Origin of the sequence: Spirillospora sp. NPDC048824 (assembly GCF_043198455.1) — a bacterium.
Taxonomy (GTDB): Bacteria; Actinomycetota; Actinomycetes; order Streptosporangiales; family Streptosporangiaceae; genus Spirillospora.
Genome location: NZ_JBICUS010000019.1, coordinates 1 through 108,793, shown reverse-complemented (window position 1 = coordinate 108,793; position 108,793 = coordinate 1). Strand labels below are relative to the sequence as shown.

Genomic DNA, 108,793 nt, shown 5'->3' with positions numbered 1-108,793 from the left:
AAGTGATCAGCGACGCCGAGACGGCACTCGGGCACCTGGAGCGCCTGACCGACGAACTGCGCTCCCGCGGCTGGGCCGTCGAGGTCGCCGCCCCCGCCGACCGGTGGCCCTCCGCGATCGTCGCCGACCCGCGGACGCGGGCGATGAACGAGAACGTCATCGCCGCCCGGGAGCGGTCGGACGACAGCTGGTCGTACTTCTACGGCTGGGGCGAGCGCATCGCGCCGGTCGCCGACCCGTCCGCCGCCGCCACCGCGCTCGCCCGCGTCCTCACCGCCCGCCGCGACAACTAGGTCGCGAGCCCGCCGGCCGTGGAAGGTCGCCGGGCGGCGGGCCGGTTCGTGCTCCGGTGCGGGCAGGGTGGTCAGGCCGACTTGCGGCTGCGGCTCTTCGCCGGCTCCTTCTTCTGGCCCGACTTCGGCGACTTGCGCGCGGCGGGCTTCTTCTCCGCCTCCCCCTTGCCGGACGCGGCCTTGCCGTCCTTGTCGCCGCGGCTCTTCTTCGCCGCCTCGACGCTCGCGCGCAGCGCGCTGAGCAGGTCGGCGGCGGGCTCCTCCTCGGCCCCCTCGGCGGGCCGCGCAACCTCGCGGCCCTCGACCTTGGCGTCGATCACCGACTGGAGGGCCTCCCGGTAGGCGTCCTTGTACTCCGACGGGTCGAACTCCCCCTCCATCGACTCGATCAGCGAGGTCGCCATCGACAGTTCCTGCTTGCGGATCTCGATGTCCTCGTCCAGGAACGGGAAGTCGGCCGCGCGGACCTCGTCCGGCCAGAGCATCGTCTCCAGCACGAACACGCCCTGCCGGACCCGCAGCGTCGCCAGCGACTCCCGCTGCCGGATCGCGATCTTGACGATGGCGACCTGGCCCGAGTTCTCCAGCGCGTCCCGCAGCAGCACGTACGGCTTGGCGCCCTGCGCGTCGGGCTCCAGGTAGTACGACTTCGCGAAGTAGATCGGGTCGACCTCCTCCGCCTCCACGAACTGCAGGACGTCGATCCGGCGGCTGGACGTCAGCGGCAGGTCGGCGAAGTCCTCGTCGGTGAGGATCACCATCTCGCCGCTCGGCAGTTCGTACCCCTTGGCGATGTCGGAGTACGGCACCTCCTCGCCGTCGGCGGTGCACACCCGCTTGTACTTGATGCGCGCCCCGTCCTCCCGGTGAACCTGATGGAAGCTGACGTCCCTCTGCTCGGTCGCCGAATACAGCTTCACCGGGATCGTCACCAGCCCGAACGAGATGGCGCCCTTCCAGATACTGCGCATGACCTGCCCCTACCCGCGACGTTCCGACAACCCACCACGTTCCGACAACCCACCACGTTCCGGCCCGGCATGTTTCCCGCTCATAGCGTCGCAACCTCGTTCGATTTGCGCCAGAACGGACCCTTGATCCTTTTCTGCGGGGCCGGACCGGGTAAGACGGCGGTATGACCATGCCGTGGCCCGTTGACCCGATGATGGCCGCCACCGGGACCCTTCCCCCCGACGGCGAGCAGTGGGGACTGGAGCTGAAATGGGACGGCGTCCGCGTCCTGTCGCACGTCTCCGCCGACGGCGTCCAGGCCGCGGGGCGGCGCGGCAACGATGTCACGAGCCGCTACCCGGAGCTGTCCGCCCTCGCCGACCTCCTCCCCCACCATGACGTCGTCCTCGACGGTGAGGTCGTCGCCTTCGAGGAGGGACGGCCCAGCTTCGAACGCCTCCAGCGCCGCATGCACGTGACCCACCCCGACCCCAGGCTGATCCGGGAGGTCCCCGTCAGGTACGTGGTCTTCGACCTGCTGTTCCTGGACGGGCACGTCCTGTACGACATGCCGTACGCCGACCGCCGCACACTGCTGGACGAACTGGACCTGGCCGGAACCGGCCCGGTGGAGGTCCCCCCGTACCTGCACGGCGGCGACACCGCGCAGGTGAACGAGTTACTCGACTTCACCCGGGAGCAGCACCTTGAGGGGCTGCTCGCCAAACGCCTCGACTCCCCGTACCGCCCAGGCCGGCGCGTCGACTTCTGGCTCAAAGTCAAGAACTTCATGACGCGCGAGGTCATCGTCTGCGGCTGGAAACCCGGCAAGGGGCGGCGTGAAGGCGGCGTCGGCTCGCTGCTCCTCGGCGAGTACGACGTCAAAGGGCTGCTGGGCTTCGTCGGGCACGTCGGCACCGGCTTCACCGACCGGGCCCTGGACGAGCTGTACGAGACGCTGTGGCCCCTGCGACGCCCCACCAGCCCCTACGACGAGCCCGTCCCGCGTGAGTTCGCCCGTGACGCCCAATGGGTTGAGCCACAACTCGTCGGGGAGGTCGCCTACAGCGCGCGCACCCGGGACGGCCGCCTGCGCTTCCCCTCCTGGCGCGGCCTCCGCGACGACAAGGACCCCCTGGAGGTCACCAGTGAGCAGTAGCGCCTGGAGGACCCGTGGCCGGTAAGAGGACGACCGTGGAGGTCGACGGGCGGCAGCTCTCGCTGTCCAACCTCGACAAGGACCTCTACCCCGAGTTCACCAAGGGCGAGGTCATCGACTACTACGCCCGCATAGCCCCGGTGATGCTGCCGCATCTGAAGGACCGTGCCGCGACCCGGATCCGGTTTCCGGACGGGGTGGACGGCGGGAAGTTCTTCGAGAAGAACGCGCCGTCCCACACCCCTGACTGGGTGCGGACCGCGACGATCCCCACTCCCGGCAGCTCCACGGGACGCGACACACTCGACTTCGTCGTCGTCGACGACCTGCCCACGCTCGTGTGGTGCGCCAACCTCGCCGCGCTGGAACTGCACGTCCCTCAGTGGAAGGTCGGGCCGCGCGGCAAGGTGCACACCCCCGATCTGGTCGTCTTCGACCTGGACCCGGGTCCGCCCGCCACCATCGTGGAGGCGTGCGAGGTGGCGGCGCTGCTCCGCGACGTGCTCGCCGAGGACGGCCTGGAGTCGTACCCGAAGACGAGCGGCAAGAAGGGGCTGCACCTGTACGTCCCGGTCGAGGCGCCCAACGAGGCGGAGCGGACGTCGGAGTACGCCAAGGCCGCCGCGCAGCGGCTCGCCGAGGAGCGTCCCCGGCTGGTCGTCGCGAAGATGGAGAAACGGCTGCGCAAGGGCAAGATCTTCGTCGACTGGAGCCAGAACAACCCCGCGAAGACGACCGTCGCCCCCTACTCGCTGCGCGCCGCGAGCCGCCCGTCCGTCTCGACCCCCATCACCTGGGACGAGCTGGAGTCCTGCGAGGACGCCGCAGACCTGGTGTTCACCCCCGGCGACGTCCTCGGCCGCGTCGACAAGCACGGCGACCTCCTGGAGCCGCTGCTGACGGAACACCGGCCGCTCCCCTGACCCGCCCGGCCCTGGCTCACCCGCTGCCACATCCGCGTGCTCTATGTGTTCGAATAGGCACTCTCCGGCGCCGGCTTCCGTCACCATGGGTCGCGGGGACACGGGCCGGAAGGATGAACAGTTGGCGGACAACCACCACTACGACGCCGTCGTGCTGGGCGGGGGGACGGCCGGGGAACTGGTGGCGTCCGGTCTCGCCCGCGCGGGCAGAGACGTCGCGCTCGTCGAAAAACGCCTGGTCGGCGGGGAGTCGCCGTACTTCGCGTGCGTGCCGTCCAAGTCGCTGCTGCTGTCGGCGCGGCGCGGTGAGACGTGGGAGATGGCCCTGGCCCGGCGCGACGCGCTGGCCGGGCACCGCGGCGACGACTCCGCCGTCGCGCGGATGGCCGAGGCCGGGGTGACCGTCCTGCGCGGCCGGGGTCACGTCGCCGAACCGGGCCTGATCGAGGTGGACGGGGCCGGGCACGGCTTCGACGACCTCGTCGTCTGCACCGGCAGCGAGCCGGTGGTCCCGCCCGTCGACGGCCTCGCCGACGTCCCGCTGTGGACGAGCGACGAGGCGCTGTCGGTGCCCGACCTGCCGCGCCGGCTGGTGATCCTCGGCGGCGGCCCGGTCGGCTGCGAGATGGCGCAGGTGTACGCGTCGTTCGGGTCGCAGGTGTCGGTCGTCGAGGCGTCCGGGCGGCTGCTGGCCGCGGAGGCTCCGTTCGCCGGGGAGGTGCTCGCCGACGCGCTGCGCCGGATGGGCGTCGACCTGCGGCTCGGCGCCGGCGCCGGTCATGCCGGACGCAAGGACACCGGGCTGCGGGTGTGGCTGTCGGACGGCGGGACGCTCGACGCCGACCGCGTCCTCGTCGCCGCCGGCCGCCGTCCCCGCGTCGAGGGGATCGGGCTGGAGAACCTCGGCGTCGCCCTCGCGCCGGGGCACGGGATACCGGTGGACGAGACGTGCCGGGTGCCGTCCGGCTCGGGCCGGGTCTGGGCGGCGGGGGACGTCACCGGGGTCGCCCGCACCACCCACGCCGCGCGCTACCAGGCGCAGGTGGCGCTGTCCAACCTCCTCGGGCGGCGCCGCGAGGCCGACTACCGCGCCGTCCCCCGCGTCGTCTACACCACGCCCACCGTCTACTCCGTGGGGATCTCGCCCAGGCAGGCCGCCGAACTCGGCATAGACCTCCACACCGCCGGGTACGACCTCGCCGCGACGGCCCGGGCGGCGGTCGAGGCCGACGAACGCGGCCGGGTGGAACTGTACGCCGACCGGTCCCGCGGGCTGCTGGTCGGCGCCGCCGCGGCCGGACTCTACGCCGAGGAGTGGATGAGCGAGATCGCGCTGGCCATCCGTGCGGAGACGCCGCTGAGCCTGCTCACCGACGTCGTCCACGCGTTCCCGACCTATGGCGAATCCGTCGAGGCGCCGCTTCGGGAACTGGCCGCGAACCTGTGAGGCAGCCGTTCGTGAAAAGGACGCATGAGGAGGACGCGTGATGAGCGAGACCGACGACCTGGAACAGCCCGCACCCGACGGCGCGAGCGAGGCCGACGAGGCCGATGCCGCCGAGCAGCGGGCCGCGCTCGACGAAGAGGAGGAGCGGCCCCGCGAGTGGTACGCGCAGATGCCGGACGACGTCAACGAGGCGGACGTGGTCGAGCAGCGGTTCGAGGTGCCGCTCGACGAGGACGACTACCGGTGACACCGGCCGGGCCCCGCACCGCCGGTCCCGCTGGTCTCCGTGACGGTCGGCAAGGTTTCCGGAAGGCGCCGCGGTGGATGCCCGGGGTCTTCACCGGAAATACACTGACCCGAGTGAGGAACGTCGAGGTGCTTCGGCCGTGACCGGCGGAGTTACTCGCACGTAGGATGATGAGGTTGTTCCTGAGCGGCGGACACCCCGACCGCCGCAACGATCGTTGATCGGAGAGTGTGGTGACCGCGACCCCGGACGCACGCCCCCGCGGCACGAGGCTGCCGCGACTGGCGCGCCGCAGGCAACTGCTCGGCGCGGCCCAAGAGGTGTTCGTCGCGCAGGGGTACCACGCGGCGGCGATGGACGAGATCGCCGAGCGCGCAGGCGTCAGCAAACCCGTGCTCTACCAGCATTTCCCGGGCAAGCTGGAGCTGTACCTGGCCCTGCTGGACGAGCACGCCGAGGCCCTGGTGAAGATCGTCCGCGACGCCCTCGATTCCACCTCGGACAACAAACTGCGCGTCCAGGCGAGCATGCGGGCCTTCTACGACTTCGTGGCCGGCGACGGCGAGGCGTACCGCCTCGTCTTCGAGTCCGACCTGCGCAACGTCGCGCCCGTGCGGGCGCGCGTCGACCGCGCGAACCAGCAGTGCGCCGAGATGATCGCCCAGGTCATCGCCGAGGACACCAACGCCCCGGCCGAGGAGGCGCACCTGCTCGGCATGGGCCTGGTGGGCATGGCCGAGGTCAGCGCCCGCTTCTGGCTGTCGCAGCACCGGGCGATCCCGAAGGACACCGCCGAGAAGATCATCGCGCGGCTGGCCTGGCGCGGCATCTCCGGCTTCCCCCTCTCCACCGAGTCCACCTGACGGGGCCGGGCCTCGGCGGCGTGGGGCGCCTCCGAGCCGGGGTTTCACCCTCGGCCGAACGCCGTTGACGGCGCGTCGGACGATCTCCGTGCGACCATCGGGAGAAGAGCCCGCCGGTGGTCGGCGGGACGTCGATGGACGACGGGAGCATCGCGTGCAGGTTCGCATCGGTGTGCAGAACGTTCCCAAGGAACTCGTGGTAGACACCGGGCAGTCGGCCGACGAGGTCCAGGAGGCGCTGGCTGACGCGCTGTCCGAGCCGCGCGGGGTTTTCGTGCTCCAGGACCGCCGCGCCGGCCGGATCGTCGTCCCGGCCGAACGGGTCGGCTACCTGGAGATCTCCGAGGACGAGCAGCGCAACGTGGGTTTCGGCTCCCAGTACGCGTGAGCACGGGTTTACCCCGTTCCACCGGGCCTTGACCGGCTTTTTGTTTCATTCCGGCACAGCGGGCATATCGATCTCCGACCACGGGCCCCCGGGCCCCACGGAAAGGAATGGATGATCGACATGCTCACGACGATCCTCTGGTTCATCGTCGTCGGTGCCGTCATCGGAGCCCTGGCACGGCTAGTCGTCCCCGGACGCAACCCGATCGGTGTCCTGCTCACGATCCTCGTCGGGATCGCCGGCGCCGTCGTCGGCGGAGTCATCGCCGACGCACTCGGCGCCGGCACGCTGATCGCCGTCGTGTTCGCCGTGGTGATCGCAGCGCTCGGGGTGGCGGCGCTCACCTCGCTGAACACCCGCGGCGACGGCCGCCGAGGCCGGCGCCACGGCTGGCGCCCCGGCCGCCGCGGCACCTTCTGACCGCCGGACAGCACCGCCGGACGGCACCGCCGGACCGCACCGACCGCGACCAAGCGCGGGCCCCACCGGGCCGGAAGCCCCCGCCACCTGCAGGCGGGGGCTTCCCCCGTTCCCGGGCACCGATGTCCGGATGTGGCCGTCCTGACAGGCCCCTCGACGGGCCGTCCGACGGGTTCCGCCGACGGCGGATACTCCCTGGCGAGCAGGGCATGGAATAGATGAAAACGTGGGAAACGTTGAGTCCTGTGATCGGCTATTGGTGTATGTAATCAACGGTCGGTACACTGCGTCGCGGAGTGTGACCGCACGCAGCCACAGCGAGTGACTGCTTTCAACCCCTGACTGCGGTCGCCGACGGATTTTGATCAACGGCTGGTCCCTCCCGCGCGAGCGCGCGGCCAAAGGAAACGATCGGCGGGCGTGCCACACGGCCGCGCCCTCCGGCGAGCCGCGCCGCACCCGGGAGCGGAGACCCCGCATATTGGAGGCTGAAAGCCCTGACTACCTTTCGTGAACTCGGGGTCGTACCCGAGATAGCAGATGCCCTCGAAGCAGAGGGCATCGTCGAAGCGTTCCCCATCCAGGAGCTCGCCCTGCCGATCGCGCTGGGCGGACACGACATCATCGGCCAGGCCCGCACGGGCACCGGCAAGACCCTCGCGTTCGGGGCCGCGCTGCTGCAGCGCATCGAGCACGGCGGCCGTGCGCCGCAGGCGCTCGTCGTGGCGCCGACCCGCGAGCTGGCCCTCCAGGTGACGGACGATCTGCTGGTCGCCGGCGGCAAGCTCGGCAGCCGCGTCCTGTCGGTCTACGGCGGCCGCGCGTACGAGCCGCAGATCGAGGCGCTCCGCGAGGGCGTCGACGTCGTCGTCGGCACCCCGGGCCGTCTGCTCGACCTCGTCAAGCAGAAGCACCTCGACCTGTCGCAGGTCGGGATCCTGGTGCTGGACGAGGCCGACCGGATGCTCGACCTCGGCTTCCTGCCGGACATCGAGCGGATCATCGACCGGATCCCGGCGAAGCGGCAGACGATGATGTTCTCGGCGACCATGCCGGGCGAGATCGTCGCACTGTCGCGCCGCTACCTGACCCGTCCCACCAATGTGCGGGCCGAGTCGCACACCGAGTCGGACGCGACGCCGCAGGTCGTCCAGCACGTCTTCCAGGCCCACCAGATGGACAAGCCGGAGATGATCGCGCGTCTCCTGCAGGCCGAGAGCCGCGGGCTGACCATGATCTTCTGCCAGACCAAGCGGGCCTGCGACCGGGTCGCCGCCGATCTGGCGCAGCGGGGCTTCGACGCCGCCGCCGTCCACGGGGATCTCGGTCAGAGCCAGCGCGAGCGGGCGCTCCGCGCCTTCCGCAACGGCAAGATCGGCGTGCTGGTCGCCACCGACGTCGCGGCCCGCGGACTCGACGTCGACGACGTCACCCATGTCGTCAACTACGAGTGCCCCGACAGCGCCGACACCTACGTGCACCGCATCGGCCGGACGGGCCGCGCGGGCAAGGAGGGCGTCGCCGTCACGTTCGTCGACTGGTCCGACCTCACCCGGTGGAAGCTGATCAACAGCACGCTCGACCTGCCGTTCGCCACACCGGAGGAGACCTACTCCACGTCCCCGCACTTCTTCTCGGTCCTCGGCATCCCCGAGGGCACGAAGGGCAAGCTGCCGAAGGACAAGCGGCACGGCCGCGCCGGGCTGGACGCGGAGGAGCTCGAGGACATCGGCGAGACGGGCAAGACCCGCAGCCATGACCGCGGCCGGGACCACGACCGGGACCGGGAGCGGGAGCGACCGCGGCCGCGGCGCCGCAAGGGCAACCGGACCCGCACCCGCGCGGGCAAGCCCGTGGAGGCCACCGCGACGGAGGCCGACGCCGGGGGCCGTGGGGGGCCGGCCCCGCACAAGGAGGCCACCGCGGACGACAACGTCGTCGATGCGGTCGCCACGGAACGCAAGCGCAGCAGGAGCCGCCGCCGCACCCGCGCCGGCAAGCCGACGACCGGAACCACCGAGGCGTCCCAGAGCGCCTAGGTTCCGCGCAGCATCAACCGCGAGGCCACCGCTCGGTCTCGCGGTTGAGTCGTCTCGCGGTTGAGTCGCGGTCTCAGGGCTGCGCTTCCCGCACTTTCAAGGCGATGTCGACATGGTCGGTGACGAGCACGGCGACGCGCGGGTCGCCGAGGAACCGACGCATCACCGGCTCGGCGTTGACCGTCCAGACCATCGCGGGGATCCCCGCGCGGCCGCACTGGCGCAGCACCCCGACGCGGGCCAGCCGGTGGTTGACGGCGACCATGTCGGCGCCCGCCTTGCGGATCAGCCGCAGCGGAGCGAAGTCGTGCGCGACGCCCTTCTCCCACAGGTTGCGTCCCACCGACAGGGCCGTCCGCACCCCCGGGAAGGCGCTCTTGATCTGCACGAGCGACAGAACCTCGCGGGTGGTGACGACGAAGCCGTCCCGCCCGAACGCCTCGATCGCCAGCTCCACGGTCTCGTGCTCGCAGCCGCGTTCCTTGAGGTCCAGATGCCCCCGCGCCCGGCCGGCGATGATCTGCATGGCCTCGCCGACCAGCGGGACGGGACGCGGCGACAGTTCCTGAACCCGTTCGTAGGCGAGCCGTTTCAGCGGCAGACCGGCGATCTCCGGGTCGTGGTGGACGACGAGCCGCCCGTCCCCCGTCCGCCGGATGTCGATCTCCACGTACTCGGCCCCGGACTCGGCGGCCGCGCTGAGGCCGGTCAGGCCCGCTTCGTCGCGGCGATGCGCGGAGATGGCAGGCTTCGGACGCACGCTGCCGACGCTACCACCGAAACTTTTTCACGGGTGTTCGTTGCCGCCCATTGACTAGTGTGGTTCCCCGTGAGTACGCCCCGGTTCCTGACCCTGCCCCCCGGCGTCCGCCGGACGAACATCGAGACCTCCCGCGGCACGTTCGCCGCCCTGGAGGCCCTTCCGGGATCCGGTGTGCCCGAACGCCGCCCCGCCCTCCTCGTCCCCGGCCTCACCGGCAGCAAGGAGGACTTCCTCGCCGTCCTGCAGACCCTCGCCGCGTCCGGCCGCCGGGTCGTGTCGATCGACATGCGCGGCCAGTACGAGTCCATCGGGCCGGACGACGCGTCCGCCTACACCCGGGCCGCGCTCGGCGAGGACATCAGCGCCCTGCTGGAGGCCCTCGGCCCGGACCCGGCGCACCTCGTCGCCCACTCGTTCGGCGGTCTGGTCTGCCGCGAGGCGGTGCTCGCCGACCGGGTCCGCCCCGCGTCGTTCACCCTGATGAGCTCGGGCCCCGCGGCCCTCACCGGCCCGACCGCGGACAAGGCCAAGGCCCTGCGCGACGCCATCCCCGAACTCGGCATGGAGACGATCTGGTCGATCGCCCTCGAACCCGACTACACCGGGCGCGGGCTCCAGGAGGAGGTCATCGCGTTCATCAAGGCCCGCACGCTCGGCAACTCCGAGCGGGGCCTGATCTGCATGTCCAACGAGATCCTCACCGCCCCCGACCTCGTCGACGAACTCGCCAAGCACTGCGCCGGCACGGGCCTGCGCACCCTCGTCCTCTACGGCGAGGACGACGACGCCTGGGAGCCCGCCGCGCAGGCCGTGATGGCCGAGCGCCTGAACGCGTCCAAGGTCGTCATCCCCGGCGCCGCCCACTCCCCCGCCTGGGACGCCCCCGAGACCACGGCCGCCGCGCTCCTGGCCTTCTGGAACCAGTCCGAGCAGAACCTTCGCTGAGACCGCTTCCGGTCGCATCCGCCCCTGGGAGGAGGCGAACCGACCAGACTTTCCGGATGACTCTGCGGAGCTATCGAACGCTGGCTCTCATGGCCTGCTCCGACCGGCGGTACTCGCCGGGCGGGACGCCGGAATGGCGGCGGAACGCCAGGTGGAAGCCCACCGACGAGCGGTACCCGACCAATTCGGGGATCGCCGCCAGGGGCGTCGCCGTCTCGGCGAGCAGCCGGGCCGCCTCCCGCATCCGCCGTCCGGCCAGATGGCGGGCGGGCGCCTCGCCGACCAGCCGGGTGAACGCCGCCGCGAACGCCGACCGCGACATCCGCGCCTCCCGGGCGAGCGACTCCAGCGTCCACGGCTCGGCGTACCGGGTCTGGATCGCCAGCAGCGCCCGGCCCACCGCCGGGTCGCGCAGTGCCGGCGGCATGCCGCCGACGCGCTCCAGCGCCACCCTCAGCGCCAGCACGAACACCAGCTCGAACGCGCGCAGCGCGGCCAGTCCCCCGTACCGCTCGGTCAGCCCCTCCAGCGTCCCGGACAGCAGCGGCTCGCCGGCCAGCACCTCGCGGTCGAGCACGATGATCTCCGGCAGCGACCGGTAGAGCGGCGACATCGCGGCCTCGTCGTAGTGGAGGCCGCCGCACAGCAGATCGGTCACGCCGCCGGGCCCGTCCACCCGCACCTCTGTCGTGCTCCCCGCCGGACGCCCGGGGAGCATCAGGTCCAGCGGGGTCGTGGCGCGTCCCGGCCGGTCGGCCAGCTCGTGCGCCGTCCCGTACGGGAAGACCGCCAGCTCGCCGGGCCCCAGCATGACCGGCTCGGACGACCCGGGCATCGTGATCGCGCACTCGCCCGACCGCACGTAGTGCAGGATCGCGTTGCGCTCCTGGTCACCCCGGAACCCCCACGGCGCCCGCGCCTCCCAGCGGCTGACGAACACGCCCTCCAGCCGCAGCGGAGCGAGCAGCTCATCAAGAAGATCGGCTGGACGATCGTTAATCAGACCAGGATTCACACTTATAGAAGGTACTCCCCGCCTCCGGCACGCTGAGCCTCATGACTGAGACATACCTGGTGATCGGCGCGACCGGCGCGCAAGGCGGCGCCGTCGCGAAACATCTCGAACGGGACGGGCACAGCATCCGCGGCTTCAGCCGCAAGCACGGCGACCTCGCCGACCCGGCGGCCGTGCGGGACGCCTTCGGGGGTGTGTCCCGCGCGTCGGTGACGCTGCCCATGGTGTTCGACCGGGACCTCGTGGCACGGTACGTGGACAACATCATCGCCGCGGCCCGCCACTGCGAACGGCTCGTCCTCAACACCGGCAACCGGCTGCCCGCGACCCGCACGTCCGTCGCCGCCTTCGAGACCAGGCGCGATGCGGCCGACGCCCTGCTCGACTCCGGCATCCCCACCGTCGTGCTGTGTCCGCCCGTCTACCTGGAGAACCTCCACCCGGCCGACGGTGTCCTGCCGTACCCGATCCCGCCCGGCCACCGGGTGGCCTGGCTCGCCCACGACGACCTGGGCGCCCTCACCGCCGCCGCCTTCGACCGCGACGACCTCGTCGGAACCTCGGTCGACATCGGCGGCAAGGACGTCGTCACCGGCCCGGAACTCGCGTCCGCCCTCGGCGTTGGCTACGTCCCGCTGGAGCCCGACGCGTTCCAGGCGTTCATGACCCCGATGATCGGCGAGGCCGCCGCGACGGGCGTCGCGGACACCTACCGCTGGCTGTCCGCCCCCGAGAACGCGAACTTCTACGGTGGCGACCCGGACAAGGTGGAGGCGCTCTTCGGCGTCGAACTCACCCCGCTCCGCACGTGGGCCGCCCGATGAACGCCATCGAGGAGGTCATCGAGCACCACCGCTTCATCGAGTCCTGGCTGAGCGGGACGGCGACCGGCCTGGGCGGCTTCTTCGATATGCACACACCGGACTTCACCTGGTACGACCCGGACGGCGCGATGCTCACGCTCGGGGATCTGCGCACCGTCATGGACGAGGCCCACGGCACCGCACCGGGCCTGCGCATCCGGATCCTCGAACCACGCGTGCTCCTGGACCGCGACGACCTGACCGTCGTCACGTACGAGGAGCACCACCCCGACACCGCCCGGCGCGCCGTCGCGATCATGGTTCCGGCCCCGGCCGCCCGCAACGGCCTCCTCTGGCGCAGCCTCCACGAATCCTGGACACACTGAGCAGCGGTCGTGTGAAAGCGAGGGAATCCGGGGCGACGGAATGCGTGGTCGCGTCAGGTGAGTTCGAGGCCGCCGTCGATGGTCAGGGTCTGGCCGGTCAGCCAGGTGGTATGCGGGTCGGCCAGGCGGAGGATCCAGGCCGCGACCTCTTCGGGGTCGCCTCTCCGGCCGAGGGGGATGCGGGACGCCTCCTCCTGCTTGATCTGGTCGACCACTGGCTGCGGAAGGCCGGCCGCGGTCAGGGCCTCGCTTTCGGTCGGGCCGGGGGCGAGGGCGTTCACGCGGATGCCGTCGGGGGCCAGCTCGAGCGCCCAGCTTCGGGTGAGGTGTTCGAGCGCGGCCTTGGACGCGGCGTAGTGGGCGGCGCCGGGGAGCGGACGATGGCCGTAGGTGCTGGAGACGTTGACGATCGTGCCCTCGGCGTCGCGCAGGTGTGGCAGGGCGGCGCCGGCGAGCAGGCTCGGTGCGGTGACGTTGAGGTCGAAGAGGCCCGCGATGCCTTCGGCCGTGGTCTCCGTCAGCGGCATCATCTTGGTCGCTCCGGCATTGTTGACCAGGACGTCCAGGCGTCCCCATCGCGCGATGGCCGCGTCGATGACTCCTTGCGCGGTTTCCGGGGTGCGCAGGTCGGCGGGGTGGACGGCGATTCGGGGGTGGTCGGCGGCGGTCGCTTCGAGGGCGTCCTCGCGCCGTCCGACGCCCAGCACGTGGGCGCCGGCGCCGGCGAAGAGGCGGGCGGCGGCGCGTCCGATGCCCGACCCGGCGCCGGTGACGATGACTGCGGTGTCGGTGAAGTCCACGACTCTTCCTTGTTCGATGTTCGGCGAACATCGAACAAGTTAGCATGGGGTCATGAAGCAGGCGCACCACCCCGATCTGGATGAGATCGGACTTGTGGGGGTGATGGGTGCCCTGAGCGACCCCATCAGGATGGGGCTCGTACGGATACTCGCCGATGGCCGTGAGCGCGGGTGGGGTGAGTTGCGGGCGCCGGTGGCGAAGTCGACCTTGAGCCATCATCTGCGCGTCCTGCGCGATGCCGGGGTGACGCGAACACGCCAGGAGGGGACGCGCTGTTTCGTGGAGTTGCGGCGGGACGATCTGGAGACCCGCTTCCCGGGCCTGGTGGACGCCGTGCTCCGGGCGGCACGCGACGATGACGTGGGGGCTCACGTCGGGCTGGCGTCCGATCGGGACGCCGGCTGAAGGCGGCGGACGAAGCAGTAATGCCGGCTCGGGACGCGAAGTAGCCCATCATGCCGCAAGTGAATGGAGCGGGGACGACCGTCCTGGTGCATCACCGCCCTCTTGCTGGACCGTTCAGTAGGGGCCATCCGCACGGAATGCGTCGACAATCTCCATCGCCCTCTCTTCACTGACCTCCTCAAGCTCCCGAGCAAAGTTGCCTCGCTTCCACTCAGCGATGACGCCGGTTCGATGCCATTCGAGATCCCTTTCGAGAGCCTCGTCCAGGATGCCGCCATCCGCTGGTCTGCGACGCCGCACGATGCCACGTGGGTCGTCAACGGTATTTCCGCCGCCCGTAATGGCATAGTAGGTAACATATTCTTCGGACATTCGCCTCAGTACCCCTCTCTACGGTAATTCGATATATTGAGGACGCCTTCCGGCACCGGAATCCCGGACGATACTTCTTGCTGGAAGTTATCAAGTCTTTCAACCTCGCGCGGATCAGCATTCGGATCCCTGATGCGCCCATAGGCACCATGAGTCAACTGTTTAGCCTCAAAGCTCTCAGGAGTATGGAATTGAACTTCAAATAACTGGCCATCTGGTGCCCGCCAGCGAGAATTGATGCCCTTATATTCTGACTCGCCCCAAAAGTTTCGACTCTGCACCATCTCAAAGCCACTTCGTTCAAGGCGATCCCTGACCTCGCCATATCCACGCACATAGTCCTCACTGGAGAACTGATAGGTGTAGCGCAATGCATCTGGAATTGATTCGGCGACCCCGCGAGGATCTTCGCGGAGATCGGCAGCAAGTTGTTCCGCGACCTTCTCCTTGAACCTTTCTTCCCCTTTGAGGCGATACTCAAGCCCAACCAGCTTCGCCCCATCCACCTCAGCTTCCTTGACTTGGAGCCCTTCGGTGATGCCTGTTTCACGCCCGCTCATGCGGTCGAAAGCCCCATCAACCGAATAGTTCTCCTCATAGTTCAGATAACGACCGCTATCCGCGCGCCATGAGCCGGGTTCGTCTCCGGAGAGACCCCCGTCGCTCGCGCCTTCTCGCTGGAGTCCGTCGCCTTGGTCGTCTTTTTCCGGCGCGCGGTCAGGGACCTGCTCCGATTGGAGGTCGGCCCACTTGGCTCTCATGGCGTCGACATGTTCGCGCCACGCGGCGTCTTGACCTGTTGTCTCGGGCTCGGCGGACTCATCGGTGTCGGCGGCACCGGTTCCCGGATCGCCCTTTTCGCCCGCCTTCGCCTTGGCGTCGGCGGGGGTACCTGGCCCAAGGTTCTCAGCACCGGGTCGGCCCGTACCCGTGTCGGTCGCGTTCTTCGGTTCTTCGGGCGAAGCCTGGTCTGGGACCGACGGCCCATCCTGCGACTCGGCTTCGCGGGCCTGTCGCGCTTCCCGGGACGCCCGGCGAGCCGCGAACTCTTCGCCCCAGGTACGGAACCCGAACTGACGGCCGTCCAATTCATAGGTCGCCGGCTTGCTCGCGAACTCCTCCCACACGTCCCGCCCCGAGGGCTTCTCCGGCTGGCCTTCGGGCTCCGGTTGAGTATCCGATGCGGGGGCATCGCCGGGCTCGTCCTCGGCGTCCGCCTCCGCGACTCGCTCCGGCCGCTCCGAGCCTGGCCGGTCATCTGTTGTGGGAGCGTCGGCCTCGCCCTTGTCTTCAACTGCCTGCGTGGTCGGGCGGTCTTGCTCCGTCTGCCGTCCCATGTCCTCACCCGGCGCTTCGGCCGGGGGCCGGTCGTCGCGTGACCGGTCGCCGGACTCGGGTTCGGCGTCGCGGGTCTCGCGGTCCGCAGTGTCCGTCTCCGCTCGGCCGGGCTTCTCCTGAGTTGCGGCGCCGGGCTTCTCCCCGGCAGGCGGGGGCTGCTTGTCGTCGCGTTCGTCCCGCTGCTCGGTCGCGGCTTCACGGGCGGCTGCGGCTGCCTTGTGGCTTTCGAGGCGGGACGGTTGTCCGGGCGAGCCCGGCCGGTCAGGCGCAGGTCGCCATGCCTTGTCCTTGGCGGGCGGCTTCTCGACATTCTCGGCACCGTCATCAATGCCGTTGTCCGTCTGGTCGACACCCACGCTTGGTCAGCCCTTTCGACTGCCGGGCGAAAGCGGCACCGATGCCGAACGGTGTCCAGTCGCATGCGGGGTGTCGGTGCCCACTTACCTGGTGAGAGACTGAACTAATCCGACATGCCCCGTCAAGTTCTCTGTGTCCGATATGTCGGAGGAGGCCGACTGCGGCCAGGGCCCGGCTTCGGCCGGGGTGCACGCGGGCATGCGGAAGGCAATGTGTTCGTGGCCGAGGCTTGACGGGGACGAGGCCCGAGCGGCCTTCCCATCGAACTGGGCATATGCCACGCTCGGTGATGAGAGTGACTATTTCGGGCAGTTGTGACGGTCGGCGCCATGGGAGGTCTCTTCGTTCGTTCCGACGGCGCAGCCGCCCACTCGGGGGGAGGAACGATGCGGAAGGTAGTCGACTGCCGGGACTTGCCGAGTGAGTCCGGGTGCACGCTCACCATCGCCGGCGAGGAGGACGAGGTCGTCCGCGCCGCCGCCGAGCATGCGGCCTCGGTGCACGGGCACACAGACAGCTCTGAGCTGCGAGACGAGATCCGCAGCGGGCTCAAGAACGAGGAACTGAGCGTCCGGTAGGGGGCGGCACATGACTTTCATGCAGATCATCGAGTACGAGACCAACCGCCCGGACGAACTGGACATGCTGTTCGACGAGTGGGCGACCGCGACCGAGGGCAAGCGGACCGCGTCGCACGAAACCCACACCCAAGACCGTGAGAATCCGGCCCACTTCGTGGACATCGTCGAGTTCCCGTCGTACGAGGCGGCGATGCGCAACAGCGATCTGGAAGAGACACGGCACATCGCCGCGGAGATCCAGGCCCGGTGCACCAACGGCCCACGGTTCATGAACCTGGACGTCATGCGCGACGAATCACTCTGACCGGCACAGGCGGGGGCGTGTCCATGTTGTCCGTGCCCCTGCCTGATCTCTGGACAAACGCGTAACACGATGGTTACATGTTCGCCGTGGACGTCTTCGATGCCGTGGCCGACCCGGTGCGCCGCCGCATCGTGGTCCTGCTCGGTGACGGGCCGCGGACCGCCGGGGCACTGGCGGCCGCGTTTCCGGAGATCAGCCGTCCTGCCGTGAGCCGGCACCTGCGGGTGCTGCGCGAGGCGGGGCTGATCACCGCCGAGATGGTGGGCCGTGAGCGGCACTACCAGGTCGACCACCGGCCTCTGCGGGAGATCGAACGGTGGCTGTCCACCGTCCGCGGTCAGGTGTGGGAGCAGCGCCTCGACGCGCTGGAGACGGAAGTCCACCGGACGCGGCGCGCACGTGCGGCCGAGGAGGAACCACCCATGGATTCGAGGAGCGCAGGATGACACCCACCCCCACCGGCCGCCTGATCGCCACGGCCACCGGAAACGATCTGCAGATGACGCGCGAGTTCAAGGCCCCGATCGAGGACGTCTGGGCGAGCATCACCGAGCCGGACCGGACGGCCCGGTGGTTCGCGCACTGGAGCGGCGAAGGCAGGCCCGGCGCCGCGGTGCGGCTCACGCTGGTGCACGAGGAGGGCCGGCCGGAGAGCGATATGACGATCATCGCCTGCGAACCGCCGCGGCGGCTGGAGGTCGAGGCCGTCGACGAGTACGGGCGGTGGCATCTGGAGGCGCGTCTCGAGGAGGCCGGTGGCGTGACGACGCTGACCTTCGTGCACCATCTCGACCCCGAAGCGGAGGTGGCTTCGACCGGACCCGGGTGGGAGTACTACCTCGACCGGCTCTCCGCCTCGGTCGCGGGCACCCCGCACCCGGACTTCGACGACTACTACCCCGCGCAGCGCGCGCACTACGAGGGCCTCGCCGCCGGGTGAATTCTGGCCGGGCGATGAGTTTCTCCCGGTTCGCGAGTCCACCCACGGAACGACTCTCATCCTGGAGGACCCATGACGACTGTTTCAGCCATCACCGGAACGCTTCGGGTGGACGACGCGCGGCTGCACTACGAGGTGCGAGGGAGCGGGCCGCTGGTGGCGTTCGTCGGCGCGCCGATGGACGCCCAGGCGTTCGAGCCGCTGGCCGACCTGCTCGCGACGGACCACACCGTCCTCACCACCGACCCCCGGGGCATCCACCGGAGCCCGCTGGACGACCCCCGGCAGGACTCCACGCCGCCGCTGCGCGCCGGCGACCTGGCCCGGCTCATCGCGCACGTGGACGCGGGCCCGGCCGTGGCGCTGGGGTCCAGCGGCGGGGCGTGCACCGTTCTGGCACTGGCGCAGGCCCATCCCGAACGGGCCCGCGCGGTCATCGCCCACGAGCCGCCGCTCGCCGAGCTGCTGGACGACCGTGAGGAACTCCGCAAGGGGACGGACGACATGATCGCCACCTACCTGGACGGCGACGTCATCGGGGCCTGGGGAAAGTTCATGGCCCAGGCCGACATCAATCTGCCCGAGGGTGCGCTGGAGCAGATGTTCGGCGGCGAACGCGACCCGCAGCAGGTCACCGACGAACGCCGCTGGTTCGAGCACGAGCTGCTCGAAACCACGTTCTGGCGGCCGGACATCGCCGCCCTGCGCGCCGGCGGAACCCACGTCGTCGCCGCCATCGGCGAAGACTCGGCCGGGGAAATCTGCGACCGCGCGACCCGGGCGCTCGCCGGCGCCCTCGGCATCGAGCCGACGCTGTTCCCCGGCGGCCACATCGGCTTCGCCGACGACCCCGCCGGATTCGCCGTCCGCCTCCGGGAGGTCCTTGCCGAGGTTCCCTGACCCCGGCGCCGCGGCCGTGTCCCGGGGGGCCGGTGTCCTGTGACGACAAGGGTAATGACACACTTACATGAGTTTGTCTCATGGAGGTGTGAAAGAAACATGCCCGCGACCATCCAGCCCCCCGAGAGCGTCACTTGGCGCGTCCACCTCGACCGGTCCATGTGGGTCGGCGGGGTGCGCAGCCTGATGCTCCAGGCACTGCACCCGATGGCCATGTGGGGCGTCTGGCAGAACTCCAACTTCCGTGAGGACCCCTTCGGGCGGCTGCAGCGGACCTCGGACTTCGTCGGCCTGGGGACGTTCGGCAGCCCGGAGGAGGTCGAGGAGGCCGCCTACCGGGTCCGGGAGATCCACCGGAGCCTGCGCATCCTCAACCACGACACCGGTAAGAAGGAGCGGCTCGACCAGCCCGAACTGCTGCTGTGGGTGCACTGCGCCGAGGTCTACTCCTACCTGGAGGTGGCGCGCCGGGGCGGGCTCCTGCTGACCGACGCCATGGCCGACCGGTACCTGGACGAGCAGCGCAGATCGGCGACCCTGGTCGGGCTGCACGCGGAGGACGTCCCCGGCAGCGTCGCCGAGATGGAGGCGTTCTTCGCCGAGATGCGGCCGCGGCTGCGGGTCACCGAGGAGGCGGCGGAGACCGTCCGGTTCCTGATGTGGCCGACGATGCCGGAGAACCTGAGGTTCCTCGCGCCCGGCAAGCCCGGCTACTTCCCGTTCGGCGCGCTCTGCTACTACACGCTGCCCGGCTGGGCCCGCGACCTGTACGGGGCGCTGCCCGAGGTGCCGCAGCCGGCGGTGACGGCGGCGCTCAAGTCGTTCCGCCTGGCGATGAACTCGGTACCGGAACGGCTGCACGACTACGCGTTCGCCAAGCCCACCCGCGACATGCTCGAACGCACCCGGCAGAGGCTGGCCGCGGAGGGATACGACGTGAGCAGGGGCCTGTTCGGCCTCCGGGACCCGAGACGCTGGCCCGCCCCCACGTCCCTCACCCCGGCCTAGCGGTCGGCCTGCGGCGTGTTGCCCGTATGAGCTCCTCATAAGGGCGCCCCGCCGCAAGTGAACGAGCGTTCAGGGGGTTTCCACGGGGAGGGCCGCCCACGGGTCCTTGCGCGGGGCGGCCTCCTGGCCCTCCGGGCAGTGGCGGGCGAAGTCGCACCACGAGCACAGATTGCCCGGACGGGGCGGGAACCGCTCGTCGTGCGGAGTGTGGTCGACGACGGCCGGACGGGCGTCGGCCGGGCGAGGCTCGGGGACGCGGGTGCGCTTCCCTGCGGGGCGACGGTTCCCGGCACCCGCGCGGTACGCCTCGTCCGCTTCGGCTGCCTCACCGGCGATCTGCTCGGCGCGGCGGATGTGCCGCGCCAGCGACTCGTCGGTGTGCTCCCATTCCGCGACCTCACCGGACGGCAGGTGGTGCAGCTCGACGCGGTGGCAGGGGCGGCGCAGCACGCGGGACGCGGCGACGGCGTAGATCGCCAGGGCGAGGGAGCCCCGCGCGTCGTCGGAGGTGAGGGGACGGCGTCCCGTCTTGTAGTCGACGACGACGAGCTCGGGGCCGCGGGCGTCCAGGCGGTCGATGCGGCCGGACACGGCGATGCGGTCGGTGCGGGTCGCGACGGTGCGTTCGACACCGACCGGCTCGTCGGACGGGTCGAGGCCCGCCGCGTAGCGTTCGGTCATCTCGCGCGCCCGGTCGCGCCACTCGGCGGACTGGGCGTCGTCGCGGAACCCGTCCGTCAGCCAGCCGCGGGTCAGGAGGCTCCCGGCGGCTTCGGGGGTGCGTTCACGGACGGGCAGCCGCCACCAGCCGGCGAGGGCGTTGTGGACGCTCGCGCCGACGCTGTTGTGCGCCCACGGCGGGCCCTTCGGCGGCATCGGACGATCAAGGTAGGTCATCCGGTACCGGCGCGGGCAGTCGAGCCACGTGTTCAGCCTCGACGGCGTGCACGTGTACAGGCGCCGGGGCATCCCCTCGAAGCCCAGCTGCTCGGCATCCAACGTCGTCAGGCTCCGGGTCGGCGTTCGGTCAGTCGTCGTCCTGCGCCAGCGCGCCCCACGTCTCCCAGCGGGAGTCCTCCTCGCCGACCGTGGTCTCCTCGCCCTGCGCGGGCAGGACCTTCAGGTCCTTCGGCAGCGGGGTCAGCAGCGCGCCGATCGAGTTCAGCTGCGTGCGCAGGTCCTCGTGGACGCCGCCGATGGAGCCGGGACGGCCGCGGTGCAGGGTGTCGCCGGAGAACAGGGCGCCGAGCTGCTCGCTGATCACGCAGACGCTGCCGGGAGTGTGCCCGGGGGTGTGCACGACCTCCAGCTGGGCGTCGCCGATCTCGAAGACGCCGCCGTCCTCCAGCCAGATGTCGGGTTCGAGGGACCGCAGCGCCTTGGCGTCGTCCTCGTCGTCCTCCTCCTTGGCGAGGCGGCCGAAGAAATCGCGCCACAGCAGCCGGTCGGCGCGGTGCAGCGCGATCGGGGCCCAGTTCTCCTCGTCCTCCTCGCCCGCGGCGGCGACCTCGAGGACCACGTTGAGGTGGTGCTCGTTGCCGTCGGTGAGCAGGACGGCCATGACCTCGCGGTCACCGACCTCCTTGAGGATGGCCTCGGCGTCGTACGCCGGGTCGACCACGATGACCTCGTCGTCGTCGCCGATGAGGTAGGTGTTGTTCTCGACGTCGTGGTCGGTGTCGTCGAGGGTGAGCTGCCCCGACGTCACCACCTGTTCGATGCGCGCGTCCACCCTTGGCACCCTACCGTGATTCGGGTCCCCGGTCGGGCAGACGGAGATCATCGCCGGACGCACCGGCGAGGAGTTTCTCGTACGCGTCCGGCGCGGTGGTCTCGGCGCCGAGGCGGTCGCCGGTCGGCGCACCGTGATCGTCGCTGGAACCCGTGGCGGCCAGCCCCAGGGCGGCGGCCAGATCGCGCAGGTGGGCGCGGTCCTCCGGGACGTGGTCGGGGTGGTCCACCTCGATCCCGGCGAGGCCGGCGGCGGCGAGTCTCTCGATCACCGCGTCCGTGAAGACGTATCCGCGCCGCCGCGCCCTCGGATGCGCCAGGACGCACACTCCCCCCGCCGCGCGGACGAGCCCGATCGCCCGCTCCGGGTCGAGCGCGTACCGGTCGACGTAGGCGCGGCCGCCCTGCGCGATCCAGCGCGCGGAGAACGCCTCGTCGGCCGTCTCCACCGCACCCGCCTCGACCATGGCCCGCGCGATGTGCGGACGCCCGACCGCCTCGCCCTTGGCCAGCGCGCGGACCATGCCCCAGGTGACGTCCACGCCGAGTTCGCGGAGCCGGTCCACCATGCCCTGCGCCCGGATCACCCGGTCGTCGCAGATCCGGGCGAGTTCGGCGGCCAGCACCGGCTCCTCCGGGTCGAACAGGTAGCCGAGCATGTGCAGGCTGCGGCCGTCCTCCCGGCACGACAGCTCGACACCGGGGACGAGGGTCAGGCCCGCGGGCAGCGAACCGGCGGCCTCGTCCCAGCCGGCGACGGTGTCGTGGTCGGTGAGCGCCAGGACGTCCAGTCCCTTCGCCCGCGCCAGCCGGACGACCTCCGCGGGCGGCCGGGTGCCGTCGGACACGTGGCTGTGGCTGTGCAGATCGATCCGCATGCCGCCGTTCATATCAGGGCGTCACTCGTCGAGCCGCGGGCTGTACGCGCCGTAGGGGAGGTCCATCTCCATCCCCGGCTCGCGCAGATCGATCAGGTTCTGGCGCTCCAGCATGAGGAGACCGGCGTCGGCGGGCCACAGCACCGTCCACAGCCAGTCGCCCATCGCCTCGCCCACGTACACGGCCCGGTCGGGCTTGCCGCCGACCGCCCACATCGGCACCGAATGGCCGCAGGTGGCCGCGGGGCCGCTCACGTCGAGCTTCACGTGCGGCGGGCTGCCGTCGAACACCTCACCCGGGTCGGCGCCGTCCAGCCCCGCGTAGTGGGCGCCCAGGCCGACGCCCGGCTGCTCGGCGATCAGCACCATGTCGGCGGGGCCGCTGAGCAGCCCCGGCCCGGACACTGCGACGGCCGTCGCCCGCGCCCCGCTGCGGTCGTCCCCGACCGTGGCGAACCCCGTGACGAGCCAGCCCATCGGAAGGGGCCAGGGCGTCCAGACGGGGACTCTCGCGTCGCGCAGCACGGCGGCCAGCCCGTCCGGGCCGGGTCGTTTGGACGGCTGCCTCGGCAGGACGGCGCCGTGCACGCCGCAGGTCCAGTCGCTCGACCAGAGACTCGGCGCTAGAACGGGACCCGCGCAGCGCGGGCATGTGGGCTCCGCCCTCATGATTACCCACCCTGCGCGGCGACGTCCCGACTCGTCAAGGTCGCGCGGGTCGCCACCTGGGAAAGGGGGAACAAAATGGGGTCATGCGAATACGGTGCGTCGGCGGGATCGTGCGGGACGGGCAGGGGCGGCTGCTCATGGTGCGGCGGGGGCGTCCGCCGGGTGAAGGACTGTGGTCCATCCCGGGTGGGCGGGTCGAACCCGGCGAGGACGACCCGGCCGCGGTCGCACGGGAACTGAAGGAGGAGACCGGGCTGGACGTCGTCGTCGGTGCGCCGGCCGGAACGGTGGAACGTCCGGGGCCCGGCGGCGTCACCTACGACATCCACGACTACGTGGCGACGGTCGCGGGCGGGACGCTCCGTGCCGGGGACGACGCGTCCGACGTGCGCTGGGTCTCCCCCGACGGGCTCCGCGGACTCCCCGTCACGCCCGGCCTTCTCGACGCCCTTGCCCTGTGGGGCCTCCTATGAGGCGTGCGCCGGATGGCTGTCCGCCGTCACCGGGACGTCGTCGCCGGGGTCGCCGGGGTCGTCGGAGGTGACGGTCTGGACGCGCATCCGCCGCGCCAGCCAGACGGCGGCCGCCGCGAACAGCACCATCGGGACGATGTCGGCCACGACGACCTGCCACGGAACCCCGCCCTGCTCGATGTCCAGCTGGCCGATCGCGGCCGAACCGAGGAACGCCAGCAGGTTGTTGAACACGTGCAGGGCGATGCTCGCCTCCAGCCCCCCGGTCCGCACCGCCACCCAGGCCGCGACCGCACCGAAGACGAAGATGTCGAGGATGCCCCAGCCGGTGTAGCCGTGCCCGGCCGTGAACAGCGCCGACCCGACCACGATGCCGGGCCACGGCGTCCGGAACACGACGCTGAAAGCCTGCCCGATGCGTCCCCTGGCGTTCTCCAGCGTGCAGGCGCCGACGGCTTGCAGCACCCAGCCGCGGAAGACGTACTCCTCCGCCGCCGCCTGGAACGGCACCAGCAGGATGATGACGACGGCCGGAACGAGGAACTTGTCCCACCCGACCCAGTGCTCGTCCCCGCCTGACTGGTCGTCCAGGCTGAGGGCCGCCAGGAACGACGTCCCGTACGCCACGATGCAGAACAGGATCGCCAGGCCGCAGCAGGCCAGCATCCACTTCCAGCGCAGCCGTCCCGCCACCGACGAGAGCGTGCCGGGTCTGCGGCGCTGAATCCCCCAGGCCGCGAACAGCGCCACCGGCAGGAACACCGCGAGCGCGGCGAGGTTGAACGCCAGGTCGGCCGTGTCGTCACCGAAGATCGTGTTCGGGTCCGTGCCGGTCGTCTCGGACAGCTCACCGGTGACCACCACCCGGATGATCATCCCGATGAGCATGAGCCCGACCGTCAGACTCAGGCCGATGCCCGCGATCGTCAGGGTCCCCACCAGCGGGCGCCACCACCGATGCCTACCGGTGCGCGCCAGCCTGTGGAAGGGGCTCCCGGCCGGCGCCGCGACCGTCCAGGGCGTCTTCACGGGCTGTGCCCCGTACCCCGGATACGCCTGCCCGTAAGGGGCGGCCCCGTACTCCCGGTCCCACCCGGGGGGCTGCGCCGGTGAACCCGGCCAGTACGGCATCCCCGCCGCGTAGGGCTGCTGCGCCTGCTCGGGCGGCGCACCGTAGGGCTGCGTGCCGTAGGGCTGCGTGCCGTAGGGCTGCGGGTCCTGCTGAGGACCCTGCTGAGGGTGCGGCTCCTGAGGATGCGGCTCCGCGGGCCGGCCGCCGGAAAGGTCGGGGTCCAGCGGGGCCCAGCCGTCGGCATCCCCTGGCTCTGACACGTTGGACCCTCCCGAAAGCCTTCGCGTACGTAGGGACGAATCGTACGGGGCCTCAGTTCCCCGGTGGGTCGAACCGCTCGGTGCGTGTCATGCCCGCCGCCCGGCCCTTGGCGGCGACGACGAGCGCCATCTTCCGGGACGCCTCGTCGATCATCTCGTCGCCGAGGGTGGCGGCGCCACGCCCCTCGACGGTGACGAAGTGGTCGTAGGCGTCGAGGATCAGCTCGGCGTGGTCGTAGTCGTCCTGGGACGGGGAGAACACCGCGTTCCCGGCCTCGATCTGCGACGGGTGCAGCACCCACTTGCCGTCGAACCCCAGCGCCGCGGAGCGCCGCGCGACCCGCGTGAACGCCTCCACGTCCCGGACGTTGAAGTACGGCCCGTCGATGGCCTGCAGGTCGTTGGCGCGGGCGGCCATCAGGATCCGCATCAGGATGTAGTGGTAGGCGTCGCCCTCGGTGTAGCCGGGCGGCTGCTCGCCGACGACGAGGGTCTTCATGTTGATCGACGCCATGAGGTCGCCGGGGCCGAGGACGAGCGACTCCAGCCGCGGCGAGGACGCGGCGATCGCGTCGATGCCGACCATTCCGCGCGCGTCCTCGATCTGGGCCTCGATGCCGATGCCGCCGTCGGGCAGGCCCATGGCCCGCTCGATCTGGGTGAGCAGCCGGTCGAGCCACTGGACGTGGCCGGCGTCCCGCACCTTCGGCAGCATGACGGCGTCGAGGTTCGCGCCGGCGCCCTCCACGACCTCGATCACGTCCCGGTAGGCCCAGTGGGTGTCCAGGTCGTTGACGCGCACCACCCGGGTCTTGCCGGCCCACTCCCCCTCGTTGAGCGCGGCGACGACGGTCCTGCGGGCCTCCTCCTTCGCGGACGGCGCGACGGCGTCCTCCAGGTCGAGGAAGATCTCGTCCGCGGGGAGCCCCTGCGCCTTCTCGATGAAGCGGGCGTTGCTGCCGGGGACCGCGAGCGTGGTACGTCGAGAGCGCATGGCCCGGATGCTATCCAGCGGTGTGAGACCCTTCAGGGCATGGGTGAGCTGAACCTGGCGCTGGTGGAGGAGGCGGCCAAGAAGTCGGGGCTGCTGTGGCTGGACCTGCCCGGCCTGCCGCAGCCGAGGGCCGCCTGGCACGTGTGGCACGACGGCTCCGCCTACGTCCTGACCGGCGGGGAGGGCGAGCAGCCGCTGCCGGGCCTGCCGGAGTCCACGCACGTGACGGTGATCCTGCGCAGCAAGGACAAGGGCGGCCGGCTCATCTCGTTCGCCGCCGACGCCGAGCCGGTCGAGCCGGGCTCCGAGCTGTGGGACGCCGTGACACCGCTGCTGGCCAAGGACCGCCTGAACGCCGCGTCCCACGAGGGCCAGGTGGAACGCTGGGCCACCGAGTCGTGGATCATCCGGCTCACCCCGGCCTTCGAGGCCCCCGGGTCCACCGGCGACTACGCCACCGTCCGTCCCGTCCCGACGCCCGCGACGACCGCGGGCCCGCCGCCGCGCATGTACGGCGGCAAACGCCGCCGCGTCGACCAGTAGAAGCGCCGGGGGGCGTCACATCGGCAGCCGGCGGCCCTCGGCGATGGCGTGGAGCTTGTCGGGGTTGGCGACCAGGTGGACGGCCAGGATCCGGCCCTCGTCGTCGATGTCGGCCGTGACGGTGCTGATCGGGCCGTCGGGGCCGTCCACGACCAGGGCGGGCTCGCCGTTGATGTGGACGCGCCGGACCCGCATGTCGGCGGGTTCGACGCCCGCGTACGGCTGGCCGGTGATCGCCGAGAGCCAGCGGCCCACCTTGGTCGCGCCGTGGATGACGCGCCGCGCCGCCCTGACCTTGCCGCCGCCGTCCGTCCACAGCGCGACGTCGGGGGCGAGGACCTCCATGAGCCGGTTGATGTCGCCGCCGAGGACGGCGTCGAAGAACCGCTCGGTGGCCTGCCGCCGCTCCGCGCCGCCCGTCTCGAAACGGGGACGCCGCGCCTCCACGTGCTTGCGGGCGCGGGTGCCGAGCTGCCGCACCGACGTCTCCGCGCGGTCCAGCGCCTTGGCGATCTCGGCGTACGGGTAGCCGAACACCTCCTTGAGGACGAACACGGCGCGTTCCAGAGGGCTCAGCGTTTCCAGGACGACGAGCATCGCCATCGACACCGACTCCGACATCTCCGCGTCCTCGGCGACGTCCGGGGAGGTCAGCATCGGCTCGGGCAGCCACGGCCCGACATAGGTCTCGCGCCGGGCCCGCGCCGACCGCAGCCGGTCCAGCGCGACGTTGGTGGTGATGCGGACGAGGTAGGCCTTGGGTTCGGCGACGTCCGAGCGGTCCGCCGCGGACCAGCGGAGCCACGCGTCCTGGACGGCGTCCTCCGCGTCGGCGGCCGTGCCCAGCATCCGGTACGCCACCGCGAAGAGCAGATTCCGATGCTCCTCGAACGGCCCCTCGAACGCCTCACTCATGGTCGTCAGCCTTTCATATCGTCCGCGCGCGGCTCCTGACCACGGGGACGGGACGGCGGCGCGGGATGTGACACGTCCCGCCCGGCGGCGTCCGGTATCACCTGCCCGGTCCCGGATCAGGCGGGAGATCATGGGTAGTGTCCTGGCCATGAGCGGAGCTCCGACACGGGTGTTCATCGCCCGGCTCGCCGGGGTCGCGGTGTTCGACCCCGCCGGTGACCAGGTCGGCAGGGTCCGCGATGTCGTCGTGGGCCTGCGGCTGGCGCCGCGGCCGCCGCGGGCGCTGGGGCTGGTGGTGGAGGTCGCGTCCCGCCACACCGTGTTCCTGCCGATCACGCGGGTGACGGTGATCGAGGCGGACGCGGTCGTCTTCGACGGGCGGCTGAACATGCGGCGGTTCCGCAAACGCGAATCCGAGACGCTGGTCATCGCCGAGATGCTGGACCGGACGGTCCGGCTCTCGGGCAGCGGGGACTCCGTCTCGGTCGTCGACGTGGCGATGGAGCCGACCCGGACCCGCGACTGGCTGATCGGCAAGGTCGCGGTGCGCCGCAAGGAAGGACGGGGGCTGCGCAAGCGCGGCGAGAGCTTCGTCGTGGACTGGGACGCCGTCGAGGGGTTCTCCGCCGTCGAGCAAGGGCAGGGCGCGGCCGGGCTGATCGCCGCGTTCGGGCAGCTGAAACCCGCCGACCTGGCCGGCATCGTGCACGAGCTGACGGCGAAGCGGCGCGCGGAGGTCGCCGCCGCGCTCGACGACGAGCGGCTCGCGGACGTCCTGGAAGAACTGCCGGAGGACGACCAGATCGAGATCCTCAGCAAGCTCGGCGTGGACCGGGCCGCGGACGTCCTGGAGGCCATGGGCCCCGACGACGCCGCCGACCTGCTCGGGGACCTGCCCACCGAGCAGCGCGAGCAGCTGCTGACGCTGATGGAGCCGCACGAGGCGGCGCCGCTGCGCAGGCTGCTGACCTACGAGGACTACTCGGCCGGCGGCCTGATGACCACCGACCCGGTGATCGTCGCGCCGGACGCGACGGTCGCCGAGGCGCTCGCGCTGATCCGGCGGCCCGACCTGAACCCCGCCCTGGCCGCGCAGGTGTACGTGTGCCGGCCGCCGACCGCGACGCCGACGGGCCGCTACCTCGGGACGGTCCATTTCCAGAAACTGCTGCGGGAGCCGCCGCCGACGCTCGTCGCCGGGATCCTGGACACCGAGCTGGACCCGCTGCGGCCCACCATGTCACTGGAGGCCGTCGCGATGTTCCTGGCCACCTACAACCTCGTCGCGGGCGCCGTCGTGGACGACAACGGCCACCTGCTGGGGTCGGTGACCATCGACGACGTCCTCGACCATCTGCTGCCCGTGGACTGGCGGGAGGCCCTGATGGACGCCGCCGCGGACGAGACCGCGGATCCCGAGGAAGAGGCTCTCCGGGGGAACACGTGATGACGACACGCCAGATGACCGCACGCCTGGACCAGCCGAGGGAGATCCGCCGGACGCTGGTGCCGCGGCCCCACTACGATCCTGAGTCGTTCGGGCGGCTGTCCGAGCGGATCGCGAGGTTCCTGGGGACGGCCCGCTTCCTCGTCTACCTGACCGTGTTCATCACCGTGTGGGTGGCGTGGAACCTTCTCGCGCCGTCGTTCCTGCGGTTCGACCCCTACCCGTTCATCTTCCTGACGCTGATCCTGTCGGTCCAGGCGTCCTACGCCGCGCCGCTGATCCTCCTCGCCCAGAACCGGCAGGACGACCGGGACCGCGTCCAGTACGAGCAGGACCGGGCGAGGAACGAACGCACCATCGCCGACACCGAGTACCTGACGCGGGAGATCGCCGGGCTGCGGGTGGCGGTGAGCGAGGTCGTCACCCGCGACTTCCTGCGCTCGGAGCTTCAGCAGATGATGCGGGAGCTGGACGCCAAGGACTCCGCGGCCTAGCCCCCGTCAGGCGCGGGCGGGGACCTGCTCGCCGGTGAGCTTGTCCAGGATGTGCTGGAAGGTGCGCAGGTCCGACGCGTCCAGCCTGCTGATCATGTGGTCCCGGACGCCCTGCCGGTAGGTGGGCGCTGCCTCCTCCAGCCGGGCCCGCCCGGCGGACGTCAGGACGGCGTACAGGCCGCGGGCGTCGCTCGCACAGGACTGCCGGGCGACCAGCCCCTCGCGCTCCAGCCGGTCGACGAGCCGGGTCAGCCCGCTGCGCGACAGCAGGACGCGGTCGGCGAGATCGTTCATCCGGAGCCGGCCGCCCGGGGCCTCGCCGAGATGCATGAGGACGTCGTAGGAGCCCAGCGCGAGGTCGTGGTGCGCCAGCAGGTCGGCCTGGAGCCGGCGGGAGATCTGCGCCTGGGCGCGGAGCATGCCGCGCCAGACGGTCAGCTCAGCGGCCGAGATCGTGCTGCTTGTCACGCACCGATGTTACGGCTGCGCCGCCTCCCGCGCGATGCCGACGCACACGGCGGTGTGAAGACGGCCACCCTGATTAGCAGGTTCTTGCATGGGGTTCATACCATGGGCGTATGGCCTCCCAGTTGACGACCGAGCAGGTGACCGCGGCGCTCGCCACCGTGAACGATCCTGAGATCCGCAAGCCCATCACCGAGCTCGACATGGTCAAGAGCATCGACATCGACGGCGGCACCGTCCGCGTCGGCGTCTTCCTGACCGTGGCCGGATGTCCCATGAAGGACACGATCACCAAGAACGTCACGGAGGCCGTCTCCAAACTCGACGGCGTGACCTCGGTGCGCGTCGACCTCGACGTGATGAGCGAGGAGCAGCGCAAGGACCTGCAGACCAAGCTGCGCGGCGGCGAGCCGGCCAAGGAGATCCCGTTCGCCAGGCCCGGCTCGCTGACCAAGGTGTACGCGGTCGCGAGCGGCAAGGGCGGCGTCGGCAAGTCGTCGGTGACCGTCAACCTCGCCGCCGCGCTCGCCGCGCAGGGCCGCAAGGTCGGGGTCGTCGACGCCGACATCTACGGCCACTCGGTGCCGCGCATGCTCGGCGTGGACGCCTCGCCCACCAAGGTCCAGGACATGATCATGCCGCCGACGGCGCATGACGTGAAGGTCATCTCGGTCGGCATGTTCACCGCCGGGAACCAGCCGGTCGTGTGGCGCGGCCCGATGCTGCACCGGGCGCTGCAGCAGTTCCTCTCGGACGTCTACTGGGGCGACCTCGACATCCTCCTGATGGACCTGCCGCCCGGCACCGGCGACATCGCGATCTCCGTCGCGCAACTGCTGCCGTCCGCGGAGATCCTCGTCGTCACCACCCCGCAGCAGGCGGCCGCCGAGGTCGCCGAACGGGCGGGCGCGATCTCCGCGCAGACGCACCAGCAGGTCGTCGGCGTGATCGAGAACATGTCGTACCTGACGTGCGCGCACTGCGGCGAGCGGCAGTACATCTTCGGTGAGGGCGGCGGCCAGACGGTCGCGGACGCGCTGACGAAGACGCTCGGGACCCGCGTCCCCCTGCTCGGCCAGGTGCAGATCGACCCGCGGCTCCGCGAGGGCGGCGACGAAGGCAAGCCGCTGGTGCTGTCCGACCCGGACTCCGGCGCCGCCAAGGAACTCCGCACCATCGCCGACGACCTCGCCGGCCGCAACCGCGGCCTCGCCGGAATGTCCCTGGGCATCTCCCCCAAGGGCCGCTGACCCGCCCGCTGAAACGCGAAAAGGCCCCGCCTGCCGGGCGGGGCCTTTGCTGTCTGACGGCCGTTCCTTCAGGTCGCTTCGGGGTCGAAGGGGGGGCGTTCGTCGTAGGCGAGGTGGCCGTTTCCGGATGCCGTCGCGTATGACGGTTCGTCGTCGAAGACGTTGCCCCTGTTCAGGGAGGGGTCCTCGTCCTCGAAGAGGTGCTTGCGGACGAAGGTCTTCGGGTTGAGGTCGTTGATGTCGAAGTCTTTGAACTCCGGTCCGAGGCCCTCCTGGAGGTCCGCCCTGGCGGAGTTGGCCATCTGGCGGAACTGCCGCAGCATCCGGCCCGCCTGCCCGGCGACCTGGGGCAGCTTGTCTCCGAAAATGACCAGGGCGAGGACGACGAGCACCGCCATCTCACCGAGTCCGACGTCGAACAACCTGTCCTCCACATGCGGCAGGGACCGGCCCTGCGGCGGACCGGTCCCCCCAGCGTATCCCGAGCCCGGATGAACCGGACCTGAACCCTCTGTGCATCCTCCGGGGACGGCTCATCGGGCCCGGCGGGACATTGATCAGTCGGAGCCGAGCGTCACCTCGACGGTGCTCTCCCGGCCGTCGCGCTGGTAGGTGATCGTGATCCGGTCGCCGGGTGCGCGGCTGCGGATCTGCGCGATCAGGTCGGTCGCGTCCTCGATCGGCTTGTCGTCGACACGGGTGATCACGTCGCCTGCCTTCAGGCCGGCCTTGTCCGCCGGGCCGCCCTTGGTCACCGGGTCCTGCCCGTTGACGGGCTCCGGAATGATCCGCGCGCCGCCGTCCTGGTAGCGGGGGTCGGGCAGCACGCCCAGCTTGGCCTGCCGGACGGTGCCGGTCCGGATGATCTCCTCGGCGACCCGGTTGGCCTGGTTGACCGGGATCGCGAAGCCGAGGCCGATGCTGCCGCCCGGTTCGCTGCCGAGGCCCTGGCCGCCGAGCGTCGCGATCGCGGTGTTGATGCCGATGACGCGGCCCTTGGCGTCCACCAGCGGACCGCCCGAGTTGCCCGGGTTGATCGCCGCGTCGGTCTGGATGGCGTTGAGGAACGACGCGTCGCCGCCCTCACCTCGCGTGGGCACGGCGCGGTTCAGCGAGCTGACGATGCCGGTGGTGACCGAGCCCTGCAGGCCGAGCGGCGAGCCGATCGCGATCACCGGGTCACCGACGGCGATCTTGCTGGAGTCGCCGAGTGTGAGCGCGGGCAGCGAATGCTGCCCCTCGGGCTTCAGGACGGCGACGTCCGAGCTCGGGTCGGCGCCCTTGACGGTGGCGGGCAGCGTCTTCTTGTCGTTGAAGACGATCTGGATGGCGCCGCCGTCGCCGCCGGCGACGACGTGGTTGTTGGTGATGACGTAGCCGCCGTTGACGATGAAGCCGGTGCCGCCGACCTCGCCCTGCGAGGACTGCACGCGGATCATCACGACGCTCGGCAGCACGCGCTGCGCCACGCCCGCGACCGAGTCCGGCGGACGGGCCTGTGCCTCGGTGCCGCTGCTGTCGCTGCCGCCGAGGCTGACCGAGCCGCCGCCGCCGTCGTTGGTCGCGACGACGCCGACCCCGGCGCCGACCGCGCCGGCCACCAGCGCGACGATCACCGTGATGACGGCGAGGAGCCCGAGGCCCGGACCGCCGCGCCCCGATGACGGCGGCGCGGGAACCGGCGCCCAGTTCGGGCCGCCCCCGGGCGGCATGCCGAACCCGGCCATCGGGCGGGGGCCACCGGGCGGCGGGCCCATCGGCGCGGGCGGCGGACCGCCCATCGGCGGCGGACCGCCCACGGGCGGCGGCCCCTGGTGGGGGTGCTGCGCCCAGCCGCCATATGGCTGGCCGTGCGCGGCACGCGGGTCATGGTTGTGCGGGACGAATCCGGGACGCCTGCGGTCCTCGGGGCCCTCCGCGAGGGGCTTGTCGAGCGGTACCGGCGGCGGCGGCTGCGGCATGTCGTTCGGCGACGCGTCCTGCAGCGGCACCTCCTGCGGCCCCATGTCGGCCTGCGGGGACCGGGACAGTACGTCCTCGCTGGTGTCCGGCGGCCCCCCGAACGACGAGTCCGGCGGCGCGAATCCTCCCGCCACGAGCCTGTCGCCGCCCTGAGCCGCATCCGGCTCGGGCTCCGGCTCCGGGTCGTCGGCCTCGGACCGAGCCTCCCCCTCGGACCACGGGTCCGGCTCGGGGTCGTCCACCGGCAGCTCCAGCGGAATCTCCTGGTCGGTCACCGTCTCGGGAGGAGCCGCCGCCTCCTGCCGTTCAGGCTCCCGGCCGGAGGCGACGTCGTCGTCCTCCGACGGTGCCCTGACCGGCCCGCGGTTGTCTTCCGTCATCCCCATCTCTCCTACCGAGCATGGTTCTCGTCATCCGTGCTCATCGTGCCCGGAAAGGCATGTGGCGAGCATAAGACCTTTTGTCGATACGCTCATCCTGGACGATCATCATCGGGATCGAGCATTCTTCGTCCTCAATGGCCTGCATTCGGACCCGGGTCCGGCGGCAGGGCCGGATGGAAGGTGTTCATTCGAACGGGTTCGCGGCCGAGGCCAGGCGCCGGGCGCCGCGCGACACGCGCGACCAGAAGGGGTCGGCGTCCCGGGGCAGGTGCGCCGCCACCGACTCGGCCGTGCTCTGCGGGGCGTCGGTCAGCACCGTGAAGACGTAACCGTCGCCCTCGGACACGGCCCAGCGCCGCAGCGACTCGCGCCGGAACACCGTCCGGCCGTGCTTGACGGTCTTCTGCCAGCCGTCCAGGGCGTGTTCGTCCAGCTTGCCGCGCTGCACGAACACCGAGACGGCGGCGAGGCCGTCGGAGTAGCTGAGGTGGACGGCGCCGCCGCCCGGCTCGCGGCGGGCGTCGTGGAGGGAGAGCCGCCCCGGCAGGTCCTGCGGGACGGGCCAGCCGCGATCGCGCAGCCCTTCGAGTTCGGCACGGTCCAGTTCGTCGTCCCAGCGGGCCGTTGCACCCCGGCCGCCGACGCCGTCAACGGGCTCGCCGGAGGTCGTGCCGGGGAACCGGGCGAGCCCGCCCCGGGCGCCGCCGGCCGCCACCGCCTCCGCGGGAGGCGCGGTGAAGCTGATCTCGCTGAAGCCGGTGGCGACCACCCGGTGGCCGGTGGCGTCGATCAGCTCGCGGTGCAGCATCAGCCCGGTCTCGGAGTCGATCCAGAAGCGTCCGGCGGCGCTCCCGTCGGCCCTGCGAGCCTCCACGACGCGGGTGTGCCTGCCGCAGACCGATGAGTCCGCGGCGCGGACCACCGAATAGTTGCTGGTCAGCAGGGACAGCGTCGCGGAGGTGAAGCCGGTCGTGTCCCCGGCGGCGGACTCGGGCCGGTAGCCCTTCCCGGCCGTCCCGGACCGGTAGCGGATGCCGTCGCCGGGCGTATGGGCGACCGTCACGCGGGAGGTGGTGGAGCGGTCGCGGCCCGCCGTCGTGAGGAACCGCCTGCCCTGGTACGGGACGCGCCCGGCGGCGTCGGCGGCTGCGCGCAGCAGCGCCACCGCGCCCGGGTCGCTGCGGACGCGCCGGACCGAAGCCGGGTCGCCGGCGAGCGCGGCGGCCAGGGCCAGGGCGCCCGCGAGCCCGCAGGCCAGGACGGAGCGGCGCCGTCCCCGGCCGATCACCGTCCTCGCGGTCACGGCCCAGGGGAGACCGTGACCCGGTTGAGCGGGTCGGTGAGCGGGTCGGTCATCGGCGCGTCGCCGGCGGTCAGCGCGTGCTCGACGGCGAAGCGGTCGAAGGCGGGCGTGACGTCCGGCGCCTCCTGGCGTCCGCCCGCGGCGTAGGACGCGGTCCCGAGGCCGATGAACAGGGTGGCGGCGCCCACGACCAGGTAGCGGCGCCGCGGCTGGATCTGCAGGACGCCGGCGTGCCCGGCGGGACGGTTGTCGCGCGAGCGCACGGCCGGGGGCGTCCTCGCGGCGCGGGTCGATGATCGCAGCGGTGGGCGGGAATGCCGGGCCGGGGTTCCGGCGGGGGTGCCGGGATGCGGCCCGGGCGGGATGCCGCCGGCGGGCGGGCCGGCGGACGCGGGCAGGGAGCGCAGCCGGGTCAGGAAGTCGTCGGACGGGAGGTCGTCCGCGGCGTCCACGGCCGGGATGTCCGACAGGCCGCGCAGCCGGCCCTTGATCAGGCGCAGCGAGGCGACCTCGTCCCTGCACTGGGCGCAGCCCGCGAGATGGGCCAGAGCGCGGTCGCGCTCTTCGTGCCCCAGCTCACCGTCGACCAGAGCGGTCAGACGCTCCCCCAGACAACTCACGCCGCCTCCGTCGCTTCCGTTCGATCCGGCGCGCGGTCCCGCACCGCGCGCGGTAGGCACAGCATTACTCTGCAGGTGACCCGGGTCGGCTACACGCCCTCCGGCTGCGGTTGGACACCGCCCGCCACGTGCAGCCCCCCGGCTTCGTCCTCCACGGCGTCCATGGCGTGGAGGGCCTGGTACTCGTTCCTGGTCCCCGGCCGGCGGCGGGTCGGCGCGCGGTGCTCCAGCGCGGAGCGCAACTGCGCCCGCCCCCGGTGGATGCGGCTGCGCACGGTCCCCAGCTTGACGCCGAGTGTCGCGGAGATCTCCTCGTAGGACAGTCCCTCGATGTCGCACAGCACGACGGCCGCGCGGTATTCGGGCGCGAGCGCGTCGAGCGCGTCCTGCACGTCCGCGTCGAAGTTGGTGTCGTCGAACGCCTGCGCCGGGGTCGGCTCGCGGCCCTGGAGTCGTTCGGCGGCGTCGTCGGCGAGCCCCTCGAAGCGGATGCGCTGGCGGCGCCGCGCCATGTCGAGGAACAGGTTGGTGGTGATCCGGTGCAGCCAGCCCTCGAACGTGCCGGGCGTGTAGTTCGACAGCGAACGGAACACGCGCACGAAGACCTCCTGCGTGAGGTCCTCCGCGTCGTGCTGGTTGCCGGTCAGCCTGTACGCGAGCCGGTAGACGCGCGCGGAATGCTCGCGGACGACCTCGTCCCAGGACGGCGGAGCCCATTCGGCCTCGGGGGCGTTCTCGCGAGTGCGCGTGCCACTGCCCACTCCCTGCCTGGGGCCCACCCCTACAGCGCTTCTGAAACTCAGTGCTGCCACTCCCATGGTGCCGGGCTGTTCCTCTCTCGTGAGCCAAGGTCTCGCCTTGGAACGGCACGGTCTCGCCTGGGCTGGGGCGCTTCTGGACCGACTTCGGTTCTCGCGGTTTTCACCCGCTCGTGAGCGGATTCCTTCCGTGGTTACAACGCGCTGAAACTCCAGTTGGTTCCCTGTCAGCGATATGGTCTTTCCAGCATGAGCCAGGCGGGGGTCCCGCGAGGAGGCAGCCATCGACGCCGTTCAGGCCACCCGGGCCTATGTGGAGGACTACCTCCCGGAAGACGAGCCGCTCCTGGACGCCAGGCGCCGCGGCGCGGAGGTCGGCGCGGCTCCGATCGGCGCGGCCGGCGGGGCGGCGCTGCGTTTCCTCGCGACGCTGATCGGCGCGCGGAACGTCGTGGAGGTCGGCTCCGGCTGCGGTGTGTCCGGAATCTGGCTGATGCGCGGCATGCCGAAGGACGCGGTGCTGACGAGCGTGGACATCGACCCCGAGCACCAGCGCATGGCGAAGCAGGCGTACGTGGAGGCGGGCCTCGGTTCCTTCCGGACCCGGATGATCAGCGGGCCGGCGCTGGAGGTGCTGCCGCGGCTCACCGACGGCGGATACGACCTGGTGTTCTGCGACGCGCAGAAACGCGAGTACCCCGAGTACCTGACGGACGCGCTGCGGCTGCTGCGGCCCGGCGGCGTCGTCGCGTTCGACAACGCGCTGTGGCACGACCGGGTCGCCGACCCGGGCCACCGCGACCCCGACACCGAGGCGATCCGCGAGGTGCTCCGGATGGTCCGCGACGACGAGCGGCTCGTCCCCCTGCTGGTCCCGGTGGGCGACGGCCTGCTGTGCGCGGTCAAGTGCGACTGACCGATGCCTGAGACGGAACGTACCGAGAGCGTCCCTGAGGGCGCCGAAAACGACACCGCCGCAGACGCCCAAGGCGACACCGCCGCAGACGCCGAAAGCGACACCGCCGCAGGCGCCGGGGCCGCCGGCGCGGTGCAGGCGGCCGAGGTGTTCGCGGTGCGCGTCCGGGCGACGTGGCGCGGGATCTGGCAGCTGCTCGCGTCCCTGATCCTCTTCCTGGCGTCGGCGGGGTTCGTCGCGGGCGGTGTGACGGGCGGCGCCAGCGTGGGCGGCGTCCTGTTCACGGTCCTCGGCTTCGCCGGGCTCGCGCTGTTCGGGACGGGGCTGACCATGTCGGCCGGGGGGATGCTGGCACGCCGTCCCGTCCTGGAACTGGACGGGGACGGGGTGCGGCGGCCGCCGCGCTGGCCGCTGCCGCGCCGGGCGGGGCGGACGCTGCCCTGGGCGGACGTGGCGGCGATCACGGCGTTGCGGCGCGGCGTCGACGGCACCCGCAGGGGCGAGCAGGACTACGTCGTCTTCCTGCCGACGGCGGAGCTGGCCGAACTGGCCCGCACCTCGGGGCGGGCGCGGCTCGTGGCGCTGACGATGCGGGACGTGCCGTCCACGGCGGAGGCCGTCCGGTGGTGCTTCGCGGTGGAGCAGGGCTGGGACGCGACGCTCCCGCAGGTCGTCAAGGAGGCCAGGCGCCGCCGCCGCGTCCCGGTGATCGACCGCCGGACCAAATGACCCGGACCGAATGACCGGGCGGGCCGCCGGCCGGGGCGGCCGCGTCAGGCGGCCAGCCAGCCGAGCAGGAGCCGGGTGCCGAAGCCGGTCGCGCCGCGGGTGACCTCGGCGTCGTCGGACGTCGCCCGGCCCGGCCCGGCGATGTCGAGGTGCGCCCAGGTGCGGTCGCCGGCGAACTCGCGCAGGAACAGCGCGGCCGTGATCGAGCCGCCGCCGAAGCCGCCGCGGCCGATGTTGTTGATGTCGGCGACGTCGGAGTCGATCGCGGCGCGGTAGTCGTCGACCAGCGGGAGCCGCCACACGGGGTCGCCCGCGGCCGTCCCGGCCCGGGTGAGAGCGGCGGCGAGGTCGTCGTCGTTGGAGAACAGCGCCGCGTGGCGCAGGCCCAGCGCGACCTTGGCCGCGCCGGTCAGCGTCGCCACGTCCACGACGACGTCGGGGTCGAGTTCCGCGTCCGCGTAGGCGAGGGCGTCGGCGAGGACGAGACGTCCCTCGGCGTCGGTGTTCAGCACCTCCGACGTCTTCCCGCCGTAGTGGGCGATCACGTCGCCGGGGCGCATGGACGACCCGGACGGCATGTTCTCCGCGGCGGCGACCAGCCCCGTGACGCGGGCGCGGACGCCGAGACCGCGCAGCGCGCCCATCACGGCGATGACCGCCGCGCCGCCCGCCATGTCGGTCTTCATCGTCTTCATGCCCTCGTTGGGCTTCAATGACAGGCCGCCGCTGTCGAACGTGATGCCCTTGCCGACGAGGACGACATGCCGGTCCGGCGTCCCCTCGGGGAGGTACGAGAGCTCGATCAGCCGAGGCGGACGCGACGATCCGGCGCCGACGGCCACCAGGCCCCCGAACCCCCCGTCCACCAGTTCCTTCTCGTCGCGTACGCGCACGGAGAGGCCGGCGTCGGCGGCGACCTGCTCGGCCTGCCCCGCAAGCCACGACGGGTCCTTCTCGCGGGCGGGGGTGTTGGCGAGGTCGCGGGCCAGCGCGGTGGCCCGGGCGCGGGCGGTGCCCAGCTCGATCGCCGGGGCGTCCGCCTCGGGCCCGGCCTCGGTCAGCACGGCCAGCGTGCCGAGCGCCTTCTTCGCCGGCGGCGCGCCGATCTTGAACGTGTAGGAGGCGAGCAGCGCCCCCTCGGTGAACGCGGCGAGGTCGCCGGCCGGCACGCCCGCGACCAGCGCCGCCCGGCCCTTGCCGCGCCGGGCCAGTGCGGCGCCGGCCTTGCGCAGGTCGGCCGGGGCCGCGTCGCCCACTCCGTACAGCAGCAGTTCCCGCACCCGGTCGCCGACGCGGACCTGGGCGGACGTGATCTCGCCCGGCTCGCCCTTGGCCTTGTGCAGGGCCAGCAGTTCCTCCAGCGTGAACGGCAGTGACGCGGCCACCTCGGCCGCCGGTGCGACCGGCCCCTTCCGCACGGGTACCGCCACCACCTCGGCCCCGAGGTCGACCGCCGTCTGCGACACGGTGCCCCCGGCGCCGTGGATGCGGGTCTCGATGGGCATGGTGGCGGTTCCCCCCTGTGGTGCTGACGCTGTGGTGCTGACGCTGTGATGCTGATGCTGTGGTGCTGACGCTGGTGCTGAAGCTCGTGGTGATGACGCAGTGATGTGAAGGCTGTGGCCGGTGAAGGCTCGGGTCATGCCACGTGTACGGGAATGGCAAGGGCCCCGGCGATGCCGCCGGGACCGTCACCAGCAAGCCGGGATCGGTGGAGCCGTCAGCCCACGACTTCCTTGAGGGCCTCGCCGAGTTCCTTGGCCTCGTCGGCGGAGAGCTCGACCACGAGACGGCCGCCGCCTTCGAGAGGGACCCGCATGACGATTCCGCGCCCCTCCTTGGTCACTTCGAGCGGACCGTCTCCCGTCCGCGGCTTCATCGCCGCCATGCGTGAATCCCCTTCCTGCCTAGGGCCGCGGCCTCGCACACCCTTGGCCGCGTGGCCGCGTGTCGCATCCGCGTCATCAGTAGTGGTCCATTATCTCGTCTTCCGGGCGCGAAGTGGTAACGATCAGCCTCCAGATCGGAGGACCGAAACGACGGGACCGGGCCGTGCGGCCCCTCCGTGCCGGGGTGGGACGGCCCTTGCCCCCCGTTTCCGGTTCGTCGAAAGTGGCCTGGGAAGATCTACTGAGGACCCCGGGAGGACGACGATGTCTGAGACCGTGCTGTACGACGTGACCGACGGTGTGGGAACAATCACACTCAACCGGCCGGACGGGATGAACTCGCTGACGGCCGAGATGAAGGAGCTGCTGCGCGCGACCGTCGTGCGCGCCGCCGCCGACCCGGCCGCCCGCGCGGTGATCCTCACCGGTGCGGGGCGGGCCTTCTGCGCCGGTCAGGATCTGCGTGAGCACGGTGACAACCTCGCCGCCGGCAGGGGGCTGGACGACACCGTCCGCAAGCACTACAACCCGATCGTGCTGGCGATCGCGGGGATGCGCAAGCCGGTGGTGGCGGCGGTGAACGGCGTGGCCGCGGGCGCGGGCGCGTCGCTGGCGTTCGCGTGCGACCTGGTCGTCGCGTCCGACAAGGCCCGTTTCGCGACCGCGTTCACCGGGATCGGCCTCGCCCCCGACAGCGGCATGTCGTGGACGCTGCAGCGTCTCGTCGGCCGTGCCAAGGCCGCCGAGCTTCTGCTGCTGGGCGAGCCGGTCAAGGCGCAGGAGGCGATGGAGATGGGGCTGGTCAACCGGGTCGTCCCGGCGGACGAGCTGGCCCCGGCGTCGGTGGAGCTGGCCCGCCGCCTCGCCGCCGGCCCGACGGTCTCCTACGGCGCCGTCAAGGCGGCACTCGACCACGCGGCGACGCATGATCTGGCGTCGGCGCTGGAGCGGGAGGCGGAGCTTCAGGACGAGTGCGAGAAGACCAGCGACCACCACAACGCGACCGAGGCGTTCCTGAAGAAGCAGCAGCCGGAGTTCGAGGGCAGGTAGGCCGCACCCTGGCGGCCGGGGCTCGGACGTCAGCGGTAGGCGCCGCGGCGGTGGCACCCGGTCAGGTGGTCGTCGACCAGGCCGCACGCCTGCATGAGGGCGTAGGCCGTGGTGGGGCCGACGAAGCGGAAGCCGTGCTTCTTCAGCTCCTTGGCCAGGGCCTTCGATCCATCGGTGTACGCGGGCACGTCCGCCGTGTCCGCGTACACCGGGGCGTCGGGGTCGGCGTGGCGCCAGGCGGTCGCGGCCAGGCCGGCGGGCAGGCCGAGGGCGGCGCGGGCGTTCGCGATCGCCGCCTCGATCTTCGCCCGGTTGCGGACGATCGAGGCGTCGCCCATCAGCCGCTCGACGTCGTCCTGGCCGAACGCGGCGACCTTCTCCGGGTCGAACCCGCAGAAGGCGGCGCGGAAGCCCTCGCGCTTGCGCAGGATCGTCAGCCACGACAGCCCGGACTGGAACGCCTCCAGGCAGAGCCGCTCGTAAAGGCCCTGGTCGTCGCGGACCGGACGGCCCCATTCCTCATCGTGGTAGGCGACGTAGTCGGGTGCCGACAGCCCCCATGGGCAGCGGGCCAGCCCGTCCTCGCCCCGAATCGCGGTGCTCACCCGCCCGTTCTACCTCACGCCTGCGACAGAGCGGCGCTGAGACAGGACGGCCAGGCGCCGGAGGCCCAGGGTCATGAACGCCTTCACGACCGGGCCCGCGACGAGCCATCCGGCCCGTCCGAGCGGCCCGAGCGGCAGGTCGACGCGCTCGGCCCACACGATGCGGCTGCCCGCCCCCTCGGGGACGACCCTGAACCACGCCTCGCCGCGCACCACGCGCCCGGTGTGCCGGACCGCGACGCGGCGGCCGTCCCGCCAGTCGGTGATGACCATCGTGTCGAGGAACCCGACAGGCCCGATGCCCGTCCACGCCTGGAGTTCGTCGCCGGTCTTGTCTCCGCCTTCCGCGCGGGTGAACGGCATCCACTCGGCGTGCCTCGGCCAGTCGGTCAGGACTTCGAAGACGCGGTCGGCGGGGGCGTCCGAGACGGCCTCCGCATGGACGGCGACTTGGCTCATGTCCATTCCTCCTTCGCGTCCTCCTTCACGAAACCGTCGTCGATCGGCTCATCGATCACGGTGTCCTTGCGGAGCAGCGGCGGGGTCCCGTTCACGGGCGGCTCCTCCAGGCCGTGCAGAGCGCCGACGGGGCCCGCGGCGGTGTCGCCCGCGCGGCGGTGAAGGTCATGAAGCTGCTGTTCGAGCGCCGCGACGTGGGCGTCGCGTTCGGCCAGCGCGTCGGCGAGGCGGTGCAGGGCCTCGTCCGTCACCTGCGGCTGGTAGCCCCAGAACGTACGGGGCAGCCGCAGGTAGGCGGCGTCCGCCCCGGTGATGGGGCGGCCGTCGGCGCCGAGCGGGAGCGGCGGATAGTCGGGATGGGTCTCGGCCAGCTCGCCGCCCCTGCCCATGGCGAGGACGACGACGGCGCCCAGCACGGCCACGCCGGCCAGGACGAGGACCACGACCACTATCAGGCTCCGTTCTGCTCACACCCAACTGGAGAGACGTTCCCCAGTCCCCGATCGTGCCACGCTTGGCGGCATGAGGATGCAAGAGCGGAAGGTCCTTTCACCGGACGCGCCGGTTCCGGACGGGGCCGCGGACGCGGGCACGGCGCCACCGGTGAGCCGGGTCGAGCGGCTCACCGCCGGTGACGCCGCGGTGCTCGTCACGCTGGAGACGGACGCGCGGGAGCCCGATCCCGGGTTGCTCGCCGCAGCGTCCGTCTACGCGTGGCTGGGTGTGACTCTGTTCCGGGTGCCGGAGTCGCAGGCGGAGGCGCTTCACGAGGTGCTGGACATGGTGGCGTCCATCCAGGGCACCCGCCCCCCGGCGGTCGCCCGCCGCGGCCTCGCCTGACCCCGGAGCCGGGGCTACCCGCGCAGGCGGTGCCAGGGGCCGGTGACGGCGAACGTCGCGCCGGGGCCGGACTGGCGGTTGAAGAACAGCGTGCGCCCGTCCGGGGAGAACGTGACGCCGGTGAACTCGCTGCCGTTGAGGGCGTTGCGGGCCATCGCGAACGGCTCGTCCTTGCGCGTGGTGCCGACGAGGTACTGCTCGCCGTCGCCGTCCTCGGCCAGGATCACGCCGCCGCCGTACGGGGACACCGTGATGTTGTCCGGGCCGTCGAAGCGGCCGCCCGGCTTGAAGATGAGCTGGAGCTCGACCTCGTTGCGGCGCGGGTCGTAGGTCCAGACCTGGCCCGCGTGGTCGCCGGCGGCGCCGTCCTCCGTGCTGGAGAAGCTGGCGACGAAGTACGCCTTGCCGTGCCCCCACCAGGCGCCTTCGAGCTTCTGGCTCCGCGTGACGTCGCCGTCCTCGAACTGCTTGCGGATGGACGTCTGCTTGGCCAGCGGGTCCGGGACGTCCACCCACCGGGCGCGCAGCCGGGTCCCGGGCTCGGTCACGAGCGACAGGTCCGGGACGCCCGGGACGTTCAGCGCCTCAAGCTTCCCCCCGGCCATGTAGGTGTGGTAGCCGCCGCGGTGTGAGCGGGGAAGGAACCGGAAGAACAGGCCGAACGGCCTGGACGCGTCCTCGGTGAGGTAGGCGGTGTGGGTGTGCGGGTCGACGGCGACGGCCTCGTGGGCGAAGCGGCCGAGCCCGGTCAGCGGGACGGGTTCGGTGCGACGGCCGTGCGGGTCGACCTCGAAGACCCAGCCGTGGCTCTTGCTCTCGCCGCGGATGCCCTCGGTCTCCTCGCACGTCAGCCAGGTGCCCCAGGGGGTGCGGCCGCCGGCGCAGTTCACGGCCGTCCCGGCGAGGCTGACGTACTGCGACAGGAGGTTTCCGCGGCCGTCGACCTCAAGGGTGCTCGTGCCGCCGTTGGCGACCGGGTCGTAGGTCAGCTCGGGCGTCCCCACGGCACGGGTGCCGTTGGTGCCCTGCTCGTGGTTGAGGACCAGCAGCGTGTTGCCGGGCCGGCCGTGGCCGCCCCTGCCGTGGCCCCGGTCACCGTGGCCGTGGCCGGCTGCGGAGAACGTGGCCATCCCGTCGTGGTGGCCGGGGACGACCACGCCGTCGGAGATGGAGTCGCCCTCCTTCGACAGCGTCTTGTACGAGAAACCCTTGGGCAGGTCCAGGACGCCCTTGGGGTCGGGGATGAGCGGGCCGTAGCCGTACGCCTCTCCGGTGTCGGCACCTGCGGACGTCTGGAAGATTCCGTCCAGGCTTCCGGCGAGGGCGATGGACAGCGCACCGGCGGCGCCGCCCTTGACGACTCCGCGACGAGTCACGGACATGGGCACTCCTTCACGTGAGGGGATCACGCCGGAGCCTGGTCGCCGCCCCTGAACCACCGATGAACGATCACCGGCCGGTCGGCAAACCCCCAGGACAATCTTGCATTCAGCGGGCCGCGAGGTCCGCGACCTCGGACACGACGGAGCCGGCCAGGTCGAACCCGCCGACGCACGCCAGGTACCCGGGGGCGTCCCAGTCGTCCCCGCCCGGTTTCCCGCCGAGCGGCAGGTACGTCCCGCCCGCCTGCCTGACGAGCAGCAGCCCGGCCGCGATGTCGTAGGCGTTGATGGACGAGTCGTAAGCGACGTCCGTCCAGCCGGCGGCGACGTGCGCGAGGGTGAGCGCGGCGCTGCCCGGCCTGCGCACGGTGGCGAAGGCGTCCACGAGCAGCCCGTAGCGCCGCAGCGTCTCCGTCCGGTCGCCGGCCAGGTCCCGCGCGCTGGGGTAGGACGTGGCGAGCACGGCGGCCCGGTCGCCGGCCGCGCCGCCGCTGCGGATCGGCTCGCCGTTGCAGGTCGCGCCGTCGAGGGACGCGGTGAACATGTCGTCGCGGATCGGGTCGTACACCACGCCCGCCACCAGTTCGCCGTCCGCGACGGCGGCGATGGAGGTGCAGAAGAACGGCAGGCCGACGGCGAAGTTGGCCGTCCCGTCGATGGGATCGACATACCAGCGGAGGTTCCCGTCGCGTCCCTGTACGCCGCCCTCCTCCCCGACGACGACGCTGCCGGGCGTCTGCTCGGCGAGCACCTCCCGGATGGTCTCCTCCGCGGCGCGGTCGTGCTCGGTGACCGGGTCGTGGAAGTCGGCTTTGAGGTCGACCTCGGGACGGGAGCGGAACGCCGTCCGCAGCCGGTCGCCGGTCGTGCGCGCCGCGAGTTCGGCGATCCCGGCCAGTTCCCGCGAGGCGGGCACGTCGGCGTTCATGCGTCTCCTTCGGTGGCGGTTCCCTCGGTGCGGTCGTCCGAGTGCGGTGGCACGCGGTTTCGACGGTATCCGAGGATTCCCCGGCCACACCGGCCGGGGACGCACCGGCCGGACCACGCCGGCCGGTGCCGCGTTACAGCGTGCCCGGCTCGGGCAGTGGGTCTCTGTGCCGGGACCAGCGCTGCCGTGAGGACGAGATGAGACACAAGATCGATAAGGGCACCGTCGTCGTGGTGACGGGCGCCAGCGGCGGGATCGGCCGGGCCGCCGCCGCGGCGTTCGCCCGCCGGGGGGCCTGGGTCGGCCTTCTCGCGCGAGGCGAGGAGGGCCTGGCGGGCGCCGCCGCCGACGTCGAGTCCGCCGGCGGGCGGGCGCTCCCGATCAGTGTCGACGTGGCCGACATGGCCGGGGTGGAGCGGGCGGCGCAGACGGTCGAGGAGGAGTTCGGGCCCATCGGCGTGTGGGTGAACGTGGCGTTCTCCTCCGTCTTCGCGCCGTTCTGGGAGATCGAGCCGGACGAGTTCAAGCGCACCACGGAGGTCACCTACCTCGGCTACGCCAACGGGACCAGGGCGGCGCTGAGGCGGATGATGCCGCGCGACCGCGGCGTCATCGTCCAATGCGGCTCGGCGCTCGCCTACCGCGGGATCCCCTTGCAGAGCGCCTACTGCGGCGCCAAGCACGCCGTCCAGGGGCTCCAGGACTCGCTGCGCGCGGAGCTGATGCACGAGGGCAGCGGCGTGAAGGTGACGATGGTGCAGATGCCGGCGGTGAACACCCCGCAGTTCGACTGGGTCCTGGCGCGGCTGCCGCGCCGTCCGCAGCCGGTGCCGCCGATCTACCAGCCGGAGATCGCGGCGGACGCGCTCGTCTACGCCGCCGAGCATCCGCGGCGCCGCGAGTACTGGGTGGGCGGCAGCACGGCCGGCACGATCATCGCGAACACGTTCGCGGCCGGGCTGCTGGACCGCTATCTGGCCCGGTCGGCGTTCGCGTCGCAGCAGACGGACAAGCCGACCCGCCCGGACCAGCCGGCGAACCTGTGGGAGCCCGCCGACGACGCGTCCGGCCACGACCACGGAAGCCGCGGCCGGTTCGACGAGCAGTCGCACGCCAGGAGCCCGCAGATGTGGGCGGGGCGGCACAAGTACCTGGTGGGCGCCGCGACGGCCGGGGCCGCGGCGGGCGCCGCGGCGGGCGCGGCGAAGCTGCTGCGGCGCTGACGGGCCGCCCCGGCGAGACGGGCATGACGACACCACCGACGAGGAGAGATCAATGGCTCAGCAAGTCGCCGACTACGTCCTCCAGCGGCTGACCGAATGGGACGTTGAGCGGGTCTTCGGGTATCCGGGTGACGGCATCAACGGCATGCTCGGCGCCTTCGACCGGGCCGAGGGGAAGCCGGAGTTCATCCAGACGCGCCACGAGGAGATGGCCGCGTTCATGGCCTGCGGGCACGCCAAGTTCACCGGCGAGGTGGGCTGCTGCGTGGCGACGTCCGGGCCGGGCGCCATCCACCTGCTGAACGGCCTGTACGACGCGAAGCTGGACCACCAGCCCGTCGTCGCGATCATCGGGCAGCAGAAACGCCTCGCCCAGGGAACCCACTACCAGCAGGAGGTGGCGCTGGAGACCCTGTTCGCCGACGTGTCGGAGTACTGCCAGATCTGCATGCATCCCGGGCAGGTCCGGCATGTCATCGACCGGGCGTTCAAGACGGCGCTGACCACCCGCGGCGTCGCGACCATCATCATCCCCGAGGACGTCCAGGAGTCGGAGGCGATGCCCTCGCCGCCGAAGGAGCACGGGTCGGTGTACTCCAGCGTGGGGTGGAGCCGGCCGCGCGTCCTGCCCGACACCGAGGAGCTGCGCAAGGCCGCCGACATCCTCAACGAGGGCGAGAAGGTCGCCATGCTGATCGGCCAGGGCGCCGCGAACGCGCAGGCCGAGGTGCTCGAGGCGGCGGAACTGCTCGGCGCGGGCATCGCCAAGGCGCTGCTCGGGCGCGAGGTCGTCCCGGACGACCTGCCGTTCGTGACGGGCCCGATCGGCCTGCTCGGCTCCAAGGCCAGCGACGAGATGATGATGAACTGCGACACCCTGTTCATGATCGGCAGCAGCTTCCCCTACGCCGAGTGGCTGCCGGACGAGGGCAGCTGCCGCGGCGTCGAGATCGACATCGACGGCCGCATGATCGGCATCCGCTACCCGATGGACGCCCATGTCGTCGGCGACGCCAAGGAGACCCTCAAGGAGCTGATCCCGCTCCTGCGCCGCAAGGCGGACCGGTCCTGGCGCGGGGAGATCGAGGAGAACGTCCGCAGCTGGAACACCGTCATGGAGAAGCGGGCCGGGCAGAGCTTCGAAGGCAAGATCAACCCGCAGGCCGTCGCGCACGAGCTGTCCCCGCTGCTCCAGGACGGGACCGTCCTCACCGCCGACTCCGGCTCGGCCACCAACTGGTGGGCGCGCCACATCAAGCTCCGCGACGGCATGAAGGCGTCGCTGTCGGGGACCCTCGCCACGATGGGGCCGGGCGTCCCGTACGCGATCGCCGCCCGGTTCGCCTTCCCGGACCGCCCGGTGATCTGCTTCGTCGGCGACGGCGCGTTCCAGATGAACGGCATGAACGAGATGCTCACGGTCAAGCGGTACGCCGACCGCATGGCGGGCTCCCCGCCGCTGATCTTCGCCGTCTTCAACAACCAGGACCTCAACCAGGTCACCTGGGAGCAGCGCGCGATGGGCGGCGACCCCAAGTACGAGGGCTCGCAGTCCATCCCGGACTTCCCGTACGCCGAGTACGCCGAGATGTGCGGGCTGAAGGGCATCTACTGCGACAAGCCGAAGAAGGTCACCGACGCCTGGCGGGAGGCCCTCGCGAGTGACGGTCCCGTGCTGGTGGAGTTCGTCGTCGACAACGAGATCGCGCCGATCCCGCCGCACATCATGAAGGACCAGGCGAAGAAGGCGGTCAAGGCCGGCCTCCGGGACCCGCAGAAGGCCGGCATCGCCGCGCGCGGCTTCCGGCAGAAGCTCACCGAGATGTACGAGAACATGCCGGGCCGCAAGCACGACTGACCGGCCTACCGCAGGACACGGCCCCGGGGGGGCGTGGACGGCCGGGACCACCGCGACCGGGACCACCGGGACCGGCCGTCCGCGGGCCCGTCAGAGCTGGGTCTCCGCGTAGTCCCCGGGGGAGAACTCGATGCGGGGCTGCGAACGCTCCAGAAGGTCGAACGCCTCGGGGACCGTGGCCGTCCAGCCGATCGCGTCCCAGATCCGGTGGCGGGCGAAGCCCTGCGCGGTGAGACCCTCCATCAGCTCGCGGAGCGGGTCGTACACGCCGGTCGGGTCGAGGATGACGACGGGCTTGTCGTGCATGGCGAGGACCCGGGCCGTCCACACCTCGAACAGCTCCTCCAGCGTGCCGATGCCGCCGGGCAGGATGAGGAACGCGTCGCTGCGGCGGTCCATCTCGCCCTTGCGGGTCCGCATGTCGCCGGTGACGATCAGTTCGTCGCTGTCCTCGTCGGAGATCTCGACGCTGACGAGCCCCTCGGGGATCACCCCGACGGTGCGGGCGCCGCCGGCCCGCGCCGCGCGGGCGACGGCCCCCATGCACGACACCCGGGCGCCGCCGCTGACCAGGCTGTGGCCCCGCCGGGCCAGCTCCGTGCCGACCTGCGCGGCGAGGTCGACGTAGCGGCGGTCGATCCTCCCGCTGGACGAGCAGAACACACAGACGGCAAGCGGCTTCGCGGATTCCACCAGGCCAATTTAGCCGGTCAGTGGGCGGACATGTCCCTGCGCCGGAAGCCGGCCAGGCCGAGGGCGGACAGGGCGGCGGTCAGCGCCACGAGCCAGCCGAAGGGCGCGGCGGTGAGCGCGGTGCCGGGAAGCTTCGGGATGTGGGTGAACGGCGACACGTTCATGATCCACTGGTTCAGGTCGAGCGCCGCCCCGAACATGGAGATCACCGCGAAGGCCGCGACGGCGGCCCAGGCGGCGCCGGTGAACCGGGGCGCCAGGCCGAACAGGGCGAGCGCGATCGCCGCGACCAGCCAGACGGCGGGCAGCTGCGCCAGCGCGGCGCCGAGGACACGGGGCAGTTCGCGGCCGACGTCGCCGACGTTCAGTCCGTGCGCCAGGCCCGCGGCGGCGCCGGCGACGGTCATCGCGGCGGCGGGTCCCAGAAGCGAGAACACGAGGTGGCTCGCCGCCCACCGGAGCCGGGCGGTCGCCGTGGCGAGCAGCGGCTCGGCGCGCCGGCCGGCCTCCTCGGTCCGCAGCCGCAGCGTCGCCGACACCGCGTACGCCGCCGCGATCAGGCCGAGGATGCTCATCGACGCGGCGAAGAAGGCGTCGGTGATGCCGGACTGCCCGCCGAGGGCCGTGAAGATCTCCTTCAGTTCGGGGTTGTCCGCCACCATGTCCTTCACGCCGCCCGCGACGCCGCCGTACACGACGCCGAGCGCGGCGAACCCGGCGAGCCAGCCGTACAGGGGACGGCTCTGCAGCCGCCAGCCGAGCCCGAACGGACCCGACAGCCGGGGCGGCGCGTCGGCGGGCCCGAGCTTCGGCGGCATGATCCCCGCGCCCACGTCCCGGCGGGCCGACAGCGCCCCGGCCGCCGCCACCAGGACGGCGATGAGTGCGACGGTCAGCGCAAGCGTCCACCAGCGTTCGCCGCCGTAGGGACGCATCCGCTGCGCCCAGCCGAGCGGGGACAGCCAGCCGAGCCATGTCAGCGCGTTGCCCTCGCCGCCGACGTCGGCGGCCATCCGGACCGCGAAAGCGCCGCCGAGCACGCTGACGGCCACTCCCCTGGCCGCGCCGGCGCCCTCGCTGAGCTGTGCGGTGACGCCCGCGACCGCGGCGAACACGCACCCGCCCGCGGCGAACTGGAGGCCGAAGGCCAGCGACCCGGTGAGCGGCAGGCCCTGCGCCGCCATCCCGGCGGCGAGCAGCACGGCGATCGCGAGGTTCGCCGCCATCGTGACGATGAGAGCGGCGGCCAGGCCCGCGCCGCGTCCGGTCACCGTCGCGCCGAGCAGCTCGCGGCGTCCCGCCTCCTCCTCGGTGCGGGTGTGCCGGATGACCGTGAGGATGCTGATCAGCCCGATCACCACGGGGAGGAACCCGGCGCGCTGGACGATGATGCCGCCGAGATCACTGCTGTACAGCGGCCCGTACAGCGCCAGGAACGTCGGGTTCGTCCCGGTGGTCGCGGCGTACTGCAACCGGTCGGCGTCCGTCTGGAACAGCTGCTCGGTGGCCGCCACGAAGTTGATCGGAATGAGGGCGGCCACCAGAACCCAGGCCGGGAGGATGAACCGGTCACGCCGCAGGATCAGCCGGCTCAGCCCACCGGTTCCGACGAGGCCCCTCATCGTGCGCCTTCTTCGGCTTTTCCGGCTTCGGCTTCTTCGGCTTCTTCGGCCAGTTCGTCCTTGTAGTGCCGCAGGAACAGCTCCTCCAGCGTCGGCGGCCTGCTGGACAGGCTCCGGACGCCGATCTCGGTGAGCCGGCGCAGCGCGTCGTCGAGCCGCGCGGTCTCCACCTCGAACCTGATGGTGGTGCCGTCGACGCGGACGTCATGGGCGCCGGGCATCGCGAGACCGTCCGGCGGGGACGCGAGCTCGGCGTGGATCGACGTGCGGGCCAGGTGCCGGAGCTCGTCCAGCGTGCCGGACTCCACCGCGGCGCCCCTGCGGATGATCGTCACCTGGTCGCACAGCGCCTCGACCTCGGACAGGATGTGGCTGGACAGCAGGACCGTCCGCCCCTCGCCGCGCGCCTCGCGGACGCATTCCTGGAACACCTCCTCCATCAGGGGATCCAGGCCGGACGTGGGTTCGTCCAGGAGCAGCAGCTCGGCGTCGGAGGCGAGCGCGGCGACGAGGCCGACCTTCTGCCGGTTGCCCTTGGAGTAGGCGCGGCCCTTCTTGCGCGGGTCCAGTTCGAAGCGATCGAGCAGTTCGGCCTTGCGGGCCGCGTTCGTCCCGCCGCGCATCCGGCCGAGCAGGTCGATCACCTCGCCGCCGGACAGGTTGGGCCACAGCGTCACGTCGCCGGGGACGTAGGCGAGACGGCGGTGCAGCTCGGTGGCGTCGCGCCAGGGGTCGCCCCCGAGCAGCCGGGCCGTGCCCGCGTCCGCGCACAGCAGGCCGAGCAGGATCCTGATCGTGGTCGACTTCCCGGAGCCGTTCGGGCCGAGGAAACCGTGCACCTCTCCTTGCCGGACGGTCAGGTCGAGACCGTCCAGGGCGCGGGTCCGGCCGAAGTTCTTGACCAGGCCGGAGATTTCGACGGGGGGCGTGTTCGTGGTCACCGGTTCTCCTCCCGGGAGGGCTGTCCGCCCTCGGCGAGCATGGACTTCAGGGCGGTGCGCGCCTGCTCGGACAGTTCCGGGGTCAGGAGTCTGTCGTCGTAGACGTCCATCATCGCCAGGGCCATCCGGGGATAGCCCTCGCCCATCAGGACGTCGCCGCCCAAGGCGCGTGACAGGTGTTCGTGAAGGACGATCAACCCGAAGTTCATCGCGGTCATGACGGTCGCGTAGGCGTGCAGGTCGTCGGTCTGCGGTTCGTATATCCCGGGCGATCCGCGACTCAGGACCTCCTCGCTGAACTCGACCGCGTCGTCGAACAGCGTGCGTGCGGCCTCGGAGTCGTCGGTCAGGGCGCGGGCCACGTATCGCTGGATGGGCAGGGCGGTCCGCATGGCGATCGCCAGGAAACCGGGGTTGGCCATCCCGCCGCTGAGCGCCTCCTGCTTGACGTCGCGGATGACCTCGATCACGTGCTCGTCGCACTCCCGGCGCAGCGCCTCCTTGGTCCCGTAGTGGTGCTGGACCAGGGCGGGCGAGACGCCGGCGGCCTTCGCGATGCCCCGGATCGTCGCGCCCTTCACGCCCAGCTCGGCGAACTGCAGCAGCGCCGCGTCCCTGATCCGGGCCCGCCCGGTCAGGTCGCCGGGTCGCTCACTTCCTGACACTCTCAACCGCCTGTACGCATGTTCAGTAGCCTGTACGTCTGTACACTGTACTCGCGTACAGGCGAGAGCGTCCAGGGGCTGGTCGTTCAGGGGCTAGTCGCGGGCTAGTCGTTCAGGGGAAGTTCGCCGAGCTTCACCTTGACCTGCCGCTTCGAGCCGTCCGGCTTCTTGATCTCGACCGTCGCGGTCTGGCCGGGCTTGGCACCCGCGAGGACGGTGGTCAGGGCCGTCTGCGTGGGCGTGGCGGTGCCGTTCACCGACAGGATCAGGTCGCCCGCCTCGATGCCCGCCCCGGCGGCGCCGGTGTTCGGCAGGACCTCCACGACGGCGACCGCGGAGGGCCGCCCGGTCTCCGGGTCGACGAGCGTGCGGACCACCACGCCGAGCGCCGCCCGGCCCGAATCGGAGACCTTCCCGGATTTGATGAGCTGCGGAACGATCCGCTTGACCGTGCTGCTCGGCGTCGCGAAACCGATCCCGGGCGCCGCGCCGCCGCCCGAGCCCGTGGCCGCGGCGGTCGGGACGCCGATCACCTTCCCGGTGAGCGTGACGAGGGCGCCGCCGCTGTTGCCCGGGTTGATCGGCGCGCTCGTCTGGATCGCGTCGGCGATCGTCGAGCCGGCGAAGTCGCCCGCACCCTGGGTCGACACCGTCCGGTGCAGCGCGGACACGATGCCGTTGGTCACGCTTCCGGCCAGCCCGAGCGGGTTGCCCATGGCCAAGACCATCTGCCCGACCTCGGCCTTGCTGGAGTCGCCCCACTGCGCCGGTTTCAGCGTGGCGCCGTCCACCTTCAGCACGGCCAGGTCGTCCGGCACGAAGGCGCCCACGAGCCGCGCCTCCCGCGGCGTGCCGCCGCTGGCCGCCACCACCCTGATCTGCTCCGCCCCGGCGACCACGTGCGCGTTGGTGACGACGTGGCCCTGGCCGTCGAACACGACGCCCGACCCCTCGCCCTGGCCCGTCTCGACCTTCACCACGGAGGGCAGCACGGCGTCGACGACCTTCTCGAACTGCTGCTGTACCTCCGCCGCCGCGCCGGTCGCCGGCACCGGAGTCCGTGCCGCCCCCCCGGTCGCCTCCTCGTTACCGCCGTCGCCGCTGCATCCGGCGAGCAGGACGAGCCCCATCGCCGCCGCACACGTCTTGATCGTCGCGTTCCTGTTCACGCTCCACCTCCGGACGGACTTGTTCCCGCCTCCCGGAGAACAGGCATCGAACCGGCCCCGACTTCGCCGAGCACGGACTTCGCCGGGCACGGACTTCGCCGAGCACGGGCTCCGCCGCCCCGCCGAGCCGCCGCGACACCGGCTCGGCGCATGGGTGCGGGATGCGAGGGCAGACGACCTCTGGGGAGGTCGTCATGGGAGCGGACATGCCGGAGAGGGACGCGGGCACGGTCGTGCGCGCGGGGGCGCGCGGACTGGTCGCCGCGATGGCGATGACCGGGGCGCGGACGGTGACCGCCGCCGTCGGTCCGCACGAGCAGAGCCCGCCCGAGGCGATCGTGAAGCAACATCTGCCGGCCCTGCGGAAACTGCCCGACAGGCACCGGGAGGCCCTCACCGAACTCTTCCACTGGACGTACGGCGCGGCTGGAGGCACGGTGTACGGGCTGCTGCCCCGCCGGATCCGGAGCAACCCCCTCAGCGGCCCCGTCTACGGGCTGGTGATCTGGCTCGGCTTCGAGGCCGGCATCGCCCCGGTGCTCGGTGTCAGGCACGTGCACGAGCACGGTTTCGAATGGCGGGCCGTGGTCGCCCTGGACCATCTCCTGTACGGCATCGTCGTCGGCGGGCGGCTGGCCCCCGAGCCCTCGTCCCGCCGCCGGCGAGGCCGGTGAGTCACTCGGCCCCGGTCTCCCCCGCCTCCGCCGCCGCGCGGGCCTCGATGATCTCCTGCTCGGCGCGGGTGTGGCCGTCGACGATGACGCGGACGGCCTCCTCCGGGTCGTCGGTGACGTGGATCAGGTCGAGGTCGTGGGCCGAGATCTTGGCGGACGGGAGCATCGTCGAGCGGATCCACTCGATCAGGCCGCCCCAGAACTCGGTGCCGACGAGGACGATCGGGAACCGGGTGATCTTCCTGGTCTGGACGAGAGTGATCGCCTCGAACAGCTCGTCCAGCGTCCCGAAACCGCCGGGCAGCACCACGAACGCCTGCGAGTACTTCACGAACATGGTCTTGCGGACGAAGAAGTAGCGGAACTCCAGCCCGATGTCGATGTGGTCGTTCAGCTTCTGCTCGAAGGGCAGCTCGATGCCGAGCCCCACCGACAGGCCGCCGCTCTCGTCGCAGCCCTTGTTGGCCGCCTCCATGATCCCCGGGCCGCCGCCGGTGACCACGGCGTAACCGGCCTCGTGCAGCCGGGCGCCGATCTCCACGCCGAGCTTGTACTCCTCGGAGTCCGGCTTGGTGCGGGCGCTGCCGAACACGCTGACCGCCTTCGGCAGCTCCGCCAGCAGGCCGAACCCCTCGACGAACTCCGCCTGGATCCGCAGCACGCGCCACGGGTCGGCGTGCAGCCAGTCGACCGGGCCGCGCGCCTCCAGGAGCCGCTGGTCGGTGGTGGTCTTCGGGACGGCCCGTCCCCGCAGCATGGCGGGCCCCTGCCGTCGCATGGGGGAATCAGGATGCAAGGTCATGGGGCCACGTTAGTAGGCCCCTCCAGCCACGTGCGCATACGTCGCTCGCACTCCGCTATCAGGGGAATCTCGACGTACTCGTCCTTGGTGTGGGCGAGGGTCGGTTCGCCGGGGCCGTAGTTGACGGCCGGGACGCCGAGCTCGGCGAAGCGGGCGACGTCCGTCCAGCCGAGCTTGGCGCGGACTTCGGCGCCGCTGGACGCGACGAACGCGGCGGCGGCCGGATGCGTCAGCCCGGGACGCGCGGCCGCCGCGCTGTCGGTGACCTTCACCTCGAAGCCGCCGAAGATTTCCCGGACGTACGCCTCGGCGTCGGCGGCGGACTTGTCGGGCGCGAACCGGTAGTTCACCGTGACGACGCATTCGTCGGGGATGACGTTGCCCGCGACGCCGCCGCCGATGAACACGGCGTTCAGGCCCTCGCGGTACTCCAGGCCGTCCACGACCGGGCGGGTCGGCTCGTACGCGCGGAGCACGTCCAGGATCGCTCCCGCGGCGTGGATCGCGTTGGAGCCCATCCACGCCCGCGCGCTGTGCGCCCGCTCCCCCTTCGCCGTGACCTCGGCGCGCATCGTGCCCTGGCAGCCGCCCTCGATCTGCGCGCCGGTCGGCTCCATCAGCACGGCGAAGTCGCCGGCGAGGAGATCGGGGCGCGTCTCCGCGAGCCGCCGCAGCCCGTTGCGCTCGGCCTCGACCTCCTCGCACTCGTAGAAGACGTAGGTGATGTCGCGGGTCGGCTCGGTGACGGTGGCGGCGAGGCGCAGCGCGACGGCGACGCCGCTCTTCATGTCCGTCGTGCCGCAGCCGTAGAGCCGGTCGCCCAGCACGCGGGACGGAAGGTTGCCGTTCAGCGGCACGGTGTCGAGATGCCCGGCCAGGACGACCCGTTCGGCACGTCCGAGATCGGTGCGGGCGACGACACTGTCGCCGTCGCGTTCCACCGCCAGATGCGGCAGCGTCCGGAGCGCCTCCTCGACGGCGTCGGCGAGGAGCCTCTCGTCGCCGCTCACCGACTCGATGTCGACGATCGCCGCCGTCAGGTCCGCGACGTCCGAGAAGAGATCCAGGCCCATGCTCAAGTCTTATCATCGCGTCGTGGACATGACTGTGCTGGAGTGCGCCGTCCGCTGGGCTGTCCCGGCCGACGAACCCGGGATGCGCTCCCTCCTGGACGACGCGGAACGCGACCGCTACGAGCGTTTCCGCCGCGCCGAGGACAAGGCCCGCTTCGTCACCGGCCGGTTCCTCGCGCGGACGACGCTGGCCGAGGTCACGGGCCGCGATCCGCGCGGCATCCGTTTCACCACCGACTGCCGCCACTGCGGCGGCACCCACGGCAAGCCCCGGCTCGCGGGCACCGGCGTGGACTTTTCGCTCTCCCACTCCGGTGACCGCGTCGTCCTCGTCCTCGCCGAAGGCGCCGAGGTCGGCGTGGACGTGGAGCGGGAGAGCGACCGCGACATCGACCGGCTCGCCGAGATGATCCTCACCGTCCCGGAGCGGGAGGCGCTCGCGGCCATGCCCGACCGCAGGCGCGGCTTCCACTCGTACTGGAGCCGCAAGGAGGCGCTGCTGAAGGCGACGGGCCACGGCCTGGCCGCCCCGATGACGGCCATCCGCGTCTCCGCGCCCGACGAGCCCGCCGAGGTCCTGTCGTGGGACGGCGACGCGGCCGTCTCCCCCGTCCGCCTGGCCGACCTCGCCCCGGGCCCCGGTTACGCCGCCGCTGCCGCCGTCCTCACCGGCCGCCCCCTCAAGATCACCGAGGTCACTTGACGATGACGCTGTCGCGCGGGGCCGATCCGTCCGGCGTCCAGCCGTCGTGGCCCGCGCCGGCCTCCCAGTGCCTGCCCGCGTAGCGGACCTCGCTGAGCCCGTACACCTGCGCGTGCGTCACCGCCCACGCGGCGACGGCCCAGCCGAACCGCGCGCTGGTCGCCTTCACCGCGTTCCAGGACTCCGGACGCGACGGCGCGCCCGCCGTGAGGGGGCTCGGGCCGCTCACCTGGAGCCGGCTGCCGAACGCGCGGCGCATCTCCCGGATCGCCTCCGGGCGGCGGGACTCGGTCACCTTGTCGGGCGGATACCAGCAGCGCGCGGTGCCCGGCTCGCGTCCCGTGAACGCCAGCGCGAGGACCTGGCCCTCGTCCTCGTGCTGGGCGTAGGCGCCGCCGTCGGCGCTGCGCTGCACCTCCTGCGCCGCGATGTGCAGGTCGTGGTCGAGGTAGCCCTTCACCTTGACCAGGGCGTCGAAGAACTTGCTCGTGGACTGGACGGGGTCGCGGAGCTTGTCGGGGGTGCCCCACCCCTGCGACGGGCGCTGCTGGAACATGCCCACCGAGTCGCGGTCGCCGCCCGGGAGATTGCGAATGTGCGACTCCTGGATCGCGGTCGCGTAGGCGATCACCACGGCCCGCTCCGGCAGTCGCTTGCGGAACGCGACGGCGGCGATCGTGGCGGCGTTCGCGCCCTGCTCCAGGTCGAGCGGCATCTTGCCGGTGCTCGCCGCCACCTCGCAGCCGGACCCGTGCAGATAGGGGCGGGCACGCTGGAACAGCGCATAGCCGCCCACGGTCAGCAGCACGACGATCACCGACAGGCCCGCCGCCCAGCCCAGGCCGCCACGCCGGCGGCGCCCGCCGCCGCCGTCCGCGCCCCCGTCGGGGCGTGTCCTCAACCTTGCCCAAACAGCCACGCGACGAAGGTACCGGGAGATGGCCACCACTAAGCTCAGGAGCCATGACCGAATCGTTCACCAGCCCGATCTCCGGCGGCATCGACGAGTTGTGGGAGCGGCGCGCCGACCTCAGCCCCGAGGACGCCGACGCGCGGGCCGCCATCGTGGCCGCCGTCGACCAGATCGACGCCGGCGAGGCCCGCGTCGCCCACATCGACCCCGCGTCCGACGAGGTCATCGTCGACGAGCGGGCCAAGCGGGCGATCCTGCTGAGCTTCAAGGTCCTCGGCATGGCGCGCTCCCAGGTCGGCGACTTCCGGTACCACGACCGGATCCCGCTGAAGAGCAACCTGGACGGCGTCCGCGTCGTCCCCGGCGCGATCGCCCGCTGGGGCTCCTACCTGGCGCCCGGCGTGGTGCTGATGCCGTCGTTCACCAACATCGGCGCCTACGTCGACTCCGGCACGATGGTCGACACGTGGGCGACCGTCGGCTCCTGCGCCCAGGTCGGCAAGAACGTCCACCTGTCCGGCGGCGTCGGCATCGGCGGCGTCCTGGAACCGCCGAACGCCAAGCCGGTGATCGTCGAGGACGAGGCGATGATCGGCAGCCGCTCGATGATCGTCGAGGGGGCGCGGGTCGGGAAGGGCGCCGTCGTCGGGTCCGGCACGAACCTGTCGGCGTCCATGCCGGTCATCGACGTGGAGACCGGCGAGGAGATCAGCCGTGGCCGCATCCCCGACTGGTGCGTCGCGGTCGGCGGCACCCGCACCAAGGAGTTCAAGGGCGGGACGTTCGGGCTCCCGGCGGTGCTCATCCTGAAGCGCCTCGAAGAGGGCCAGCGGCACGACAAGGCGTCCCTCAACGAGATCCTGCGCGACCACGGCATCAACACCTGACGGGGCGGCCCCCGACGCCGTGCGGATCGGGGGCCGGGCCGTGGTCTTTCTACTTGGCCGGGACGGGTTCCGGGCTCGTGTCCAGGGGCACCTCCTCGGCTTCGCCCGTGGTGTTGGCGGCGCGGAGGGCGACGACGGCGGCGACCAGGAAGACGGCGTCGGCCAGGAGGGCCCGGGAGAAGCCCGACGTCAGCGCCTCGGGCATCGGGGTCCGGTCGGCGAGCAGGTCGCCGGTGCGGGACGCCGCGACCGCGGAGAGGACCGCGAGGCCGAGTGCGCCGCCGAGTTGCTGCGAGGCGTTGAGCAGGGCGGCGGCCAGGGCGGCCTTGTCCGGTGGGACGTTGGCATTGGCAGCGGCAGTGATGGACACGAACGTGAAGCCGAGCCCGAACGAGGCGAGCATCAGGCCGGGCAGCAGGTCGGTGAGGTAGTGGCCGTCCACGGGGATGCGCGACAGCAGGTAGAGGCCGGCCGCGGCGAGCAGCAGGCCCGCGATCATCAGCGGCCGGGTCCCGGCGCGGGGGATCACCTTGGTCGAGATGCCGGCGGCGATGCCGACGCCGAAGCAGAGCGGCAGGTAGGCCGAGCCGGTCTCCAGCGGCGAGTAGCCGAGGACGTTCACCATGTAGAGGCTGAGGAAGAAGAACATCGACAGGAAACCCGCGACGGCGACGAGCTGGGTGACGTCCGCCGCGGCGAGCCCCTTGATCCGGAAGATCGACAGGGGCAGCAGCGGGTTGCGGCCGCGCTGCTCGTTCACCAGGAAGGCGACCAGGAGGGCCAGGAACCGGCGAGGCCGCCGATGGTGCGCGCCGTGTCCCAGCCGGCGTCCGGGGCCTTGACCAGGGTGTAGACGAGCAGCATCATCCCGCCGGTGACCAGGACGGTGCCGAGGACGTCGAAGTTCGCCAGGCGGGCGCTGCGCCGGTCGCCCTCGACGAGGAGGAACAGGCCGGCGATCACGAGCACGCAGACCGGGACGTTGACCAGCATCACCCAGCGCCAGCCCGGTCCCTCGGTCAGCAGCCCGCCGAGGAGGACCCCCGCGGCGGAGGCGCCGCCGGCGACGCCGCCCCAGACGCCGAGCGCCTTGGCGCGGTCGCCGCCCTCCTTGAACATCGTCGTCAGGATGGACAGGGTGCCGGGCAGCATGAGCGCGGCGCCGGCGCCCTGCGCGAGCCGCGCGCCGATCAGGGCCCCGGAGCCGGTCGCGAGGCCGCCGACGACCGAGGACAGCGAGAACAGCACCGTCCCGGCGACGACGACGCGGCGGCGGCCGAGCAGGTCGGCGAGGCGGCCGCCGAGCAGCCTGAACCCGCCGTAGGTGAGCAGGTAGCCGGACGGCACCCTACGTGGGGCCGTGGCTGCCGGAGCCGCTCGTGAGCCATGCCGACTCCGGTGACGCCGCGGAGCGGACGGAGGCGGTGTCGATGGCGATGCTCGTCGTCCTGGAGACGCGCTACCAGGCCGACCCGAAGGTCCAGCGGCAGGTGACCGAGCGGTTCCTCCAGGCGGCGCTCGGCGGCGACCTGGAGTCGCTGCTGGAGATGCTGGCCCCGGACGTGACCCTGTGGAGGGACGCCGGCGGGCGGGCCGGGACGATGCTGCGGCCCGTCCACGGCCGCGACAGGGTGGCCCGCGTCATCGTGGGGACCACGGCCCGCCACCGGCCCGAGAACCTCCACGTCCGCTACCGGGCGGTCAACGGCGACCCGTCGGCGGTGCTGTTCGACGCGGACGCGCCGTTCGGCGTCATGGTCCTCGACCTCGCGCCGGCGGGCGACCGCGTCCAGGGCATCTACGCCGTCGCCAACCCGGACAAGCTCTCCCGCATCGAGGACGAGTGAGTCAGGGCCTGGGGAGCATGCACATGGTGTCGAGGCCGAGGACGTGGTTGAGGCGGCCGAACGCCAGCCAGGAGCCGATGCACATGCTCAGCTCCACGATCTCGCGCTGGGTGTAGTGCGCGGTCATCCGGTCCCAGAACTCTTCGTCCAGGCCGTGGTGGTCGAGGGCGTAGCGGTCGGCGTATTCGGCGGCGAGGCGGGTGCGGTCGTCGAAGGCGGTCGTGGTGCGCCATTCGGTCACCGCGTCGGCGAACTCGTCCTCGACCTTCTGGCCGTCGCGTTCGGTGCGCCAGTCGAGGCAGAACACGCAGCCGTTGATCTGCGCGATGCGCAGCCGCGCGGCCTCGAACTCGCGGAGGCCGAGGGTGGTGTGCTGGTAGACGGCCAGGGAGAGGTTCGCGGCGGCGGGGCCGATGCCGGGGACCATCTCGCCCCACGCGTACTGGATCGGGTCCTTGCCGTCGGGGATGTCGAGGTTCATGGGCGGGTGCCTCCGAGCTTGCCGACGGCGGGACGGACGGGGACGTCGAGCGCGTCGTAGAGCCCGGGTTCGGCGTCCACGAGCCAGTCGACGGCGCCGACGAGGCGTCCGACCGCGGTGGCGTTGCCACCGGCGGCGCGGTTGCCCGCCTCGTCGGTGGCCTCGACCGTGACCTCGATGCGCGGGTCGCCCTCGATGATGACGCGGTGCGCCCCGTCACCGTCCGGCGGCACCGGCCAGCCGGGGGCGCAGGACGGGTGGATGCGGGTGACGTGCTCGATGACGATGCGGGGTTCGCCCTGCACGATGCCCTGCACCTCGAAGCGCACCGCGCCCTGGGTGCCCTTCTCGAAGTCGCCCATGGACTTGGTGGTCACGGTCTCGTCCAGGGGGAGGCGGTCCACGGTCTCGCGGATCTCGTCCAGGTCGACACCTAGCGCGCGGGCCATCAACCGGACCTGCCCGCCCCACACCATGGTGGGGACGGTCGCGGCGAGCATGGGCGGCTCGTAGTCCATCGGCTGGCCCATGCCGACCAGGTACCGGACGGAGTCGGGCTGGTCGTAGGTGGTGTAGTCGAAGATCTCCTGGCAGCGGATCACGTCGATGGTGCCGCCGAGCCCGCTGATCATCAGCGGCAGGACGTCGTTGCCCCAGCCGGGGTCGACACCGGAGACGAACAGTGAGCCGCCGCCTTCGGCGACGGCGTCCAGGACGGCCTGCCGCATCTCGGGCGGGGCGTTGCGCTGGTCGTAGAGCGCGTACAGGGCGGGGGTGACGACGACGGCGCCGGCGCGGATCGCGCGGACGATGTCGGCGAGGGCGTCGTCGGGGCGGATGTCGCCGGACGCCGCGTACACGACGGCCTGCGGGCCGGTGGCCAGGACGGCGTCGACGTCGGTGGTCGCCGCGACGCCGAGGTCGCGGCCGAGGCCGCCGAGTTCGCCGGCGTCCCGTCCGTCCTTGCCGGGGTCGTGGACGATCACGCCGGTGAGTTTCAGCGCGGGATGGGCCTCCACCGCGCGGATGGACAGCCTGCCGACGTTGCCGGTGCCCCAGACGATCGCGGAGATCATGGCCAGAGGCTAACAAGGCCCCGCCCGCTTGCCAAGCAAGCATTTGGTTGACAGCCCGTAACCTGTTGCTACGGGTGCGTGATCAAACAAAAGTTACTTTCAGGTATGTAGTGACTTCGCTCAATTCGAGGGATAGAACCTGTTCCAATCTCGTCCAGAGTGAGGGAGGTCACATGGCTGACTCCACCATGCCAGCCGGTCCATCCACTGCCATCTCACGTCGCACGCTCCTCGCTGGAACCGGTTCTATCGTCGGCCTGGGCATGCTGGGCCGCACCGGCCATGCCCGTGCCGCGGCCACCGCCGCCGCCGGTCCGATCGGCAACGGGGCGCACGTCCCGGCACTGATCGTCGGCACCGGGTACGGCGGCTCCGTCGCCGCCCTGCGGCTCGCCCAGGCGGGCGTCCAGGTCCACATGATCGAGATGGGGATGGCCTGGGACACCCCCGGCTCGGACGGAAAGATCTTCGCCAACACCAGGACGCCGGACTACCGGTCGTACTGGCTCCGGACCAGGACCAAGCAGCCCCTCAGCAACTTCCTGGGCTTCCCGCTCGACAAGGACGTCCCCCGCTACACCGGGATCCTGGACGCCGAGGACTTCAGCGGCATCACCGTCTACCAGGGCCGCGGCGTCGGCGGCGGTTCGCTGGTCAACGGCGGGATGGCCGTCACCCCGGAGCGCAGCCGGTTCGGCTACGTCCTCCCGTCCGTGGACGCCAACGAGATGTACGGCGTCTACTACCCGCGCGCCAACGCCGGGCTCGGCGTCAACCAGATCGACCGGGCCTGGTTCGACAGCACCGACTGCTACCAGTACGCCCGGGTCGGACGTAAGCACGCCGAGCGCTCGGGCTTCGACTTCGTCTACGTGAACAACGTCTACGACTTCGACTACATGGAGCAGGAGGCGGCCGGGAACGTTCCCAGATCGGCGCTGGACGCCGAGATCCTCTACGGCAACAACCACGGCAAGAAGTCCCTGCAGCAGACCTACCTCGCCCGGGCCAAGGCCACCGGCAGGGTCGCCATCTCACCGCTGCACAGGGTGACCTCGGTGTCCCCGGCGTCCGGCGGCGGCTACACGGTCGTCATGGAGCAGCTCAACAGCAGCGGCGACGTCACGGGCACCAAGACCGTGACCGCCGACAGGGTGTTCTTCGCGGCCGGCAGCGTCGGCACCAGCAAACTTCTGGTCAAGCTGAAGGCCACGGGCGCGCTGCCCAACCTGAACAGCGAGGTCGGCAAGGGCTGGGGCGACAACGGCAACGTCATGTGCGGCCGCGCCAACCACATGTGGGACGCGACCGGCAGCCTGCAGTCGTCCATCCCCACGGTCGGCATCGACAACTGGGACGCCGGCGGGGCGTTCGCCGAGGTCGCGCCGCTTCCCACCGGCATCGAGACCTACGCGTCGTTCTACCTGTCGATCACCAAGAACCCGCACCGGGCCGCCTTCTCCTGGAACGCCGGGACGGGCAGAGTCGACCTGAACTGGCAGACCGCGTGGAAGCAGCAGGGCATCGACATGGCAAAGACGATCTTCGACAAGATCAACCAGAAGGAGTGGACGATCTACCGGACCGACCTGTTCGGCACCTACAAGATCTGGGGCGACCACCTCACCTACCACCCGCTCGGTGGAGCGGTCCTCAACAAGGCCACCGACAACTACGGCCGCCTGCACGGCTACTCCGGCCTGTACGCCATCGACGGCTCGCTCATCCCCGGCAACACCAGCGTGAACCCGTTCGTCACCATCACCGCCCTCGCCGAGCGGAACATCGAAAAGATCATCACGACCGATCTGTGACCGTTCCTTTGACGCGCCGTTGACGACGGTCCGGCCACGGGCGCGTGTGGCCGGACGTCCGGTGAATGGCCCGCGGATGCCGGGGAAACGGGTCCCCATGGACATTCCCCGGACTCTGGTGCTCACGGGGCACTTCCCACCGGAGCCGGGCGGGGTGCAGACCTTCACCTGGGAACTGGTGCGCAGGCTCCCCGCCGACCGGCTGCTCGTGGTCGCGCCCGCCTGGCCCGGGGCCGCGGAGTTCGACGCCCGGCTGGACTTCCCCGTCGTACGGCGGCACGGCTACCTGCTGTTCCGCGGGCTGCGCCGGCTCGTCGCCGAGCACGGGACGGACGTGGGCTGGATCCCCGCCGCCGCGCCGTTCGCCATGTACGCGCCGCTGGTGAAGGCGGCCGGGGTGACACGGCTGATCGGCTCCACACACGGCCAGGAACTCGGCTGGTTCCGCGCCGCGCCCACCCGCCGCGCGCTCCGCGCCGCCGCCCGCGCGTTCGACGCGCTCACCTTCCTCACCGCCGTGAGCCGCGACGAGATGTCCGGCGTCCTCGGCGACCGGACGCGGCTGGTCCGGCTCGCCGGCGCCGTCGACCCGGTCCGGTTCCGTCCCGGGCTGGACGGCGCGGCGGTGCGCCGCCGGCACGGGCTCGGGGACGGGCCCGTGATCGTCAGCGTCTCCCGCCTCGTCCGCCGCAAAGGCCACGACCGGCTGCTGGAGGCCTGGCCCGACGTCGTCCGGCGGCATCCGGACGCCCGGCTGGTCATCGTCGGGGAGGGGCCGATGCGGCGGTGGCTCACCGGCCAGGCCGCGCGGCTGGCCCCCGGCACCGTCACGGTGACCGGGCCCGTCTCCGGCGGCGACCTGCCGCGCTACTACGCCGCCGCCGACGCCTTCGTCCTGCCGTGCCGGGACGACCGCCGCGGGCTCCAGGTCGAGGGCCTCGGGCTGTCGGTCCTGGAGGCGTCGGCGGCCGGGCTGCCGGTCGTGGTGGGCCGGTCCGGCGGCAGCCCCGAGTCCGTCCTCGACGGGCGGACCGGGACCGTGATCGACGCGGCGTCCCCCCGCACCCTCACCCGCACCCTGAACGGGCTGCTGGACGACCCGCGCGGCGCCCGCCGCATGGGCGGGGCAGGCCGCCGGTGGGTGTGCGACGAATGGAGCTGGGACCGCGCGGCCGCCCGGCTCGCCGACCTCCTCCGCGGCGCCCCCGCCGAACCCGCCGGAACCGCGGGATCCAGCGCACCGGCGGCCCGGCCCGGAACGGGGCTTCAGGACGCGGCACGGAGGGTGAGCCCCGCATGGGACTCAAGGAGCGGCTGAACCGCCCCGACTTCTGGCGCCTCATGGTCGGCCAGACGGTCTCCTCCCTGGGTGACTGGATGGGCACGCTCGCCCTGATGTACTTCGTGCTGGAGCTGAGCGACTCCACGACGGCGGTCGGCGGCGTCCTGGTGCTGCGCCTGCTGCCCTCGGCGGTCGGCGCCCCGCTCGCGGCGCGGATCGTCACCCACTGGCCGCGGCGCCAGGTGATGATGTACGCCAACCTGGCCATGATGGGCATGGCGTTCGCGCTTCCCATCGTCCCGCTGCTGTGGTGGCTGTACTTCTGGGCGTTCGCCATCGAGCTGGCCGCCCTGGTGTTCCTGCCGGCCCGGGACGCCTCCATCCCCTTCCTCATCGAGGACCCCGGGGAGCGCAAGCACGGCGACGAGCACGACACCGGCACGCTGGAGGTCGCGAACGGCATCACGATGGCCACCTCCTACGGGATGATCCCGGTCGGCGCCGGGGTGTTCGGGCTGGTGCTGTGGACGACCGACGCCCTCGGCTGGGAGGGCCACTGGCGGTACCTCGCGGTGTTCTGGCTGGACGCCCTGACCTATCTGGCGTGCTACCTCGCGATCCGGTCCATCGCCGACCTCGGCCCCGCCCCCGGGGAGCGGCGTCCCCGGGGCCCGATGAAGCAGGAGGGCACGTTCATCGAAGGGCTCCGGCTCCCGGTGGTGCGCGCGGTCCTGCCGGGCATCGCGGTCGTGGCGCTCGGACTGGGCGCGCTGTTCTCCCTCGGTGTGGTGTTCGTCAGGAACATCCTGGACGCGGGCCCGATCGGGTTCGGAACCCTGGTGGCGCTGTTCGGGGTCGGCGCGGTCACCGGCCTGGTGCTCGTCCGCCAGGGGGCGTGGGATCTGATGAAGCAGATCAGGACGGCGACCGTCGTCCAGGGCGTCGTGGTCGCGACGATGGGGCTGATCGCCTCGGTGGCGTGGGCGTTCGCCGGCGCCGTGGTGTTCGGCGCCGCCGCCACCGCCGCCCTCGTCGGCGGCATCACCTACCTTCAGGAAGGACTGGAGGGCTACCGGCGCAATCTCGCCCTCACCGCGTTCCACGCGACCCTGCGGTTCGGCCTGGCCCTCGCCGCGCTGGTGGCCGGCGCGGCGGCCGACCTGCTGCGGCACTGGGACGAGACTCCGCTGGGCATGCAACCGGCCCAGGCGGTGCTGGCCGTGTCCGGCCTGATCGTGATCGCCGGCGCGTTCCTCATCCGGAGACCCCGCGCCCGTTCCGGACACCCGGAATCCGCCTGACCGGGTGGTCAGGGACAGGCGCCGAACAACCTCCGCGTGCCCGCGCCGGCGTCGTAGGCGGCCCGGTCGCTGAAGCGGCACCCGTAGTCGGGATCCGCCACCACCCGCGGCTTCGTGGTCACGTCACCGGCCGGGCGGCTGCCGGTGTCGACCCAGCGGACCAGGTCGTCCCAGGCCGTCCCCGCCTCGGTGGCGGAGAACTCGCAGTGCTGGATCGTGCGGACGGCGCGCTGCACGAGCAGCCGCGACCGGTGGTGCCGCGCCACCTCGGAGGCGTAGATCTGCTCCATGGAGAACGGGACGAACATGTCCCCCAGGCCGTGCAGGCTCAGCACCGGAACCCCCGGCCGCCCGTTGATGCGCGGAATCTGGGAGAGCCGGTTCGACAACCGCGCCGGCAGGTTCTCGGGCCGGACCCGCTGCACGCTCGCGTTGACGTCGAACGGCTCGTTCGGCTCGTACCGGGTGAACAGGTTGGTCGAGAGCTGATCCGGGTTCTCGGCCAGGGTGGCGTCCGGAACGGGCGGGGCCGCGAGCGTGAACGGGAACGCCTTCCAGAACGCGAACGCCTGCGCGTCGCCGGGACGCGGCCCGCCCGTCCGGTTGACGGCGATCGAGCGGAACTGCTTCCCGCGCTCGTTCGTGGTGTCCGGGCCGCCCGGCGTCAACTCCGTCAGCCCGAGATTCTCCATGATCTTCGGGACGGTCACGGTCGCGTACTCGTCGGTCACCGGGTATTCGCGGACGCCGGCCAGATTCTGCGCGACGAGGTTGTAGTCGAGGAAGAAGTCGAACAGCTCATGGTCGCCGAGGACCCCGCACATGGGCAGCGCGCCGTCGTAGTAGCGGGGCCACTGCTCGATGGAGCGCCCGACGACGTGGCCGCCCATCGAAACGCCGACGATGAGGCGCTGCCCGGGCCGTCCCACCTTGTCGGCGAACAGTTCGGCGACGTCCCGCGTGCTCAGCACACCCGCCCGGACGTCGTACCCGTTGCGGTAGTAGGACGACGCCGCCCACGCGTACCCCTGGTCGAGGAGCCGCTGCCGCAGCCCGAACGGCGGCGGCCCGACCCTCAGCACGAACCCCTGGCCGGCGTACCCGTGCGCGTAGAGCACCAGCTTGCCGTTCCAGCCCGGCGGAGTCTCGATGATGTAGGCCGAATGGTTGTGCACGCCCTGCAGCACCCGTGACGGCTTCCCGTCCACCTGCGCGGGCGGCAGCGGCGGATTCTCGATCGTGTACCCGGGAAGCGGCTGGTCGCCCGGTGTCCGGTCGGCATGGGCCGTCCCCGCGGTACCCAGCGGGACGACAAGGGCGAGGACGGTGGCGGCGGATGCGATGAGGGCTCGGATGCGCATGATGCTCCTCTGGAAGATCAAAGGCATTACATACCGTCCGGTCGGTTTGTGGAATGGCGAAGACCACATCCGGCCCCGCCGCCCCCCGGAGCCCCGGCCGCAAAGACGACGTGGTGCGGCCGGGAATGAGATGCTCGATCAAGATGACGACAAGATCAGCGAGGGGAGATCACGTCATGGACTTCAAGCTCGAACTGGTGACGGTGCCCGTCTCGGACGTGGACCGCGCGATGGCCTTCTACACCGAGAAGGTCGGCTTCAACGCCGACCACGACCACCAGGTGAACGAGGAGATCCGCTTCGTCCAGCTGACACCGCCGGGTTCGGCGTGCTCGATCTCCATCGGCACCGGGCTCGGGGCCGACATGACCCCGGGCTCTGTCCAGGGCCTGCAACTGGTCGTCGAGGACGCCGACGCCGCCCGCGCCGAACTGGCCGGACGGGGAGTCGAGGTCAGCGACGTGCACGAGTTCCCGTGGGGCCGCTTCGTCTTCTTCAAGGACCCGGACGGCAACGGCTGGAACATCCAGCAGCCGTAACACCGTCCGCGTGGGCGGTGTCAGGGGTCGCGGCCCTCGGCAACGTCCGGGTCCTCCAGGGGGTCGGAGGTTCCCGGCGGGCGCGGGGGCCGGCGGCCGCGGGTGAGCCAGGCGGACAGGAACGCCGCGACAAGCGGCATCGCGTCACTGATGACCGTGTGGACGAGCTGCCAGTCCATCGACATGCCACTCCTTCGGGGCGTGGTGATACCCCGAGGGTTCCGGGTTGTCCGCGTCGCGTGCCGCACCATTGACGCCCAAACCCGGGAAGATGCGTCGACATGCGTCGAGGGCCTCATTTCCGGGCGGCGGCCGTGCCTAGCATCGCGGGGAGGCGATTGCGAGACCTTCGATGAGTGCTGCGCTGACCCCCGACCCCGTGGAGCGCTGGGTGACCGCTCTGCGGGCGCTGATCACACCCGGCCTCTATGGAGCGGACCTGGAGGCGTCACCCCTTCTGGATCACCCCGCGGTGCGGGCCCGCACCGGCGGCGGCGCGGCGCGCAACCACCGCGCCGAGGCGCTCATCGCCGTCCTCGAAGAGACCGTCGAGACCCGGCTGCGCGCCGACGACAGGGTCGTCGCACGCATGCTCCTCGGCATCGGCGAGTGGTCGGGCCGCCCGGTCACCGAGCGGCACCGGGCCGCGGCCAAGCGGCGGAACCGGCACTGGTCGTGGGAGCGGAACTACCGCAAGGAACCGCTGGTCCGTGATCTGACCAAGATCGTCCTGGCTTTGGGGCGGAGTGTCCCCGGGCACGCTGAGGACGTTCCGGCCGACGCGTCCGATGCCGCGGCGGACGCGGCTCCCGACGGCAGGGTCGCCGCGCTCTCCGCCGAGCTCGTGCGCAGCCTGGGGCGGCGGCGCACCGCCTACCCCCTCGACATGAGCCTTCATCAGCTGCATTCGGCCTCGCTGCTCGTCGAGACGCGGGTGGCCCGCTACCACGAGCGCCGGTGGAGCGGGCAGGCGCTGACACTGGAGCCTGTCCTGCGCGGACTTCGTGAAGGGCGGTCCGCACTGCTGCTCGGCGAACCCGGCGCCGGCAAGAGCGTGGCCCTGTACGAGCTGATGCAGCGGAGCCTGGCACTGGGGCTCCTCCCCTTCCCCGCGCGCGCCAGGGACCACCGCGCTCTCCTCGCCGACCCGGCGTGGCCGGACCTGCAGGACCTGCCGGAGGCGGTCTTTCTCTTGGACGGCCTGGACGAGGTCGCGGACGACCACTCCGACCTGGCCCGTGACGTCATGGAAATGCTCCGGCGCCGCCCGACCCTGGTCACCTCCCGGCTCCGCGAGTACGAGCACGCGTGGTCGCCGCTGCTGGCCGACGCCGGGTTCGACGACGTGTACGTCCTGCTCCCCTGGCGGCAGGACGTCGAGTTCCCCGAGTTCCTCGGACGGCTTCACGGCACGGGGCTTCTGGACGAGCCGGACCGGCTCTACCACGCGACCTCCGAACGGGAGGATCTGCGGAGGCTCGTGGAGCGACCGCTCTACGCCCGCATGCTGACCTTCATCGGCGAGCCCGGAGCACAGGACGTGGCCGACCCCGTGTCGCTCTACGGCGAGTACCTGACAAAGCTCGCCCACGTCGCCGGAGCGTCCGTGAACGCCTCCGCCGGAGGGCCATCGGACGCGCTCGTGACCTGGCAGACGGCGGCGTGGGCGGCGCACTCGTCCGGGGCGATGGCCGGGGACACCGTCGTTCTCGCCGACCTCGTCCGCACACTGCCCGCGACCCTCGACCCCCGGCGCGCCCGCCGCCTTCTCGACTTCATCCTCAACGTCCGGAGCGTCCGGAATCGCGAGGTGGGCGAGTTCCTCCACTACTCCTTCTTCGAGTATCTCGTCGCGGCCCACGTCAGCGACGTCCTCCTTGCCGGGCCGGACGCCGGGAGCATCCATGAGCTGTTCCGCCGCGACCTCACCCGCGAGATCCGGCACCACCTGATCGCCCAGCTCAGCTCGACTCCGCCGCGCGACCTGCGGGAGAGGCTCGCGGAGGCGTACCGGGTGGCGCGGTCGGAGGGCACCACCCGGGAGGTGCTGGCCATCTGCAACCTCCTGGTCTATCTGCTCTCCAGGGCGGTCCCGAACAGTGAGCCGGTGCTGGCCGACCTGCTCGACCGGGAGGACGACCCGTTCCTGTCGGCCGCGGTGCTCTGGGCGCACTGCCATCGCGGCGTCCCCGGCAGCGACCGGCGGTTCCTGGAGCGCCTGGACGCGGACCCGGACTTTCGCGCTCTATGCCGAGGTTATGTTCTCTATTACTACGGCGACATCGAACGCGATGACGGCCCGCCATATCTGGACAATCCGCCGTACTGCTCTTGCACCAACACGCTCCGCACAATAATGGACGTATTCGAGCGTTCCACCTCAACCCACAAGGTGTCCACGCTCCGCATCGGCATCGATCTCTACACTTTCCTGGACGTCCTCGTCGTGCGCGATCTCTCTGTCCCCCGAGAGGGACTCGAACGTCTACGAAGTTTTCACCAGGCCCTCCATAACGAACAGATCGATGCTACGCTGTGGGCTCGCTTGGCGGAGATGATAGAAATACTCCGGTGGCGTTGATGCTCCGCCGCGCGCAAAAGCGAGGTGGTTCTCATGGGAAAGTTGTTCGTCTGGGATCTGCACGGGACGCTTGAGCGTGGCAATCATCGAGCCGTCATCGACATCTCCAATGAGGTCCTCGGACGCTTCGGCCACACCGAGCGCTTCGACCACGCCGACAGCATCGCCCTCTACGGCAAGAAGTGGTACGAGTACTTCACCTGGCTGCTCGGCGAGGACGAGTACGCGCTGGCGATCGAACTCCAGGAAGCCTGCTTCGAATTGTCCGAGAGCAACCCCAATATGCAGTGCAACGGCATCGAGCCGACCCCTCATGCGGCCGAGACGCTGGCAGCGATAGGGCGGCGGCACGACCAGATCGTGATCTCCAACACCCGGCCCGCGACCCTCGCGATCTTTCTGAAGGTCCTGGGCCTGGAGGAGTTCTTCCCGGAGGGCACCGCGTTCGCGGTCGACCAGCACAGCCGGGAGGCCGAACGCACCAAGGCGCACGTCCTCGCCGAGTACCTCGGCCGCGGCGACCACTACGACAGCTACGACGACATCGTGATCATCGGTGATTCGCCGAGCGATATGAGGCTCGTGGAGGTCGGCGGCGGCAGCCGGTACCTGTTCACCCACCCGGGGTTCCGGTTCCGTGAGTGCGAGGCCGACCATCGGATCAGGGATCTCAGGAGACTGCTGACGGCCGTCTGAGACCGCCCGTCCGCAGCTCCACCTCGCGTATGCGGCGCACGAACCCCGGACGCCACGCGGGGGCGTTCCAGTCGTAGCAGTAGGCCCAGGGCGCGACGCCCCGCAACTCCACGCCGGGCGGCGGACGCAGGGCAAGCGGCGACCCGCGGACGATCTCCAGCAGGTTCAGCGAACCATCGACCATCCCGGGCGTCCTGCCGCACAGCTCCACGAACCACTCCAGCTGCCGCTCCGCCTGCTCGGCCGTCTCACCCGGAAGACCGAAGATCAGGTTGATGACGATGGCGATGCCGCTGTCCACGCAGGCCGCCACCACGTCCTCGACGGCCCCCGGGTCCGTCACCTTGTCGAACAGCCGCTGCCCCACCGGATGGACGGTCTCCACGCCGAACTCCAGCGTCGCCAGTCCCGCCTCCGCCAGCCTCGGGGCGTGGATCGCCAGGCTCCGGGTGACCTTGGTCGTGGCGCTCCACCGAGCGCGGACTCCAGCGTCCTCCAGCGCCTCGGCGAGATCCAGCATCATCGGAATCGTGAACAGGGAGTCCTTCACCGAGAACCGGGTGACGCCGTGCTCGACCGCCAGCGCCGCCATCGCGGCAGCGGCCCGTGGCGCGTCCAGGCGGGTCGCGACGGGTTCCACGACCGGGTACGTGCAGTAGGTGCAGCGGCCGTAGGAGCAGCCGCGCGTGAACTGCAGCGGCATGGTCAGCGCTGACGGCCCGTACAGAGCGAGCTGCCCCGGTGCCGCCAGCGGGTGGTAGCCGAACGGCTCACCGGCCGGCGGGGCGGCCGCGACGCCCGGTGCAGGCGGGCACCCATCGCGGACCCGCTCCACGAGCCCGGCGAAGGTCTCCTCCGCGTGGCCGGGCAGCACATGGTCGACGAACTCCTCCAGATACCGCTGGTCCAGGGACATCTCCTCCGCGAGCAGGGTGACGTGGCTGCCGCCCAGAACGGTGACCGAACCCGGCCAGTGCCGCCGGATCAGCCGGGCGAGGACCAGCGCGAGGAAGACCTGGGACGGCCCCATGATGGAGATGCCGACGACCGGTGGCGGCTGCCGAACCCGCCGGAAGATCCGTTCGTCGAGCCATGTCGTCCAGCCGGAGCCCGGCGCCGCGGCCCGCTCGGCGGCCCGGTACAGCGTCTCGAATCCGAAATGCATTCCCGCACGGGCGTCGGCCGTGTCGGGAAGGTGCACCGCCTCTTCGGCGCGCAGGCCCGTGCTGTCGAAGAACCGCTCCGCCGCGAGCGCCAGCAGGGCACGATTCTTTCCATGGTCGCCGAGGACTTCCCCGGGTCGCCCGCCGGCACTTTTTGTAAACTGCCGGAGATATTCGATGTTGAGGTCGCGCACTTCGACCCTCAATCCGCGCTCGGCCGCGGCCCGAGCCAAGATCATCGGGCCGAGCGGCGGATTCGTTTCCGACGGCGAGGGCGGCGGCACGATCACCATTGCGTCGAACACTTCGCCGAAAGCCATGATCTTTGACCTTCCTCCCGCGAGGGGCCACACCGGCACTGTAACGCGGCATGCGATGCACGACCATGGATAAATACTCACTTCTTTATGGAGACTCAGAATCAGACATTGGTCAGGTCCGTAAAGGACGGAGGCATACTTCATGGCGGCCCGGACTTCCGGCCGCCGCCTATCGCTTCGGGCGGACCCGAATGTGCCCGCGCACCATCATCGGTCAACTGCGCCCCGTAGCCCGGTCGGCGTGGCGGAAATCGCGCGTGGCCGCGTGACGGCCGCCCTGGAACATGCCGCGCGCCCCGGCGCCCACCGGCCTGATGACCACTACCCGGAAGAGCGTCCCGGCTCCCGTGGGCGGCCGGGGACGAGGGCGGCGACCAGGGTGCCGGCGGCACCGCCGGCGCAGAGGTAGATCCACTCCCGCTCAGGTACGGCCGACCAGACCGTCGTGCCGGCCCAGAGCATCCCCAGGGCGGCGCCGGCGGCCCTCAGCAGCAGCGGGGACACCGCCACCAGAAGCAGGCCGGCCGCCGAACCGGGGCCGCGCGGCATCAGGCGCGCCCCGAGCACGCCCGCCACGCCCGCCGAGCAGCCGGCCGCCACGAGCGACCAGCGCTCCAGATCGCCGAGCGCGTCGATCGCGTCGGCGGTCACCTCGCCGGAGGGACCGATCAGCAGGTCCGGGGCGAGAGTCCGGGCCAGCACGAACCGGGCGGCGAGAGCGAGCAGCAACGCCGCGGTGGCGGCCGGCACGACCGGTGTGAGGGACGGCCGCGGCACCGCCACCCGGCCGGCGCCGGCCCCGGCGAGCGCCGCCACCGCGATGGCGGCCATCGCGAGGAGGGCGCTGCCCGCCGGCCAGTCGCCCGCCGTCACGAAGAAGATCAGCAGGCCCGCCATCACGATCGCGAGCGCGGCCAGTGCGGCCGAGATGCTCGCCGGGAGTTCGGCGCCCTCGCCGCGGCTGGTCCGGACCGTCCCGAACCAGGTACCGAACGCCGCAGCCGCCAGCCAGGCGGCCGCAAGGAGCGAGGCCGTCCAGGCGGACGGTCCCCCGGACGCGGCCGAGAGCGCACCGAAGCCGGTTCTGCCGGTGGGCGTGCTCATCAGCAGCACCGCGAGAAGCAGGACGACCGCGGCGGCCGGGCCGCCCTTCACGCGGTGATCCTGAACGAGCCGGCGACGCCGTCCATCAACCGCGCGGCCTGATCGGCGCCGGGCGCGATGACGATCATCCGGACGTCGGCCACCGTCCCGGTGCCGAGGTCGACGAACAGATCCACCTGCTGAAGCGTCGTCCAGCCGTCCATGCCGCTCGGGGCGGTGTAGGACTTGCGGACCACCTGCGCGGCGGCGTCCTGCATTGTGAGCCTCCGGCGCTCCAGAAGGCGGAAGTCGCGCGCGGTCCTGCTCTGCGCGACGAACGCGTCCACCATGCGGCCCATCGAACGGTTCCGTTCCTCGGTGAAGACCGACCACGAGGCCTGCGGCGGGCGCTGCGGCGGCTCGGGCCGCAGGACCTCGAAGTCGGCGCCGCGGAAGATCCGTTTGCCCGGGTCCTGCTTCCAGCCCTTCGGATACCCGACGGTGAAGCCCTTGCCGGTGAAGACGGACAGGCCGGGATCGACCGGAGGAAGCTCACGCTCCCCGCCGCAGCCGGGCGCGACGGCGACCAGCAGGACGGCGGCCACGGCCGGGATCAGTCGCGACATGGGTTTCAGTCCCCGCCCCGCTCGCACGAGTACCATCGCCGCCACTCACCGGTGGCCGGGTCGACGTAGTGCGCCTCGTCCAGGGTCATGTTCCGCTCGCTGTGGCTGGAGTTGAAGTCGAACCATTCGATCACCAGGTCCAACTCGGCGCCGCCCTGCACGGTGTGGCCCGTCGCGTTGTAAAGCTGCTGCGTGGTCGTGACGTTCGGGCCGTCCGCGAGTTCCTCGATGGTGAGGGCCCCTTCGATGCGGCCGGCGAAGTCGTCGTCGAAAATGCCCCTCAGTTCGTCCGCGACCTCGCCGCGCTGATCCGGCGGAATCTCGATGGTCGTCGTGTTAACGGTGACGTCGCCGTTCTCGACCATCACGCCACCGCCCGCCCCGCCGCCTCCGCGGTCCGTCTCGAACCCCAGCTGCAGCGATCCGCCCGCCCCGAAACGCCATTCGCTGGTGTTGACCGCGGTGATCTTCTTCGGGTCGCCGTTCTCGTCGTACTCGACATGGATCACGTTGCCGCCGACCCGTTCGTAGGAGATCTCCCGGCCCGCGCCCAGGACGGGACTGGGCGTCAGCTCCACGCCGAGCCGCGCGGTGTCGGTGTCGGTGGCCGCGTAGTACTCGCCGTGGACGCGCTCCCCGCCGGGTTCGATCGACTCCGACGTGCCGAGCAGCCGGCTCTCCTCATGCCGGAGCGAGCCGCTCAGTCCGGTGTCGCCGACGTCGCTGCCCACCGACCCGTCGACCTCGACGAACGCGTTGGTGCCGTCCGCATTGATGATCATCGCGGGGAGGTCCATCTCCTCGGCGATCTGGAGCGGCATCTCCTCGAGCTCGGCCATGGCGTCCTCGTCGTCCAGCATCTCCCAGATCCCGCCGTGCTCCTCGATCAGATCGGTGCCCCGGCGTTGCAGCCGTCCCTGGTACTCCTCCAGCTCCTCCTGGTTCTGGACGGTGACCTGCTGCTGGTTCTCTCCCGTCCACAGCACGCCCCCGCCGACGCTGACCCCCCAGCCGGTGCCGCCGACCCGGCCGCCCAGACCGGCCTCGAGGTCGATGCCCGAGCCCGACGAGTTGCTGGTGGTGACCACGATCGACCCGTCCGCGTTGCTGTCCACCTGCGCGCTGTGCGAATCCTGGTCGCCGAACAGGATGACCTTCCGGCCCGTGGTCGTCTGGTCGATGCCCTGGTGGACGGTGCATGCGCTCAGCGCCGGGGGGCCGGAAGGCGTGCCGGACTCGCACTCTCCACCGAACAGCTTGCAGAGCGCGTCCCCGATTCTGCTGGACGCCGTGTCCATGACGGGTGAGCTGACCAGAACCCCGACCACCACGGCCGCCACCAACAGCACGGCGCCGTACTCCGCGGCGCTCGCCCCACGGTCGGCGACGCGGCCAAAACCCCTGGTGCGCTGCAACATGAGGGAAGCGTGGCCGCGCTTCCGCGGCAGCACGAGGGCCCCCGGACCCAATGTGGCACCCGAGAACAAGGGGCCCCATTCCGGCCCTTTTCCCAGGCTCCTACAGCCGGGTCAAAACACCCCGGGTTTGGGATCCGGCACAATTTGATCTTGAAAAACGTTGCCTCGGTGAGCAAGCGGCGGAAGCCGAAGTCTCGGCCTGTTCCCGGGCGGCTTCCGGCTCGTTCGGCGGTGCCGTCGCCGGGTTGCGGCGAAGTGAGCGCCCGGGTGATTATTGGACTGACCATCCAGCAACGGCAGTGGACGGCCACCGACCCGAGGCGAGGTTTGCATGACCGCTCCTGAACGCCCCGCCCCCGCGCGGCCCGTGCCCGCCAGGACCATGAAGGTGCGCCGTCTGCGGTTCACCTACCCGAAAGGGGCGATGCGCCGCCACTACGCCGACGACGATCTGATCTTGAGCCACGTCGTGGCCGTGCTCTCAGCGACGTTCCCGAGGGGTGAGGACTTCTTCATCCGCTCCGTCCGCGCCTGCTCCGGACAGATCACCGACCCGGAACTGAAGCGGCAGGTCAAGGCGTTCATCGGCCAGGAGGTGGTGCACGGCCGCGAGCACGACACCCTCAACGGGCAACTGCGCAGGATGGGCTACCCCACCCATTGGGTGGACGCCTTCGTCAAGCGCAGCACCGGGCTCGGCCTGCGGCTCATGCCGCCGCGTGCCGCACTCGGCCACACCGCGGCCCTGGAGCACTACACCGCGACGCTCGCCGAGTGCCTGCTCACCGACCCGCGCGCCCAGGCGCTCCTGGGCGACACCGAGGTCCGCAACGTCCTGCTGTGGCACGCCTTGGAGGAGTCGGAGCACAAGTCGGTCGCCTTCGACGTCTACCGTGCCGCCGGCGGCTCGGAGCGCCTGCGCCGCCGCACCATGATCGAGGCGACCGTCGGCCTGTTGGGCGTGACGATCTTCTTCACGATCGTGTCGATGCTCATGGACCCGGCCACCTACAACCCGCGGCGCCTCGCCGCCAGCCTGCGCGCCCTGCGCCACTCGCCGTTCCTGAGCGAGAAGGTCCGCGCCCGCATCCGCGCCTACCAGCGCCCCGGCTTCCACCCCGACGACTTCGATGCCGCCGGCATCCTCACCCGCTGGCGCACCGAACTCTTCGGCCCGGACGGCGCCCTGCTGGACCGCCTCACCTGACAACGGCCTTCGACGACACCCGAACCAGCCCACCGCGAGAACTCCGGAAGCCCAGCCTCCCTTGTCGAGCGGGGCTTGGAGTGGGTTGCATGGACCGACATGAAGGTTGTCGTCACCGGAGGGACCGGAGCACTCGGCGGCCACACCCGTCCCGGAACTCGTAGGGGCCGGTCACTCTGTGTCGGCCCTGGCGCGCACAGCGAGCAGATGCCCGCCCAGGCACGCCGACACGTCGGTCTGGTACTGGGGTCTCCTCAGAACTACCCGTTTTCGATCCACGGAGCCGGGACGCCGGCCGGCTATGGCTACCGGTCGTACCGTCCGGCGCGAATGTCACGCGCCAGGGCACCGAATGCCGCCCGCCCGAACGCCAGCTTCGGCCCCTCCGGGTCCTTCGAATCTCTCACAGCCACGACCGACGCGACTCCGGCAACCTCAACGCAGTTGTCCCCTTCGGAGTCGCTGTACGTGCTCTTGCGCCAGTCTCTGGATGACAGGTCGGGGGTGCTCACGTGCCCTCCATGATGGTCCGTATCAGTGCAGCGGATTCCGTTGCCGACAACGCCTCAGATCTTGCCACATTGAACAGGACGGTGAGGTTCTGGACCGCTGTTACGTCAGTGAGCATCTGACCATTTCGGCCGGTGCCCTCAATGTACGCGACGTCTGCTGACCTTTCGAGGGTGAGGATCTGGAATCCAGTCGGCTGAAAGACATACGCACACGCCGGAAGTACTTGGATGGAGATGTTTGGCAATTCAGCCAACTCCAACAGCCGCTTGCACTGTCCAAGACGAACCTCTGATGGGACGTCACAGAGAGCAGACTCTCGAATCAACAGGAACACCATGGGCGCATTGGGAGCCGTCAGCACCGCCTGCCGCTCCATGCGGATCGCGACGAGCTCATCGAGCTTGTCCCTCTGTAGCCCATGGCTGAACACCAATCGGGCGTACTCCTCGGTCTGAAACAGACCAGTGATTAGCACAGGCTCGTAGACGCTGATCTGTGCCGCCTCCTTCTCGGCATTGATCAACGGCATGAACCCAGTAGGGATCAGCCCACGCTTCCGCGCCTCCTGGTGCTTCTCCCACGTGCGGCGAAACATGCCGCCGGTCTGGAAATAGGTGTCCAGGTCGTCGGAGAGGCCCTCGGACGGAGGCTTCTCGAAGGTCTCAACCTTGGCGATTCACTGCGGCGTGCAGCCCAACACGGCCGCGAGTTTGTTCCGGGAGAGGCCAGACGCCTCACGTCGTGCCCGCAGTTCGTTGACGAACATCTCCTGATAGGCGGAGGGGCTGTTGTCACGCGAGGGTGCCATCGGGTGTCTCCCGGGTGTCGGCCCGCTTGTTCGGGGGTGTCACCTGTCTTGTTCGGATGCTCGTCGGGGGGTGAGCGGTTCGTAGCTCACAGTAACCCTCCCCTGCCAGGCTCGTCCTCGAAAAGCCGAACCATTCGCAGGGACCCCGCCCGTGAACGATCAAGAACGCGAACGTCTGCAGGACCAGTACCCGAGCTGGCACATTCGCCGGCCGCCGACGATGGAATGTCTCATAGCCACGCGCCTCGGCCGTCCGCTTACGCAGCGGGAAATCTATTACGGCCTCTGCGCGACCATCGTCGAGGACAGTTACGAGTTGCTCGGCGAGGCCCTCGCCGGCCAGCGTAAGATCGAGGAAACCTTGTGATCTTTGTGCTGGCGATCACCGGTGCCTCGCTCGTGGCCGTCCTCTCGGTGTGGATGCTGATCCTTTTCATCAGCATGGCCCTCGCCGACTCCGGCTACGTCGGTAAACACCGCTGATCTCCCGGAGCGGCTGCCGCGCACGGCGCCTGCGTGCCCCGATCATGCGCCGGACGCCGAACGGTTCCCTCCCCTGGGCCGGCAGCCGCTCCGGGTCCATTCTCGATCGGCCGTCTGACGCGAAGCCGCAAGCCTGATAGCCCCGCGTCGGCAGCCATTTGGATCTTGGCTGGTGACTTCGGGAGCCGCGATGCGAGGATCACGCGGCCTGGGCCCACGGTGGCGGTCGGCTGATCATTGCGGGCATTCCCGTCCCGGACGGACGGAGGCGGTAGACGTAGCGTCCGTCCCGCCCCTGTTCGATGTCCAACCGATCGGGGTGGGTGTGCTTGAACTGGTTGTGCCAGCGACACGCCAGGGCCAGTTGGTCGATGTCCGTCGACGAGCCCAGCACCCAGCCCCGGACGTGGTCAACCTCGCACGAGGTGCCCGGAACTTCGCAGCCATGGACCGCACAGGTCGGATAGAGCGTCTCCAGCACCTGCCGCTGGGGGCCGGTGGCGAAGCGGACTCGTCTTCCCAAGTAGAGCGGGATGCTTCCGCGTCCCAGCAGCAGCGGGGAAACACCGGCGTTGAGAGCGATGCGGCGGGCATGTGCGGCGGGAACGGGGGTGCCGTCGGTGAGGTGACCGGGCGTGGTCCCGCCGGTGAGGGTGTCCAGGTCGCAGATGACGGTGACCTTGGTGGCCCGGTGCCCATCGGCCAAGACGCCCGTCAGCGCCGCCGCCGTCCGCTCGGACAGGTCGCGGCGGTCGTCGGTCCCGGCGGGCTTGGCCAGCGGCCCGAGCGTCCCCTCCCAGACTGCGGCGTCCTCTGCGTTCAGCCATCCCTTGATGTACCGACCACCGTCCAGAGAACGCGTCGAGTCGACCCAGGACCGCTCATAGCCGCGCCGGGAGTCGTCATCGGGAGTCTCGGTGCCGTCGCGTTCGGTGATCACATCGCGGATCCGGCTCCCGAAGGAGGCCACCTTCCCGGCAGAGAAGTCCTGGTCGACCATGCCGAGCAGGATCTCTTCCGCCGCCCGGCAATCGTCGTCATCCAGCCTGGCGACCGCTACCGCGATGGTGGCGGCATACCCGAAGGACAGGGCGCCGGTGCTCCACCGTCCGGTGACGTCGGTCAGGCGGTGCCGCTGCCGGGCCAGGGTAAGCCGTTCCTTGGCGCGGGCATCGCGCATGCCGAGCCGGTTGCGCAGCCATGACTGGGTGGAAGGGAAACCCCACCGCTGCGCCTCACGGCCGGCGTCCACGACGGAGATGAATCCGGCCAAGGCCGCCTCGGTCATGTCACCGGCGGCCGACAGGGTCTCCGCGAGATCCAGGCACGCGGCCGGGGACTCGGGTGCCGCACGCCGGGCGAGTTCGGCGGCGACCTTCGACAGGACGTCCACCAATTCTGAGGTGGAGGCCCGATCAACCCAGCTCTCCGTCGAACACATGTTTGAATGCTATCGCACCGCCCCCGAAGCAGCCACCACGATAAGCCTCGTGAGGGTTAGATTACTGTCACCCAAACAGACAACAAAAGCGTCCAAAACTCCCATTCAGGCATCTAAGAGGCCACGCAGATCGAGGTGGCGGGAGACCTCGGCAGCAGAACGAGCACGGGTCTTGGTGATCATGGAGTTGCGACACTCTGTGATCATCGAGGAGACCCGTGCCCGCGCTGCCATCATGGCTGACTGAGCCGCTCTGGGACCAGTTCGCGGCCCCGCTGCCCGAGCGGCCGGTGTACCACCCGGACCATCCGCTCGGCTGTCACCGTCAGCGGATCGGCGACCGGATCATCTTCGACAAGCTGCTGCAACTGCTGCGCTTCGGCTGTTCTTACGAAAGCCCCCGCGGCGAGGTCGCCGGACGCTCACCGGTCGACCGCGGCAAACAGGGCCTGAACGCTCGGGTATGACGGACGGATACGGCATTCCCTTGGGCCGCGTCCTGGCCGGCGCCAACCGCCACGACTCCCCCTGCTCGCCCCCCACCCCGGACCGCCTTGTCGAACGCACCCACGCCTGGCAGAACGCCTTTCACCGCAGGGAGTAGTTCCTTCGTAGGGATATCTGAGCTGCTGTGGCTGTGGGCGCTTTGGTTGGCCGGTCAGCGCTTGAGGTGGGCCGGTGTTGCCGTGAGGCGAAGCGCGATGGCTGTCGCAGCGGGTGGGCTTGTAGGTCTGTTCAGCTGAGGTTGGTGTGCCGAGCCCTTGGACGGGGGGTTGCGAACGGTCGGGTCAGGTCAGAATCTTGTTCAGGGTGATGGACCACCAACTGTCGGGCACTTCGAGCGCCGGGGAATCCTGTGCCGTCAGGCGTGACCGGGCTTCCTCGGCCAGCGCCCGGCGTTCCTCACCGTCCGCGTTGCTGCTCTTTGTCTGGTAGACGCCGCACTGGTAGAGGAACTCGATGAAGTCATGGACCGAGCTGTTGATGGTCTCCATTCGCGGGTCACCCTCGGCGAGGGCGAACATCCCGACGAACCAGTTGCGAAAGTCGAGGAAGTACCGCACGTGCTCATCATCGCCGGCACCACCGATCACGAGGAGTCTGGCCGTGGTCACCGGCAAGGTAGTCATGGACGGAGAAGGTCTGCGGCTCGCCCTTCACCCAAGTGTTGAAAATGGGTGAAACCTGTTTGGGGAGGCCGACATCAGCGAGCACCCGCGCGGCGTCCGGATCCACTCCCACCTGGCGAAGCTGATCGTAATCCGCCGATGTGACGTTGGCCTGGCCAAACGTCCTGACAAGATCAAAATACGAGACCATCTTCCGTCCTCACCCGTCCTGGCTCGTTGCACGTCTGGCGATCTGGCGATCTGGCGGTGTCCGCCCGAAACGGCATCACCGGGATTCAAGATCACATTATTGAACAGATCGTCGCTGGCGGTAGCAACTTCCTCAGGGATCGCGTTGACGCCGCCACCGCCGACCAACTGCTGGCCACCACCAAGCCCCTCGCGCCGCGCATGGCCGGCCGCCTGGTCGAGGCGGTCAAGGCCGCGCTGGACGCCCAGACCGTCGTCGTCCCCGGCACCACCGCGGCCGCGACCGTTCTGCCACACCTCGCCCGGTCGCTGCGATCGGTCCATGACCAGCGCAAACAGGTCGCCACCGAAGTGGAGGAGATCCTCGATACGCACCCTCTCGCCAAGGTCCTGATCTCGATGCCCGGCCTCGGGATCAGGACCAGCGCACGAATCCTGCTGGAGATCGGCGACATCTCCGCCTCCCCCACCCCCGGCCACCTGGCCGCCTACGCAGGCCTGGCCCCCGTCACCCGCCGCTCCGGCTCCTCCATCAAAGGCGAACACCCACCCAAAGGCGGCAACAAGAACCTCAAACGAGCCATGTTCCTGTCCGCGTTCGCCTCGCTCTCCGACCCGCTGAGCAGGGCGTACTACAACCGGAAAGAGAGCCGAGGGCAAGAAACACAACGCCGCCCTCATCTGCCTGGCCCGCCGCCGCTCCGACGTCATCTTCGCCATGCTCCGCGACAAACAGCCTTACCAACCCTCACGCACACCGGCGCCATTCAGTGGTGAGGATGCCGACTGCGACCAATACCGCCGCACCCTGCGTCAGATCGCCATCAAAGAGAGACAACGACGAGCCGAGTGGGAGAAGACGTATCCGGCGAGGCGACGGCAGGAGCAGAAGCAACTAAGTGAACTCCCATCAGGTGAGTACACGCGGCTCATGCGGCAGGGACAGCTCCCGCTGCCCGGGTTGCGGGAGGAGTTCTTCGCAGGCAGCACCTACGCGGTTGTCAGATCCGACGGCAGCGAGCCGAGGTGCCATCGCCAGCCCGATCGGCATGCCTCCTGAGCGTGGGGCCTCCGCCCAGGGCGGCGTCTCCTCCTGACCCGGCGGCCACTTGGTGATCGAGGCCGAGCTGCGCCCCAGGCCGACGTCTCGGCGGCCCCCACCCGGACGAAGTCGTCAGGCCTCGGGGATGTAAGCCATGCTCCGCGACAAACAGCCCTACCAGCCCTCACGCACACCGGCGCCCCAGGCCGCTTGACGAATCCCATAGGGACACATTGCTCCGAGCGCCAGGTCAACGTCATCGATGCCTTCTTCGATCTCGCCGACACGATCATCACCGTGCGCAGCCTGATCCGACGGGCATGGACCACCTGCCGCGGGGACGAACGCCCGACCCGCAGACCATGACCGCACGCGGATCCGCGTGACTCTCACAATGACATCTACAACGGAAATTCCCAGAGGTGGACTGAGTCGCAGTGGGCAGTACTGATGATCATGGGGCGGCTGTCGAGATAGGCCACCCGCAGCCCGAGCACCTCGCTGATGTGCCCCCGGAGCGACTGGCCCAGCAACCGGTGCTCGGCCAGGTCCCACACGCAGATGGTCCCGTCCATCGCCCCGGTGACGGCGAACGGACGACCGTAAACGGTGCCGGCGGTCAAGCAGCTGATTTCGTCCCCGGGCACGGTGAGGGGTTCGCCCCACTCGTTGGATTCGGGGTCTCCCAGCACGAGGCTTTGCCCTCCCGCTGCGAGGACCTGTATACGACCGTCCACCGAGGCCAGGGCGAACTCGGTGGACGTCTCGTCTAGGTCGTCGAATTCGGCGAGGTGCCGCTCTTCCTCGATATCCCACACGAGCACGCCACCGTCCCGGCCACCGGCCACCACGACCGGCCGGCCCGCCAACAGTCCCGCCGCGGCAGCGCTACTGGCGCGCGACTTGCATTCCAGTTCCTCAATGTTCACAAGAGAGTCGTAAGGCGAAGGCCGCTCCGGCTCTGTCACGGAATCGTCCTCGTCGTCCTCGTCTTCAAGGTCGCCATCGTCGTCATGCCGGTCCCCCGGCTCGGCAACGGACGGATCCCACAACTCCACGCCCCACGTGCCGGTGAATCCCACGAGCAACCTCGAGCGGTCACCGAAGTCGGCCCTGACCACCGAGGACGTACCGCCCTCTTGTGCGCTCAGCCGTACCTTGCCCGTTTCCAGGTCCCACATGGCGAAGCCTTGGTGGTCACCTCCACCACCGATCACGATCCGACCGTCCACCACCGCGGCACCGATCGAAGTGAGCTCCGTATACGGGAATTCCTCGTCCGGAATGTCGAGCTCGTACTGTGTCCAGCGATGGCTGGCGGGATCCCAGGTGCACGCAAGCCGGTCTCTGTCGGGGCTGCCGACGAGGATCAGCCGACCGTCGAGGGTGACAAGGTCGAAATCGATGATGTGGTGGGGGGACGGAGGCTGACTGGAGAGCAAGGAGGAGTGAACCGACATACCGACACCCTGCCAGCCCCCTCTGACGCTCGGCTCGCCAACGGTCTGCTCGGCACACCGGTACGGGCGGCGTCAAGCCGCCTATCCGCGCGAGTTCTCAGAACAATGCCCGCCAGAAAGGTGAAAGCGCGCCAACGGCTTCGAGCCCTTCCGACCTGCTCGGGCCGGGCAACGAACTCGTCCACTGTCAAGCGCGGCAAGGGCACCGAGCCGTTCAGCCACAGTTCGGCCAGGCGCTCATCTCCGCCGAGGCGCTCTGCTCGTTCCGTGGCCGATACCGGTCCGCTCCCGCTGACTGCCGCACCTACGTCGTGGTGGCGGGTGCGTACCGCGGGCGCCCGCTGGGCCGGTACACCTGGACCGTCACGCCGTTCGAGGTGACTCGCGAGTCGACCAGGTCGAGTGCCGTGTCCGGGCCGGCGTCGGGGAACAGCCGCGTGCCCTGGCCGACGACCACGGGATAGGTGAGCAGGATGATCTCGTCGACGAGCCGGTGGTCGAACAGCCGGCGGACCAGGTCGCCGCTGCCGTGCACCTGCAGTTCGCCCCCCGGCTTGGCCTTCAGTTCGCGGATGGCGGCCACGACGTCACCGGACAGGACGGTCGTGTCCGCCCATTGCGGGTCGGTGAGCGTCGTCGATGCCACGTACTTGGGCCGCGCGTTCAACGCCACGGAGATCGGGTTGTCGCCCTGATCGGCCCCCCAGGAGCCGGTTCCCCAGGAGTCGGCGAAGATCTCGTAGGTCTTCCGGCCGAACAGGAAGGCGTCGGCGCGCTGGTAGACCCGGCCGAGGAACGTCTCGGCCTCGTCGTCGAACAGCGGCAAGGCCCATCCGCCGCGCTCGAACCCGCCCCGAAGGTCCTCGTCCGCCCCGCCGAGTCCCTGCATCACTCCGTCGACGGAGATGTTCGTGATGGTCGTCAGTTTCATGGTCGCGGCTCCGTTCTCGCTGGGTATCGCCGTCGTCCGGTCCGACGTGACCGCGGCGCCGGTCCCACCGGTCGCAGCAGAGTCCGTCCGGCCGAACCTCCTGTGGTTGAGCCGCCCTCGTGGGCGGCCTCTCACTCCTGCTACGAACGGCTCGGCCCGAATTCGACACCGCCCCCGGATGTTTCCAAGACCATGAAAACTTTCACAACCTTCTGGACCGTGTTCGCGTTCTGAGTCAGCCTGTGGGCCTTGACGCCTACGGAGGAGTGCACCCATGTGGCGAACCTTGGCTCGCGCATCGCTGATCGCATCGGTGGCGGCGGTGACGGCGGTGTTGCCGGTGTCGGTGGCGTCCGCGTCGACCCCACAGGAACCCTGGGACTGCCCGGACGCTTCGCTGTGCGGATGGTCGGAGGCCGGGTTCATGGGCAAGGTCACGACGTTCCGGCCGGGAGGCGGATGCTTCGACTCGCCGTTCCCACTGCGGTCCGTCGCCAACACCTTCGGGGGCGGCGTGGGCTACCCCGTCGTCCTGCTGGTGTATTCGGGCCAGAACTGCACGGGCAAGCCGCTCGGCTCGGTGACGCGTGGACAGGCACTCCCGTCCCTGCCCGCCGACGGCCTCAGCGTCATGTCCGCTTGGTGAGACCGCCCGCAGTCGTGATCATGGCGGGGTCGGCCGGGTGCGGCGGCTTGGCACGGAAGCCGCCGCCGGCCTCACCCGGTGAACCCGGCTGCCGGGGCTCACACAGGCCACGTGCTGACATGGCACTGCGAGCGTGTCTAACCCTGGAGTCTTCTGTCGGTTGCGACGACCTCAAGGTCGATCTCGCCTTCGCCGTAGGCTCGAAGCAGGCGCCGGACGGCGGTACTGAAGGCCACCCCATCCTGCTCGGCAGCACGTCTTTGTGCGGCATCGTGCTCGGTGCCCCGGTGCAACCAGAACTGACGGGTCTGGGCGAACGGCCTGCCCGTACGACCCGGCGGACCCGAGGGTGGCGACCCCAGTCCCACCAGTCCGGCGCCGTACGCACGGGTGAGGGACTGCACCACCCACTGCATCGTCACCCGCTCCCGGCGTGCGCGCTCCATCGCCGGGGCGTACTCCCGCTCGGTGTCGACGGCGATCGGGTAGCGGTGCCGGCCGAGGCTGTCGACGAGCCGGCCGTCCGGGTCCTTGCGGCGCCCCCCGGACGGCATCTCAATAGCCGGCATGCTCGGGATGGCACGACAGAAGGAACGCGAGCATCCGAGTCGCATCTCGTTCGAGGTAGAAGCGGACCATCTCGGTGTTGAACTCCTGCCGCCGAGCCGCCGGAACACTGATGGCATCGATTCCGTGCATCATCAGATGGCCGTTCATCATGGCTCGCCCGGTCCGTATGTTCCCGTCGAAGTAGAACTGCCGCAGCGCGGCGAAGAGAAAGTAGGCCATGGCCTGTGCGGCGACATCAGCGAGCTCTTCTTTCAGCCACGCCACTCCCTCTGCGTGGAGGGCCCGCAAGTTCGCGCCACCGGGTTCGGTCTCGGGGGGCATGTACCGGCCGTGCTCCCCAAGGCTCACGCCGGGCGTGAGCATGATCGTCCCCTCACCCCTGAAGGCACCGGATTCCAGTGCCTCATCGCGCGCGATGATCCCATGCAGACGGTCCGAGGTCGCCTTGTCCAGGACGAATTCACCGTCGGCGACAAGATCCAGCAACTCGTGTGACGAATCGGCCAGAGCGAGGACCTGACGCTCATCGTTGATCTTTCGGCCACCGACGGTCACCCCCTCCATGAGGGTCTGCACCTCCGGATACGTGAAGGGGTTGCACTCCAGTTGGGCTGCGTCCCACACGAACTCGGGCAATGACCGGCGGTATCGCCAGAGGGCTCGCTCCCGCGAGTGCGCCGTCAGCGCACCGAGTGAATCATCAATGTCTTCGTGATTCCACGCAAAGCCCAACGGACTTTCCACAGCGCCCCTGACCATGACCGACTACCGGTACACCGTACCAACGGACCTTACTGGGGCTGAGTCAAGCGGATGTGGCCGTAGGGGTTGAAGAACAGGTCGTCCTCGTCGTAGCGGGTGCAGGGGCCGGTGCGGAGGATGTGGCGGGGGGCGTCCTCGGTCACGCGGAAGCCGGCGCCGTCCTCGATCTCCTGGGCGCGGGGGTCCGTCAGCAGGTAGATCGCCAGCGCGTCCAGGTGCAGGACCAGGTCGGGTACGCCGTCCTCGGTCAGTTGCTCCCCGGCGACCTCGATCTCCACCTCGGGCGCGCCGAGCAGGTGCATGCCGCAGCTGTAGAGGACCTCGCCGTCGTAGATGGGACGCTTCACCCAGGCGGCCGTGAGCGCGGCGGCGAGGTCCTCGTCCTTGGCGTCGGACGCCTGGTCGTTCAGGCTCAGCCAGCGGTCCCGGCCGTGCGTGATGCCGCTGCTCTCGTTCTTCACCGCGGCGGCACCGGCGCGCAGCAGTGCGGCCGTCGCCGCCAGCAGTCTCCGCGAGGTGTCGGCCGCCAGGTCCCGGGTCATCGGCGCGGACAGCAGGTAGCCGACGGTGTCGTGGGACTCCACCGCATCCCAGTCCGCCTCGTCGAACGACGCCGCCGCCTGGCAGGCCTCGAACGCCTCCGGCATGCGGGGGTCGGGGGCGGCCTCGGAGTACTCGTGGTCGAGGACGAATCCGCCGAAGCCGGCGGCGATCCGTTCCATCTCCGCGAGGCGGAGACCGGAGCCGAGAACGCACAGGACATGGCGAGGGGTCACTTCACTCATCCCGGAACCGTATCGATCATGATCGGCTCCCTGCGCCGGTTCTCCTGCAGCTCCCTGGTCATGAAGACGCTGTGAGGGTCGGGCTTGTAGTCCCCGAACGGCTCGCAGTACTCGAATCCGAACTTCTGGTAGAGCCTCCTGGCCGGCGCGAAGAACTCCGCCGACCCGGTTTCCAGGCTCAGCCGGGTGAGGCCCATCAGGGCCGCCTGCGTCAGGATGTGCTCCAGGAGGAGCGACGCTATTCCGCTCCGCTTCCGAGCGGTGGCCGTGCGCATGGACTTCAGCTCGGCGTGGGTCGCGTCCAGCCGCTGGAGCGCGCCGCAGCCCACCACGGCGTCACCGTCCATGATCGACCAGAACGTGACCTCCGGCCTGCGGAGACCGTCGAGATCGAGGGCGTGCTTGCTCTCCAGCGGCGTGATGGCCCGCATCTCCCGGACGTGCTCGTCCAGGAACTCGGCGATCCGGGGACCGGAGAGGTCATCGACTACGACTTTCATCACCCGGCCAAAACTACCGGCTGTCACCGGCGCCCGTCCGGGTTGACCTCGACCGAGGTTGAGGGCGCAGGCTTGTGGTGAGGGGCCTGGACCGGCCGCCGCGCGGACGCCGTACCATCCCAGTTCTGCCATCAGGCATGGCAGTCGGCCTGATGTGTGGTGGTATGTCGCAGGCTGGTCAATCGAGGCGGGGGTGTGCGCGCTGTTTCGGCGGGAGCTGGGGCGGTGGTCGAAGCCGTGGGGGACGGCGCTGCTGGAGCGCTTCCACCATCCGGCGCAGGTCGTCGTCACCGGGTTCGTGGTCACGATCCTCACGGGCACGCTGCTGCTGTCGCTGCCCGTGGCCGCGACGGACGCCGGTTCGACCTCCTTCACGGACGCGCTGTTCACCGCCACGTCGGCGGTGTGCGTCACCGGTCTGGTCGTCCACGATGTCGGTGCGCACTGGTCGACGTTCGGCGAGCTCGTCATTCTGGGGCTGGCCCAGGTGGGCGGGCTGGGGTTGATGACGCTGGCGACCCTCTTCGCGATTCTGCTGTCGGGGCGGCTGGGGCTCCGGGCACGGATGGCGGCCCAGGTGGAGACGAAGACGCTGCGGATGGCCGATGTGCGACGTGTCGTCCGGCGGGTGGTCGTCTTCAGCCTGGCGAGCGAGGCCGTGGTGGCGGTGGTGCTCACCGGGCGGCTGCTCATCGGTTACGGTGAGCCGCCCGGCCGCGCCGCCTACCTGGGCGTGTTCCACGCGGTCTCGGCGTTCAACAACGCCGGGTTCGCGCTGTGGCCCGACGGCCTCGTCCGGTTCGCGGGCGATCCGTGGATCATCCTGACGGTCTGCGCGGCGGTCATCGTCGGCGGGCTCGGCTTCCCGGTGGTGTTCGAGCTGGCCCGGCAGTGGCGGCGGCCGCGGGGCTGGTCGATGCTCACGCGCGTCACGGTGGCCGCCACGGTGGTGCTGCTGGTGGGCGGAACGCTGATGCTGTCGGCGGCCGAATGGAACAACCCCGGCACTCTGGGCGCGCTGCCCAGGTCCGACCGGATGCAGTCGGGTTTCATGATGGCGGTGATGCCGCGCAGCGGCGGCCTCAACAGCGTCGACACCTCGCAGATGCGCCCCGAGAGCTGGCTGGTCACCGACGTTCTGATGTTCATCGGCGGCGGCAGCGCCGGAACGGCCGGGGGCATCAAGGTCACCACGTTCGGGCTGCTGGGTTTCGTGCTGTGGGCCGAGATGCGCGGCGAGGCTCGCGTGAACGTGGGCCACCGCAGGCTGCCGGACGGCACCCAGCGCCAGGCGATCTCGATCGTGCTGCTGGGCATCGGCATGGTCACCGCCGGGACGTTCGTCCTGCTCGCGATGACGTCCCATACGCTGGACCGCGTGCTGTTCGAGGTCGTGTCGGCGTTCGGTACCGTGGGTCTGTCCACGGGAATCACCGCCGAGCTGCCGCCCGCCGGGCACCTGCTCCTGGTCGCGCTGATGTTCGTCGGCCGCATCGGCCCCCTCACCTTCGCCACCGCGCTCGCGCTCCGCGAGCGCACCCGCCGCTACGAACTGCCCGAGGAGAGACCCATCGTTGGCTGAGAACCTCCCCGTCGTGGTGATCGGCATGGGCCGGTTCGGCTCCGCGCTCGCCCTGGAACTGGCCCGGCGCGGCACCGAGGTGCTCGCCATCGACAACCGCCCGAAGATCGTCCAGGGACTGTCGGGGCGGCTGACCCACATCATCGCCGCCGACGCCACCGACATCGACACGCTCCGTGAACTCGGGGTCGACGAGTTCTACCGGGCCGTGGTCGCCATCGGCGGCGACCTGGAGGCCAGCATCCTGACGACCTCGCTTCTGGCGGAGCTGGAGATCGACAACATTTGGGCCAAGGCCGTCACCCACCAGCACAAACGCATCCTGGAACGGATCGGGGCCCATCACATCGTGCTCCCGGAGCACGACATGGGCGAACGCGTCGCCCACCTGGTCAGCGGCCGCATGCTCGACTACATCGAAGTGGACCAGGACTTCGCCCTGGTCAAGGCCCACCCGCCGAAGGAGCTCGTCGGCGTCCCCCTGGGGGAGACGCGCCTGCGGTCCAAGCACGGCGTGACGGTCGTGTCCGTGAAGCCGGTCGGCGAGCAGTTCACCTACGCCACGCAGGACACCATCCTGCAGTACGGCGACGTCATCCTGGTCGCCGGTCCCATCGACAAGGTCGAACGCCTCGCCGAACGCTCCTGAACACATCCGCACACCCCGACGGGCGCGCAGACGTGACCGGCGGCCACGAACACCGGCGATTCCATGCTCGGTATCATCGGTGATACCACCCGTCCCGCGTGGAGGAGTATCCAGATGGCCTTCGCAGCACGTCTTCCCGCCGATCTGGACGCATGGCTCGACGAGGTGGCCTCGGCCGAACACCAGTCCAAGAACGCGATTCTGATCACCGCGTTGGAGGAGTACCGGCAGCGCGACGCATGAGCGTGCGCTACCTGACGGCCGAAGAGATCATCTCGATCGGCCGCCGGATCGTGGACAAGAACCTCAACGTGCGGGACTTCGGGCTGGTCGCGTCCGCTCGAGCCGCTCATTCAGGCCACCGTTTGAGTTGAACGGGCCGCCCGTGCGGGCGGCCCGGACCGCTCCGGCCGCCGCGCGGGGTCAGACGCCGAGGGAGCGGCCGATGATCTCCTTCATGATCTCGGTGGTGCCGCCGAAGATGGTCTGGATGCGGGCGTCCTGGTAGGCCTTGGCGATGGGGTACTCGGTCATGTAGCCGTAGCCGCCGTGGAGCTGGACGCAGCGGTCGACGACCCGCTTGAGCAGCTCGGTGTTCCAGTACTTGAGCATCGCCGCCTCTTCGGCGGACAGCTCGCCCCTGCTCTCCTTGAGGATGCAGTCGTCGGTGAAGGCGCGGGTGACCGTCAGCTCCGTCTTCATCTCGGCGAGGGTGAAGCGGTTGTGCTGGAACTTGCCGATCGGGCGGCCGAACGCCTCGCGGGTCTTGCAGTACTCGAGGGTCTGCTCGAACGCGACCTCGGCGCCCGCCTGGGCGGTGGCGCCGATGGACAGGCGCTCGCGGGCGAGGTTCTGCATCAGGTAGATGAAGCCCATGCCCTCCTCGCCGAGGAGGTTCTCCTTGGGGACGCGGACGTTGTCGAAGAACAGCTCGGCGGTGTCCTGGGCGTGCATGCCGACCTTGTCGAGGTTGCGGCCGCGTTCGAAGCCGTCCATGCCGCGCTCGACGGCGAGGAGGCTGACGCCCCTGGCGCCGGCGGACGGGTCGGTCTTGGCGACGACGATGACGAGGTCGGCGAGGATGCCGTTGGAGATGAAGGTCTTCGAGCCGTTCAGGACGTAGTGGTCGCCGTCCTTGACCGCGGTGGTCTTGATGCCCTGAAGGTCGGAGCCGGCGGCGGGCTCGGTCATCGCGATACCGGTGATGATCTCGCCGGAGCAGTAGCCGGGGAACCAGCGGGCCTTCTGCTCGTCGTTGCAGAGCTGGCGCAGGTAACCGCCGTTGATGTCGTTGTGGACGGCGAAGCCGGGGCCGTGCACACCGGCCTTCGCCAGCTCCTCGTTGAAGATCACGTAGTAGCGGTAGTCGGAGTTGCCGCCGCCGCCGAACTCCTCGGGCATGTCGATGCCGAGCAGGCCCGCCCGTCCGGCGGCCAGCCACACCTCGCGCGAGACGATCCCGTCCTTCTCCCACTGCTCGTGGTGCGGGGCCGCCTCTTTCTCGATGAAGGAGCGCACCATGTCGCGGAACGCCTCGTGCTCGTCGGTGTAGATTTCCCGTCCCATCCGGCGGTCTCCCTCAGTAAGTGTCCGCTGATACAAGATTAATGTAACACTGGCACTGTCACATAGAGGGAGGCGGGATGGAACTCACCGTCGACGAGCTGGCCTCACGCGCCGGGGTCACCGTCCGGACCGTGCGGTTCTACGCCGGGCGCGGCCTGCTCCCGCCCCCGAAGCTGCGCGGCAGGACGGGCCTGTACGGCGCCGACCATCTGGCGCGGCTGGAACTCGTCCGGGAGCTGCAGTCGCTCGGGCTCACGCTGGCCTCGATCGAGAAGCACCTGCAGCGGATCCCGCTGGACGCTCCGGCCGAGGACCTCGCGCTGCAGCGTGCGCTGCTGTCCCCGTGGGCACCGGAACGCCCCGAAGACCTCGGCCGGCACGATCTGGACCGGCGGGCCGGACGCCACCTCGACGACGACGTGCTCAAGCGGCTGGAGGCCCTGGGCGTCGTCGAACTCGTCTCCGAGGACATCGTGCGGGTCCTCAGCCCGGCGCTGCTCGGCATCAGCGCCGAACTGGCCGCGCTGCCGATGCCGCTGGACACGCTGGTCGCCTCGCACGAGGCCGTCGACCGCCACACGACCGCGCTGGCCGCCGAGCTCCAGCGGGTCTTCCAGGACACCGTCGTCCGGCCCTACCGGGAAGGCGGGCGCGCGCCGCACGAGCGGGAACGGCTGATGGAGATGACCGGGAAACTGAAACCCCTGATGATCCAGTCGCTGGTCACGTCGTTCCAGCGGGCGGTCGACAAGGCCATCCGGCAGTCGGTTCCGGACTGAACGCTCAGGCGTCCTTCCACTCCCGCTTCTGGTACTCGACCAGGCGGGGGTGGACGAGCGTGTTGACCTCCACGTCGCGGCTCCGGCGGTCCTTGGGAAAGACCGTCGACGCCTGGAGGAGCGCCTCGTCGAGGAAGCGGAGGTCCGGGACGTCCGGCGCCATCTCCAGCGCCGGGGGCCTGCCGGTCGGGGACGCCATGACGTACCCCCAGTCACCGAAGCTCGGCACGTCCACGTGGTACGGGACCGTCGCGAGACCGGCGGCGGCGATGGACTTCTCGATGCTCCAGAACGACATCGGCGCGAAGTACGGCGAACCCGACTGGACGACCATCCGGCCGCCCGGCGCGAGGATCCGCTTCACCATGCCGTAGAACTCGACGGAGTACAGCTTGGCGGTGGCGACGTCGTCCGGGTCGGGCATGTCGACGATGACCGTGTCGAACCGCTCGTTCAGGCCGCGCAGCCACGAGAACGCGTCGGCCGTGACGGTCGTGACGCGGGGGTCCTCGAACGAGTGCTCGTTGAGGGACGCGAGGGGCGCGTAGGTGCGGGCCAGCTTCAGCACCTCCGGGTCCAGCTCGACGAGCGTCGCGCTCCGGACGCTCTTGTAGCGCAGCACCTCGCGCAGCGCGAGACCGTCGCCGCCGCCCAGGATGAGGACCCGGCCGTGCGGGCCGGACATGATCGGGTGGACGAGCGACTCGTGGTACCGGTACTCGTCCACGGAGGAGAACTGGAGGTCCCCGTTCAGGAACAGCCGCACGTCGGGACGGCCCGACAGCGAGACCTGCCGGGTGACGACGATCTCCTGGTACGGGGTCCGCTCGGTCAGCACGATCGGGTCCCGGTACAGGACCTGGCGGGCGGAGATCTCGAACTCGTCGGCCAGGGCGTAGGTGCCGCCGAGCACCAGCAGCACGGCCGCCATGCCCGTCCAGAGCGCGGCCTTCATGCCGCGGCCGACCTCGCGGCGGAACAGCCACAGCACCACCGCCATCCCGGCCACCACGTTGACCGCGCCGACCAGCAGCGCGCCCCTGATGTGCCCGAAGAGCGGCAGCAGGAAGAACGGGAAGGCGAGCCCGCCGATCAGCGCGCCCACGTAGTCGGCGGCGAACAGGTCGGCGACCGCGGCCCCCGCCTCCTGCCGCCTGATCCGCTGCAGCAGCGTCATCAGCAGCGGCAGCTCCGCGCCGATCAGCGCCCCGACCAGGAACGCGACCACGATCAGCGCCGGGTTGTACAGGCTGAGCCATGCGAACGCCGCGTACAGCGCCAGCACCGACAGCCCGCCGATCAGGGCCAGCGCGCCCTCCACGATCGCGAACGCCGCCACCGGCCAGCGCCGCAGCGGCTTGGCGAGCAGCGACCCGACGCCCATCGCGAAGACCATGACCGACAGCACGATCGACGCCTGGGTGACCGAGTTGCCCATCAGGTAGCTGCCGAGGGCCACCAGCGCCAGCTCGTACACCAGCCCGCAGGCGGCGCAGGTGAACACGGCCGCGAGCACCATGGCGCGCGCGATGCGCGCCGGGATGCTCAGCGGAGCCGGGGTCGCCTCCATGGCGTGCTCCGGCTCCGCCTTCACGGCCGTGTCCTCCGTCATGAGCTCCGGCTCCGCAGGTTCCGCACGGCACCGACCGTGAGCACCACGATCGCCACGGCGAGCAGCCCGATCCCGATCACCGTCCAGACGGCGCGGGCGGTGATGGTGGACTCCGCCAGCCTGTCGTTCGGGGGCGCCTGCGCCGCCCGCGAGGTCTCCGCGGGGACCGGCGGGGCGAGGCCCTCGTCCGCGACGAGCATCGGCAGCGCGCCGATGGCGTCCCGGAGCCTGGCGGTCCCGTACTCGCCGTCGATGTCGTCCTCACCGACCTGTCCGAGGCGGCGCTCGAACGTGGCCTCCCGGAAGCGCTCGTCGAAACTGCTCTTGATCTCGAACCGGCCGAACGAATACTCGCCGTACGACTCCGAGTAGCTGTAGCGGGCTTCGAGGATCACCCACTTGGGGCACTGGCCGGGGGTCTGTCGCGGGTCTTTGCCCGGGCCGAGGTTGGAGCCGAACTCGACTCCCGGCCCGTCCAGCTGGTTCAGGTCGTACTCGATCTCCCCCTGCGAGGAGAAGTGCCCATCCCCCGTGGGGACGGGCGCGGGGGCGGAGACGGGGGCGGGGGCCTGCTTCGGGGGGTGGGGACGGAACGTTCCGGGATAGGACGGCGTCACAGGCTTGATCTCGCGGTTCCGGCCGGAGTCGATCACCCAGCCGTAGCAGATGCCCTGCGCGTCGGCCGCCGTGGAGAGCTGCTCGACGAGCCGTCCCGTCTGCTGCGGCCCGAAGACGGGCGCGTCCTTCGCCGCCTTCTTCTCGAAGACGCCCTCGTCGTACAGGGACCACAGGATCCCGCCGACGATGAGGAGGGCGAACACCGTGACGCAGCCCCATCCCTGCACCTGCTGCTGCCGCTTGGAGGCCGGACTCGTGGAAGCCGGACTCGCGGAGGCCGGCTTCGCGTTCCCGCCCGCGCCGCTCCGGGCCGGGCGGTTCGACGGGCCTCCTTTGCCGTCACCCTTGGTCATTTGCCTCCACCTCCGGGGCCGCCGCCGCGGAAGGACGACGCCTTGCCGCCGGGCCCGCCCCAGGTCCCGCCGACGACGGAGTAGTAGCGGGCGTATCCGCGTGCGGGCTTGTCGAGGGTGATCCGGGAGCCGCCGGCGGCGGGCAGGATCCCGACGACCGCGTCGTGGTAGCGCAGGTAGATGCCATTGGGGGTGTAGACGCGTTCGTCCGTCTTGTGTTTTTCGGTGATCTCCTGGGCCACCGCCAGGGGCTTCTTCGACGACGTGTAGGTGCCGTCCGCCACCTTCCGGTAGTCCTTGGGGATGTCGCCGCGGGGTGAGGTCCTCCCCGCGAACATCGCGATCAGCAGGATCATCACGCCGAACGCGGCCAGCAGCCCCGCCCAGGTCAGCGATCCCTTCATGCTGCGGCGCCTCGTACTCAGGAGACCGCTCCGGCGACGATCGCGGCGACGCCGAGGTCGGCGGCGGCGACCACCCAGCCGGCCGGATGGATCTGCTTCCCGGTGCCGTCCGCGTCGACGAGCGTCGCGCCGAGCTTGCCGGGCGTCATCACGTCCAGCAGCAGGAACGCGATGACCATCAGCACGATGCCGATGCCGCCGAAGACCGCGGTGTCGATCAGGCCGGCGCTCAGGTCGCTGTCACTGGTGACGATCGCGGTGGTGACGATCACGCCGACGCTGAACAGCTTGACCGCCAGCAGCAGCGCGGCGCCCTTGTTCGCCTCGGTCCAGATCTGCTTGCCGAGCCTGCCGGGGGTGGTCACCTCCACCACCAGGTAGCCGAGCGCCATCAGGGCGATGCCGACGGCGCCGTAGGCGAAGGTGGCGCCGATCTCTTGCAGGATGTCGTCGTTCATCTATTGCTCCTCATTTACCCGACCCTGGTCCGCCGCCGCGGAACGACGCGACGCCGCTGCTGGTCCATCCGTTGCTGCCCGGGCTCCGCCAGATTCCGCCGACATGGGAGTGGTAGCGGCTGTAGCCGCGGCGGGGGCTGTCGACGGTGATCCGGCTGCCCGACCCGCTGGGCAGGACGCCGACGACCAGCTTCGGATACTGCAGGAATATGCCGCCCGCCGAGCCCCTCGTCGCCAGGTTGTTCACCCGGTCGATCGGCCTGAACTTGCGGCTGATCTCCGAGGCGACCGCCTGCGGAGCCTTCGGGGACCGGTAGGTGTCCGGCCCGGCCTTGCTGTACTTGTCGGCGATCCAGTCCCGGTTCGAGGTGCCGCAGCCCCCCAGCGCCGGGACGATCAGAACGGCGGCGAACACGCCGCCGATCATCCGGTGTCCTCTGTTCACGATGGTCTCACCAACCGGCTCCGTGTCATCACGATCTCCCGGGTCTGCGGGTAGGCGTGCCACGTCCGCCAGCCGATCCCGCCGTCCTCCAATGCGTGGTTCTCCAGTGCGAGTGCGGTGACGGCGTGCCGTGAGCCGGGGAAGGCGCCGGTCAGCGCGTCACCGCGGTCCGCAAGCCGTGCGCAGACCGCCTCGACGGCACGGCCGAACGCCGTGTCGTCGCTGTGGGTGGCCGTCGTCGCGGCGAATTCGTAGGCCCAGCCGGGCATGCTGGTGCTCGCGCGTCCGGGCAGCGGCTCGGCGTCGCCGGGCAGGCACGCCACCGTCTCGCTGAGCGGCCCGGCGATGACCTGGTGGGACGCGCCGAGCAGCCGGAACTCCACGGTCACGCCCGCACGCTCGACGGGCAGGACGGCGAGGGCTTCCAGGGGCGCCAGCCCGAGCGCGAACGAGAGCGCGTCGGCGCGCGCGTCCGCGTAGGGGGTGCGGAGGGAGGCTCGCAACGTCAGGCACCGCCGCCCGGGTAGATCGTCATCGACCCGGTCGGGACGCGTTCGCCGAGGCCCGCCTCCCACTGCCCGCCGCCGTACTGCTCGAACGACAGGTACTTCCCGCGCGGGCCCTCGTAGTCGACGTACTCGACCCGTCCCTGGACGCCGACGCCGGTCGTGCCCTCGCTGGTGTAGTCGGCCGTCCCGTGCTCGTCGCGGCGGTACTCGACGCCGTCCACGACGAGGGTCCGTTCACTGGGCGTCATGTCGCCGATGTCGTGTTCGGTCCACCAGACGACCTCGAGGTCGGGGTCCTCCTCGACGGAGATCCACACCTTGGCGCCCTCGATGGTGTCGGCGTCCAGCAGATGCTCGCTCCAGGTGAAGCCGCCCTCGCGCAGCCGCACCGAACCGCGCACGAAGTAGCGGACGCCGAGATACTCGACCATGTCCCCCGCCTTCAGCGTCCGCGGATCGCCCGCCACCTGGTCCTCGGCGGCGAACGGGTCGCGCGGGGGCGGCGGGGCGGCGGGGGCGGGGGGCTGCCGGCGCCGCAGCAGGACGAAGATCAACACGATCAGGGCGATCAGGATCAGCACGAGCAGGATCACTATCGCCGTTCCGCTCACGGACACCTCCTATGTTTCGTGCACACCCGGTCGCAGACCTGCGGATCCTACCGACTGCGGCCTTCCAGGCCCATACCGTGTTCAGACGTATCAAACGAGTGGTCGGTTGCACGCGAAAAACAACGAAACGGCACACAAACGACGCCGGCCCGCGCCGAAGGGTTTGCCGGGCGTCAGAGGCGGCCGACGGCGGCGGCGACACGCTCGTCGGTGGCGGTGAACGCGACCCTGATGTGCCGCGCCCCGGCGGGGCCGTAGAACTCGCCGGGCCCGACGAGGATGCCGAGGGACGCCAGATGCGCGACGGTGTCCCAGCACGGCTCGTCCCGCGTGGCCCACAGGTACAGGGACGCCTCGGAATGGTCGACGCGGAAACCGTGCCCCTCGAACGCGGCGCGCAGCGCGGCACGGCGCCGCGCGTACCTCTCCCGCTGCTCGTCCACGTGCGCGTCGTCGTCGAACGCGACCGCCATCGCCGCCTGCACCGGGCCGGGGACGATCATCCCCGCGTGCTTGCGGACCTCCAGCAGCCGTTTGACCAGCGCGATGTCGCCCGTGACGAACCCCGCACGGTAGCCCGCCATGTTGGAGCGCTTGGACAGGGAGTTGACGGCGAGCAGCCCCTCGTGGGACCCCCCGCACACGTCCGGATGCAGGACCGAGATCGGCGGCCTGTCCTCGTCCCAGCCGAACTCCAGGTAGCACTCGTCGCTGACGACGACGGCGCCGCGGCCGCGCGCCCACGCGACGACCTTGCGCAGATGCTCGGCGGGCAGCACCTTGCCGGTCGGGTTGGACGGCGAGTTCACCCACACGATCTTGGGTGAGACCGGGCCGAGGGACAGCAGCCCGTCCGTCGCGACGGGCGTCGCGCCGGCCAGCCGGGCGCCCACGTCGTACGTCGGGTAGGCCAGCTCCGGGAAGACGACCCGGTCGCCGGGACCGGCGCCGAGCAGCGTCGGCAGCCAGGCCACCAGTTCCTTGGTGCCGATGACGGGGAGCACCGCGTCGGGGTCGGCGCCCGACACGCCGGCGCGGCGCCGCAGCCACCCGGCGACCGACTCGCGCAGCCGCGGCGTCCCGTAGGTCTGCGGATATCCGGGCGCGTCCGCCGCGGCGGCCAGCGCCGCCCGGATCGGCTCGGGCGTGGGGTCCACCGGCGTCCCGACCGACAGGTCGGCGATGCCGTCCGCGTGCGCCAGCGCCCGCTCCTTGTACGGCGCGAGCCGGTCCCACGGAAAGTCCGGCAGCGTGAACACGTCCCACCCCTCAACTGGAGACCCTCGGGTCACTCGGAAACCCGCGGGGCCGCGGCCCTCCACCAACGTGGGAGGCCACGGCCCCGAAATCGGCGCAGGCCGCCCCGGGAACCGCGCCCCGCGGGGGCGCATCCCGGCGCCGCGCGCCGCCCGTCAGTCGTCGTGGCTCTGCGGAGGCAACGCGGCGACGATCGGGTGGTCCTTGTCGATCTTCCCGACCTTGGACGCTCCGCCCGGCGACCCGAGGTCGTCGAAGAACTCCACGTTGGCCTTGTAGAAGTCCTTCCACTGCTCAGGCGTGTCGTCCTCGTAGTAGATCGCCTCAACCGGGCAAACCGGCTCACACGCACCGCAGTCGACGCACTCATCCGGGTGGATGTAGAGCATGCGCTTGCCCTCGTAGATGCAGTCGACCGGGCACTCCTCGATGCATGCCTTGTCGAGCAGATCCACGCAGGGCTGCGCGATGACGTAGGTCACGTCAGTGACTCCTCTCGGTTTTCCGGCCCCGCCGCACGTCACGGCTCACCGCAAGCTCGCTGTGAATAGTATGGCCACCACGGCGCCATCGATTCGACAGCGGGGGTCCCTCATGTCAGGCCGATTCGGCGCGCGCCTGGTGGTCACCATCAGTGGCGCGGACGTGGGGCAGCGGATCTCGCTGCGCCGTCGTCTGCCAACGGGAGAGTACAGCGACGTGGTCGGCGTGCTCGAATCCTGGTCCGGCGGAACGCTCGCGGTGCGCCGCCGCACCGGCGAACTGGTCGAAGTCCCCGAGGAGACCATGGTCGCGGCCAAGGTCGTCCCGCCGCAGCCTCCCCCGCGCCGCAGGCCCCGCAGCACCTGATCGCGCGTTTCAGCGGGTGGGCCAGTCGGGGACGGCGGCCGGGAGGTCCTTGCTGACGCGCATCGGGAAGACCGCGTCGCGCTTCTCCAGGAAGGCCGAGACGCCCTCGACGGCGTCGGCGGCGCCGCCGAGGGCGGCCATGAGGTGGGAGTCGGCGACGTGGGCGTCCCACGGGGACGGGGCGGACAGGCCCGACCACATGAGCCGCCGGATGGTCGCGACGGAGACCGCGGAGGTGTTGTCGGCGATCTCGCGGGCCAGGGCGTAGGCGGCGGGCAGGAGTTCGCCGGGGGCGAGGACGCGGGAGACGAGACGTCCGTCGAGGGCCTCCTGGGCGCCGAAGACGCGGCCGGTCGCGGCCCACTCCATGGCCTGGGCGATGCCGACGAGGCGGGGCAGGAACCAGCTGGACGCGGCCTCGGTGACGATGCCGCGGCGGGCGAACACGAACCCGAACCTGGCGTTCTCGCTGGCGAGCCGGACGTCCATCGGGAGGGTCATGGTGACGCCGACGCCGACGGCGGCGCCGTTGAAGGCTCCGATGACGGGCTTGAGGCAGCGGGCGATGCGGAGCGCGACCGTGCCGCCGCCGTCGCGCGGGGTGCCGTCCTCGAAGACGTCGTTCTCCCCGGCGAACATGTCCTTGGTCTTGTCCTTGTCGAAGGTGTCGCCGCCTCCGCTCAGGTCGGCGCCGGCGCAGAACGCGCGTCCCGCGCCCGTCACCACGACCGCGCGCACGTCGTCGTCGGCGTCGATCCTGTCGAAGACGTCCAGCATCTCGTTGCGCATGGTGAACGTGTAGGCGTTCATCTTCTGCGGACGGTTCAGCGTGACGGTGGCGATCCCGTCCCGAACCTCGTACTCGATCTCTGTGTACGTCACCTGCGAACCCTTCTCCGACCCGGCTGGACAGAATCAGATTCTAGGAACACGCGGCGGGCGCGCCTCGCGGCAGGTGCGGCCTCGGTCAGGTACGGGCCTCGATCAGGTGCGGGCCTCGGTCAGGTGCGGGCCTCGGGGAACAGGCGGAGCAGGACGTCCCGGCGCCAGTCCCCGGGATCGCGGCCGGGCGGCGGGACGGCGACCAGCGCACCGTCGGCGGCGAGTGTGAGACTGATCTCTACTCCGGGGCCGAGGGTGACGCTCGCGGGAATCTCCCCGGCCGCCGCGAGACGCTGCGCCAGTGCGGCGAGGACGCGCGCCCAGCCCTGCCCGAGATAGGGCGGGAGCCCTTCCACACGAAGCTCCGGCAGCCCCCCGGCGGACAGGCCGGAGGTGCGCAGGGCCAGGCCGTCGGGCCCCTCGGATCCAGCGATCCGCACCTCGGACGTGACGTCCACCATCACGAACGCCGCCTCCCCGCTCGCCATTGTCCGATAAATTATGACAGTGAATTGGGCCGTGACGACGTACGACTCCGCTTTCGGGTACGTCTCCGCGCACGGTGCGCCCCTGGTCGACCTACTCGATCCGCAGCCCGGCGAGCGGGTCATCGACCTCGGGTGCGGCACCGGGACGTTCAGCGCGGAGATCGCAGAGCGGGGCGCCGAGGTGCTGGGCATCGACGGCAGCCCCGACATGGTTGCGCAGGCGACCGCGTTGAACCCCGGGCTGTCGTTCATCGTCGGCGACGCGCACGACTTCACCGTCGGCGAGTCCTTCGACGCGATCGCCTCCAACGCCGCACTGCACTGGATGAACCGCGACCCCGACGCCGTGATCGGACGCGTGCACGCCGCACTGCGTCCCGGCGGGCGTTTCGTCGCCGAGCTGGGCGGCGCCGGGAACTGCGCGGAGCTGATCGCCGCGATGCAGACCGCCTGGCGCGTGTTCGGCCTCGGCGAACCCGAGCTGCCCTGGTACTTCCCGACCCCCGCCGAGTACGCGGCCAAGCTTGAGGAGGCCGGGTTCACGCTGCGGCTGCTGGAGCACGCCGACCGGCCGACCCGGATGACCGAGGGCCCGAACGGCGCCGCCGACTGGATCCGCGCGTACGCGGCGCGAGCGCTGTCGGACGTCCCGCCGGAGCTGGTCGACCCGCTGCTCGACCGGGTGAACGACCTGGCCGCTCCGGCGCTGCGCCGCGAGTCGGGGTGGGTCGCCGACTATGTGCGGCTGCGGTTCGCGGCCGTCCGCAAGGCCGACAGCGCCACACCGCTGCCGACCGGGCCGTTCCCCTCCGACCCGCAGCTCTGACCCGCCGCGCCGTCCCGGCGCGCTGACGCCGCCGAGCGACCCGCCGCCGTGGCGTGGGGCGGCCCGGCCTAGGGTTGGGGCATGCTCCGGCTGTACGACCCTCGCACCGGGCGGACGGAACCGCTGCCCGCCGGCCGCGGCCTGCGCGTCCAGGTGCTGGACGGCGCCGGGCGCCGCGTCCTGGTGGTGACCGACCTGCTGCGCCGCGTCGCGGAACGGGCGGGGCGGCGTGTCCGGGTCGTGAGCACCCCGTCCCTCCCGCAGGGCGGCGACTGGTCCGACTACAACATCGCGCCGTTCGAGGTGCTCGACTCCCCGATCGCGGACGCCGACGTCCAGGTGTCCGCCGGCGGCGGCGCGGGCGGGGACGTGCTCAGCCTGGCCGTGCCGCGTGAGACCGGGGAGTGGGCGTCCGCGGACCCGCTGTCGGTGCGGCTCGCGATGCTGGAGGTCCCCTACCGGGAGCCGCTGGAGCTGACGGAGGCGACGCTCGCGCGGGCCGCCGAACGGCTGGGACGCTGGCGCGGCGCGGTCGCCGAGTGGGCGACGGCCCCGGGCCGGCCGATGAGCCGCGAGTACGCGACGGAGGCGCAGGCCGCCCTCGCGGACGACCTGGACAGCCCCGCCGCGCTCGCCGTCCTCGACCGCCTCGGCGCCGACACGGACGTGCCGCCGGGCGCGAAGCTGGAGACGTTCATCCACCTGGACCTCGTCCTGGCGCTCGGGCTGGTGTCCGCGATCGGCACCGCCTGACGCCCGGTCAGGTGTACCGCACCTCGGTGATACGGGCGGTCCTGCCATTCGGGCGGCAGCGAACGATGCGGATACGGGGTCCGCGCCGCGTAGGTCACGTTGCCGTCCGGGCCGCCCAGCCCGACACGCCTCGCCCCGTCACGACACGCGCCCTCCATGCGTCCGGTCGCCCCCGATGGCACCTTTCCGGCAGATTAACCGCACGGATCGACATATTGCGGAGTGACCCGGGCGTTCGCGACGCTCGGGGGAGGCTAAGTTCCTATGTCGTGTCGACCGCCGCACCCCAGTCGCCGATCCCGGCGATCACCGAACCGCCGACCCCCCGGCGCCGCCGCCGTGTCCGCGCACTGATGGCGACGGCCGTCGCCCTCATCGTGCTGCTGTGCACGGTCGTCGGCGGAATCGGCTGGTACTTCGCGGGCGTCGCCATCGAGGTCGACCACGCGGCCGAGTACCCGCTCACCATCATCGACGCGGGCGGCGGCACGGTCACACTGCCCCGGGACGCGGCGACGGAACGTCCGGGCACGTGGGCACTCGTCTGGAAGGGCGGGCGCGCACTGCTCGGGCCGGTCGTCAGCCGGGACGGTGAGCGGGTCGTGCGGAAGGTCTCGTCCGTCGTCGAAGGCTCCCTGGCGAAGGGCGTTCCCGCGGCCATCGACCACTGGATGTACGACGGCGACCCGAAGACGGCGCTCGGACTGCCGTTCCAGGACGTCACCTACCCGTCCAAGGTCGGTCCGATGCCCGCGTGGCTGCTGCCGGGGACATCCCCCAAGAGCACATGGGTCATCGGCGTCCACGGGCGGAACGCGGACAAGGCCGAGACGTTCCGCGCGATGCGCGCCGTCCACGCGGCGGGGCTGCCGATGATGTCCATCGCGTACCGGAACGACGTGGGGGCGCCGTCGTCCGGCGACCGCAAGAACCATCTCGGCGACACAGAATGGCAGGACGTCGTCTCCGCCATGGGCTACGCACGCGCGCACGGCGCGACGGGCGTCGTCCTGTACGGGTGGTCCATGGGCGGCGCGATGGTCATGGCGACCCTGCGGAAGGATCCGTCGTTCGTCCGCGGGGTCGTGCTCGACTCCCCCGTCCTGGACTGGAACGCCACCCTCGACAAGCAAGGCGCCGCCCGCGACCTGCCCGGCTTCATCACCGGCGTGGCCAAACACGTCCTGGAGTGGCGCATCGGCATCGACCTGACCGAGTTCGACCACCGCCGGTACGCACCGAACCTGCGGACACCCGTCCTGCTCTTCACCGCCGCCGACGACGCCACCGTCGCCAACGGCCCCGCCTACACCTTCGCCGCGACGGCCCCGCCCGGCATGGTCACGCACATCACCACTCCGGGCGACCACACCGAATCGTGGAACATCGACCCCGCCGCCTATGAACGCGCCCTCGGCACCTTCCTCAAGAAGGTGGGTTAGCAGACGTCCAGAAGGTGGGTCAGCGGACCTCAAGAAGCGCCTTGCCGACGGTGGAGCGTGACTGGATCGCGGCGTGCGCGTCGGCCGCGCCGTCGAGCGGGAACCGCTGCCCGATCACCGGCCGCAGCCTCCCGGCGGCCGCCTCCGCCAGGGCGGTCCGAGTGAACTCCCGCAACTCCTCGGGGGTGGCCGTGGCCCGGACGAGCGTCACCCCCCGCGCCGCCGCGTCATCCTCCTGGATGTTCGCCCACTCGCCGCTCGCCAGGCCGAAGCTGACCATCCGTCCACCGGTTCGCAGGAGGGTGAACGCCTCGCGCGCCACGTCGCCGCCGACTCCGTCGAGCACGATGTCCACCTGCCCGACCTTCTCCGTCCAGCCGGGTTCCCGGTAGTCGGCGGCCTCGTCCGCGCCCAGCCGCATCGGCAGCTCCGCCTTGTGCGAGCCGCCGGCCGCCGCCACGACCGTCGTCCCGGCCGCCTTCGCCAGCTGGACGAGCAGCGTCCCGACGCCACCGGCCGCCGCCTCGACCAGGACCCGTTCGCCGGGCTTCGGCTCCACCGCCCTGAGCATCATCACCGCCGTGCGCCCGTCCGCCAGCAGCGCAACCGCCTCGTCAAGCGCCACACCGTCCGGCACCTCCAGGATTCCCGCCGCGTCCACCGCGACCATTTCCGCGTAGGCGCCGGTGCCGCCGGTGGCACTCACGACCCGGCGTCCGACCAGTCCCCCGTCGGCCCCCGGACCGACCGCCGCCACCGTGCCACCGACCCCGTTGCCGAGGATGACCGGCGGCTCCTTCATCGGGAACGGGGCGGCGCCCGCCCGCATCTGCGTCTCCACGAACGTGATGTTGACGAACTCGACCGCGATCAGCACCTGCCCGGCGGCGGGGACCGGGTCGGGCGCCTCCCCCGGCACCAGCTTCTCCGGCCCCCCGAACTCCCTCAACCACACGGCACGCATACGGAACCCCTCCGATCACATCGTTCACCCGCAGCCTGCTACCTCGACCATGGTTGAGGTCAAGTCGTTCGCAACGAATCGCTTTTCTCGCCCCACAGACCTCTGTAAGCTTTCGCGCGTATTCCGCCCCGTTGTCGGCTGCCGCTCAGGGATGGCGATGCGCGCCCGGTTGGTACGTTCCTCCCCGCAGGGGTCCCGCCGCGCCACCACCATGCCGGTCGTCGCGCTGGCCCTGACACTGTGCGCGGCCGCCGGGTGCGGCTCGTCCGGCTCGTCCGGCAACGGCGAACTGGCCCCCAACGGCACCATCGACGGCGGCGCCGCCGCCCCCGCGCCCACCGCCGTCGCACCTTCCGCCATCCCCACGGCGCAACTCTTCGAGACGGTCCTCCAGCGCTACCGCGCCTACCAGGCCGCCTACAAGAAGGCGTACGAGACCAACGACCCGTCCGAACTCACCACGGTCGCCATGGATCCCCTGCTTACCGAGATCACCGAACAGATAGAGGCGACCAAGGCCAAGGGCGAAGTCTGGCGCTACACCAGCACGTTCAACCCCCGCGTGTACGCCCGGTCCAAGGACAGCACGAAGGTCTACGTCGCCGACTGCATCCGGACACTCGTCGGCTACCGCTACTCCGCCGAAACCGGTGAACGTCTCGGCGGCGGCCCCGGCGGGACCCACCTCTTCCGGACGACACTCCAGTACGACTCGGGCGTCTGGAAGGCCGCCGCCAGCGTCCGGGAAAAGAAATGCTGACCGCCGGCAGGGAAGGACACACGATGCGTCCCCATTCCCGTAACCACCACCGTCTGACCTCCACCGCGATCTTCGCGGCGGCGCTGCTGGCCCCGGCATTCATCGCCCTGCCAGCTCAGGCCGATGAATGCAAGAGCGGCAACCCGTTCGACTGCAAGTACTTCGAAAGAGGCAGCGGCTCCGGCGGACAGGGCGGATCGTCCGGCGGCGGAAGCTCGGGCCCCGTGGAGCCACCCGACCCAGTGGGCCTGACCGAGAACGAGGACGTGGGATTCGTCCCCATCGATGGGGATCCGGCGCCGGCCGCACCGACCACGCTCGACTGGGTGGCGGCGGCCGAGAGTTCCGCCAGACTCCCAGCGCCCATCGTGCACACCGCACCGAACGGCAAGACCTACGTCAGGATGCGGACGTCCCTCTGGGTGGACGGCTTCGAGGTGGTGAGAACGGACCCGATCGGTGGCGGCGGGCAGTCGATCCAGGCCACGGCGAATCCCGTTTCCGTCACCTGGAACATGGGCGAGGCACAGAAGAAATGCGAGGACGCGGGAAGCAAAGAAGGCAAGAGCTGTAACTACACCTACAAGCGGTCGTCGGCTGGGCAACCCGCAGGCGCTTACCAGATCACCGCGACCATCACGTGGGATCTCACCTGGACCTGCGAAGGAGCGGCCTGCGACGCCCCGGGGGGCGACCTGGGGCCTGAGAGCGTGACGTCCCAGCCCACGCCGCTCGTCGTGAGTGAGATCCAGACCAACACGGGCCAATGACGTCGCGCGAATACCCCGTAGCCGGGTTCGTCGAGCTGGCGGAGTTAGGGGCCGGGGCACAGGGCAAGGTCGTGCTCGCGCGGCATGAATCCGGCGGCGGGCCAGTGGCGATCAAGTACCTGGCCGTCGATCTGCTCGGGAACACCGAAGCGCGGAACACCTTCCGCACCGAGGCGGAGATGCTCAAGCGGGTCGTCAATCCGCATGTGGCCCGGCTGCTGGACTATTTGGAGTCGCCCTGGGGAGCGGCGATCGTCCTGGAGGCGGTCGCCGGACGTCCGCTCCGCAAGGTCCTGGACGAACACGACGGGCCCTTAACGCCAGAGGCCGCGTTGACGACGTTGAAGGGCTCACTGCTCGGGTTAGCGGCGGCGCACGCGGTCGGAGTCGTACACCGCGATTACAAGCCCGCGAACGTACTCGTCCAAGACGACGGACAAAGCAAGCTGATCGACTTCGGGGTGGCGGTACTCACCGGGCAGGGCGGCCGGGCAGGCACCCCGGTTTACATGGCGCCGGAACAGTGGGCGGGCGAACCCGCCACTCCCGCGACTGACCTTTACGCAGCAACCTGCGTCTTCATGGAATGCGTCAGTGGCAACAAGCCCTTCCAGGGGACGACCCTGGAAGCACTAAAGAACGGGCACACTCAAACTCCGCCACCACTTGAACTGGTTCCCGACCCGCTGCGTCCGCTCATCGAGCGCGGGATGGCCAAGAGCCCGGCCGACCGGTTCTGGAATGCCCACGAGTTCGTCAGCGAACTGGAAGCCATCGCCGTCCAGTCGTACGGACCCGACTGGGAACGGCGTGGACTCCTCACGCTCGGAGCCGTCGCCGCAGCCGTGGCGACCACGATCCCACTGGCGGCGCTCGGAGGTGCGCTACTCGCCCCCGGTGCGTCGTCCACAGCTGCGGGCGCGGTCACTTCCGGTATGACGGCGCCCGGCTCAATGGTTTACGCGCAGGGCACCGCGACAGCGGACTTCATGGCCAAGACCGGTACGTCCGCGTCCAAGGGCTTCATGGCCAAGGTCGGCGGGACGAAGGGGGCCGCGGCCATCGGGGGCGTTGGGGTCGGGGCTGTGATCGCCGCCTGGGTGCTCTGGCCTTCGGGGCCGGGTGTCGGCGGAGAGAGCCGCGGCGGGATCCACGCCTACTTCACCCGCCCGGGGGTGCTGACCGGGCAACCCAACATGCCCGCGTCCGAGACCCCCTACATGGACTTGATCATGACGGTCACTCCGGCCAGGGTGAAGCCCGGGACTGACCTACGCTTGGTCCAGCAGTTCCGAGCCCGGACGCCCGCCGGCGCGAAGTATCTTCCCGGCGGCCGACGCCAGTGTTTCGGTGAGGACACGAAACGAACTGACGTCGTGGGGAACTACGGGTTCGGGTGGTACGACACCGAAGCCCCGTCCGACGGGACCTATCTGGCGTTCTACCGTGTTCCCCCGGCGAAGCCGAAGCAGCTCCCAACTGGACCCGGCGCCGTCTTCATCCCAGCGAAGAGCAAGAAGAGCGGCGATGCGCAACCCTACATAGAGGCGGAATGCGCGTTCCGGAGCAAGTGGACCCAGAGCTCCACACTCAAGGTGCCGGGCCCGGATGTTCTGGCACCAGGGACCTACCTGGTCTCGATGATCGCTCCGTTGCAGATCACCGGTAAGAGAGAAGGCGTCTCCCAGGAGGCGATGGGCACAGTCAACGAAGGGTCCGCCCCGATCGTCGAAGTACTGGACGGCTGAGGAATGAGCAGGAGTTTCGCACCAAAGCCCACGCCGCTCGCCGTGGGCGAGATCGGTGTTGAGCGGATCGAGGTTGGCCATCTGCACTCTCCCCGACTCGTCACCGTGATCTTGCACGGTGACGGACGCGGACCCTGCGGGCGGCCAGGTCGGGTGGGAATGGGGGTTCGCCGTTCATCGCCGCTTCCAGTTGTTCCGGTGACGACGCCCAGATGAGGAGGCGGCCCGAGGAGCGCCACGTGCCCCCGTCCACCGATATGGCCCAGGCGGGGTGCCGCTTCCGGAGTCGGGCCAGTACATCGGGCTCGTTCACGAGGTGCTGTCGGGCAGCAGGGCCCACACTGCCTTTCCGCCGCCCCCGACCGGCTGGGCGCCCCACTCCTTGACCAGCGCGCCCATCATCGCCAGGCCGCGTCCGCCCTCGCTCAACAGCCTGAGTTGGCTCAATTGGTTAGTGCGTGGCGCGTGGGGTGTTCAGGGCGTCGAGGATCTTGCGTTGGCGGGTGGTGACGGCGGGCGGGAAGGTC

General features: G+C 70.7%; 121 protein-coding genes and 5 pseudogenes (1 of these 126 cut by a window edge). 58 read left to right on the top strand and 68 right to left on the bottom strand.

Annotated features, from left to right (window positions below; translation table 11 throughout):
* On the top strand, positions 1-293 hold the 3' portion of the coding sequence (locus tag ACGFIS_RS30970; protein ID WP_392910718.1) for a hypothetical protein. The gene continues 10 nt to the left of window position 1, outside the view; 293 of the gene's 303 nt are visible here — the last part of the coding sequence; its start codon lies off the left edge, out of view; its stop codon occupies positions 291-293.
* Between the two features lie 71 nt (positions 294-364).
* Here the strand turns inward: ACGFIS_RS30970 and ACGFIS_RS30965 are convergent, their stop codons facing one another.
* Positions 365-1,264: a Ku protein gene (locus tag ACGFIS_RS30965; RefSeq protein ID WP_392910720.1), complete on the bottom strand. Its 900-nt coding sequence runs from the start codon at positions 1,262-1,264 to the stop codon at positions 365-367.
* A 164-nt stretch (positions 1,265-1,428) separates the two neighbouring features.
* Here ACGFIS_RS30965 and ligD (ACGFIS_RS30960) point away from each other — a divergent pair, with 164 nt between their 5' ends.
* From ligD (ACGFIS_RS30960) to ACGFIS_RS30925, 8 genes are all read left to right on the top strand, one after another.
* Positions 1,429-2,403: a non-homologous end-joining DNA ligase gene (gene ligD / locus ACGFIS_RS30960; RefSeq protein ID WP_392910723.1), complete on the top strand. Its 975-nt coding sequence runs from the start codon at positions 1,429-1,431 to the stop codon at positions 2,401-2,403.
* A 14-nt stretch (positions 2,404-2,417) separates the two neighbouring features.
* Positions 2,418-3,326 carry a non-homologous end-joining DNA ligase gene (ligD, locus tag ACGFIS_RS30955; protein WP_392910725.1) on the top strand — a complete coding sequence of 303 codons (909 nt, stop codon included), beginning with the start codon at positions 2,418-2,420 and terminating at the stop codon, positions 3,324-3,326.
* 121 nt (positions 3,327-3,447) lie between these two features.
* Positions 3,448-4,773, top strand: a complete 1,326-nt coding sequence (locus ACGFIS_RS30950; protein ID WP_392910728.1) for a dihydrolipoyl dehydrogenase family protein — start codon at positions 3,448-3,450, stop codon at positions 4,771-4,773.
* A gap of 40 nt (positions 4,774-4,813) precedes the next feature.
* A complete protein-coding gene (locus tag ACGFIS_RS30945) occupies positions 4,814-5,020 on the top strand; it encodes a hypothetical protein (RefSeq protein WP_392910731.1) in 207 nt (68 codons plus the stop codon).
* Positions 5,021-5,253: 233 nt separating this feature from the next.
* On the top strand, positions 5,254-5,883 hold the full coding sequence (locus ACGFIS_RS30940) for a TetR/AcrR family transcriptional regulator (RefSeq protein WP_392910733.1): 630 nt from the start codon (positions 5,254-5,256) through the stop codon (positions 5,881-5,883).
* Between the two features lie 154 nt (positions 5,884-6,037).
* On the top strand, positions 6,038-6,271 hold the full coding sequence (locus ACGFIS_RS30935; protein WP_392910735.1) for a DUF3107 domain-containing protein: 234 nt from the start codon (positions 6,038-6,040) through the stop codon (positions 6,269-6,271).
* A 111-nt stretch (positions 6,272-6,382) separates the two neighbouring features.
* A complete protein-coding gene (locus tag ACGFIS_RS30930; protein WP_392910737.1) occupies positions 6,383-6,691 on the top strand; it encodes a GlsB/YeaQ/YmgE family stress response membrane protein in 309 nt (102 codons plus the stop codon).
* Positions 6,692-7,224: 533 nt separating this feature from the next.
* A complete protein-coding gene (locus ACGFIS_RS30925; protein WP_392911056.1) occupies positions 7,225-8,730 on the top strand; it encodes a DEAD/DEAH box helicase in 1,506 nt (501 codons plus the stop codon).
* A gap of 73 nt (positions 8,731-8,803) precedes the next feature.
* Here ACGFIS_RS30925 and ACGFIS_RS30920 read toward each other — a convergent pair whose 3' ends face one another.
* The gene (locus ACGFIS_RS30920; protein WP_392910739.1) at positions 8,804-9,490 is read right to left on the bottom strand and encodes a glycerophosphodiester phosphodiesterase; all 687 of its coding nucleotides are present in this window, start codon (positions 9,488-9,490) and stop codon (positions 8,804-8,806) included.
* 69 nt (positions 9,491-9,559) lie between these two features.
* Between ACGFIS_RS30920 and ACGFIS_RS30915 the strand changes: the two genes are divergently transcribed.
* Positions 9,560-10,438 (top strand): alpha/beta fold hydrolase, encoded by an 879-nt coding sequence (locus ACGFIS_RS30915; protein WP_392910741.1) that lies wholly within the window; start codon positions 9,560-9,562, stop codon positions 10,436-10,438.
* Between the two features lie 70 nt (positions 10,439-10,508).
* Here ACGFIS_RS30915 and ACGFIS_RS30910 read toward each other — a convergent pair whose 3' ends face one another.
* Positions 10,509-11,453, bottom strand: coding sequence for an AraC family transcriptional regulator (locus ACGFIS_RS30910; RefSeq protein WP_392910743.1), 945 nt, complete (start codon positions 11,451-11,453; stop codon positions 10,509-10,511).
* A gap of 41 nt (positions 11,454-11,494) precedes the next feature.
* Here ACGFIS_RS30910 and ACGFIS_RS30905 point away from each other — a divergent pair, with 41 nt between their 5' ends.
* Positions 11,495-12,277 (top strand): SDR family oxidoreductase, encoded by a 783-nt coding sequence (locus ACGFIS_RS30905; protein ID WP_392910745.1) that lies wholly within the window; start codon positions 11,495-11,497, stop codon positions 12,275-12,277.
* Positions 12,274-12,642 carry a DUF4440 domain-containing protein gene (locus tag ACGFIS_RS30900; RefSeq protein ID WP_392910746.1) on the top strand — a complete coding sequence of 123 codons (369 nt, stop codon included), beginning with the start codon at positions 12,274-12,276 and terminating at the stop codon, positions 12,640-12,642. Before ACGFIS_RS30905 ends, ACGFIS_RS30900 begins: the two co-directional genes overlap by 4 nt.
* A 53-nt stretch (positions 12,643-12,695) precedes the next feature.
* Here ACGFIS_RS30900 and ACGFIS_RS30895 read toward each other — a convergent pair whose 3' ends face one another.
* Positions 12,696-13,442, bottom strand: coding sequence for an SDR family NAD(P)-dependent oxidoreductase (locus ACGFIS_RS30895; protein ID WP_392910747.1), 747 nt, complete (start codon positions 13,440-13,442; stop codon positions 12,696-12,698).
* Between the two features lie 52 nt (positions 13,443-13,494).
* Between ACGFIS_RS30895 and ACGFIS_RS30890 the strand changes: the two genes are divergently transcribed.
* A complete protein-coding gene (locus ACGFIS_RS30890; RefSeq protein ID WP_392910750.1) occupies positions 13,495-13,848 on the top strand; it encodes an ArsR/SmtB family transcription factor in 354 nt (117 codons plus the stop codon).
* A gap of 114 nt (positions 13,849-13,962) precedes the next feature.
* On the opposite strand, the gene ACGFIS_RS30885 is transcribed toward ACGFIS_RS30890, so the two are convergent.
* Together ACGFIS_RS30885 and ACGFIS_RS30880 are read right to left on the bottom strand one after the other, a co-directional pair.
* Entirely contained in the window at positions 13,963-14,220 is a 258-nt protein-coding gene (locus tag ACGFIS_RS30885; protein ID WP_392910752.1) for a hypothetical protein, read from the bottom strand.
* A 5-nt stretch (positions 14,221-14,225) separates the two neighbouring features.
* The gene (locus tag ACGFIS_RS30880; protein ID WP_392910754.1) at positions 14,226-15,914 is read right to left on the bottom strand and encodes a hypothetical protein; all 1,689 of its coding nucleotides are present in this window, start codon (positions 15,912-15,914) and stop codon (positions 14,226-14,228) included.
* Between the two features lie 387 nt (positions 15,915-16,301).
* Here ACGFIS_RS30880 and ACGFIS_RS30875 point away from each other — a divergent pair, with 387 nt between their 5' ends.
* From ACGFIS_RS30875 to ACGFIS_RS30850, 6 genes are all read left to right on the top strand, one after another.
* On the top strand, positions 16,302-16,493 hold the full coding sequence (locus ACGFIS_RS30875) for a DUF1059 domain-containing protein (protein ID WP_392910756.1): 192 nt from the start codon (positions 16,302-16,304) through the stop codon (positions 16,491-16,493).
* 10 nt (positions 16,494-16,503) lie between these two features.
* Positions 16,504-16,800, top strand: coding sequence for a hypothetical protein (locus tag ACGFIS_RS30870; RefSeq protein ID WP_392910758.1), 297 nt, complete (start codon positions 16,504-16,506; stop codon positions 16,798-16,800).
* Positions 16,801-16,877: 77 nt separating this feature from the next.
* Positions 16,878-17,246, top strand: coding sequence for an ArsR/SmtB family transcription factor (locus tag ACGFIS_RS30865; protein ID WP_392910761.1), 369 nt, complete (start codon positions 16,878-16,880; stop codon positions 17,244-17,246).
* Complete coding sequence (locus ACGFIS_RS30860) at positions 17,243-17,740, top strand: SRPBCC family protein (protein WP_392910763.1); 498 nt, start codon at positions 17,243-17,245, stop codon at positions 17,738-17,740. Before ACGFIS_RS30865 ends, ACGFIS_RS30860 begins: the two co-directional genes overlap by 4 nt.
* Before the next feature lie 72 nt (positions 17,741-17,812).
* Complete coding sequence (locus tag ACGFIS_RS30855; RefSeq protein ID WP_392910765.1) at positions 17,813-18,640, top strand: alpha/beta fold hydrolase; 828 nt, start codon at positions 17,813-17,815, stop codon at positions 18,638-18,640.
* Positions 18,641-18,739: 99 nt separating this feature from the next.
* Positions 18,740-19,648 (top strand): oxygenase MpaB family protein, encoded by a 909-nt coding sequence (locus ACGFIS_RS30850; protein ID WP_392910767.1) that lies wholly within the window; start codon positions 18,740-18,742, stop codon positions 19,646-19,648.
* 69 nt (positions 19,649-19,717) lie between these two features.
* Here ACGFIS_RS30850 and ACGFIS_RS30845 read toward each other — a convergent pair whose 3' ends face one another.
* The 4 genes from ACGFIS_RS30845 to ACGFIS_RS30830 are packed head-to-tail and all read right to left on the bottom strand — an operon-like array spanning position 19,718 to position 22,926.
* Positions 19,718-20,647, bottom strand: coding sequence for a RecB family exonuclease (locus tag ACGFIS_RS30845; protein ID WP_392910769.1), 930 nt, complete (start codon positions 20,645-20,647; stop codon positions 19,718-19,720).
* 28 nt (positions 20,648-20,675) lie between these two features.
* The gene (locus tag ACGFIS_RS30840) at positions 20,676-21,380 is read right to left on the bottom strand and encodes an MBL fold metallo-hydrolase (protein WP_392910771.1); all 705 of its coding nucleotides are present in this window, start codon (positions 21,378-21,380) and stop codon (positions 20,676-20,678) included.
* A 10-nt stretch (positions 21,381-21,390) separates the two neighbouring features.
* Positions 21,391-22,257, bottom strand: a complete 867-nt coding sequence (locus ACGFIS_RS30835) for a PHP domain-containing protein (protein ID WP_392910773.1) — start codon at positions 22,255-22,257, stop codon at positions 21,391-21,393.
* Between the two features lie 21 nt (positions 22,258-22,278).
* On the bottom strand, positions 22,279-22,926 hold the full coding sequence (locus ACGFIS_RS30830; protein ID WP_392910775.1) for a DUF6758 family protein: 648 nt from the start codon (positions 22,924-22,926) through the stop codon (positions 22,279-22,281).
* Positions 22,927-23,009: 83 nt separating this feature from the next.
* Here ACGFIS_RS30830 and ACGFIS_RS30825 point away from each other — a divergent pair, with 83 nt between their 5' ends.
* Entirely contained in the window at positions 23,010-23,399 is a 390-nt protein-coding gene (locus tag ACGFIS_RS30825) for an NUDIX hydrolase (RefSeq protein WP_392910777.1), read from the top strand.
* Here ACGFIS_RS30825 and ACGFIS_RS30820 read toward each other — a convergent pair.
* Both ACGFIS_RS30820 and ACGFIS_RS30815 read right to left on the bottom strand, forming a co-directional pair.
* Positions 23,394-24,731 carry a type II CAAX prenyl endopeptidase Rce1 family protein gene (locus ACGFIS_RS30820; RefSeq protein WP_392910779.1) on the bottom strand — a complete coding sequence of 446 codons (1,338 nt, stop codon included), beginning with the start codon at positions 24,729-24,731 and terminating at the stop codon, positions 23,394-23,396. The two genes, ACGFIS_RS30825 and ACGFIS_RS30820, sit on opposite strands and share 6 nt — an antisense overlap.
* 52 nt (positions 24,732-24,783) lie before the next feature.
* Entirely contained in the window at positions 24,784-25,725 is a 942-nt protein-coding gene (locus tag ACGFIS_RS30815; RefSeq protein WP_392910781.1) for an HpcH/HpaI aldolase/citrate lyase family protein, read from the bottom strand.
* A 39-nt stretch (positions 25,726-25,764) separates the two neighbouring features.
* Between ACGFIS_RS30815 and ACGFIS_RS30810 the strand changes: the two genes are divergently transcribed.
* Positions 25,765-26,268 carry a hypothetical protein gene (locus ACGFIS_RS30810; protein ID WP_392910783.1) on the top strand — a complete coding sequence of 168 codons (504 nt, stop codon included), beginning with the start codon at positions 25,765-25,767 and terminating at the stop codon, positions 26,266-26,268.
* 15 nt (positions 26,269-26,283) lie between these two features.
* Here ACGFIS_RS30810 and ACGFIS_RS30805 read toward each other — a convergent pair whose 3' ends face one another.
* Complete coding sequence (locus ACGFIS_RS30805; protein WP_392910785.1) at positions 26,284-27,183, bottom strand: RNA polymerase sigma-70 factor; 900 nt, start codon at positions 27,181-27,183, stop codon at positions 26,284-26,286.
* A gap of 148 nt (positions 27,184-27,331) precedes the next feature.
* Here ACGFIS_RS30805 and ACGFIS_RS30800 point away from each other — a divergent pair, with 148 nt between their 5' ends.
* The gene (locus tag ACGFIS_RS30800) at positions 27,332-28,630 is read left to right on the top strand and encodes a magnesium transporter MgtE N-terminal domain-containing protein (RefSeq protein WP_392910787.1); all 1,299 of its coding nucleotides are present in this window, start codon (positions 27,332-27,334) and stop codon (positions 28,628-28,630) included.
* The gene (locus ACGFIS_RS30795; RefSeq protein WP_392910789.1) at positions 28,630-29,124 is read left to right on the top strand and encodes a DUF1003 domain-containing protein; all 495 of its coding nucleotides are present in this window, start codon (positions 28,630-28,632) and stop codon (positions 29,122-29,124) included. Before ACGFIS_RS30800 ends, ACGFIS_RS30795 begins: the two co-directional genes overlap by 1 nt.
* Positions 29,125-29,130: 6 nt before the next feature.
* Here the strand turns inward: ACGFIS_RS30795 and ACGFIS_RS30790 are convergent, their stop codons facing one another.
* Positions 29,131-29,592, bottom strand: coding sequence for a MarR family winged helix-turn-helix transcriptional regulator (locus ACGFIS_RS30790; protein ID WP_392910791.1), 462 nt, complete (start codon positions 29,590-29,592; stop codon positions 29,131-29,133).
* A gap of 110 nt (positions 29,593-29,702) precedes the next feature.
* On the opposite strand from ACGFIS_RS30790, the gene ACGFIS_RS30785 reads away from it, so the two are divergent.
* A complete protein-coding gene (locus tag ACGFIS_RS30785) occupies positions 29,703-30,839 on the top strand; it encodes an Mrp/NBP35 family ATP-binding protein (RefSeq protein WP_392910793.1) in 1,137 nt (378 codons plus the stop codon).
* 68 nt (positions 30,840-30,907) lie between these two features.
* Here ACGFIS_RS30785 and ACGFIS_RS30780 read toward each other — a convergent pair whose 3' ends face one another.
* The 5 genes from ACGFIS_RS30780 to sigE form a co-directional block, all read right to left on the bottom strand.
* Entirely contained in the window at positions 30,908-31,261 is a 354-nt protein-coding gene (locus ACGFIS_RS30780; RefSeq protein ID WP_392910796.1) for a sec-independent translocase, read from the bottom strand.
* A 135-nt stretch (positions 31,262-31,396) separates the two neighbouring features.
* Entirely contained in the window at positions 31,397-33,181 is a 1,785-nt protein-coding gene (locus ACGFIS_RS30775; protein ID WP_392910798.1) for a S1C family serine protease, read from the bottom strand.
* Positions 33,182-33,368: 187 nt separating this feature from the next.
* Positions 33,369-34,487 (bottom strand): sigma-E factor regulatory protein RseB domain-containing protein, encoded by a 1,119-nt coding sequence (locus tag ACGFIS_RS30770; protein WP_392910802.1) that lies wholly within the window; start codon positions 34,485-34,487, stop codon positions 33,369-33,371.
* On the bottom strand, positions 34,484-35,107 hold the full coding sequence (locus tag ACGFIS_RS30765; protein ID WP_392910804.1) for an anti-sigma factor family protein: 624 nt from the start codon (positions 35,105-35,107) through the stop codon (positions 34,484-34,486). The genes ACGFIS_RS30770 and ACGFIS_RS30765 overlap by 4 nt, the downstream gene beginning before the upstream one ends.
* A gap of 89 nt (positions 35,108-35,196) precedes the next feature.
* Positions 35,197-35,925, bottom strand: coding sequence for an RNA polymerase sigma factor SigE (sigE, locus tag ACGFIS_RS30760; protein WP_392910806.1), 729 nt, complete (start codon positions 35,923-35,925; stop codon positions 35,197-35,199).
* A gap of 253 nt (positions 35,926-36,178) precedes the next feature.
* On the opposite strand from sigE, the gene ACGFIS_RS30755 reads away from it, so the two are divergent.
* Both ACGFIS_RS30755 and ACGFIS_RS30750 read left to right on the top strand, forming a co-directional pair.
* A complete protein-coding gene (locus ACGFIS_RS30755) occupies positions 36,179-36,781 on the top strand; it encodes an O-methyltransferase (RefSeq protein WP_392910808.1) in 603 nt (200 codons plus the stop codon).
* Between the two features lie 3 nt (positions 36,782-36,784).
* Entirely contained in the window at positions 36,785-37,510 is a 726-nt protein-coding gene (locus tag ACGFIS_RS30750) for a hypothetical protein (protein ID WP_392973367.1), read from the top strand.
* Positions 37,511-37,554: 44 nt separating this feature from the next.
* Here ACGFIS_RS30750 and ACGFIS_RS30745 read toward each other — a convergent pair whose 3' ends face one another.
* Positions 37,555-39,015, bottom strand: coding sequence for a leucyl aminopeptidase (locus tag ACGFIS_RS30745; RefSeq protein WP_392910812.1), 1,461 nt, complete (start codon positions 39,013-39,015; stop codon positions 37,555-37,557).
* Between the two features lie 215 nt (positions 39,016-39,230).
* Entirely contained in the window at positions 39,231-39,398 is a 168-nt protein-coding gene (locus ACGFIS_RS30740) for a DUF3117 domain-containing protein (RefSeq protein WP_075022250.1), read from the bottom strand.
* Between the two features lie 265 nt (positions 39,399-39,663).
* On the opposite strand from ACGFIS_RS30740, the gene ACGFIS_RS30735 reads away from it, so the two are divergent.
* Positions 39,664-40,449: an enoyl-CoA hydratase-related protein gene (locus ACGFIS_RS30735; RefSeq protein WP_392910815.1), complete on the top strand. Its 786-nt coding sequence runs from the start codon at positions 39,664-39,666 to the stop codon at positions 40,447-40,449.
* A 29-nt stretch (positions 40,450-40,478) separates the two neighbouring features.
* Here ACGFIS_RS30735 and ACGFIS_RS30730 read toward each other — a convergent pair whose 3' ends face one another.
* The 3 genes from ACGFIS_RS30730 to ACGFIS_RS30720 are packed head-to-tail and all read right to left on the bottom strand — an operon-like array spanning position 40,479 to position 41,962.
* On the bottom strand, positions 40,479-41,054 hold the full coding sequence (locus ACGFIS_RS30730; RefSeq protein ID WP_392910817.1) for a DNA-3-methyladenine glycosylase I: 576 nt from the start codon (positions 41,052-41,054) through the stop codon (positions 40,479-40,481).
* 9 nt (positions 41,055-41,063) lie between these two features.
* Positions 41,064-41,513, bottom strand: a complete 450-nt coding sequence (locus tag ACGFIS_RS30725; protein WP_392973365.1) for an SRPBCC family protein — start codon at positions 41,511-41,513, stop codon at positions 41,064-41,066.
* Complete coding sequence (locus tag ACGFIS_RS30720; protein WP_392910821.1) at positions 41,510-41,962, bottom strand: hypothetical protein; 453 nt, start codon at positions 41,960-41,962, stop codon at positions 41,510-41,512. The genes ACGFIS_RS30725 and ACGFIS_RS30720 overlap by 4 nt, the downstream gene beginning before the upstream one ends.
* A 73-nt stretch (positions 41,963-42,035) precedes the next feature.
* Between ACGFIS_RS30720 and ACGFIS_RS30715 the strand changes: the two genes are divergently transcribed.
* Entirely contained in the window at positions 42,036-42,353 is a 318-nt protein-coding gene (locus ACGFIS_RS30715) for a hypothetical protein (RefSeq protein ID WP_392910823.1), read from the top strand.
* Positions 42,354-42,367: 14 nt separating this feature from the next.
* Here the strand turns inward: ACGFIS_RS30715 and ACGFIS_RS30710 are convergent, their stop codons facing one another.
* Together ACGFIS_RS30710 and ACGFIS_RS30705 are read right to left on the bottom strand one after the other, a co-directional pair.
* Positions 42,368-43,735, bottom strand: coding sequence for an alkaline phosphatase PhoX (locus ACGFIS_RS30710; protein WP_392973363.1), 1,368 nt, complete (start codon positions 43,733-43,735; stop codon positions 42,368-42,370).
* 106 nt (positions 43,736-43,841) lie between these two features.
* Complete coding sequence (locus tag ACGFIS_RS30705; RefSeq protein ID WP_392910827.1) at positions 43,842-44,663, bottom strand: inositol monophosphatase family protein; 822 nt, start codon at positions 44,661-44,663, stop codon at positions 43,842-43,844.
* A 197-nt stretch (positions 44,664-44,860) separates the two neighbouring features.
* On the opposite strand from ACGFIS_RS30705, the gene ACGFIS_RS30700 reads away from it, so the two are divergent.
* Together ACGFIS_RS30700 and ACGFIS_RS30695 are read left to right on the top strand one after the other, a co-directional pair.
* A complete protein-coding gene (locus ACGFIS_RS30700) occupies positions 44,861-45,886 on the top strand; it encodes an SDR family oxidoreductase (RefSeq protein WP_392910829.1) in 1,026 nt (341 codons plus the stop codon).
* A 52-nt stretch (positions 45,887-45,938) separates the two neighbouring features.
* Positions 45,939-47,744, top strand: coding sequence for a thiamine pyrophosphate-requiring protein (locus tag ACGFIS_RS30695; RefSeq protein WP_392973361.1), 1,806 nt, complete (start codon positions 45,939-45,941; stop codon positions 47,742-47,744).
* A 90-nt stretch (positions 47,745-47,834) separates the two neighbouring features.
* Here ACGFIS_RS30695 and ACGFIS_RS30690 read toward each other — a convergent pair whose 3' ends face one another.
* The 5 genes from ACGFIS_RS30690 to ACGFIS_RS30670 all read right to left on the bottom strand — a co-directional run bounded on the left by ACGFIS_RS30690 (position 47,835) and on the right by ACGFIS_RS30670 (position 52,834).
* Positions 47,835-48,437, bottom strand: a complete 603-nt coding sequence (locus ACGFIS_RS30690) for a TIGR00730 family Rossman fold protein (RefSeq protein ID WP_392910833.1) — start codon at positions 48,435-48,437, stop codon at positions 47,835-47,837.
* A gap of 17 nt (positions 48,438-48,454) precedes the next feature.
* On the bottom strand, positions 48,455-50,059 hold the full coding sequence (locus ACGFIS_RS30685) for an ABC transporter permease (protein ID WP_392910836.1): 1,605 nt from the start codon (positions 50,057-50,059) through the stop codon (positions 48,455-48,457).
* A complete protein-coding gene (locus ACGFIS_RS30680; RefSeq protein WP_392973359.1) occupies positions 50,056-51,000 on the bottom strand; it encodes an ATP-binding cassette domain-containing protein in 945 nt (314 codons plus the stop codon). Before ACGFIS_RS30680 ends, ACGFIS_RS30685 begins: the two co-directional genes overlap by 4 nt.
* On the bottom strand, positions 50,997-51,665 hold the full coding sequence (locus ACGFIS_RS30675; protein ID WP_392910840.1) for a TetR/AcrR family transcriptional regulator: 669 nt from the start codon (positions 51,663-51,665) through the stop codon (positions 50,997-50,999). The genes ACGFIS_RS30680 and ACGFIS_RS30675 overlap by 4 nt, the downstream gene beginning before the upstream one ends.
* A 104-nt stretch (positions 51,666-51,769) precedes the next feature.
* The gene (locus ACGFIS_RS30670) at positions 51,770-52,834 is read right to left on the bottom strand and encodes a S1C family serine protease (protein ID WP_392910842.1); all 1,065 of its coding nucleotides are present in this window, start codon (positions 52,832-52,834) and stop codon (positions 51,770-51,772) included.
* Between the two features lie 194 nt (positions 52,835-53,028).
* On the opposite strand from ACGFIS_RS30670, the gene ACGFIS_RS30665 reads away from it, so the two are divergent.
* The gene (locus tag ACGFIS_RS30665) at positions 53,029-53,508 is read left to right on the top strand and encodes a hypothetical protein (RefSeq protein ID WP_392910844.1); all 480 of its coding nucleotides are present in this window, start codon (positions 53,029-53,031) and stop codon (positions 53,506-53,508) included.
* A gap of 1 nt (position 53,509) precedes the next feature.
* Here the strand turns inward: ACGFIS_RS30665 and ACGFIS_RS30660 are convergent, their stop codons facing one another.
* Both ACGFIS_RS30660 and dapE read right to left on the bottom strand, forming a co-directional pair.
* On the bottom strand, positions 53,510-54,286 hold the full coding sequence (locus ACGFIS_RS30660; RefSeq protein ID WP_392911058.1) for a TIGR00730 family Rossman fold protein: 777 nt from the start codon (positions 54,284-54,286) through the stop codon (positions 53,510-53,512).
* Positions 54,287-54,306: 20 nt separating this feature from the next.
* Complete coding sequence (dapE, locus tag ACGFIS_RS30655) at positions 54,307-55,383, bottom strand: succinyl-diaminopimelate desuccinylase (protein WP_392910846.1); 1,077 nt, start codon at positions 55,381-55,383, stop codon at positions 54,307-54,309.
* A 28-nt stretch (positions 55,384-55,411) separates the two neighbouring features.
* Between dapE and ACGFIS_RS30650 the strand changes: the two genes are divergently transcribed.
* Positions 55,412-56,086 carry a 4'-phosphopantetheinyl transferase family protein gene (locus ACGFIS_RS30650; protein WP_392911060.1) on the top strand — a complete coding sequence of 225 codons (675 nt, stop codon included), beginning with the start codon at positions 55,412-55,414 and terminating at the stop codon, positions 56,084-56,086.
* On the opposite strand, the gene ACGFIS_RS30645 is transcribed toward ACGFIS_RS30650, so the two are convergent.
* Complete coding sequence (locus tag ACGFIS_RS30645; protein ID WP_392910848.1) at positions 56,079-57,005, bottom strand: hypothetical protein; 927 nt, start codon at positions 57,003-57,005, stop codon at positions 56,079-56,081. The genes ACGFIS_RS30650 and ACGFIS_RS30645 overlap by 8 nt on opposite strands.
* A 44-nt stretch (positions 57,006-57,049) precedes the next feature.
* Here ACGFIS_RS30645 and ACGFIS_RS30640 point away from each other — a divergent pair, with 44 nt between their 5' ends.
* Entirely contained in the window at positions 57,050-57,886 is an 837-nt protein-coding gene (locus ACGFIS_RS30640) for a 2,3,4,5-tetrahydropyridine-2,6-dicarboxylate N-succinyltransferase (RefSeq protein ID WP_392910850.1), read from the top strand.
* A 49-nt stretch (positions 57,887-57,935) separates the two neighbouring features.
* Here ACGFIS_RS30640 and ACGFIS_RS30635 read toward each other — a convergent pair whose 3' ends face one another.
* Positions 57,936-58,709 carry an MFS transporter gene (locus tag ACGFIS_RS30635; RefSeq protein ID WP_392911062.1) on the bottom strand — a complete coding sequence of 258 codons (774 nt, stop codon included), beginning with the start codon at positions 58,707-58,709 and terminating at the stop codon, positions 57,936-57,938.
* Positions 58,643-59,233, bottom strand: coding sequence for an MFS transporter (locus ACGFIS_RS30630; RefSeq protein ID WP_392910852.1), 591 nt, complete (start codon positions 59,231-59,233; stop codon positions 58,643-58,645). Before ACGFIS_RS30630 ends, ACGFIS_RS30635 begins: the two co-directional genes overlap by 67 nt.
* A gap of 32 nt (positions 59,234-59,265) precedes the next feature.
* On the opposite strand from ACGFIS_RS30630, the gene ACGFIS_RS30625 reads away from it, so the two are divergent.
* Positions 59,266-59,733: a nuclear transport factor 2 family protein gene (locus ACGFIS_RS30625; protein WP_392910854.1), complete on the top strand. Its 468-nt coding sequence runs from the start codon at positions 59,266-59,268 to the stop codon at positions 59,731-59,733.
* Between the two features lies 1 nt (position 59,734).
* On the opposite strand, the gene ACGFIS_RS30620 is transcribed toward ACGFIS_RS30625, so the two are convergent.
* Positions 59,735-60,214, bottom strand: a complete 480-nt coding sequence (locus tag ACGFIS_RS30620) for a carboxymuconolactone decarboxylase family protein (protein ID WP_392910856.1) — start codon at positions 60,212-60,214, stop codon at positions 59,735-59,737.
* The gene (locus ACGFIS_RS30615; RefSeq protein ID WP_392910859.1) at positions 60,211-61,290 is read right to left on the bottom strand and encodes a dihydrodipicolinate reductase; all 1,080 of its coding nucleotides are present in this window, start codon (positions 61,288-61,290) and stop codon (positions 60,211-60,213) included. The genes ACGFIS_RS30620 and ACGFIS_RS30615 overlap by 4 nt, the downstream gene beginning before the upstream one ends.
* Before the next feature lie 263 nt (positions 61,291-61,553).
* Between ACGFIS_RS30615 and ACGFIS_RS30610 the strand changes: the two genes are divergently transcribed.
* The 3 genes from ACGFIS_RS30610 (at position 61,554) to ACGFIS_RS30600 (ending at position 65,687) form a co-directional block, all read left to right on the top strand.
* Positions 61,554-63,104, top strand: coding sequence for a GMC oxidoreductase (locus ACGFIS_RS30610; protein WP_392910861.1), 1,551 nt, complete (start codon positions 61,554-61,556; stop codon positions 63,102-63,104).
* Between the two features lie 97 nt (positions 63,105-63,201).
* Positions 63,202-64,422, top strand: coding sequence for a glycosyltransferase family 4 protein (locus tag ACGFIS_RS30605; protein ID WP_392910863.1), 1,221 nt, complete (start codon positions 63,202-63,204; stop codon positions 64,420-64,422).
* The gene (locus tag ACGFIS_RS30600; RefSeq protein WP_392910866.1) at positions 64,401-65,687 is read left to right on the top strand and encodes an MFS transporter; all 1,287 of its coding nucleotides are present in this window, start codon (positions 64,401-64,403) and stop codon (positions 65,685-65,687) included. The genes ACGFIS_RS30605 and ACGFIS_RS30600 overlap by 22 nt, the downstream gene beginning before the upstream one ends.
* 8 nt (positions 65,688-65,695) lie before the next feature.
* Here the strand turns inward: ACGFIS_RS30600 and ACGFIS_RS30595 are convergent, their stop codons facing one another.
* Positions 65,696-67,048: a hypothetical protein gene (locus ACGFIS_RS30595; RefSeq protein ID WP_392910869.1), complete on the bottom strand. Its 1,353-nt coding sequence runs from the start codon at positions 67,046-67,048 to the stop codon at positions 65,696-65,698.
* 176 nt (positions 67,049-67,224) lie between these two features.
* Here ACGFIS_RS30595 and ACGFIS_RS30590 point away from each other — a divergent pair, with 176 nt between their 5' ends.
* A complete protein-coding gene (locus ACGFIS_RS30590; RefSeq protein ID WP_392910871.1) occupies positions 67,225-67,587 on the top strand; it encodes a glyoxalase superfamily protein in 363 nt (120 codons plus the stop codon).
* 20 nt (positions 67,588-67,607) lie between these two features.
* On the opposite strand, the gene ACGFIS_RS30585 is transcribed toward ACGFIS_RS30590, so the two are convergent.
* A complete protein-coding gene (locus ACGFIS_RS30585) occupies positions 67,608-67,772 on the bottom strand; it encodes a hypothetical protein (RefSeq protein WP_392910873.1) in 165 nt (54 codons plus the stop codon).
* A gap of 167 nt (positions 67,773-67,939) precedes the next feature.
* Here ACGFIS_RS30585 and ACGFIS_RS30580 point away from each other — a divergent pair, with 167 nt between their 5' ends.
* Together ACGFIS_RS30580 and ACGFIS_RS30575 are read left to right on the top strand one after the other, a co-directional pair.
* Positions 67,940-70,168 (top strand): hypothetical protein, encoded by a 2,229-nt coding sequence (locus ACGFIS_RS30580; protein ID WP_392910875.1) that lies wholly within the window; start codon positions 67,940-67,942, stop codon positions 70,166-70,168.
* Positions 70,169-70,201: 33 nt separating this feature from the next.
* Positions 70,202-70,864, top strand: coding sequence for an HAD family hydrolase (locus ACGFIS_RS30575; protein WP_392910877.1), 663 nt, complete (start codon positions 70,202-70,204; stop codon positions 70,862-70,864).
* Here the strand turns inward: ACGFIS_RS30575 and ACGFIS_RS30570 are convergent.
* The 4 genes from ACGFIS_RS30570 to ACGFIS_RS30555 all read right to left on the bottom strand — a co-directional run bounded on the left by ACGFIS_RS30570 (position 70,839) and on the right by ACGFIS_RS30555 (position 75,474).
* Entirely contained in the window at positions 70,839-72,347 is a 1,509-nt protein-coding gene (locus ACGFIS_RS30570; RefSeq protein ID WP_392910880.1) for a B12-binding domain-containing radical SAM protein, read from the bottom strand. The two genes, ACGFIS_RS30575 and ACGFIS_RS30570, sit on opposite strands and share 26 nt — an antisense overlap.
* Before the next feature lie 321 nt (positions 72,348-72,668).
* Positions 72,669-73,502 (bottom strand): hypothetical protein, encoded by an 834-nt coding sequence (locus tag ACGFIS_RS30565; protein ID WP_392910882.1) that lies wholly within the window; start codon positions 73,500-73,502, stop codon positions 72,669-72,671.
* The gene (locus tag ACGFIS_RS30560) at positions 73,499-74,056 is read right to left on the bottom strand and encodes a hypothetical protein (RefSeq protein ID WP_392973357.1); all 558 of its coding nucleotides are present in this window, start codon (positions 74,054-74,056) and stop codon (positions 73,499-73,501) included. Before ACGFIS_RS30560 ends, ACGFIS_RS30565 begins: the two co-directional genes overlap by 4 nt.
* A gap of 5 nt (positions 74,057-74,061) precedes the next feature.
* Positions 74,062-75,474: a hypothetical protein gene (locus ACGFIS_RS30555; protein ID WP_392910886.1), complete on the bottom strand. Its 1,413-nt coding sequence runs from the start codon at positions 75,472-75,474 to the stop codon at positions 74,062-74,064.
* A gap of 331 nt (positions 75,475-75,805) precedes the next feature.
* Here ACGFIS_RS30555 and ACGFIS_RS30550 point away from each other — a divergent pair, with 331 nt between their 5' ends.
* Positions 75,806-76,681, top strand: a complete 876-nt coding sequence (locus ACGFIS_RS30550) for a metal-dependent hydrolase (RefSeq protein ID WP_392910888.1) — start codon at positions 75,806-75,808, stop codon at positions 76,679-76,681.
* Positions 76,682-76,986: 305 nt separating this feature from the next.
* Here the strand turns inward: ACGFIS_RS30550 and ACGFIS_RS30545 are convergent, their stop codons facing one another.
* Together ACGFIS_RS30545 and ACGFIS_RS30540 are read right to left on the bottom strand one after the other, a co-directional pair.
* On the bottom strand, positions 76,987-77,193 hold the full coding sequence (locus tag ACGFIS_RS30545) for a DUF397 domain-containing protein (protein ID WP_392910890.1): 207 nt from the start codon (positions 77,191-77,193) through the stop codon (positions 76,987-76,989).
* On the bottom strand, positions 77,190-77,723 hold the full coding sequence (locus tag ACGFIS_RS30540) for a DUF5753 domain-containing protein (RefSeq protein WP_392973355.1): 534 nt from the start codon (positions 77,721-77,723) through the stop codon (positions 77,190-77,192). Before ACGFIS_RS30540 ends, ACGFIS_RS30545 begins: the two co-directional genes overlap by 4 nt.
* Positions 77,724-78,153: 430 nt before the next feature.
* Here ACGFIS_RS30540 and ACGFIS_RS30535 point away from each other — a divergent pair, with 430 nt between their 5' ends.
* Entirely contained in the window at positions 78,154-78,369 is a 216-nt protein-coding gene (locus ACGFIS_RS30535; protein ID WP_392910895.1) for a hypothetical protein, read from the top strand.
* Between the two features lie 315 nt (positions 78,370-78,684).
* Here the strand turns inward: ACGFIS_RS30535 and ACGFIS_RS30530 are convergent, their stop codons facing one another.
* Positions 78,685-79,926 (bottom strand): DUF222 domain-containing protein, encoded by a 1,242-nt coding sequence (locus tag ACGFIS_RS30530; protein WP_392910897.1) that lies wholly within the window; start codon positions 79,924-79,926, stop codon positions 78,685-78,687.
* A 218-nt stretch (positions 79,927-80,144) separates the two neighbouring features.
* Here ACGFIS_RS30530 and ACGFIS_RS30525 point away from each other — a divergent pair.
* Positions 80,145-80,482, top strand: a pseudogene (locus ACGFIS_RS30525) (IS5/IS1182 family transposase); the annotation flags it as partial.
* Positions 80,483-80,714: 232 nt separating this feature from the next.
* Here ACGFIS_RS30525 and ACGFIS_RS30520 read toward each other — a convergent pair.
* Positions 80,715-81,246: pseudogene (locus ACGFIS_RS30520) on the bottom strand (SUKH-4 family immunity protein).
* 164 nt (positions 81,247-81,410) lie between these two features.
* Here ACGFIS_RS30520 and ACGFIS_RS30515 point away from each other — a divergent pair.
* Positions 81,411-82,002, top strand: a pseudogene (locus ACGFIS_RS30515) (transposase); the annotation flags it as partial.
* Between the two features lie 519 nt (positions 82,003-82,521).
* Positions 82,522-82,653, top strand: a pseudogene (locus tag ACGFIS_RS30510) (IS5/IS1182 family transposase); the annotation flags it as partial.
* Between the two features lie 35 nt (positions 82,654-82,688).
* Here ACGFIS_RS30510 and ACGFIS_RS30505 read toward each other — a convergent pair.
* A complete protein-coding gene (locus tag ACGFIS_RS30505; protein WP_392910900.1) occupies positions 82,689-83,747 on the bottom strand; it encodes a WD40 repeat domain-containing protein in 1,059 nt (352 codons plus the stop codon).
* A 304-nt stretch (positions 83,748-84,051) separates the two neighbouring features.
* A complete protein-coding gene (locus ACGFIS_RS30500; protein ID WP_392910902.1) occupies positions 84,052-84,678 on the bottom strand; it encodes a dihydrofolate reductase family protein in 627 nt (208 codons plus the stop codon).
* A gap of 274 nt (positions 84,679-84,952) precedes the next feature.
* Here ACGFIS_RS30500 and ACGFIS_RS30495 point away from each other — a divergent pair, with 274 nt between their 5' ends.
* A complete protein-coding gene (locus ACGFIS_RS30495) occupies positions 84,953-85,324 on the top strand; it encodes a peptidase inhibitor family I36 protein (protein WP_392973353.1) in 372 nt (123 codons plus the stop codon).
* Between the two features lie 137 nt (positions 85,325-85,461).
* Here ACGFIS_RS30495 and ACGFIS_RS30490 read toward each other — a convergent pair whose 3' ends face one another.
* From ACGFIS_RS30490 to ACGFIS_RS30475, 4 genes are all read right to left on the bottom strand, one after another.
* Positions 85,462-85,893, bottom strand: a complete 432-nt coding sequence (locus ACGFIS_RS30490; protein ID WP_392910906.1) for a hypothetical protein — start codon at positions 85,891-85,893, stop codon at positions 85,462-85,464.
* The gene (locus ACGFIS_RS30485) at positions 85,880-86,530 is read right to left on the bottom strand and encodes a hypothetical protein (RefSeq protein WP_392910908.1); all 651 of its coding nucleotides are present in this window, start codon (positions 86,528-86,530) and stop codon (positions 85,880-85,882) included. Before ACGFIS_RS30485 ends, ACGFIS_RS30490 begins: the two co-directional genes overlap by 14 nt.
* Positions 86,531-86,685: 155 nt before the next feature.
* Positions 86,686-87,441, bottom strand: coding sequence for a hypothetical protein (locus ACGFIS_RS30480; RefSeq protein ID WP_392910910.1), 756 nt, complete (start codon positions 87,439-87,441; stop codon positions 86,686-86,688).
* A complete protein-coding gene (locus tag ACGFIS_RS30475; RefSeq protein WP_392973373.1) occupies positions 87,438-87,941 on the bottom strand; it encodes a GNAT family N-acetyltransferase in 504 nt (167 codons plus the stop codon). Before ACGFIS_RS30475 ends, ACGFIS_RS30480 begins: the two co-directional genes overlap by 4 nt.
* A gap of 193 nt (positions 87,942-88,134) precedes the next feature.
* Here ACGFIS_RS30475 and ACGFIS_RS30470 point away from each other — a divergent pair, with 193 nt between their 5' ends.
* From ACGFIS_RS30470 to ACGFIS_RS30455, 4 genes are all read left to right on the top strand, one after another.
* Positions 88,135-89,523 carry a TrkH family potassium uptake protein gene (locus tag ACGFIS_RS30470; RefSeq protein WP_392910912.1) on the top strand — a complete coding sequence of 463 codons (1,389 nt, stop codon included), beginning with the start codon at positions 88,135-88,137 and terminating at the stop codon, positions 89,521-89,523.
* Positions 89,516-90,172 carry a potassium channel family protein gene (locus tag ACGFIS_RS30465; protein ID WP_392910915.1) on the top strand — a complete coding sequence of 219 codons (657 nt, stop codon included), beginning with the start codon at positions 89,516-89,518 and terminating at the stop codon, positions 90,170-90,172. Before ACGFIS_RS30470 ends, ACGFIS_RS30465 begins: the two co-directional genes overlap by 8 nt.
* A gap of 114 nt (positions 90,173-90,286) precedes the next feature.
* On the top strand, positions 90,287-90,415 hold the full coding sequence (locus tag ACGFIS_RS30460) for a hypothetical protein (protein WP_392910918.1): 129 nt from the start codon (positions 90,287-90,289) through the stop codon (positions 90,413-90,415).
* Entirely contained in the window at positions 90,412-90,546 is a 135-nt protein-coding gene (locus tag ACGFIS_RS30455) for a hypothetical protein (protein ID WP_392910920.1), read from the top strand. The genes ACGFIS_RS30460 and ACGFIS_RS30455 overlap by 4 nt, the downstream gene beginning before the upstream one ends.
* 49 nt (positions 90,547-90,595) lie before the next feature.
* On the opposite strand, the gene ACGFIS_RS30450 is transcribed toward ACGFIS_RS30455, so the two are convergent.
* Entirely contained in the window at positions 90,596-91,738 is a 1,143-nt protein-coding gene (locus tag ACGFIS_RS30450; RefSeq protein ID WP_392910922.1) for an acyl-CoA dehydrogenase family protein, read from the bottom strand.
* 77 nt (positions 91,739-91,815) lie between these two features.
* Here ACGFIS_RS30450 and ACGFIS_RS30445 point away from each other — a divergent pair, with 77 nt between their 5' ends.
* Positions 91,816-92,517, top strand: a complete 702-nt coding sequence (locus ACGFIS_RS30445; RefSeq protein ID WP_392910924.1) for a MerR family transcriptional regulator — start codon at positions 91,816-91,818, stop codon at positions 92,515-92,517.
* A 4-nt stretch (positions 92,518-92,521) separates the two neighbouring features.
* Here ACGFIS_RS30445 and ACGFIS_RS30440 read toward each other — a convergent pair whose 3' ends face one another.
* From ACGFIS_RS30440 to fdxA, 9 genes are all read right to left on the bottom strand, one after another.
* The gene (locus ACGFIS_RS30440) at positions 92,522-94,129 is read right to left on the bottom strand and encodes a polyamine aminopropyltransferase (protein WP_392910926.1); all 1,608 of its coding nucleotides are present in this window, start codon (positions 94,127-94,129) and stop codon (positions 92,522-92,524) included.
* Complete coding sequence (locus tag ACGFIS_RS30435) at positions 94,126-95,100, bottom strand: hypothetical protein (protein WP_392910928.1); 975 nt, start codon at positions 95,098-95,100, stop codon at positions 94,126-94,128. Before ACGFIS_RS30435 ends, ACGFIS_RS30440 begins: the two co-directional genes overlap by 4 nt.
* Positions 95,097-95,504, bottom strand: coding sequence for a DUF4247 domain-containing protein (locus ACGFIS_RS30430; protein WP_392910930.1), 408 nt, complete (start codon positions 95,502-95,504; stop codon positions 95,097-95,099). Before ACGFIS_RS30430 ends, ACGFIS_RS30435 begins: the two co-directional genes overlap by 4 nt.
* A gap of 17 nt (positions 95,505-95,521) precedes the next feature.
* Complete coding sequence (locus ACGFIS_RS30425; protein ID WP_392910932.1) at positions 95,522-95,962, bottom strand: DUF350 domain-containing protein; 441 nt, start codon at positions 95,960-95,962, stop codon at positions 95,522-95,524.
* Between the two features lie 10 nt (positions 95,963-95,972).
* A complete protein-coding gene (locus ACGFIS_RS30420; protein ID WP_392910934.1) occupies positions 95,973-96,407 on the bottom strand; it encodes a DUF4247 domain-containing protein in 435 nt (144 codons plus the stop codon).
* Positions 96,404-96,910, bottom strand: coding sequence for a DUF2617 family protein (locus tag ACGFIS_RS30415; protein WP_392910936.1), 507 nt, complete (start codon positions 96,908-96,910; stop codon positions 96,404-96,406). Before ACGFIS_RS30415 ends, ACGFIS_RS30420 begins: the two co-directional genes overlap by 4 nt.
* 2 nt (positions 96,911-96,912) lie before the next feature.
* Positions 96,913-97,527 (bottom strand): DUF4178 domain-containing protein, encoded by a 615-nt coding sequence (locus ACGFIS_RS30410; RefSeq protein ID WP_392910938.1) that lies wholly within the window; start codon positions 97,525-97,527, stop codon positions 96,913-96,915.
* A 173-nt stretch (positions 97,528-97,700) separates the two neighbouring features.
* Positions 97,701-98,786: a succinyldiaminopimelate transaminase gene (dapC, locus tag ACGFIS_RS30405; protein ID WP_392910940.1), complete on the bottom strand. Its 1,086-nt coding sequence runs from the start codon at positions 98,784-98,786 to the stop codon at positions 97,701-97,703.
* A gap of 153 nt (positions 98,787-98,939) precedes the next feature.
* On the bottom strand, positions 98,940-99,266 hold the full coding sequence (gene fdxA, locus ACGFIS_RS30400) for a ferredoxin (RefSeq protein ID WP_141966697.1): 327 nt from the start codon (positions 99,264-99,266) through the stop codon (positions 98,940-98,942).
* A gap of 112 nt (positions 99,267-99,378) precedes the next feature.
* Here fdxA and ACGFIS_RS30395 point away from each other — a divergent pair, with 112 nt between their 5' ends.
* Positions 99,379-99,633 (top strand): hypothetical protein, encoded by a 255-nt coding sequence (locus tag ACGFIS_RS30395; RefSeq protein WP_392910943.1) that lies wholly within the window; start codon positions 99,379-99,381, stop codon positions 99,631-99,633.
* Positions 99,634-99,642: 9 nt separating this feature from the next.
* Here ACGFIS_RS30395 and ACGFIS_RS30390 read toward each other — a convergent pair whose 3' ends face one another.
* The gene (locus ACGFIS_RS30390) at positions 99,643-100,515 is read right to left on the bottom strand and encodes a crotonase/enoyl-CoA hydratase family protein (RefSeq protein WP_392910945.1); all 873 of its coding nucleotides are present in this window, start codon (positions 100,513-100,515) and stop codon (positions 99,643-99,645) included.
* 119 nt (positions 100,516-100,634) lie between these two features.
* The gene (locus ACGFIS_RS30385) at positions 100,635-101,003 is read right to left on the bottom strand and encodes a hypothetical protein (RefSeq protein ID WP_392910947.1); all 369 of its coding nucleotides are present in this window, start codon (positions 101,001-101,003) and stop codon (positions 100,635-100,637) included.
* A gap of 19 nt (positions 101,004-101,022) precedes the next feature.
* On the opposite strand from ACGFIS_RS30385, the gene ACGFIS_RS30380 reads away from it, so the two are divergent.
* Together ACGFIS_RS30380 and ACGFIS_RS30375 are read left to right on the top strand one after the other, a co-directional pair.
* On the top strand, positions 101,023-101,829 hold the full coding sequence (locus ACGFIS_RS30380; protein ID WP_392910949.1) for a class I SAM-dependent methyltransferase: 807 nt from the start codon (positions 101,023-101,025) through the stop codon (positions 101,827-101,829).
* A gap of 81 nt (positions 101,830-101,910) precedes the next feature.
* Positions 101,911-102,582, top strand: a complete 672-nt coding sequence (locus ACGFIS_RS30375; RefSeq protein WP_392910952.1) for a hypothetical protein — start codon at positions 101,911-101,913, stop codon at positions 102,580-102,582.
* Between the two features lie 35 nt (positions 102,583-102,617).
* Here the strand turns inward: ACGFIS_RS30375 and ACGFIS_RS30370 are convergent.
* Positions 102,618-102,740 (bottom strand): annotated as a pseudogene (locus ACGFIS_RS30370) (hypothetical protein); the annotation flags it as partial.
* A gap of 111 nt (positions 102,741-102,851) precedes the next feature.
* Between ACGFIS_RS30370 and ACGFIS_RS30365 the strand changes: the two are divergent.
* Positions 102,852-104,024 carry an alpha/beta hydrolase family protein gene (locus tag ACGFIS_RS30365; protein WP_392910954.1) on the top strand — a complete coding sequence of 391 codons (1,173 nt, stop codon included), beginning with the start codon at positions 102,852-102,854 and terminating at the stop codon, positions 104,022-104,024.
* Positions 104,025-104,043: 19 nt separating this feature from the next.
* Here the strand turns inward: ACGFIS_RS30365 and ACGFIS_RS30360 are convergent, their stop codons facing one another.
* Positions 104,044-104,988, bottom strand: coding sequence for a zinc-binding dehydrogenase (locus ACGFIS_RS30360; protein WP_392910956.1), 945 nt, complete (start codon positions 104,986-104,988; stop codon positions 104,044-104,046).
* Positions 104,989-105,145: 157 nt separating this feature from the next.
* On the opposite strand from ACGFIS_RS30360, the gene ACGFIS_RS30355 reads away from it, so the two are divergent.
* Genes ACGFIS_RS30355 through ACGFIS_RS30345 form a run of 3 tightly spaced genes read left to right on the top strand, consistent with a single transcriptional unit; the run spans position 105,146 to position 108,266 of the window.
* Positions 105,146-105,748: a hypothetical protein gene (locus ACGFIS_RS30355; protein ID WP_392973351.1), complete on the top strand. Its 603-nt coding sequence runs from the start codon at positions 105,146-105,148 to the stop codon at positions 105,746-105,748.
* Entirely contained in the window at positions 105,742-106,518 is a 777-nt protein-coding gene (locus ACGFIS_RS30350; RefSeq protein WP_392910960.1) for a hypothetical protein, read from the top strand. The genes ACGFIS_RS30355 and ACGFIS_RS30350 overlap by 7 nt, the downstream gene beginning before the upstream one ends.
* Positions 106,515-108,266, top strand: coding sequence for a serine/threonine-protein kinase (locus tag ACGFIS_RS30345; RefSeq protein ID WP_392973349.1), 1,752 nt, complete (start codon positions 106,515-106,517; stop codon positions 108,264-108,266). The genes ACGFIS_RS30350 and ACGFIS_RS30345 overlap by 4 nt, the downstream gene beginning before the upstream one ends.
* Positions 108,267-108,793: the final 527 nt, after the last annotated feature.

Coding starts and splice junctions, on each gene's coding strand:
- dapE (WP_392910846.1), bottom strand. CDS start 55,383: ATGGGCCTGGATCTCTTCTCGGACGTCGCGGACCTGACGGCGGCGATC.
- ACGFIS_RS30660 (WP_392911058.1), bottom strand. CDS start 54,286: ATGCGACGGCAGGGGCCCGCCATGCTGCGGGGACGGGCCGTCCCGAAG.
- ACGFIS_RS30605 (WP_392910863.1), top strand. CDS start 63,202: ATGGACATTCCCCGGACTCTGGTGCTCACGGGGCACTTCCCACCGGAG.
- ACGFIS_RS30905 (WP_392910745.1), top strand. CDS start 11,495: ATGACTGAGACATACCTGGTGATCGGCGCGACCGGCGCGCAAGGCGGC.
- ACGFIS_RS30445 (WP_392910924.1), top strand. CDS start 91,816: ATGGAACTCACCGTCGACGAGCTGGCCTCACGCGCCGGGGTCACCGTC.
- ACGFIS_RS30810 (WP_392910783.1), top strand. CDS start 25,765: ATGGGTGAGCTGAACCTGGCGCTGGTGGAGGAGGCGGCCAAGAAGTCG.
- ACGFIS_RS30495 (WP_392973353.1), top strand. CDS start 84,953: ATGTGGCGAACCTTGGCTCGCGCATCGCTGATCGCATCGGTGGCGGCG.
- ACGFIS_RS30710 (WP_392973363.1), bottom strand. CDS start 43,735: ATGTCCGTGACTCGTCGCGGAGTCGTCAAGGGCGGCGCCGCCGGTGCG.
- ACGFIS_RS30890 (WP_392910750.1), top strand. CDS start 13,495: ATGAAGCAGGCGCACCACCCCGATCTGGATGAGATCGGACTTGTGGGG.
- ACGFIS_RS30350 (WP_392910960.1), top strand. CDS start 105,742: ATGCTGACCGCCGGCAGGGAAGGACACACGATGCGTCCCCATTCCCGT.
- ACGFIS_RS30745 (WP_392910812.1), bottom strand. CDS start 39,015: ATGCCCATCGAGACCCGCATCCACGGCGCCGGGGGCACCGTGTCGCAG.
- ACGFIS_RS30430 (WP_392910930.1), bottom strand. CDS start 95,504: ATGAAGGGATCGCTGACCTGGGCGGGGCTGCTGGCCGCGTTCGGCGTG.
- ACGFIS_RS30550 (WP_392910888.1), top strand. CDS start 75,806: ATGACCGCTCCTGAACGCCCCGCCCCCGCGCGGCCCGTGCCCGCCAGG.
- ACGFIS_RS30805 (WP_392910785.1), bottom strand. CDS start 27,183: ATGAGTGAGGCGTTCGAGGGGCCGTTCGAGGAGCATCGGAATCTGCTC.
- ACGFIS_RS30815 (WP_392910781.1), bottom strand. CDS start 25,725: ATGCGCTCTCGACGTACCACGCTCGCGGTCCCCGGCAGCAACGCCCGC.
- ACGFIS_RS30640 (WP_392910850.1), top strand. CDS start 57,050: ATGACCGAATCGTTCACCAGCCCGATCTCCGGCGGCATCGACGAGTTG.
- ACGFIS_RS30900 (WP_392910746.1), top strand. CDS start 12,274: ATGAACGCCATCGAGGAGGTCATCGAGCACCACCGCTTCATCGAGTCC.
- ACGFIS_RS30665 (WP_392910844.1), top strand. CDS start 53,029: ATGGGAGCGGACATGCCGGAGAGGGACGCGGGCACGGTCGTGCGCGCG.
- ACGFIS_RS30865 (WP_392910761.1), top strand. CDS start 16,878: ATGTTCGCCGTGGACGTCTTCGATGCCGTGGCCGACCCGGTGCGCCGC.
- ACGFIS_RS30555 (WP_392910886.1), bottom strand. CDS start 75,474: ATGTTGCAGCGCACCAGGGGTTTTGGCCGCGTCGCCGACCGTGGGGCG.
- ACGFIS_RS30835 (WP_392910773.1), bottom strand. CDS start 22,257: ATGCGGATCGATCTGCACAGCCACAGCCACGTGTCCGACGGCACCCGG.
- ACGFIS_RS30695 (WP_392973361.1), top strand. CDS start 45,939: ATGGCTCAGCAAGTCGCCGACTACGTCCTCCAGCGGCTGACCGAATGG.
- ACGFIS_RS30740 (WP_075022250.1), bottom strand. CDS start 39,398: ATGGCGGCGATGAAGCCGCGGACGGGAGACGGTCCGCTCGAAGTGACC.
- ACGFIS_RS30945 (WP_392910731.1), top strand. CDS start 4,814: ATGAGCGAGACCGACGACCTGGAACAGCCCGCACCCGACGGCGCGAGC.
- ACGFIS_RS30490 (WP_392910906.1), bottom strand. CDS start 85,893: ATGCCGGCTATTGAGATGCCGTCCGGGGGGCGCCGCAAGGACCCGGAC.
- ACGFIS_RS30450 (WP_392910922.1), bottom strand. CDS start 91,738: ATGGGACGGGAAATCTACACCGACGAGCACGAGGCGTTCCGCGACATG.
- ACGFIS_RS30735 (WP_392910815.1), top strand. CDS start 39,664: ATGTCTGAGACCGTGCTGTACGACGTGACCGACGGTGTGGGAACAATC.
- ACGFIS_RS30965 (WP_392910720.1), bottom strand. CDS start 1,264: ATGCGCAGTATCTGGAAGGGCGCCATCTCGTTCGGGCTGGTGACGATC.
- ACGFIS_RS30460 (WP_392910918.1), top strand. CDS start 90,287: ATGGCCTTCGCAGCACGTCTTCCCGCCGATCTGGACGCATGGCTCGAC.
- ACGFIS_RS30530 (WP_392910897.1), bottom strand. CDS start 79,926: ATGTGTTCGACGGAGAGCTGGGTTGATCGGGCCTCCACCTCAGAATTG.
- ACGFIS_RS30830 (WP_392910775.1), bottom strand. CDS start 22,926: ATGAGGGCGGAGCCCACATGCCCGCGCTGCGCGGGTCCCGTTCTAGCG.
- ACGFIS_RS30475 (WP_392973373.1), bottom strand. CDS start 87,941: ATGAAAGTCGTAGTCGATGACCTCTCCGGTCCCCGGATCGCCGAGTTC.
- ACGFIS_RS30480 (WP_392910910.1), bottom strand. CDS start 87,441: ATGAGTGAAGTGACCCCTCGCCATGTCCTGTGCGTTCTCGGCTCCGGT.
- ACGFIS_RS30860 (WP_392910763.1), top strand. CDS start 17,243: ATGACACCCACCCCCACCGGCCGCCTGATCGCCACGGCCACCGGAAAC.
- ACGFIS_RS30610 (WP_392910861.1), top strand. CDS start 61,554: ATGCTGGGCCGCACCGGCCATGCCCGTGCCGCGGCCACCGCCGCCGCC.
- ACGFIS_RS30795 (WP_392910789.1), top strand. CDS start 28,630: ATGACGACACGCCAGATGACCGCACGCCTGGACCAGCCGAGGGAGATC.
- ACGFIS_RS30600 (WP_392910866.1), top strand. CDS start 64,401: ATGGGACTCAAGGAGCGGCTGAACCGCCCCGACTTCTGGCGCCTCATG.
- ligD (WP_392910723.1), top strand. CDS start 1,429: ATGACCATGCCGTGGCCCGTTGACCCGATGATGGCCGCCACCGGGACC.
- ACGFIS_RS30825 (WP_392910777.1), top strand. CDS start 23,010: ATGCGAATACGGTGCGTCGGCGGGATCGTGCGGGACGGGCAGGGGCGG.
- ACGFIS_RS30885 (WP_392910752.1), bottom strand. CDS start 14,220: ATGTCCGAAGAATATGTTACCTACTATGCCATTACGGGCGGCGGAAAT.
- ACGFIS_RS30685 (WP_392910836.1), bottom strand. CDS start 50,059: ATGAGGGGCCTCGTCGGAACCGGTGGGCTGAGCCGGCTGATCCTGCGG.
- ACGFIS_RS30560 (WP_392973357.1), bottom strand. CDS start 74,056: ATGTCGCGACTGATCCCGGCCGTGGCCGCCGTCCTGCTGGTCGCCGTC.
- ACGFIS_RS30930 (WP_392910737.1), top strand. CDS start 6,383: ATGATCGACATGCTCACGACGATCCTCTGGTTCATCGTCGTCGGTGCC.
- ACGFIS_RS30575 (WP_392910877.1), top strand. CDS start 70,202: ATGGGAAAGTTGTTCGTCTGGGATCTGCACGGGACGCTTGAGCGTGGC.
- ACGFIS_RS30725 (WP_392973365.1), bottom strand. CDS start 41,513: ATGAGCCAAGTCGCCGTCCATGCGGAGGCCGTCTCGGACGCCCCCGCC.
- ACGFIS_RS30355 (WP_392973351.1), top strand. CDS start 105,146: ATGCGCGCCCGGTTGGTACGTTCCTCCCCGCAGGGGTCCCGCCGCGCC.
- ACGFIS_RS30700 (WP_392910829.1), top strand. CDS start 44,861: ATGAGACACAAGATCGATAAGGGCACCGTCGTCGTGGTGACGGGCGCC.
- ACGFIS_RS30775 (WP_392910798.1), bottom strand. CDS start 33,181: ATGACGGAAGACAACCGCGGGCCGGTCAGGGCACCGTCGGAGGACGAC.
- ACGFIS_RS30585 (WP_392910873.1), bottom strand. CDS start 67,772: ATGTCGATGGACTGGCAGCTCGTCCACACGGTCATCAGTGACGCGATG.
- ACGFIS_RS30455 (WP_392910920.1), top strand. CDS start 90,412: ATGAGCGTGCGCTACCTGACGGCCGAAGAGATCATCTCGATCGGCCGC.
- ACGFIS_RS30615 (WP_392910859.1), bottom strand. CDS start 61,290: ATGATCTCCGCGATCGTCTGGGGCACCGGCAACGTCGGCAGGCTGTCC.
- ACGFIS_RS30505 (WP_392910900.1), bottom strand. CDS start 83,747: ATGTCGGTTCACTCCTCCTTGCTCTCCAGTCAGCCTCCGTCCCCCCAC.
- ACGFIS_RS30785 (WP_392910793.1), top strand. CDS start 29,703: ATGGCCTCCCAGTTGACGACCGAGCAGGTGACCGCGGCGCTCGCCACC.
- ACGFIS_RS30500 (WP_392910902.1), bottom strand. CDS start 84,678: ATGAAACTGACGACCATCACGAACATCTCCGTCGACGGAGTGATGCAG.
- ACGFIS_RS30620 (WP_392910856.1), bottom strand. CDS start 60,214: ATGAACCTCGACATCCCCGACGGCAAGGACCCGATCCAGTACGCGTGG.
- ACGFIS_RS30875 (WP_392910756.1), top strand. CDS start 16,302: ATGCGGAAGGTAGTCGACTGCCGGGACTTGCCGAGTGAGTCCGGGTGC.
- ACGFIS_RS30800 (WP_392910787.1), top strand. CDS start 27,332: ATGAGCGGAGCTCCGACACGGGTGTTCATCGCCCGGCTCGCCGGGGTC.
- ACGFIS_RS30360 (WP_392910956.1), bottom strand. CDS start 104,988: ATGCGTGCCGTGTGGTTGAGGGAGTTCGGGGGGCCGGAGAAGCTGGTG.
- ACGFIS_RS30705 (WP_392910827.1), bottom strand. CDS start 44,663: ATGAACGCCGACGTGCCCGCCTCGCGGGAACTGGCCGGGATCGCCGAA.
- ACGFIS_RS30870 (WP_392910758.1), top strand. CDS start 16,504: ATGACTTTCATGCAGATCATCGAGTACGAGACCAACCGCCCGGACGAA.
- ACGFIS_RS30580 (WP_392910875.1), top strand. CDS start 67,940: ATGAGTGCTGCGCTGACCCCCGACCCCGTGGAGCGCTGGGTGACCGCT.
- ACGFIS_RS30855 (WP_392910765.1), top strand. CDS start 17,813: ATGACGACTGTTTCAGCCATCACCGGAACGCTTCGGGTGGACGACGCG.
- ACGFIS_RS30570 (WP_392910880.1), bottom strand. CDS start 72,347: ATGGCTTTCGGCGAAGTGTTCGACGCAATGGTGATCGTGCCGCCGCCC.
- ACGFIS_RS30650 (WP_392911060.1), top strand. CDS start 55,412: ATGACTGTGCTGGAGTGCGCCGTCCGCTGGGCTGTCCCGGCCGACGAA.
- ACGFIS_RS30590 (WP_392910871.1), top strand. CDS start 67,225: ATGGACTTCAAGCTCGAACTGGTGACGGTGCCCGTCTCGGACGTGGAC.
- ACGFIS_RS30595 (WP_392910869.1), bottom strand. CDS start 67,048: ATGCGCATCCGAGCCCTCATCGCATCCGCCGCCACCGTCCTCGCCCTT.
- ACGFIS_RS30435 (WP_392910928.1), bottom strand. CDS start 95,100: ATGACCAAGGGTGACGGCAAAGGAGGCCCGTCGAACCGCCCGGCCCGG.
- ACGFIS_RS30345 (WP_392973349.1), top strand. CDS start 106,515: ATGACGTCGCGCGAATACCCCGTAGCCGGGTTCGTCGAGCTGGCGGAG.
- ACGFIS_RS30385 (WP_392910947.1), bottom strand. CDS start 101,003: ATGGCGAGCGGGGAGGCGGCGTTCGTGATGGTGGACGTCACGTCCGAG.
- ACGFIS_RS30395 (WP_392910943.1), top strand. CDS start 99,379: ATGTCAGGCCGATTCGGCGCGCGCCTGGTGGTCACCATCAGTGGCGCG.
- ACGFIS_RS30715 (WP_392910823.1), top strand. CDS start 42,036: ATGAGGATGCAAGAGCGGAAGGTCCTTTCACCGGACGCGCCGGTTCCG.
- ACGFIS_RS30540 (WP_392973355.1), bottom strand. CDS start 77,723: ATGCCGTTGATCAATGCCGAGAAGGAGGCGGCACAGATCAGCGTCTAC.
- sigE (WP_392910806.1), bottom strand. CDS start 35,925: ATGGGAGTGGCAGCACTGAGTTTCAGAAGCGCTGTAGGGGTGGGCCCC.
- ACGFIS_RS30750 (WP_392973367.1), top strand. CDS start 36,785: ATGCCTGAGACGGAACGTACCGAGAGCGTCCCTGAGGGCGCCGAAAAC.
- ACGFIS_RS30375 (WP_392910952.1), top strand. CDS start 101,911: ATGCTCCGGCTGTACGACCCTCGCACCGGGCGGACGGAACCGCTGCCC.
- ACGFIS_RS30850 (WP_392910767.1), top strand. CDS start 18,740: ATGCCCGCGACCATCCAGCCCCCCGAGAGCGTCACTTGGCGCGTCCAC.
- ACGFIS_RS30425 (WP_392910932.1), bottom strand. CDS start 95,962: ATGAACGACGACATCCTGCAAGAGATCGGCGCCACCTTCGCCTACGGC.
- ACGFIS_RS30440 (WP_392910926.1), bottom strand. CDS start 94,129: ATGACGGAGGACACGGCCGTGAAGGCGGAGCCGGAGCACGCCATGGAG.